Source organism: Bartonella sp. AA56HLJMS (assembly GCF_042197145.1).
Taxonomy (GTDB): domain Bacteria; phylum Pseudomonadota; class Alphaproteobacteria; order Rhizobiales; family Rhizobiaceae; genus Bartonella.
This window is the reverse complement of record NZ_JBHIRL010000010.1, coordinates 1-84,512: the sequence shown is the minus strand read 5'-3', so window position 1 is coordinate 84,512 and position 84,512 is coordinate 1. Positions and strand designations below refer to the sequence as shown.

At 37.5% G+C, this 84,512-nt stretch carries 53 protein-coding genes, 1 rRNA gene and 6 pseudogenes; 21 read left to right on the top strand and 39 right to left on the bottom strand.

The genetic code is table 11. The features are described 5' to 3' along the window. Window positions 1-711 precede the first annotated feature (711 nt). The 4 genes from ACFINI_RS06575 to ACFINI_RS06560 all read right to left on the bottom strand — a co-directional run bounded on the left by ACFINI_RS06575 (window position 712) and on the right by ACFINI_RS06560 (window position 7,332). Complete coding sequence (locus ACFINI_RS06575; RefSeq protein WP_375646953.1) at window positions 712-1,644, bottom strand: abortive infection family protein; 933 nt, start codon at window positions 1,642-1,644, stop codon at window positions 712-714. A gap of 1,389 nt (window positions 1,645-3,033) precedes the next feature. Further along, window positions 3,034-4,398: an MFS transporter gene (locus tag ACFINI_RS06570; RefSeq protein ID WP_375646949.1), complete on the bottom strand. Its 1,365-nt coding sequence runs from the start codon at window positions 4,396-4,398 to the stop codon at window positions 3,034-3,036. Between the two features lie 585 nt (window positions 4,399-4,983). Further along, on the bottom strand, window positions 4,984-5,274 hold the full coding sequence (locus ACFINI_RS06565) for a hypothetical protein (protein ID WP_375613885.1): 291 nt from the start codon (window positions 5,272-5,274) through the stop codon (window positions 4,984-4,986). A gap of 969 nt (window positions 5,275-6,243) precedes the next feature. Beyond that, window positions 6,244-7,332 carry a DUF3792 domain-containing protein gene (locus ACFINI_RS06560; protein WP_375646945.1) on the bottom strand — a complete coding sequence of 363 codons (1,089 nt, stop codon included), beginning with the start codon at window positions 7,330-7,332 and terminating at the stop codon, window positions 6,244-6,246. 480 nt (window positions 7,333-7,812) lie between these two features. Here ACFINI_RS06560 and pyrF point away from each other — a divergent pair, with 480 nt between their 5' ends. The 4 genes from pyrF (at window position 7,813) to ACFINI_RS06540 (ending at window position 11,614) form a co-directional block, all read left to right on the top strand. Continuing rightward, on the top strand, window positions 7,813-8,658 hold the full coding sequence (gene pyrF, locus ACFINI_RS06555) for an orotidine-5'-phosphate decarboxylase (protein ID WP_375646941.1): 846 nt from the start codon (window positions 7,813-7,815) through the stop codon (window positions 8,656-8,658). Window positions 8,659-8,707: 49 nt separating this feature from the next. Next, the gene (locus ACFINI_RS06550; protein WP_375627885.1) at window positions 8,708-8,965 is read left to right on the top strand and encodes a hypothetical protein; all 258 of its coding nucleotides are present in this window, start codon (window positions 8,708-8,710) and stop codon (window positions 8,963-8,965) included. 42 nt (window positions 8,966-9,007) lie between these two features. Next, window positions 9,008-10,492, top strand: a complete 1,485-nt coding sequence (gene hisS / locus ACFINI_RS06545; protein WP_375613584.1) for a histidine--tRNA ligase — start codon at window positions 9,008-9,010, stop codon at window positions 10,490-10,492. A 588-nt stretch (window positions 10,493-11,080) separates the two neighbouring features. Then, window positions 11,081-11,614: a replication protein gene (locus ACFINI_RS06540; RefSeq protein WP_375613583.1), complete on the top strand. Its 534-nt coding sequence runs from the start codon at window positions 11,081-11,083 to the stop codon at window positions 11,612-11,614. 882 nt (window positions 11,615-12,496) lie between these two features. Here ACFINI_RS06540 and ACFINI_RS06535 read toward each other — a convergent pair. Next, entirely contained in the window at window positions 12,497-13,021 is a 525-nt protein-coding gene (locus ACFINI_RS06535; protein WP_375613588.1) for a peroxiredoxin, read from the bottom strand. Between the two features lie 217 nt (window positions 13,022-13,238). Between ACFINI_RS06535 and ACFINI_RS06530 the strand changes: the two genes are divergently transcribed. The 3 genes and pseudogenes from ACFINI_RS06530 to ACFINI_RS06520 all read left to right on the top strand — a co-directional run. Beyond that, the gene (locus tag ACFINI_RS06530; RefSeq protein ID WP_375613582.1) at window positions 13,239-14,867 is read left to right on the top strand and encodes an alpha-D-glucose phosphate-specific phosphoglucomutase; all 1,629 of its coding nucleotides are present in this window, start codon (window positions 13,239-13,241) and stop codon (window positions 14,865-14,867) included. A 1,081-nt stretch (window positions 14,868-15,948) separates the two neighbouring features. Next, window positions 15,949-16,284 (top strand): zinc ribbon domain-containing protein YjdM, encoded by a 336-nt coding sequence (locus tag ACFINI_RS06525; RefSeq protein WP_375632470.1) that lies wholly within the window; start codon window positions 15,949-15,951, stop codon window positions 16,282-16,284. Window positions 16,285-17,160: 876 nt separating this feature from the next. Next, window positions 17,161-17,241, top strand: a pseudogene (locus tag ACFINI_RS06520) (DUF4102 domain-containing protein); the annotation flags it as partial. 446 nt (window positions 17,242-17,687) lie between these two features. Here ACFINI_RS06520 and ACFINI_RS06515 read toward each other — a convergent pair. The 26 genes and pseudogenes from ACFINI_RS06515 to ACFINI_RS06390 form a co-directional block, all read right to left on the bottom strand. Continuing rightward, window positions 17,688-18,266, bottom strand: coding sequence for a NifU family protein (locus tag ACFINI_RS06515; RefSeq protein ID WP_375612176.1), 579 nt, complete (start codon window positions 18,264-18,266; stop codon window positions 17,688-17,690). 59 nt (window positions 18,267-18,325) lie between these two features. Then, a complete protein-coding gene (locus ACFINI_RS06510) occupies window positions 18,326-18,817 on the bottom strand; it encodes a universal stress protein (protein WP_375612177.1) in 492 nt (163 codons plus the stop codon). 62 nt (window positions 18,818-18,879) lie between these two features. Then, window positions 18,880-19,950, bottom strand: a complete 1,071-nt coding sequence (trpS, locus tag ACFINI_RS06505; RefSeq protein WP_375646937.1) for a tryptophan--tRNA ligase — start codon at window positions 19,948-19,950, stop codon at window positions 18,880-18,882. A gap of 60 nt (window positions 19,951-20,010) precedes the next feature. Then, on the bottom strand, window positions 20,011-21,582 hold the full coding sequence (gene murJ, locus ACFINI_RS06500) for a murein biosynthesis integral membrane protein MurJ (protein ID WP_375646934.1): 1,572 nt from the start codon (window positions 21,580-21,582) through the stop codon (window positions 20,011-20,013). Between the two features lie 789 nt (window positions 21,583-22,371). Beyond that, on the bottom strand, window positions 22,372-25,617 hold the full coding sequence (locus ACFINI_RS06495) for a BID domain-containing T4SS effector (RefSeq protein WP_375646931.1): 3,246 nt from the start codon (window positions 25,615-25,617) through the stop codon (window positions 22,372-22,374). 316 nt (window positions 25,618-25,933) lie between these two features. After that, window positions 25,934-27,898 carry a BID domain-containing T4SS effector gene (locus tag ACFINI_RS06490; protein WP_375646927.1) on the bottom strand — a complete coding sequence of 655 codons (1,965 nt, stop codon included), beginning with the start codon at window positions 27,896-27,898 and terminating at the stop codon, window positions 25,934-25,936. 305 nt (window positions 27,899-28,203) lie between these two features. Beyond that, a complete protein-coding gene (locus tag ACFINI_RS06485; RefSeq protein WP_375646922.1) occupies window positions 28,204-29,490 on the bottom strand; it encodes a BID domain-containing T4SS effector in 1,287 nt (428 codons plus the stop codon). A gap of 353 nt (window positions 29,491-29,843) precedes the next feature. Continuing rightward, on the bottom strand, window positions 29,844-30,803 hold the full coding sequence (locus tag ACFINI_RS06480; RefSeq protein ID WP_375613577.1) for a BID domain-containing T4SS effector: 960 nt from the start codon (window positions 30,801-30,803) through the stop codon (window positions 29,844-29,846). 342 nt (window positions 30,804-31,145) lie between these two features. Beyond that, window positions 31,146-32,453 carry a BID domain-containing T4SS effector gene (locus tag ACFINI_RS06475; RefSeq protein ID WP_375646918.1) on the bottom strand — a complete coding sequence of 436 codons (1,308 nt, stop codon included), beginning with the start codon at window positions 32,451-32,453 and terminating at the stop codon, window positions 31,146-31,148. 309 nt (window positions 32,454-32,762) lie between these two features. Continuing rightward, complete coding sequence (locus ACFINI_RS06470; protein WP_375646914.1) at window positions 32,763-34,361, bottom strand: BID domain-containing T4SS effector; 1,599 nt, start codon at window positions 34,359-34,361, stop codon at window positions 32,763-32,765. A gap of 334 nt (window positions 34,362-34,695) precedes the next feature. Next, window positions 34,696-34,854: a hypothetical protein gene (locus ACFINI_RS06465; RefSeq protein WP_375646909.1), complete on the bottom strand. Its 159-nt coding sequence runs from the start codon at window positions 34,852-34,854 to the stop codon at window positions 34,696-34,698. Between the two features lie 703 nt (window positions 34,855-35,557). Next, a pseudogene (locus ACFINI_RS06460) lies at window positions 35,558-35,740 on the bottom strand (type IV secretory system conjugative DNA transfer family protein); the annotation flags it as partial. Window positions 35,741-35,988: 248 nt separating this feature from the next. Further along, complete coding sequence (locus ACFINI_RS06455; RefSeq protein ID WP_375646905.1) at window positions 35,989-37,617, bottom strand: BID domain-containing T4SS effector; 1,629 nt, start codon at window positions 37,615-37,617, stop codon at window positions 35,989-35,991. Window positions 37,618-38,133: 516 nt separating this feature from the next. After that, the gene (gene traG / locus ACFINI_RS06450) at window positions 38,134-40,050 is read right to left on the bottom strand and encodes a Ti-type conjugative transfer system protein TraG (protein WP_375646900.1); all 1,917 of its coding nucleotides are present in this window, start codon (window positions 40,048-40,050) and stop codon (window positions 38,134-38,136) included. Between the two features lie 155 nt (window positions 40,051-40,205). Beyond that, complete coding sequence (locus ACFINI_RS06445; protein WP_375646896.1) at window positions 40,206-41,840, bottom strand: BID domain-containing T4SS effector; 1,635 nt, start codon at window positions 41,838-41,840, stop codon at window positions 40,206-40,208. A 10-nt stretch (window positions 41,841-41,850) separates the two neighbouring features. Next, window positions 41,851-42,024: an antitoxin VbhA family protein gene (locus tag ACFINI_RS06440; protein ID WP_375646959.1), complete on the bottom strand. Its 174-nt coding sequence runs from the start codon at window positions 42,022-42,024 to the stop codon at window positions 41,851-41,853. Window positions 42,025-42,131: 107 nt separating this feature from the next. Beyond that, window positions 42,132-43,202 carry a P-type DNA transfer ATPase VirB11 gene (gene virB11 / locus ACFINI_RS06435; RefSeq protein WP_375627906.1) on the bottom strand — a complete coding sequence of 357 codons (1,071 nt, stop codon included), beginning with the start codon at window positions 43,200-43,202 and terminating at the stop codon, window positions 42,132-42,134. Continuing rightward, complete coding sequence (gene virB10, locus ACFINI_RS06430; RefSeq protein ID WP_375627908.1) at window positions 43,199-44,359, bottom strand: type IV secretion system protein VirB10; 1,161 nt, start codon at window positions 44,357-44,359, stop codon at window positions 43,199-43,201. The genes virB11 and virB10 overlap by 4 nt, the downstream gene beginning before the upstream one ends. After that, a complete protein-coding gene (virB9, locus tag ACFINI_RS06425) occupies window positions 44,352-45,218 on the bottom strand; it encodes a P-type conjugative transfer protein VirB9 (protein ID WP_375612192.1) in 867 nt (288 codons plus the stop codon). Before virB9 ends, virB10 begins: the two co-directional genes overlap by 8 nt. Next, a complete protein-coding gene (locus tag ACFINI_RS06420) occupies window positions 45,215-45,919 on the bottom strand; it encodes a virB8 family protein (protein ID WP_375610599.1) in 705 nt (234 codons plus the stop codon). The genes virB9 and ACFINI_RS06420 overlap by 4 nt, the downstream gene beginning before the upstream one ends. After that, window positions 45,873-46,175: a type IV secretion system protein VirB7 gene (locus tag ACFINI_RS06415; RefSeq protein WP_375610598.1), complete on the bottom strand. Its 303-nt coding sequence runs from the start codon at window positions 46,173-46,175 to the stop codon at window positions 45,873-45,875. The genes ACFINI_RS06420 and ACFINI_RS06415 overlap by 47 nt, the downstream gene beginning before the upstream one ends. 210 nt (window positions 46,176-46,385) lie before the next feature. Next, on the bottom strand, window positions 46,386-47,372 hold the full coding sequence (locus ACFINI_RS06410) for a type IV secretion system protein (protein ID WP_375610597.1): 987 nt from the start codon (window positions 47,370-47,372) through the stop codon (window positions 46,386-46,388). Beyond that, window positions 47,359-47,844: a type IV secretion system protein VirB5 gene (locus tag ACFINI_RS06405; protein ID WP_375646890.1), complete on the bottom strand. Its 486-nt coding sequence runs from the start codon at window positions 47,842-47,844 to the stop codon at window positions 47,359-47,361. The genes ACFINI_RS06410 and ACFINI_RS06405 overlap by 14 nt, the downstream gene beginning before the upstream one ends. Then, complete coding sequence (locus ACFINI_RS06400; protein WP_375646887.1) at window positions 47,841-50,195, bottom strand: VirB4 family type IV secretion/conjugal transfer ATPase; 2,355 nt, start codon at window positions 50,193-50,195, stop codon at window positions 47,841-47,843. Before ACFINI_RS06400 ends, ACFINI_RS06405 begins: the two co-directional genes overlap by 4 nt. Window positions 50,196-50,217: 22 nt before the next feature. After that, window positions 50,218-50,526 (bottom strand): type IV secretion system protein VirB3, encoded by a 309-nt coding sequence (locus tag ACFINI_RS06395; RefSeq protein ID WP_212112790.1) that lies wholly within the window; start codon window positions 50,524-50,526, stop codon window positions 50,218-50,220. Continuing rightward, a complete protein-coding gene (locus ACFINI_RS06390) occupies window positions 50,527-50,850 on the bottom strand; it encodes a TrbC/VirB2 family protein (protein WP_375646956.1) in 324 nt (107 codons plus the stop codon). Window positions 50,851-51,248: 398 nt separating this feature from the next. Between ACFINI_RS06390 and ACFINI_RS06385 the strand changes: the two genes are divergently transcribed. Both ACFINI_RS06385 and ACFINI_RS06380 read left to right on the top strand, forming a co-directional pair. Next, a complete protein-coding gene (locus tag ACFINI_RS06385) occupies window positions 51,249-51,974 on the top strand; it encodes a hypothetical protein (protein WP_375646886.1) in 726 nt (241 codons plus the stop codon). Window positions 51,975-53,124: 1,150 nt separating this feature from the next. Continuing rightward, a pseudogene (locus ACFINI_RS06380) lies at window positions 53,125-53,253 on the top strand (hypothetical protein); the annotation flags it as partial. A gap of 1,015 nt (window positions 53,254-54,268) precedes the next feature. Here the strand turns inward: ACFINI_RS06380 and ACFINI_RS06375 are convergent. Then, window positions 54,269-54,627: pseudogene (locus ACFINI_RS06375) on the bottom strand (helix-turn-helix domain-containing protein). 1,195 nt (window positions 54,628-55,822) lie between these two features. On the opposite strand from ACFINI_RS06375, the gene ACFINI_RS06370 reads away from it, so the two are divergent. Both ACFINI_RS06370 and ACFINI_RS06365 read left to right on the top strand, forming a co-directional pair. Further along, window positions 55,823-56,668 carry a TIGR01459 family HAD-type hydrolase gene (locus ACFINI_RS06370; RefSeq protein WP_375610592.1) on the top strand — a complete coding sequence of 282 codons (846 nt, stop codon included), beginning with the start codon at window positions 55,823-55,825 and terminating at the stop codon, window positions 56,666-56,668. Continuing rightward, on the top strand, window positions 56,668-57,669 hold the full coding sequence (locus ACFINI_RS06365) for a bifunctional riboflavin kinase/FAD synthetase (RefSeq protein ID WP_375646885.1): 1,002 nt from the start codon (window positions 56,668-56,670) through the stop codon (window positions 57,667-57,669). Before ACFINI_RS06370 ends, ACFINI_RS06365 begins: the two co-directional genes overlap by 1 nt. A gap of 1,730 nt (window positions 57,670-59,399) precedes the next feature. Here the strand turns inward: ACFINI_RS06365 and ACFINI_RS06360 are convergent. Together ACFINI_RS06360 and ACFINI_RS06355 are read right to left on the bottom strand one after the other, a co-directional pair. After that, window positions 59,400-59,633: pseudogene (locus ACFINI_RS06360) on the bottom strand (D-alanyl-D-alanine carboxypeptidase); the annotation flags it as partial. Between the two features lie 158 nt (window positions 59,634-59,791). Then, complete coding sequence (locus ACFINI_RS06355) at window positions 59,792-60,121, bottom strand: TIGR01244 family sulfur transferase (protein WP_375646884.1); 330 nt, start codon at window positions 60,119-60,121, stop codon at window positions 59,792-59,794. A 991-nt stretch (window positions 60,122-61,112) separates the two neighbouring features. Between ACFINI_RS06355 and parA the strand changes: the two genes are divergently transcribed. The 9 genes from parA (at window position 61,113) to ACFINI_RS06310 (ending at window position 68,816) form a co-directional block, all read left to right on the top strand. After that, window positions 61,113-61,742 (top strand): ParA family partition ATPase, encoded by a 630-nt coding sequence (gene parA, locus ACFINI_RS06350; RefSeq protein WP_375646883.1) that lies wholly within the window; start codon window positions 61,113-61,115, stop codon window positions 61,740-61,742. Next, window positions 61,739-61,969: a plasmid partition protein ParG gene (locus ACFINI_RS06345; RefSeq protein WP_273790969.1), complete on the top strand. Its 231-nt coding sequence runs from the start codon at window positions 61,739-61,741 to the stop codon at window positions 61,967-61,969. The genes parA and ACFINI_RS06345 overlap by 4 nt, the downstream gene beginning before the upstream one ends. Window positions 61,970-63,057: 1,088 nt before the next feature. Further along, window positions 63,058-63,345, top strand: a complete 288-nt coding sequence (locus tag ACFINI_RS06340; protein ID WP_273790970.1) for an EexN family lipoprotein — start codon at window positions 63,058-63,060, stop codon at window positions 63,343-63,345. Window positions 63,346-63,531: 186 nt separating this feature from the next. Continuing rightward, a complete protein-coding gene (locus tag ACFINI_RS06335; RefSeq protein WP_375646882.1) occupies window positions 63,532-63,798 on the top strand; it encodes an EexN family lipoprotein in 267 nt (88 codons plus the stop codon). 3 nt (window positions 63,799-63,801) lie between these two features. Next, a complete protein-coding gene (locus ACFINI_RS06330; RefSeq protein ID WP_375621543.1) occupies window positions 63,802-64,014 on the top strand; it encodes an EexN family lipoprotein in 213 nt (70 codons plus the stop codon). 46 nt (window positions 64,015-64,060) lie between these two features. Continuing rightward, window positions 64,061-64,330, top strand: coding sequence for an EexN family lipoprotein (locus tag ACFINI_RS06325; RefSeq protein WP_375646879.1), 270 nt, complete (start codon window positions 64,061-64,063; stop codon window positions 64,328-64,330). Window positions 64,331-64,333: 3 nt separating this feature from the next. Next, window positions 64,334-64,552 carry an EexN family lipoprotein gene (locus ACFINI_RS06320; protein ID WP_375646875.1) on the top strand — a complete coding sequence of 73 codons (219 nt, stop codon included), beginning with the start codon at window positions 64,334-64,336 and terminating at the stop codon, window positions 64,550-64,552. A 940-nt stretch (window positions 64,553-65,492) separates the two neighbouring features. Next, a complete protein-coding gene (locus tag ACFINI_RS06315; protein WP_375646871.1) occupies window positions 65,493-65,726 on the top strand; it encodes a hypothetical protein in 234 nt (77 codons plus the stop codon). A gap of 2,685 nt (window positions 65,727-68,411) precedes the next feature. Then, entirely contained in the window at window positions 68,412-68,816 is a 405-nt protein-coding gene (locus tag ACFINI_RS06310; RefSeq protein ID WP_273790974.1) for a flagellar protein FlgN, read from the top strand. A 408-nt stretch (window positions 68,817-69,224) separates the two neighbouring features. Here the strand turns inward: ACFINI_RS06310 and rrf are convergent. From rrf to ACFINI_RS06285, 5 genes are all read right to left on the bottom strand, one after another. Further along, window positions 69,225-69,339: ribosomal RNA gene (gene rrf, locus ACFINI_RS06305) — 5S ribosomal RNA — on the bottom strand. A gap of 1,353 nt (window positions 69,340-70,692) precedes the next feature. After that, a complete protein-coding gene (locus tag ACFINI_RS06300; RefSeq protein ID WP_375646868.1) occupies window positions 70,693-73,833 on the bottom strand; it encodes an autotransporter outer membrane beta-barrel domain-containing protein in 3,141 nt (1,046 codons plus the stop codon). 135 nt (window positions 73,834-73,968) lie between these two features. Continuing rightward, the gene (locus tag ACFINI_RS06295) at window positions 73,969-75,939 is read right to left on the bottom strand and encodes an autotransporter outer membrane beta-barrel domain-containing protein (RefSeq protein WP_375646864.1); all 1,971 of its coding nucleotides are present in this window, start codon (window positions 75,937-75,939) and stop codon (window positions 73,969-73,971) included. A 140-nt stretch (window positions 75,940-76,079) separates the two neighbouring features. Then, window positions 76,080-78,428: an autotransporter outer membrane beta-barrel domain-containing protein gene (locus ACFINI_RS06290; RefSeq protein WP_375646860.1), complete on the bottom strand. Its 2,349-nt coding sequence runs from the start codon at window positions 78,426-78,428 to the stop codon at window positions 76,080-76,082. Window positions 78,429-79,058: 630 nt separating this feature from the next. Continuing rightward, window positions 79,059-81,581 (bottom strand): autotransporter outer membrane beta-barrel domain-containing protein, encoded by a 2,523-nt coding sequence (locus ACFINI_RS06285; RefSeq protein WP_375646856.1) that lies wholly within the window; start codon window positions 81,579-81,581, stop codon window positions 79,059-79,061. A 2,355-nt stretch (window positions 81,582-83,936) separates the two neighbouring features. On the opposite strand from ACFINI_RS06285, the pseudogene ACFINI_RS06280 reads away from it, so the two are divergent. Next, window positions 83,937-84,434 (top strand): annotated as a pseudogene (locus ACFINI_RS06280) (integrase arm-type DNA-binding domain-containing protein); the annotation flags it as partial. Between the last annotated feature and the right edge of the window lie 78 nt (window positions 84,435-84,512).

Below are 84,512 nucleotides of genomic sequence, written 5' to 3'. Positions count from 1 at the left end.
ATCTGCTAACTTTTTGTAACAAAAAACTGCAAACAATTCCTTGAACTCCAAACTATCTATACCACTAAATACTAAGGCGGATTTTTACCTAGAAAGCTTTTTGGGTAGCGAGCCTATGCCTATGATCATTGTGATGATGCAAACCTTTTGCAAAAAGTGTTATGTTGATAGCAGAAAGCCTGTAAAGAGAAAATGGCTATGGTATGTAAGAATAGTGCTGTTTTTTATACGGAGCTGTCTTATTATAAAATTAAGTAGGGTAGGGGAAGAACGTATAGGTACGTAATTTACGCGCATAAAGGCTTTGTAGGAATTAAATCTAAGCTCAGATTTTCTCTCTTTACGGAGTTAAGACTTGTGTTTTTATCATAATGACTAGCTTCTCCATCATAATATTTCTGCACGAGAGCTTTCCAAAAATAGTACACCAGCTAGTTTGTTCTTAAAAAAATAATCAAGGCAATACTTTTGCACCATCCTCATTCGCCATCCTTAAGGGCGGCTTTTGCATTTACAGAAATTGCCACTGACTTTAGAAGTGGAGCCTAGAAACGCGGGGAAAAGGAGAACTATAGGGTGGTGTGATTACTCATTCTGTCATGCTATAGAAATATTTGGTTTTGTAGGGTAGAAGCAGCGGCCACCCCCCTTTAATGCTTTTTAGGCATTAAAATGGCACGAGAAAATGCTGGTAGTCGTGTATGGTTTTTATTATGGCTGATCCATGAGCTCTAAGATATAAATTGAGAGAGAATGGGCGGCATTAAAAGTTAAACGCGCATGGCGAGGCTTGAGATTGATTAGTTCAAAATCCTTTTCTGAGCGGCCATGCGCTGCACCTTTCTTGTTTCTTAACTTTATAGTACCGCGCACAATTTGATACAGACCGGATGCGATCATTTTTAAGTCATTTTCATCTAGATCTTGATTTTTTAAGTTTTCTTGCTTCATATCTTCGGGATGGATCTTAGCTTTCTTAACGACTTCTTCCCATAAAGCGGGCAGATTATTACGGGCGTTTTCTGCATATGGGATAGAATGGTGGTCGAGATAAGCTTTGCAAGAGGCTTCCAACAGATTTGCTGCAAATAGAACCGCCTCCCTTGGATCTTTTTCTATATTTTCTAATGCTCTTTTTACTTCGATTTCTACTGCTGAAAGGCCTTTCTCTGTAATACGTTTTTGTAGCTCTTCTGTAGAGAGGAGACCAGCTTTTTGCAATTCTTGTGTGGAGGTCAACTCCTTCTTGATAAGATGCCCTCCACGCTGATATTCTAATCCATCTTTCTTTAACGTTTCTAAAACTTTACGTTGATCTTTTTGTAACTGTAAAACTTTTTCATATAATGATGGATTTAATCTGCTTGGGTCTGGGTCATAATATTCTTTTTCTAAAAAATCCCCAAGCAAGTTACCAAGGACTTCAAGCGGTTTATTGCATTCTACATTGATTGCACGTAGCCACGCTTTAACTTTTTGGATTTTTGTACCTTCTGGAATTTCAGGAGGAGCAAATGATGCAATAAACAAGTCATCTAACTCGTTATGCGTATAATGGTGCGCAAACATTGGAGGGAGTAGTCCAATGATTGCAGAAGGGATTTTGTTTTTCTGAGATATTTTTTGCGGAGATGATAATTGCATTTTATGGCTTTATAATATCAAAAAGTGGTATGTTGAGTGGTTTTTAGAGTATGATTTTATTGCCTGACCTTGCTTAGAAAGTCGCGCAACAATTTTGTGGCTTATATAAGATTTGTGAAAGATAAATGCCATATTGTGTTTTATTTTTCTCCTTTCATTGTTATAACAGTGAAGGGGGGAATAATGTGTGATAATTCGAAAAATATAGAATGAGAACAGAAGTATAATTTTGTATTATCGTAACTGCAATAGCATTCTTTATTGGCAGATTGTTTATTGGAGAGAAGGAAGTAGGCAATGCGCATAATCCCTGAACGGAAGGTTTTGTGACAAGAATTTCAATAATGGCATGTTACTAAATGTTGTGTGTGTTCTTTGCTTGTCAGAAAAAGTAGATGGCGCTCTTTATTTGCATAACCGGTATCGAGTAATGAGTAATGCGGGAGGCTAGTTTAAAATCTCGTTTATTCCGTTAAAGCTTACTGTTTTCTATAAAAAGACTGTTTTCGTGATATCCGCTGTGAAGCTCGCATACTTGGTAGATGGAAATATAAACGTTTATCGTGTCTGTAAGGGAGCTTGAAGCAATGAAGTTATGTGTAAAAGAGTTCTGAAAAGCTTCTTTTGTCCGTAAAACTTATAAGGAAAATTTAAAGGCAGGAAAATGTTAGAGAAATCTAAGAGTACGCTGTGAAAATCAAGAAACAGTCTTTTTAGAGATGGTTTGCTGTCTGTCATCGTGCTTCATGATTTTCAATGTTTTTAAAATTTCTTTCTCAATGAGAGAGGGCTTTTTTATTAAAGCGGGGGAGATTTGTTATGACAGTTAACAATGAAATGGAGAGAAGATGCTGCTTTACCAGCTGTTTTTGTCGCTTCAGTTTCATTTGAACCTATTGTGATTATGAAAGCATAGTGATTCAATGACTTTGAAAAGGGGGGAATAACATTATCAAGTTTGCAATACAGTGCGATTTTTTGCATCGCGATGCGTGGCAGAAGATGGTCAGCATTTGGGGGCATTGTGGGTTCTATATTCTATGCTGGTTCTGTAGGGCGTCTGTTAGCGCATTTATGGAACTATTCCGCATTGAAACGCGTGCTTAATTTCGTGGATCTTTGCAAAGGTCTGATCAGAAAATCCCATATTTCAAGAGGTTTTTAGAGGGATCTAAAAGCACAGAGGTATCATAAAATTACAAACACCGTACGTTACTGGAGGTGATCAATTTTAGAGCTTAAGGAGCTTATCGATTTAGTGTTCTTTCATAAAAATGATGAAGGTTGTGTTCAAGGTCTCAGTGTGTTGGTTTCTCGAAAAGTGGTAAATGCTGTATGATTTTATAAGCTATTGCCAATGTTATGGCTAGGGAGTTCAAATAAAGTATATCATAAATCGGAATTCTTCTCTTTACGCGATAAGAGGAGGGCTAGGCAAAACAGTAAAAATGTAGCGATAGAGAATATGAAGAATACGATATATGTTTGGTTTAAGGACAGGGATTCTTCTGTCAGCGAATGGATCAAAAAGCCAGCGAATATACCCCCTAAGGCACCACCTATTTGCTGTAATATGCGTGTGATAACGGCTGTATCTTTGACGTATAAACTGTTGACATATTGGATGGGGGCGGAAAGGCAGACAATGGTGGCGATGCCAAGTCCTATGCCTCTTAGCAAGAATCCAAGTCCATCCATGCTTATATTATAGCCGAAGCATAATAACCCAAAGCTTGATATCACTAAACCAATTCCTATCATGAAAAAGGGAGATTTTTCTTTCCATTTTTGGTAAATAAATTTCCTGCCAATCCACGCACCCACTCCTTGCAGAGCAAGGAGGGCACCGATGATGAGAAGGCTATTTTCATGGGCTTGTTCCATGGCAACGGCTAGTGGGAAATAAACGAGGAAGCTATAAAAAAGAAATGAAGCAACGAGCCCCATGATCATGAGCAATGTATAGCGCGCATTTTGAAATCCGCTAAAGACGATTAATTTGTTTTTTGCTTTCTGATTAGAAACAATGAATAATATGAGAGATATCACGGCTATAAGCGCTAGGATAAAGAGGGTGTTGTGGTTATTGATATTTCTGGCTTCTGTGAGATAAAAAAACGAAAGAAGGGAGATGGAAAACGCTAAAAATGCAAATAAGTTAAATTTTGTTTTTGTTGTTTCGTTGCTCTTTAAATGTTTAGCTCCAAGGGTGAGTGCCAATAAAATAAGCGGAATATTGATAAAAAATAACAAACGCCAAGACACATACTGAGCAAGCGAGGCGCCTACCAGCGGACCAAAGGCAGGAGCGAAAACTGTTGGTACGGCTATGGTGCCCATGGCTTGGCGCACTCGTGTCTGTCCAAATTGTAAGGCAATGATGGTTTGGCTAAGGGGTAGCAAAAGACCTGTCCCGAAACCTTGAACGATACGGGCAGATATAATAGTTGGAAAATTATAGCTTAATCCTACCCCCAGTGATCCAAGCATAAAAATGAAGCTTGCAAGAAGCCAAGTGCTTTTGATACCTATTCTTCCTTGCACAAAAGCGGCCATTAGCAGCCCTGGAACGGTGGCGAGAAAATAGGATGTTACAACCCATTGTATATTATTTTCTCCGACTGAAAAATAATGCGCAAGGTTAGGAAGGATGATATTAACAATGCTTCCGTCCAGCAGAGGAAGTATGCTGGAAATAATGACGGTATATATGACATACCTTTCTGTTTTTGTATAGGAATCTCTCTTTTGCATTATTATGCCCCCTGTTGATATTCTTTAAAATATTGTCCCCGCCCCATTCCCAGACTTTTAAAAATTAACATGTGTTTGTGATGGCTGTGGTTTTGATATTGGGATAAATGTGATTGGAAGTGCTGATGGTCCCCTTGTGTACAACCCTTCTTCCTCCAAAATGAAGCCATCAGTTAAGTTGATCTTAATGAGTTTATCGAGGAGTCTATTTGCTGTCAACTCAATCTACATGAGAGCAAAAGCAGAACCTACACAAACGTGCACGCCTGCTCCATTTGCATTTATTATTTAACATGGAAAATGTGAAAATCTTTATAAATCAAATTATTGACTTAAAAATCCAATGTTTGTTTATATATCATTTTTTATGCTTAAATGATTGTTTGGGTATCAAATGTATTCTCAATAGTTTATAATTTTCTTTTCTTAAATGTGCAGCTCTTTCTGAAAAATGTTCGATAATTTCTTGATTGTTTAATAAAAATTAAAATTGGTTATAAGGAAGAGCTTGTAAATTATAGAGTAGGAAAAAGGTGCATTTTATAAAAAACAGGGGAGGGTTGTTTCCATAACCCAAACATTTTTTCAAGTTGTTGTGGTATCTTTTTGAATTGCTTGATCGATAAAAGTTTTATAATTATCAGAAACAATATATTGGGTATTTTCTCCCAAAGCTTTGAAATGTTCATGACCGCAATGGATTTTTGCTTTTTCCAGAACGCGCAACATGTCTTCGAAAATACTTCTTTTGCTTTCCACAACAAAATACAGTTTTTCTTGCCCATTTTGCTCGAATAATACAGTCCAATCGGGAGTATATGATCCAAGAGATGTATCAATTTTAAACCATTTAGGCAGTTTCGCATAAACTTTAATCTTATCGTTTTTTTCAAATGATTGTGCAAAATTGAACTCAATATCTGAATCATAAATACATGATCATAAGTTGATTTATCAGTTTTTGTCATATTCTTTTATAAAACAATTTGCTTTTATATTTATTAAAATGCATTTTCTATTTTATTTTTTCGTATAATTAGCCAATGAAGTTTTTGCTCTAATATCGCAATTTGTAAAAGACTATTTTGGTCATTCAATATGAAACTTTTTATGTCGGTTTCTTGTATTGAAAGCAATGGTACGATTTTTGATATCTGTATAAAATATTTACAAAAGAATTAATAACGCATGATTATAGAATTTTGTTCTTTGTTTGAAGCATGTACAGTTAAACCATTGTTTATTCATAGATTTTATGTTCATTATTTATTTGATACATTTAATCTAGAATGTAAATTGTGTTCGTATACTCAAACTAAAATACTGGTATTGAAGTGGTGAGAGTGTTGCTTTGTTGAGAATAGATCATTGGGTAGGTTGGTATTCCCTTTGTATCAGAGAATTCAACTTATTCTCTCATATTGTGTGTGGATGAAATGTTAACCGCATAATGCTCCCTCTTACATGAGATGTAAGATTGATATGTTTTCCACATTGAGAAAAGTTGTTGATCGTAGGGGAATATTTTCTGCGAAATTCGTTTGGCTTAAATGGAAAAAATAGAGCAAGAGTCGCATATTTGTTATGCTGTAATGGCATATATATAATCGATGGAGTCAACACTTCATTTAAGAAGTTTTTTAAAGGAAAAACATAAAAAAATAGAATTATTGAAAAAAATCTTTTATTTTGAAGCTTGTTTCTCACGCTTATAAAAGCTTCACGTGGATTTCGAAAATTCTTGTTGTGTTGAAAAGCATGAAAAATCAAGAAAATTTTGCAAAAAAGCTGCACTATGCGTGCAGCTTTTTATGTATTTGCTTTAAAGGAAGACAGGTAGACGTTTTAAAGCATGAAAGTGTCCTTACGGCTTCTATAACCATAATAGCCAAAAACACTGGAAATAATGGCGCCTACCAGACTTCCTAAAAAGCCCCACCACCCCATATTGGAGGCTGTTTTTGTGGCTTTAGTTGCAGTGTTTTTTGCTCCCTTGATCGTATCCTCAAGATTGTCTGAGAGTGTTTCTGCCCGTTCTTCAAGGGCTTTGATGGCTTTTTCGGTTTTTTCCTCTGCGCTTTGATAGAGTTGAACAGCATGGTTGGCTGCTGTTTGTGCATCCGAACGGGACATGCCATCGGTCACAAGGGCCTTGATGATATCACTTCGATCAAATTTTGTCGTGAGATCTTCTACACGATCGGACAGGCGCTCACCAAGATTTTTTAAAGTGGTGCGATAGTAAGAAGGATCATTTTTGAAAGCTGTTATCGCAGAACCAATATCATTGAGTGCAGCTTGATAGGTTTGTTTTAAGCGATCAGGGTTGAGAGCAGGAATGTCGCTTTTATTGAGAAGGGTGCGCAATTCACTCCTAAGTTGGTCAAAATTGATATCATTGTCACTATTTTTTGCAAAAAACTGTTCAAGACTTTCGCTGTTTAAGTTTGCAAGTATGGGGGAAATATTGTTTTTGAGGCTGTCCACGGTTTGTTGGACTATGGAGCTGTTTTCTAGAGCCGTTTTAGCTCCTATCTTTGCTGTACTAGAAACCACGTGGATGGCTTGGAGGGTCATCAGCAATGTTATGAGAGCCCAAGTGAGAAAGCCATGAAGCGTTCCTGAGGTTTCAGCAAAACGTCCAGCGACAAAGCCTCCTAAGGCTAGGCTAATTAGTGTAACGATAACAGAACCCACGCCAAAGGAGAGGAAAGAGCCTTCAAATGGGGTTGAAGAGGTGAAATCCATTTGGCTTAAGCCTAAAGCTGCGACCAGAAAAGAGAGGCAGATTGAGGTGGCAAGAGCTGTCACCAGTCCCGCAAAGATTGCGGACCATGAAATGGGTGTGTGAAAGAGTGAATATTTTTCTTCTAGAGATGTTTCTCCTAGAAAATTCGTCTCAAATGGTGTGTCTTCAGGAATGCGAGTTTCCATGTTTTATCTCCTTGAATATGCTGGAGATACAATGCCTTTTGGCTAATTATGTTCCAAAAGGGAATAGATATGCGCCAAAAGGAATAGGAAAGATCTAAAGTTAAGATCGAGATCATCATGGTGGGACATTTTCTTTTGAAACTTTTGTTTAAAGCGCGTTCATAGAGAGTTTTTGTTGATCATAAAAAAGGGGGGTGAAAACGACAAGGCATGCCTATAGGGCTTTATGAGGTCATTATAATATAGATGCTGTTTTGTTTATATTCTTTCATAAATTTGAATTTTTATCTCATGACAACGTCTTGGTCGATAAACATATGATAAGCGTTACGAATGGGAATATATTTATGTTTCATAAATAAAAGCACATTTTGTATAGAGAGCTCTTTCTTTGTGTTTTAGCTATTGTATTCTTTTGACAAATGCTTTTCTTTTTGATTGTATCAAAAAGTTTAAAGAGAGACCTTGTTAGGATATAAAATGTTTCGTTCAACTTTTTTTAAAAATCGTGAAATCTATGGACCTCTTTGTATTGGCTTTGATCCGAGCCATAAAGTTTTGCAATCGTGGAAACTAAGCTTTGATTATAAAGGTCTAAAAGATTTTTGTGATATTCTCTTAACAGCAGTTGTTGGTAAAGTAGGGATTATAAAGCCGCAAGTCGCATTTTTTGAATTATATGGTGTGGAAGGTCTTCAAGCTCTCAAAGAACTGATTGAAAATGCACACGAACAAGGCATATTGGTTCTGGCGGATGCAAAAAGGGGGGATATTGGCTCTACTGCTGAAGCCTATGGTAAGGCTTGGCTTGGTTCAAGCAGTGCGTTCAAGGTGGATGCCATGACAGTTAATCCTTTTTTGGGTTTTGATGCTCTTATTCCTCTGATAAAGGTTGCAGAAGAAACAGGAGCAGGGGTTTTTGTGGTTGTTCAGTCTTCTAATCCAGAGGGGAAACAAATACGAAATGCGCTTATTGGTGACCAGACACTCTCTCTTCATCTTGCACAGTGTATTTGTGATTATAATAGTCATTCTTCGGTTATTCATCATAATATTGGCCCCATAGGTGCGGTTATAGGAGCGACATTAGGATCTGAATCAAAAGACACAATCGAGCAGTTAAAAAATAGTCTGTTTCTCGTTCCGGGTATTGGCGCTCAAGGTGGAACAATGACACAACTAGCAAATCAATTTCCACAAAGACTTTGGCAGAATGTTATTCCCTCTGTATCACGCTCTATTACAGATGCTGGACGAAATATTGTTGATTTAAAAAATGTTATCAATTATTTTGCAGAACAAGCGCAAAGCACACTGATGTCTTGAGGATTTTTGCATCTGTAATAAATCTGAAGAATTCTGAAAGGGAGGGGTTTTGAGGGGGATGCTTCCGATTTATCAAGAATCAACTGTCGCTTTGAGGTTTCTTTCAACAAGCACAGATGTCTTTTCATTGAATGTTAAGCGGGCATTTCATGTTGAGCGGGAGGCTATGTTCCTATTGAAAGTACAAATATTTTCAGTAGATTGCCTTAAGGGTAAAGGTTTGCATCTTTTAAAAGCAAAAGCTTATGCATATTGTTACCAGTTTTCAGTTGATAAAGTTATTGCAGCGTTTGTTTCTATAAGATAGACACACGTTATCGGTGAATATATATTGTTGTTAGAGAAAAATATGTTATCAAAACAAGAAAAAACCAAAGCCCGTTTACCCCGTGGGTTTGTTGATCGTACAAGTGCACAGTTGTATGCAACTGAAACAATGATTGCGCAAATTCGTGAAGTTTATGAACTTTACGGTTTTGAAGCACTGGAAACTCCAATTTTTGAATATACAGATGTGCTGGGTAAGTTTTTACCGGATTCAGATCGTCCAAATGCGGGCGTTTTTTCGCTACAAGATGATGATGAGCAATGGATGTCTTTGCGCTATGATCTTACCGCGCCTCTTGCTCGTTATTTTGCCGAGAATTTTGAAATTTTGCCAAAGCCTTATCGCAGTTATCGTCTTGGCTTTGTTTTTCGCAATGAAAAACCAGGTCCAGGGCGGTTTCGGCAATTTATGCAGTTTGATGCGGATATTGTTGGAACACCAACGGTAGCAGCTGATGCCGAAATTTGTATGATGGCAGCTGATAGTTTGGAAAAATTAGGGTTTCAGCATCATGAATATGCCATTCGTCTGAACAACAGAAAAATTCTCGATTGCGTTTTAGAGAAAATTGGTTTGGGGGGAAATGAGCAGGTTGAAAAGCGCTTAACTGTCTTAAGAGCAATTGATAAACTGGATAAATTTGGTTCTGAAGGGGTGTGTCTGCTTTTGGGAAAAGGGCGTTTGGATGAAAGTGGTGACTTTACAAAAGGGGCGGAGCTTAAGGATAAAGAGATTGAGTGTATTCTTACCTTAACTGCTGCTGGAGCTGAAACAGCAGAAGAAACGCTTGAGGCTCTTAAAGAAGTGGTTGGTGATCATGTTCAAGGGCGTGAGGGAATTCGTGAGCTTGAGGAAATGCAAGCAATTTTTGCCGCAAATGGCTTTCAGAATCGTATCAAGATTGATCCATCGGTGGTGCGTGGACTGGATTATTATACAGGTCCTGTTTTTGAGGCTACGTTGCTGTTTGATGTTTTCAATGATGATGGGCAGAAAGTTGTTTTTGGCTCCGTTGGTGGTGGTGGGCGCTATGATGGATTGGTGGCACGTTTTCGTGGTGAAAATATTCCGGCAACAGGTTTTTCAATCGGGGTCTCACGCTTGATCGCTGCTTTGCAAAATCTTGAAAAGTTGCCTATGAAGGAGACAACAGGGCCGGTTGTGGTGCTGATGATGGATAAAGAGCCAGAGGCGGTTGCTGGTTATCAAAAAATGGTGATGCAGTTGCGTGGTGCGGGAATTCGTGCTGAGCTCTATTTGGGGGCATCGGGGATAAAAGCGCAGATGAAATATGCAGATCGACGCCAAGCGCCTTGTGTGGTTATCCAAGGCTCACAAGAACGTGAGAGCGGAAAAATACAGATTAAAGATTTGATTGAAGGGGCGCGTTTGTCTCATGAAATTAAGGATAATCAAACATGGCGTGAAAGTCGACCAGCACAAGTGACGGTTGATGAAGATCAATTGGTCAAAACAGTACAGGATATTTTAGCCGCCCAAAAATGATAATGGTAAAAGTCTTTATCGAAGTGATTGTTCGAAATATTTTGGAAATTTGAAATTCAATTTTTAAAATTTGTGCTTTGCTCGTTTATACGTGTTGGTGCACGCGTTCAAAAGCGGGGTTTTGAAGTGCGTGCGGCATAAAAGAGAGATTTTTAAGAGATAAATAAGCACTATTTGCTATAAAACGTGCCCTTCTGAGGATGCGATGATAATGCGTTAAAATGAGCAAAAAAATTGTAACGAACAAAAACTCTGAGAAAATTAAAAGGTTTCACGCAACGCTTTCCCAAAAGTTTATAAAAATATTGACAAGTTCATATTGGCTTCATCTTTGAATTCTCATCTATGAGTATCAAATCCTTTGATGTTCTCTTCTTGGACATTACAAAATCTAGCCTTATTGCAAAAGGAGGGAGAACTAGAGCGTTTTATCCTAAAAGACTTTTTAAGCTTCAAAAAACAATGGAATGACTTAAATCGAACAATTTTTTACAGGAGCATGTTTGGATGAATTGTAAGCTGCCATAATGGTAACTTACTGATAATATGCATTTTTCATAAAGTCAATTCTTTAACGGAGAAATGAAAATGGTCCAATATGATTTTACTCTGCTCTATGAACGAAATCCCTTTATTCTTGAAAGACCTGAGAATATTGGAAAATCATTTAAACTTCCTCCTTCAAATTTCGGATTTGAAGATCTTCCGCAAATTACCTTTTCAGGCGCCTCGTCGTGTCGGCGTATGATTTTTGGGTTATCATTTAGTGGTATGAAAGCATTTTTTGTGATGTTGTGGCAGGTAGGGAAAATGTTAGATGAGGGGGATGATGTGGATTTATGGTTTGATCAGATAACATTGGATCATGATATTCTTGAAGAATTTTTGACTTGCGATCTTTCAATTCAAGAACCAGAATATCTTAATTTTGAAAGTTTTAAAGAAGGTATCAAAGAATTAGAAAAGAATAAAATTGTAGCGAAGGGGACAAAAAAAGATTGTTATTTCATCAATCCAGATATTTTTGGTCTTCCTGAATGTGATGAAGATTTTGAGTTCGATGAAGAGGAAGAGATAGAAGCACACTTTACGGTAGAATACCCGAATAAACAACTCCTTTAATCGTTTTTCTCTTAGAGAAAAATAAAGGCTTAGAATAAATGGCTATGAGAACAGCAATGAGTCTGTTTATGGTATGTGAATTGGAATGTTTGCGGGATCTGTTTTGATTTAATATTCTCCATGAATGGTTCTTTATGCAGAGCGGTTTTTATGCCATATTTTCTTCTTTTTATGAGACATAAGTTAATTTGAACTGTGCACCTCTTCAAACAAATGTTTGATCTGTATTTTCTTTCTTGGTACTTTTGTGAACTTTGCAGTAATGATGTTCATAGCTCTTGTATTTTGGCGCGTTTACGAGAGGTATTTTTACTCTTTTTAATCGTTTATTCATATGCCAATCCCACTTGCTAATGAGCAAGAAAATAGTTTTAAGGGATTCAATATAAGAAGGGATAAAATAAAACAATCTTATGATATTCGGCTCCTCTCATTCAATATGCAAAATTATAAATTATCTTTATAAATCAAAGTATTGTTTAATACAAAGTTTTTCTCAGTATGAGAAATTTAGCATTGATCTTGCATATTTCATCAATACGTTAGTCCTTGATGTTTCTGAGAGAGTTTTGCATGAATTTGCGCATTTGGCAATTGCATCCCCATTTTTTGATAGCGTGCAACAGCTTTTAACTCTTTGATTTTTTAGCCCCACAACGGGTCCAGATTTTTCATCAGCAATTTTTCAAACTTTTTCAAAGCAGTTAAAACATAAAATATTTATTGAAAAAATTATTGCTGTAATCTTTTCTCACAGAAGGCGTACAATCAACTTATCGTGTCTGTTTTCACGAATAGATGTTGTAAAAAGTCAACGACACAAATCTTCCTCCTCAGAAAATTTGTGTCGTAAAATTTTGTTTAAATAGACGATTGGGGGAATTAGCTTTTCAAGGCTTTTAAAACATGTTGTGGTGAAGAAACTTCATAAGGATCTGTTGCACAATTATCTGAAAAACCTGCTTCTTCGAACCATTGTTCAACCACACCATCGTTAATAACAGCTGCATAGCGCCATGATCGCATGCCAAAACCAACATTGTCTTTTGCAACCAGCATACCCATTTTGCGTGTGAATTCACCAGAGCCATCGGGAATTAACTTCACGTTTTTGATATTTTGTGCTTTTCCCCAAGCATTCATGACAAAAGCATCATTGACGGAAAGGCAATAAATTTCATCAATACCCGCTTGTTTAAATTCATCATAGAGCTTTTCAAAATCAGGCAGCTGAAAGGTTGAGCAAGTAGGGGTAAAAGCTCCAGGAAGAGAAAAAAGAATAACACGCTTTCCTTTAAAGTAAGCATCGCTGTTAACTTCTTGCCACCGATAAGGATTGTCTCCAGCCACTGATTCATCGCGTACGCGTGTGTGGAATGTTACATTGGGAACTGTTTTTTTCATCATCATGATGCTCCTGTATTCTTTTACGAAAATTTTGTTTTAAAACAGCCTTTGTATTTAAAAACATATGGTAAAAAGCGTTTTAAATAAAAGGGCTTCTTTAAAAACTCTTACTTCTAACGAGTGTGCAAATATTTCACACTTCCGTCAAGTAGAATTAATGGTCGACTTTGGATACTCTTCACCTTAAAATTATAGGAAAGAATATAAAGGTATTGATATGACCATAAAGACAGTTTTAACCACGGCTTTTGAGGGGCAAAAACCGGGAACGTCTGGTTTGCGCAAAAAAGTGTCTGTTTTTCAACAACCCCATTATGTAGAAAACTTTATACAATCTCTTTTTGATAATATTGGACCTCTTGAAGGAAAAATGTTGATTCTGGGGGGGGATGGGCGCACTTTTAATCGTACTATCCTTCAGATTGTGTTGAAGATGGCAGCGGCGCATGGTGTCTCTTGTGTTAAAATGGGAAGGGGCGGTATTCTTTCTACACCTGCTGTTTCGCATCTTATTCGTAAAACTCATGCCCATGGTGGACTTATTCTTTCTGCAAGCCATAATCCTGGTGGTCCAGAAGGAGATTGTGGTATTAAATATAATATTTCCAATGGGGGACCCGCTCCTAATTCTTTATGTGATGCTATTTTTGCAACATCGCAACGTCTTTCTTTTTATAAAATTCTTGAAGCACCAGATATTGATTTAGATAGGCAAGGTACGATCTTTATGGGAGCCATGCGGATTGATATTATTGATCCTGTCGCTGATTATGTTGCTTTGATGCAGGAGCTTTTTGATTTTGACTGTATTGCCAAGGCTGTTGCTCGAGGTCTTACTTTACGGTTTGATGCCATGCATGCGGTAACAGGGCCTTATGCCCATGAAATTTTTGAAAAATGCTTAGGATTTTCTGAAGGGACGGTGGTTAATGGTATTCCTTTGCCAGATTTTGGAGGCGGTCATCCAGATCCCAATTTGGTTTATGCTAAGGATCTTTATGATTTATTGATGTCAGAGCAAGGACCAGATCTTGGCGCCGCCTCTGATGGTGATGGAGACCGTAACCTCATTATTGGTCGTCAACAATTTGTCTCGCCTTCGGATTCTTTGGCTATTATGGCTGAACATGCACACCTTATTAAAGGATATCGAAAAGGTGTTGTGGGGATAGCGCGCTCTATGCCGACGGGGCGTGCTGCTGATCTAGTTGCGGAAAAACACGGATTAAATTTTTTTGAAACGCCAACGGGATGGAAGTTTTTTGGAACCCTTTTGGATGCGGGAAAAGTAACCTTTTGTGGTGAAGAAAGCTTTGGAACGGGCTCTCATCACATCCGCGAAAAAGATGGTTTATGGGCTGTCCTATTTTGGTTAAATCTTGTAGCGGTAACAGAAAAAACTGTCGCACAGATTGTTCAACAGCATTGGTCCACCTATGGGCGTTTTTACACGTTACGGCATGATTATGAAGAAGTCGAAGCCGATAAAGCTTTGGCATTACTAGAGCATTTGCGTGCGCACTTACCACATGCAGGAACTGAAATTTCTGGATTTTTCGTCAAAAAAGCAGATGATTTTACATATCATGATCCCGTTGATCAGAGCGTTAGCACGCGGCAAGGTATACGTATTTTTTTCGAGAATGGAGCAAGGTTGGTGGTTCGTTTGTCGGGAACAGGGACGCTAGGTGCTACTTTACGACTTTATTTTGAACAGTATGAAAGTGATCCGCGCAAACACAATTTTAATCCGCAAGAAGTTCTCCAACCTTTGCAACAGGTAGCACTAAAACTGTTAAACATACAACAAGCATTGGGGCGAGATCGTCCTGATATTATCACCTAAGATCATTGGAATGTTTTTTTGTAAAGGTATGATGATTGATCACATGGATGTGATTTTAGGGGTGTGATTTTATGTGCATAAGGGAGATCTTCCATTTTCAAGCTCTCTTTGTTTTTTCCTCCCTTACATATCAATCGGATTCCTCAAACTGCCGGATTCTTAAAACTAAATGCTGTAGTAAATTATAATCGAGCATAATCGGATCATTTATGTCCAATGGGTTTGCTCAATGGCTTGATAGCAATTTTTGTTTAATAGGGGAATGTTTCTCATACAAAACAAAATACGATCATTGTTGCACATTTCATATGTTTGTTTTAAAGAATCTTCTCTCTCAAGACACTAAAAACGCATCTTATGCGTGTTGCTTTGAAAGGGATAACCGGCCATCCATCCATTGAGCAGCACCATTTTTACGCTTATGAGAGAGTAAGACGGCACCATTATTCACTTTGCCCGCTTTCAATGTTGGCTCTTATATTTGAGAGTATTTAGTATTTTGGATAATCGTTTTACACGGATTTTCCTACTTGTAACATGCAAACAAAAGGCTTTGGTTGTTTCAATGTAAAAGGGGTTGAGAGAATCTCAGCTTATTTATCGGCTTTCATTCAATATACAAAACCATTAACTATGATCATAAATCAGTCTGTTCTCTAACATTATGACTGTTATCTTTACTTAAATAAAAGGTTAAGTTGGGGACATCATTTTCTTGTTTCTCAATGCTGAAATAGTTTTTAGCTCTCTGAGAACGTTTTATTCAGAGATGTTCCTTTTCTAATTGTTTTGTTATCCATTCGTTAATTGCATTGGTGATGTATAAGAAAATGATTTTGATTAATTTATTAGAGAGAATGCAGTGAGTAAATTTTATGATATGCGGGGGGCTTATTTGAGTTGTATAATGATCAATCATTTTTATAAACTTGTGTATAGTATGTGATGATAGCATTCATGAATACAGTTGGCAGATGAGGATTGAAACAAAGGGAAACATTTTTCTAAAATAATGGACAATAAGCACTTCTTGCTTTATGACCAGTCATAATGAATGATTTTTCTTTTAAAAGGGGAATTTATGACCCAATATCCCAAATGTCCTCGTTGTGATTGTCTTTATACTTATGAAGATGGTGAAAATTTTGTGTGTCCTGAATGCGCACATGAATGGCCACAAAAAAACGATGATACGGTTCTTGCCAATACTGTTTATGATGCCAATGGTCAGATTTTAACAAACGGAGATACCGTTATGGTGATAAAAGATCTGAAAGTAAAAGGCGCTTCATCTGTTTTAAAAGGGGGGACGAAGGTAAAGAATATTCGCTTGGTGGATGGGGATCATGATATCGATTGCAAAATTCCTGGGATCGGTCAGATGAGTTTAAAGTCGGAGTTTGTGAAAAAAGTTTAGGCATTTATCTTCTTGCAATTGTTTTTGCATTTCGTTGGTTTTCTATTTTTACATTCTTCTCTAATTGGGCATATTTTTCTCCAATGGGCTTCTTTTCTTGTTTCATAGATTACACCAATCAGATAGGAGCAATATGTTTTCCTTTATTGCAAAGCCATGTATCGCAGAGAAATAGCGACTCTTTCTTTTCTTTTAATATGCGGTTATGAGGGGACTGGATGTTGACTCATAAGCAACAATAAAAGTGTGCGCTTTATGAGAAAAACAACGCCGTAAAGTAGACAAACTTATTTCTGCTGAATTGAAAAAATATTCTCATTTTTTTATCAGATAATTTCTCAAACAACCATAATAGATCTGGCTTCAATGTATTTATTTTTTATGGGTAGTTACACCTTTTGCGTCATATTTATGGAAATGAGATTGAAAATGATAGAGGAAATTCTTGATTTTAAGAATGGAAAAAGGACGCTATGATCTTGATAAGGTCTTATTGCCATGCATTTTCCAGCTCTTAGTACTGCAACAGTCTCTTATAAAAGTGTACATAAGAGCTATTAAAAATAGTTTTTGTTATTATCCAGTTTGTGCTGTGTAAGCGGACGATTTTGATTGATGCAATAAAAACATAATTGAAATAAGAAGAATGTCAGAATTCTCATTGCAAGTTGCAAAATGTGATCTTTGTCGAGTGGCTGAAACAACATATTGATTTATAATAATAAATTAGCGTTATTCATATTGAATTAGAACCCCGAATAACGTGGGATTCTCTCATTTCAAATCTGTTCCATGTTGAATCAATTAAAATCACTTGCTTGCACACCACACGCGGGGCTGGCGTGTGGGTAAAAATGAGGAAAGAAAGGATAAAAAATGACTCTTATGAATCGTCTTAATGAAAGAGCTGTCGCATCATTAGGGGCTGGCAGATATGATGATGGTGCCGGCTTGCTACAAGAAGTATTTTGCGTGATTTGTCGTTGGAAGCACTGAGAAAGATAGAGCAAATGAGCACTCTATCTTACAATGTTTTCTTTTTTGGGTTTTCTTTTTTTAACGAGGTCGTGTTTTCCTCGTTAAAATTGCATGACAAGATTATAAAACAAAATAAATTTAAAGTGCACACCCATGCATTGTACTTCTGTGTACGATTGGTTTGTTGAAATAACTTATGCTTCTTAAAGGGGGCTTTGAAATCTTTTTAAGGCATATGTGGAGGTGAAAGGTGAGTGAAGGTATCATTATTGGACAGATTTTTTTAACAGTACTCTATTTTTATGACTGCATGGCTTACTTCGAAAATTTCAGGAATAAAATGACGTAAGATTTTTGCACTCCATGTTTGAGCGCTGTTGGAGAGGGGCAATCGGTGTGGTTATTTTACCTATTGAGGTCAATATTTATTGTGGCATGGCTTCAACGCCTAAAACTTCAGGGATAAAATGACGTAAAAGATTTTCAATACCATGTTTGAGTGTTGCTGTTGAAGAGGGACATCCAGCGCAGGAGCCGCGCATATTGAGATAAACAATACCATTTTCAAATCCGCGAAAAGTAATGTCTCCACCATCGTTGGCAACTGCGGGGCGGATACGTGTTTCAAGGAGCTCTTTAATGGTTAAGACAATATCAGCATCTTTTTCGTCATAAAATTCTTCGTTAAGGGCATGGGTTTGTGCTTGTGTTGTAGCGTTGGTGGTGATCACTGGCTCATTGGATAGAAAATGTTCCATAATTGTGCCTAAAATGACGGGCTTAAGATGTTGCCATTCCCCTTCTTTTTTGCTTACGGTGATAAAATCATAACCTAAAAAGACACCATTGATATTGGGAATATTAAACAGTTTAGCCGCTAAAGGTGAGTTTTTAGCTGCTTCTTCACGGTCACGAAATTCTAATACGCCCTCAGAAAGAACCACGCGTCCTGGCAGGAATTTAAGTGTTGCAGGGTTTGGGGTGGTTTCAGTTTGAATAAACATAGATTCTCCTTTTATAATGAAGGCTTGGGAAGATCTTACATTGTAGAATATTATATTTTTTAGGCAATAGATCTAATATCTTCATCGGCAAGATTGCTAGGAATAACAATGACAGGGATTGAAAAAGCTGTTCCTTTATTCCCGATTAATTGAACAAGGGGTCCTGGTCCTTCTGTATGTCCACTGGCTGCTAAAACAATCAGTGCAATCCTTTTATCTTCGTCGATCAGTTTAGAAATCTCATCAATTTTTTTTCCTTCACGCACTACTATTTCTGTTTCAAGCGCATGGGTGGTGCGGACTTCACTGGCAATGTCTCCTAATATTTTATGAGCACTTTGCTTTGATTCTGTACGCATAACGTTGTTTACACCCAGAAAATGTTGAAATTCTACACTATCAACGACACAAAGTAATACCAATGTTCTACTGGTATTTTGGGCATGCTGTGCGGCAAACGCAACGGCACGCCGACACTCTGGTGTTTCATCGATAATAACTAAGTTTTTTTTCTTTGGTTCTTTTTTCGGATTTTGGGGTTTGGAAATCATGCACTTTCTCTATTTTGTACAAACGATTTTTTTGCTCTCTACAGTTTTTAGTTTTATTATTTTTATGTATCTTGCAAAAATCCAATAATTTCACGAATTTTTTTCATATTTTCTTCTGCGAGCATACTAGCACGTTTAGCGCCATCATGCAAAACAGAGTCGATATAACCGCTTTCTTGATGAAGGCGACGTAATTCTTCTGTTATAGGGGCAAGCTTATGGACAACAAGGTCGGCTAGAGCTGTTTTAAAATGCGAAAATTGTTGACCAGAAAATTCTAAAAGAATCTTTTCTTTGCTAACTTTGGCAAAGGCGGCATAAATACCAAGCAGGTTATCTACTTCTGGTCGTTCTTTTAAAGCGGCAAGGGTATCGGGAAGTGGAGCCGAATCCGTTTTGGCTTTGCGTATTTTTTTTGCGATAAGACCAGCGTCATCGGTCAAATTAATGCGTGAAAAATCTGAAGGATCTGATTTTGACATTTTTTTCGTCCCATCGCGCAAAGACATAACGCGTGTGGCTGTTGTTCCAATCAGTGCTTCTGGAAGAGGAAAAAAGCCTTGTCTTTTTTCTTCATCCGGTTGCATAGAGCCGCCAAAATTTAATTCGGCAATACGCTGTGCATAGTCGTTGTTAAATTTTTGTGCAATATCGCGTGTGAGTTCAACATGCTGTTTTTGATCTTCACCCACTGGAACATGCGTTGCACGATAGACTAAAATATCAGCAGCCATCAAAGTGGGATAGGCAAAAAGCCCGAGGGATGCTTTTTCACGATCTTTTCCCGCTTTATCTTTAAATTGTGTCATGCGTTGAAGCCAGCCAATGCGGGCAACACAATTTAAAATCCAGGCGAGTTCAGCATGTTGAAAAACACGTGATTGATTAAAAATAATATGTTTTTGAGGATCAATACCGGCGGCTAAAAAGGCTGCTGTCACTGTTCTGGTGGATTCGCGTAAAGTAAGGGGATCTGGGTTGACGGTGAGCGCATGCATATCCACAACACAATAGAGACAGTGATGAGAGTTTTGTAGTTCAACCCAATGCTGAATGGCTCCAAGATAATTGCCAAGATGTAAGTGACCACTCGGTTGTACGCCGGAAAAGACAAGTGGTGTGAAGGTATCCATAGGAGTGCTCTTTCTTCAATTAAGGTTATTCATTTTATTGTTTTTGACAAAGTATAGATATTATGAGCGTTTTTTCAAATTTTTAAGCGTGTGAAAAAAGGAACGGGTGTTGAATAAAAAATAGGCACTAAAATAGATCAAGAATATGCTGAGCATAATCCCTGCTAAGGTGATCGCGCGCAAGAAAAAGGATGCTTGTGAGGATAAAGGAAAAGACAAAAAACCAAGCATATTCAATCCGTAATAGAGGGCTAGTGCACTCAAAAGAGTTGCCATCATGAGACATAATGTTCGCTTTATCAGTTGGAAGTCGTATTTCCAATAACCACGTTTGATAAGGACACCCCAAAGCAACAGTGTGTTGACCCATCCAGAGGTAATTTCAGCAATAACAATGCCTCGTGCAGATAGAATAGGAAATAATGTTAAGGCGAGACCGATATTGATAAAAACGCAAATACCTGTAAAAATCATCGGTGTTTTGGTATCTTCATGGGCAAAAAAATTAGGAATAAAGACCTTAATAAGAACAAAAGCTGGAAGTCCTAGTCCATAAAGCTCTAGTAATTGTGCAACATGGTGTGTTGATTGACTGGTAAATTGTCCTCGCTCAAAGAGCAAACTGACTATGGGAGTGGAGAGCAGCAAAAAAGCGATGGATGCTGGAAGTGTTAAAAATAGCGTTAATTCAATAGAGCGGTTTTGTAAATGGTGGGTTTCTTCATGCTTTTTACTTCGCAAAGCGCGTGTTAATTCTGGTAAAAGAACGGTTGCAACGGCTATGGCGATTACGCCTAAAGGCAATTGGTAAAGGCGATCAGCGTACATCAAAGAAGAGACAGCACCCGATTGACTAGAAGCAATATTGGTATTAATGAGCAAATTAATTTGCGTGATGCCACCCGTGATGGCTGCGGGGAATGCTAAAGTTAATAGCTTACGAACATTAGGACTTAAATGGGGCTGGCGGAAGGAAATTTTCATGCCACTTTGACGCAAAGCAAGGGCAATTAAGGTGAGTTGAATAAGACCTGCTGCCAATACACCCCAAGAGAGATTTAAACCGATATGCCAAGCGTCAAGTTTATAGATCCAAGCATAGGCAAGCACACCAATCAGAATAATGTTTAAAAAGAGTGGGGCAATGGCGGCAATAAAATAGCGTCGCAGCGCATTAAGCATGCCCCCCATCATGGCAGCAAGCGACATGCAGGTTAAATAGGGAAACATGATCGCCGTAAAATGAATTGTGGCGTTAAGCTTTGTTGCATCTTCGGTAAAACCTGGAGCAATAATGGTTCGTACCAAAAAAGGCATACTGAGTTCCATCGCAATCGTTAACAGTAAGAGCAGTGAAAAGAGAACGCCAAACACCTCTTCTGCAAACTTGCATGCCGTTTCGTGACCATCTTCAGTGATTTTTTTGGCAAAAAGAGGAATGAAAGCAGCATTAAAGGCACCTTCAGCAAAAAAACGGCGGAATGTGTTGGGAAAACGGAAAGCAGCATTAAACGCATCAGAAACAGGACCAGTCCCTAGGGCTGCGGCCATCAACATTTCGCGTACGAAGCCAAAAATACGGCTCATGAGGGTTCCGGAAGCAACTGTTGCAATTTTTTTAATCAATGTCATAAAGATATATCAACTTTGTTGTAAAAGAGAAGCGATGACAGGAGAAATAAAGCGTTTTAAATCGTAAAAATCTGATCTCTATCCTAATCAAGGATACTTTTTGAAAGCGTTTTACGACGGTGTTTATCTTTCTGTCAACAATGGTGCTTGAAGACTTTTTTTATGCTCCTTGTTTACTGTTGCATTAAAATTTTTATTGTTGCCATAAAATAATTAAAATTTCTTTTTCAAACTGAAATATGGGAGTGATATCATAACAATTTGAAGGGATATGTAGGGATATATAATGATAATTTCTCTTTATGGTGTGATGTCGTGAATAGTGCAACCCAATGCCGTTCTGTTTTATGTGAGGGGTGTGACCCTATTAAAAGAATGCAAATAAAATAAAAGCGTGGAGCAATACGTAATTTCCATTATTTATTCATTATTTAAAAAAAACAGCGCTTTAGATGTTTTAAAAAGTCGTAAGGCTAAGCTAAAAGGTGATGGTAAAACTGGTGATTACTTTTCACTTTTACGGCTTTATGTTCTCCCAAAATTTGTCTGCCCTCCCGTTTTAGAGATTACATAAACAAGAGGATAGGAAGATATGATCTTTCAACAGCATTTTTGCTGTTCAGGTTTCTTTTCACAGTTGATGAGGATAAAATCTGAGGAAATAAGATAAAATTACTCTCTCATGGTTTCCATTCTCGTTGAGGTGCAATTGATTTGCCGATGAAGGCAAGGGGATAAAGGCTATCATTTTTACCAGAGGGGGAGAAAAAGTTAAAGTTTATGAACCTTTTAGACATTCATTGTCATTGCTTTTGCGTGCGCCGTTTTGTGAGGTTGAATATTTTCTTGTCTTTTGGGACTCTGATTGACGTTTTCTGTCATTTTTTGCACTTTAATTGCTTCTTTATCAAGGGTGTTGGAACATTTTTTTTCATTGTTTTTCTTTATAGATTGATGCTGGATAGATTGATACTGGTTTGGTGCGAAGCGCTCATCGAATTTATGGTTATAAAAATACATGGGTTGTATATGCGGTTCTATCTCTTTTATCTGCTTGATTATTTCCATAATCTCTTTTGCTTTAATGGTTGATGTGCCAAGACTCTTCGCAAGTCTTTCAGGATTATTTTCTTTTATAACTTCATGCTCGTTTGAAGATAAGCGCTCATTGATTTTTTTGATATAAGTCCTTATCTCCCCCCTTAATTCAGGAGAGTTTGATAACATTTCTTGCTGTTGTGCTTTTGACAAGGAAAGGAGATTTTTCATCCAAGCCTTAGGCATTTCTACCGACTGTTCACACCGCCTTTGTTTTACATGATGGGTATGGAGAATGTCTCTTTCTGTTTGTTTAGAAATATTGATATAACGATCAATGGCTCTACAGAGGGGCAAAATATTTTCTTCAGCATGGGCGCGCGCGTTGTTTTTTATGCCAAATACATTGCTACCAGAAAGCTTAGAAATCGATTGGGGAGAGGTGGTAATTTGATAGGTGAGTTGTTCTCCTTCAGTATGATTTTCATGGATCATCTCAATTCTTTCCCGCAAAATATGACGATTGCCATAAATGATTTGGCACAAAGTTTCTATTTCTTTTCTTCTTGCTTGAATGGAAACGTTGTTTTTTATCCTTGTGGCAATTTCATTGTTGGTAAGGGGGGCTATTGTTTGTGCGGGGATAAGCACTTCTTGCTGGTTTTGAATTTTTGGTGCTGTAAAGGAGAGGGCGTCACCGATTTTTAATGTCTGTATTTGCTCTGGGGTGAGATCTTTTTTATTTCCCAAGATGAAAGTTCCGTTAGCATCAAGCATAAAGCCATTGGGTCCACTGCCTCTGTAAAAGCCTTTATAGGTATGACCTTCTTTTGCTGTTATAATAAGATGATGATGAATACTCTCAAGCCCGATATGTTTCATACTGTCCATGAATTCTTTTAAAATAAGTATTTTTTCTGGATTTGAGATATCCTCAAGCAGATGTTTCATTTCTTCTTTATCTTTATGTTTTAGCGATGCAATGCTGGCAAGATTCATGCGTTTTTCTGTTACAAGAGAAAAGTCGAGTGTGTGGCCAGCAACTTGCCCAAGTTTTTCAAAAAACATTCGTTGTGTGCGTCCATTACCTTCTCTGAAAGGATGCGTATAGTTGAGTTGTATCAACATTTCAGTGACATGTTCAATAAATGTTTCGCGGGTTAAGCCTTTTAAACTATTCGTTTCAGCAAGTGTTTTATCTAAATTGTCTAGACCCTCCTGTATCTGTTTTGCTGAGGCAAAAGAAATACCAGCTTTTTTCATCATTGGCATATAAGCAACGGTACCATCTTCAAATGTAAATGGTTTTTCGCGTGTTTGTCCGGCCCATTCAAAAGTATTTTTAAATAGGGTGTGATGAATATATTGGAGATATGTGGAGGTTAGTTTTTGTGGTGGCGCTTCTTGGCGCAGATGAATGATTGCTTTTGTTGTATCATGGGCACATTGCACTTTTAATTTTCCATAGTCTTTTATTCCATATTTATTCTTTAAGGTGATACTATTGGGATAAAAGAAATTACGATGTATTGTCTTATTTTCTTCGGTTTCAGGCGGTGATGATAATTTCTCCTGTAAGGTGAGAGGGACGGTGTCCGTTTTTCTTGTACCAGTATCCCAGTATGCCATTGCTTTTTTTGGGGGCTGTTTTGTTCTTTCTTGATGATCAGAGCGTGTTTCCTTTGTCATTTTGACAGATATTGGATTATTTGTCGCTGTATTACTGCTCTGTAAAATGTTTTTTTGAAAATCTTTTTGCATTTGCCTCATAGCGGAAGCCGATTGAGCAATTGGTTGTGCCATTTGTTCTTTTTCTTGTTCTTGCAAACTTTGGGGCATAACTTCAACGCTGTCATGTAAAGCATGAGGGGCAATACACGGTGAAAAATGGGCTTGTTCTTTTTTCTTTGTTTGAATGGATGCGTTGTCTTTGCTCTTTTCAGTTATTTCATCGTTTTTAAGAGTGGCTCTTTTTTCTTCTTTTTCTTCTGGAAGCAATGTTTTTTGCTGGGTTTTTTCTGGGTTTTGAACTTTTTGTGCTGTAAAGGAGAGGGCATCACCGATTTTTAATGTCTGTATTTGCTCTGGGGTGAGATCTTTTTTATTTCCCAAGATGAAAATCCCGTTGGCATCAAGCATGAAGCCATTGGGTCCACTGCCTCTATAGGTACCATGATAGGTTTCTCCTTCTTTTGCAACGACAGCGAGATGATAATTTTTTTCATCCAATCCAAGCTCTCTCATAGAGTTGGTGAATTCTCGTAAGAGGAGCAATTTTTCTGGATTTGAGATATCTTCAAGCAGATGCTTCATAGGCTCTGGGTTGCCATGTTCCATGGCAGCGGCGCGGACAAAGTCTTTACGTTTTTTGCTCACAAGAGAAAAGTCTAGCTCATGTCCTGCTGCTTGAGAGAGTTTTTCAACAAACAGTCTCTTTGTGCGCCTATTGCCCTCTCTGAAAGGATGCAAGTGGTGCAAATCTATCATTATACTAGCTGCTTGTTCAACGAATTCTTCGCGCGTTAAGCCTTGTAAATTATTCTTTTCAGCAAGCGTTTTATCTAACTTTTCTAGTCCCTCCTGTATTTTTCTGCCAATCGCAAAAGTTTTTGTAAATTCTTTTCTTTTCAAAATGGGCATAGAAGCAACAGTGCCATCTTCAAATGTAAAAGGCTTTTCGCGTGTTTGTCCGGCCCATTCAAATGCATGGGAAAAGAGGCGTTGATGAAGATATTTTAGATAAGAGGCATTAAACTGCTCTGGTAGAGGTTCTTGGTGCAGTTTTATCATTTCTTTTTTTACATCATTAGAACAGCATTCTTTTAATATTTCTTTATCTTTGATGCGGTATTTATTTTTAAGCACTTTGCTATTGGGGTAGAAAAAATTTTGCGCTTCTTCATTGATTTGCTTTGAAATGGCTGCATTAATTACAGAGTGTTGTTCTTGCAATTCTTCCTGTGTAGAGGAGGCACAATGTTCTGTGTTTTCTTTCATGCATATTTCCTTTCAAATGGTAACATTATTTTTGAAATCTTCTTTGTTTACATTTTTTGCCTTATATTATTTTCATAGCGTTTTCTTCAAAGAAGAATGCCTATTTGAATGATTGAAAAAATTGATCTTATTCGCATGGAACAAAGTTAAAGTTTATAATTTTGAAGTATTATCGTGAAATTTTATCAATGAATTCTGTAAAATAATGGGGTGTCTTATTCAAAAATTTCTGTATTTCATACACCGTCTTTGGTGCAATCTTGGCAAGATAATTGCACCAAAGTTTTGGATAAAAAGCCAACAATTAGGAGATTTATCACGACAAAGCCATTGCTTTTGATGTTTCGGCTCTGCGCGGTCGAACATGCGGCTGGTCTTCTTGTCTAGAAGTTGCTGCAACTTCTTGATGCCGCTTTGCTGTTGAGCGTTCAGGCAGCTTCGGGGGCTGCGATAAGCTTTGCTGCTTTTGTAATTTTTTATCGAGATCGGTAAGTGGTTGATGACGTTTTTGTTGTTCTTCCTGATGGTTTTGCACAATGGTTTCTCTTAACTGTTTTATCGTATCAGCATAATCCTTAATGGCGGTACAAAGGGTAGGAAGATTTTCTTCAGCAGCTTTGCGTGCTCCGTTTTTTACGCCAAGGTTTTTTCTACCAGCAAGTGGAGCAAAAGATGTAGAATCCTTTTCAATTTGAAATACAAGCTCTTCTCCCATCTCTGGAATTTTGTGCATATCTTCTAGTCTATATTGCAAAATAAATGGATCCTTATAAACAATTTGGCACCAATATTGGATCTCTCTTTGACCATATTGAACCGATGGATCTTTTTGAACTCTGCGGGCAATTTCCTCATTTGAGAGAGGCTTTATTTTCTTTTCTGAATTGAGCGGATTTTGTAAATGTTGATTTGTTAGCTCTTCCTCTTGTGCTTGTCGCTGATGTTGTTGTTCCGTGTGAGAACCTTGTAAAATATTTTCACTTTTTGTATATTTTGAAGTATACACATAACCGTTAATGGCAGCACATAGGGTGGGAAGGGCTTCTTCAGCTTGTTTGCGCGCATGATTTTTTATGCCAAGAACTTTTCTACCAGCAAGCTTAGAAATAGACTTAGGCTGTTCTGTAACATCCCATAAGAGTTGTTCTCCCATATCAGGGTTTTCTTTAATTTCTGCAATTTTTTCTTCTAAAATAAGTCGGTTGCCATAAACCTTTTTGCACAAAAATCGTATCTCTTCTTGATATGCTACGAGCAATAGCTCTCTTTCCATTGTATTAATAGATGGTTTTTGTTCGTGAGACGGTTTTGGTTGTTCAATTGCTGTGTGTGGAGAGGCAGGCTTTTGGACGACAGTATCGCTTTGTTTTCTGTTTTCCATACGGTGCGATTTTCTTGAAGGCGGGACGGCATATGTTCCACTGTCTTGTGATGATGAACTGCTTTGCTGCCTGACTTTCATATGTGATGATGTTTTGGGTCTAACACTTGGTTCGTGTGTTTCAGGATTTTGAATTTTTGTGCCGTTTTGCACTCTGTCTCTCATGCGTGGGGGTGTTTGCGGAGCAGGCGTTGCATAGAGATGTTCTCCCTCTTGAGCTGTTGTTTTGTTTTGTTGCTTATCTTTTGCGCGTGGAGGTCTTTGTGGAGCTGCTTTTGTGTGCGGAGAGGAATGTTCTTGGATTTGTGAGCTGGTGATTTTTGTGCCGATTTGTGCTCTTTCTCTCATGCGTGGGGGAAGGGGCGGAGCCACTTTTGTCTGTAGAGAAGGGGATTCTTGAGCAGTTGGTTTGTTTTGTTCTCTATCTTTTGCACGCGGTGGTCTTTGTGGGGCCATTTTTATGCGCGTGGAGGGGCTTTCTTGGGTTTCATACTTTTGGATTTTTGCGTCGGCTTGTGTTTTTTCTCTCATGCGTGGAGGAGGGGGTGGAGCCACTTTTGTCTGTAGGGAGGGGGACTCTTGAACTGTTTGTTTATGTTGTTGTCTCTCTTTTACGCGCGGAGGTTTTGGTGGAGCTGCTTTTTTTTGTGGGGGAGGCGTCTCTTGGTTTTTGGCGTTAGGAGGCATTGTGCTGGTTTGCATTGGGCTTTTCATACGAGGGGGTGGTGGTGGAGCAACTTTTGGGTGGTGTGATAAATTTTCTGGGCGTTTTTGTACAGTTGGTTTTGGCAAACTTTGAGAAACTTGGGAAGGAGGGGTTCTGGTGGGGGATTGTTCAGCCGGTTGTTGAAATTTTTCCATCATTTCGGTGATAAAAGGGGAGGGATTTCTTTTTTTCATGCATGTTCCTTTCAAACTCTTCCAATATTGTTTTTAAATACTATTTAAAAATGTACGTTGGTTTTTATTCTGTTTTATGCTTTTTCATTTGCTTTTATGAGAGAGGATATGAGACTGAATGGTCTCGCACGATTTGACTCTTATGGTTCAGATCATAATCATTCTCTAAAGATTGTTTTCTCCAGTGTTTGGGTTAAGGGACGGAAAAATAAATTTTGTTTCAATTTTTCTCTCTTTCTTGGCGCAAACACCTCTTTCCTGTGTTGCGCCAAGACGTTAGATTCAACGTGAAAACTTATGTCTGTTTAGCTGGCAAAAGCCATCGCTTTTGGGGCGGCAGTTTTGCGAGGACGAATATCTGTTTCTCTTTGTTGAGTAGAGATTGTTGCTCCTTCATGCGTTACTATTGAAGGCTCAGGGCGTTGAGCAGTCTGTAAGACGCTTTGTTGTTGATGCAAATTTTGCGCTCTGTCAGAAGATGCTTCATTGTGTTCTTGTTTTGCCTGCTGAGTTTTTGAAAGGCTCTCTCTTACTTGTGCTACAGCTGTTGCATAATTGTCAGCGGCGTCAATGAGGTGAGAAAGACCCGCTTCAGCATGTCTGCGTGCTTTATTTTTAAAGCCACAAAAGTTACGACCAGTGTATTTGTGAAAAGATTGAGGATTTCCGGCAAGTTGTTGTGCGAGTGCTTCTATTGTTTCAGGGTTTTGGAAAAGCTCGTCTGTTTGTGATTGCAAAATGTTTGTGTTGCCAAAAACAACTCCGCACCAATATTGGATTTGGGCATGGTGTCTTTTGACTTTTGAATGTTGTTGAATTTGGGTAGAAATTTCTACTTCTGAAAGCGTTGCTTTTTCCCTTTGGGAACGATTTGGTTTTTTTAGAAGTTCAGCGACGGCTTCCTTCCCCATAAAGCGTTCATAGTTTTTGAGTTCTTGCTCTGGAGATTGTACGAGGCTCTCTCTTGCCTGTTTTACAGCTTCTGTATAACAATCAACAGTGACACTGAGAGCGGAATAACTCTCTTCCGCTTGTCTACGTGCTCGATTTTTAAAGCCCAACATGCTGGTACCGGAAAGTTTAGCGATACTTTCAGGATGGGCTGCCATGCGCCATGAGAGCTCTTCTCCTGCAGCGGTATCTCTTTGAATTTCCTGCATTTTTTCTTGCAAAATGTTTGGGTTACCATAGGCACTTGCGGATAAATGTTGGATTTCTTCTTGATAGGTTCGAACCAATGAATGGTGTGGAAGCAATAGAATGATTTCTTCCTCTGAGAGAACTCTTGTTGTCCTTTGGGTAACTTGTGAAGTAACTGTTGAGTGTGTCGTTTCAGGTTTTTGCTGCCTTTTGGTAGAGCTGCCTCTTGTTAACGAAGCTGTTCGATTTGTTGATGCATGTACAGTTTCTTCTCTTAAAAGAGATTGTCTTTCCTCATCTTCTTCCGGTATGGATGATAGTCTTTTGCTTTTTGAAGGTGTTTCTTTAGGAAGGGGGGCTGCGCCTGAGACCTCTGCCGCCGCTTGTTCATAGAGCTTTATAAGTTCTTGTATTGAAGAGGATGGAAAAGGATGAGGGTGTTTTTTTTTCATGCATGTTTCCTTTCAAAAATTGTTTTAGAAAACCTCTTTGGTGCATTCTTGCCTTTTATGCTTGGATCGCTTTGAGACAAAAGAAATATCGAGCTGAATGAGCTTCCAAAGATCTGCGCTATTTGCAATCAGCTTAATGGACATTTGTGTCTTTTATACAGTTTTTTTGTGAAATATTATCAATAAGTTATCAATAGTTATCGTGAATTACAGGCGCCATTTTTAGGACTATTTTTTGTAACATTCTAAAACAATTCTTGGCGCAATCGCGATGAAACGATTTGCGCCAAGAAACTCACTGAAAAAAAGATTACATGAAAAACAAAAACTATCTGTTTTTATGTTTATGCCCCTTACATGGCATAAGAAAATCCTTTTTCTCCATGTCTTTGTCGTTGAGGGCTGTGCTCTGGACTATTTTGTTCTTGTCCTCTTGCGTGATGATGACGATGATGATGGTGTCTCTCAACTTGCTGAGAATTTTCTTGACGACGTCTTTGTTCTGCCATAGGGGTTTGCGATAGTCTTGTTGTTGCGTCTTGTACAGCTTTTGTATAACCATCAATGGCATCAATGAGCGGTTTAAAACCGTCTTCAGCTGCTTTGCGTGCTTGACTTTTTATGCCAAGTGCGGAATGGCCAGCGAGCTTATGCATAGATTCAGGATTTTCAGCAAGTCGATCTGAAAGCTCTTTTCCTTTACTGGGATCTGTAAGTATTCCTTGCAAGTGTTCTTGGAAAAGCTTGTCATTGCCATAAACAATCTTACCCCAATGCATGATCTCTTCTGCATGTGCTTGGACGTGTGGATTTTTTAAAAGCATGACACTTATTTGTTCCGTTGTGAGGGAAGATGAAGATCTTCCTCTTTGTTGTGGAGAAGCAACCGTTGTATAGTCAGTTTCAGGATCTTCTGTCCTTTGATGTTTACCTCTTGAAGAAGGGGTAACGCTGCTAACTGATGCGTATAGAACATCAGTTTCGTGTCTTGGAGAAGCAACCGTTGTATAGTCGGTTTCAGGATCTTCTGTCCTTTGATGTTTACCTCTTGAAGAAGGGGTAACGCTGCTAACTGATGCGTATAGAACATCAGTTTCATGTCTTGGAGAAGCAACCGTTGTATAGTCGGTTTCAGGATCTTCACTCCTTTGAGCATGATGTCTGTCTCTTGAAAGAGGGGAAGAGGTGCTAACTGATGCGTATAGAACTTCCTCTTCTGGGGTTGGACCGCGCTGGTTTCCTCTGGTTGGTTTATTAACTTTTGCATAGAGGGCTTCTGGATTTGCAGAAGGGCTTGGATGATGTTTTTTCATACATGTTTCCTTTCAATATTTTTAGAAAACCTCTTTGGTGCATTCCCCACTTTTAGTTTTGATAACTTTTATATAAGGAAGATATCCAACCGAATGACCTCCAAAGATTTTGCGCTATTCATATTGATATGTAATGAACATTTATGTCTTTTATACAGTTTTTTTATGAAATATTATCAATAAGTTATAATAAATTACAGAATCCATTTTTAGGACTATTTTTTGTAATATTTTAAAACAATTCTTGGTGCAATCACGATAAAATGATTTGCACCAAGAAACTCACTGAAAAAAAGATTACATGAAAAACAAAAACTATCTGTTTTTATGTTTATGCTCCCCTTACATGGCAAAAGCCATTCCTTTTTCTCCATGTCTTTGTTGTTGTGGGCTGTGCTCTGGACTATTTTGTTCTTGTCCTCTTGCGTGACGATGATGATGGTGGTGATGTCTGTGTTCTGGGTCTCTTTCTGGACTTTCGTGTCTTTGACCTCTTTCTCTTTCCTGCTCCCGTGTAAACTGTTTATGGAGCTTTTGTGTATTATGTATATGTCTCTCAAGAGCTGAGCAAAGAGGACGAAAACCATCTTCAGCTTCTCTGCGGCTTAGAGATTTTACACCAAGTATTTTGTGACCTGCAAGCTTACCAGCGCTTTCAGGATTTTCTGCAAGGCTCCATAAGACTTTTTCTGCATTTTGAGGGTCGTCAAGAATCTTAGCCAGTTGTTGATTCAAAGCATGTTCGTTACCATAAACAACTCTGCACCATTCTTGCGTTTCTCTTACACCATATTGAAAGTCTACGTTTGTTAAAAGCTTTGTTGTAACCACATCTTTTGGGGTTCTGTGAGGGGAGATTCTGCCTCCGCCAACGCCTTGATAGATGGGATTTTCTAGTTGTTCAGATTCTTGCCCGCCTTCAGCTCCCATGCCAACCGTTGCATAGACGGATTCGAGTGGTCTTTGGGGAGAGTGCCTACCATTTTCACCAACTTCAAGCTCTGCATAGAAATGTTTTGGTTCTTGGGGATGTCGTCCACCCTGTGCACCTTCACCAACTGTGTCGTAGGGTGTTTGCCAATTTTGTGCTGCCAAATCCGTTATTGAATAGGGGTTTACGAGTTTGTCGGTGCGTCGCCCATCACTTGGTCTTTCACCAAGTCTGTCATAGGGATTTCCTAGTGGCTTTTGGGGAGCATAGGCCGTTTCTGATGGTTGTTGAAGTGTATATTGAGGTGAGGTGCGCTGTTCTTTGGGTGGCTTATTAACCCTTGCGTAGAGGTATTCTACATTAGAAGCTCCTAGGTTTTGTTGGTCAAGTGGCTTTTTGGGAGCATAAACCGTTTCTGGTGGTTGTTGAAGTGTATATTGAGGTGAGGTGCGCTGTTCTTTGGGTGGCTTATTAACTTTTGCGTAGAAGTCTTCTACATTAGAAGCTCCTAGGTTTTGTTGGTCAAGTGGCTTTTTGGGAGCATAGACCGTTTCTGGTGGTTGTTGAAGTGTATATTGAGGTGAGGTGCGCTGTTCTTTGGGTGGTTTGTTAACCTTTGCGTAGAGGTCTCCTACATTAGAAGCTCCTAGATTTTGTTGTTCAAATTGTCGTCTTAGTTCCTCTACATTGGTAGAAGGAGTTGGGTGACTTTTTTTCATGGCTGTTTCCTTTCAATATTTTTAGAAAACCTCTTTGGCGCATTCCCCACTTTTTTGATATTTTTAGGACAAAAGAAGAATATCAAACTGAATGGTCTCCAAAGACTTCACGCTATTCATATTGATATGTAATGGACATTTATGTCTTTTATACAGTTTTTTTATGAAATATTATCAATAAGTTATAGTAAATTATAGGATTCATTTTTAGGACTATCTTTTGTAACATTTTAAAACAATTGGTGGGCGTAATGGAGATAAAATGATTGGTATAAAGAGTTCTGTTGGAAGGCAAAAGTTCACGCGTTTTTAGCCGGTAAGAGCCAGCGATGAAGAGCGACTAACTTTCAAGCTGCGAGCTTGACATTGTGCTTCTTGGGTGTTCTTTACAGTATTCGCAATTTCTTTTGCTTTGCTTTCCGATGTTCCAAGGAGGCAAGCTAGTCTGGTATAATCTTTTTCTTGTATGGCTTTACGATCTTCTGAGGATAGACGATTGTGTAGTTGTCGTGAAAAGGTATGGAGTTCTTGTCGCAGTGAACGAGAATGCAATAAAGCTTCCCTTTGTTGTTCTTCTGGTAAGACAAAAAGGTTTTGTAAATTTTTTCCAGGTTTTTCGACAGTGTGGTTCAGGCGATTTTGTTCTCTTTGGTGTTGTTCTAGAACTGCATCTTTTGTTTGTTGTGTTATTGCGCCATAATTTTTAAGGGCTTGGCTGAGTTGTGGAACAGCCTGTTCGGCTTGTCTGCGATTTGAACTTTTCATGCCAAGTATTTTACTCCCAGCAAATTTAGAAATTGATTGAGGGTTTTGTAAAGTTTCATCGGCAAACTGATTTCCTAAGTTTGGAGCTGCCGTTATGATATCTAATGTTGTCTTTAAGGTGTGGGTTTTACCATAAACAGTCTTTGATAAATTTTCGATTTCTTTTCGACTCCCTTCAACATAAGCGTCATTTGAAATCCTTTCAAATAACTCTTCATGGGTAAGAGGGGCTAATGTTTCTTTTGGGATCAGTGTTTCTTTTAAGCTTTGAACGTTGGTTTTTTGAAAGCAGAGGCGGGCACCGTTTTGTAATGTTTTGACGAGTTCTGGGGTGAGATCATCTTTGTGTCCGACGACGAAAGCCCCTTCTACTTCCATGACAAAACCTTCTGCTGAAAAACCTCTAAAGACGCCTTCATAGGTTACATCTTCCTTTGCTGCAACAACAACACGATCGTTAATTTCATCCAGTCCAGCATTTCTCATTTGGGAGACGAATTCTTTTAAAACAAGGGATTTTTGCGGATGGGTGATATCTTCAAAAAGATCTTTCATCGGTTGGGGATTGCCATATTGCATGGCTTCAATACAGGCTGCTGTCATGCGTCCTTTTGTGATGAAAGAAAAGTCAATGGTATATCCTGCTGCTTGTCCAAGTTTTTCCATAAACATTCGATTGACGCGCCCATTCCCTTTTCTAAAAGGATGTGCGTGCTCGAGTGCCATAAAAACTTCAGCGGCACTTTCAGCAAATTCTTGGCGCGATAAACCTTTTAAATTGTTCTTTTCATTAAGTGTTTTTTCGAGTTGTGTGAGTTCTTTTTTAATCTGCGGTCCAATAGCAAAAGGAATTTCATAACCTTTGGGACGCATCGCTGGCATATGGGCAGAGGTGCCGTCTTCAAATGTAAAGGATGTATCACGGGTGTGGCCCGCCCATTCAAAAGTTTCGTGGAAGAGGCTCCAATGGATTAATTTTAAATAAGTGAAATCAAATTTTCGTGGGGGTGGTTCATGGCGAAAATTGACGGCTGCTTTAGTGACGTCATGGGTACTGCGTTGATACAGTTTTTTAGGGTCTTTGATGCCATATTTATTTTTGAGTGTTTTGGTTCCTTTATATAGATAATTTTGCTCTAACATGTAATCTCTCCTAAGTAGGTAGGGTGGTGGTTGATGAGCGTCTTAAACGCTGCATGTGAAAAATTCCCCTTCGCGTATTCTTTTGAGATTTTGGTTGTTATGAGAGGGAGCACTTTTCCCTCCAGTGTATGGGTTGTATCAATCGTTTTGTGATGCTTTTGAAAAGCTTTTCTGATGTTTCCTTTGTTTATTATCTTGTACTGTAAAATGCTGGTATTTAGGACGCTGATATGAATCCCATAAGTAGTCAGAAAATGGATTTTCTATAAATTGACTCTGGGTAAAATCTTCGTTCTTTGAGGTGTAAGGAAGAGGTCAAAAAGAAAAATGTTGCTTAAAATTGTTGTTTTTTTCCTTTAACAAAGTTGTTTGCAAGAGCGCTTTGATGAGGAGCGTGGATATAGCGGGTGTAATCGCTCTTGGTTAGCGGATGGTGCTGGTACTTTTCATACACAGCTCTCAGATTGGTGAATCTATGGGCAAAAGCAGTCATCAAAAATTTTTCTCCATTATGTTTTTCTTATTGTTCCATATGAATATCTTGCCATACGAACATCTCTTTTGTGTATTTTTGCAACAAAATGTTTTTTATTTTTGTATTGTTGCTCTTATTATATTGCGCTGCTTTAAGATCCATAAGAGAGGAAACCCTTTCTTTGGTTGGGGAGAAAAGCCTTTTTCAGCGCTTTATCATTAAAATAGAACACTTTATGATATCGTAAAGGGGGAAAAGCTTGTATAAGAATGATTTATTCATTTTGATGTATATCTTAAATATTTTTTGGGAAAAAATCGATGTTCTTGAGTGTAGGTGTTTTGAGAGTTGTTGTCTCAAAGATCAACCGTTTTTTTTAAGTCTTGATATTGGTGATTAGCGTTGTGAAATGTTTTTGCTTGTTTGTAGGGGATAAATTATAAACAAAAAGCTTTGTAGGAATGTATTTGCAGGACGTTCTCAAGTGGAAATGTTGGTTTGGTTATAGGTGATTTGAGGGGGGTGGACTTTCTTGTAAAGACGATGGTACTGGTAAAACGATACACAAAATACAAAAAGGAAAACACACGGATTTTTTATCATGTTTTCCTTATGTGTGAAGAAGCGGTCAAAAACTTTTTGTTAACGGGTTTTTAAAAAATAGAAATGTATGTTGTTTTTGTGGTTGGTCTTTTCATAGTCAAGATCTCATAATAGGAAGTTAGTTTTTCTTTTGTGGAGCAAAGCGGTTTTTTGCAGCTGCGGCTAACATTTCTTTCCTTCTGAAATAGATGGCGCAACCACATCGCGAAGGGGAGCCTTGCATCAGAATAATTTGTTCATCTTGACGCATTTCTCGGATAACTTCGTGGGGTAAAATGAGTGCTCTTTTTAAAATATTCATATAACCACGAAAATCGACTCCATCTAAGACAAATAAAATAGGCTTTTGTAGCTTTCGTCGGTAGTAATCATGACGTTTAAAAGGAATTAACAATTATCCTGTCCAATTGCTTTGGATATGGTGTATATGCTATGTGCAAAATTGGTGGTAGGGCGCTTAAGTAGTCTGTTTTTTGCATGTATGATAAGAATATTAAAATATCTCTTCCACATAGGCGTTTAAATCAAAAAAACAAAGTTTCATATTTTTTAGTTGGCCATAGCAAGTGTATTTGAACGATTTTGTGTGCGTGTGTAGAATTGGCTATGAGCGTTCCTTGCTTTTTGAACAATGTCGGTAATTTCTCGTGCTTTCTGTTCTGATATACCAATACTTTGTGCAAGTGTTTCATAATCTTTGTTTGTGATCGCACTACATTCGTTTGATGAGAGACGATGTTCTAAACTGTTTATAAAAGTACGGAGCTCTTGGTATAATTGAGGAGATTGAGACAAGATTTCTCTTTGTTTTTCCGGTGATAAAGCAAAAATATTTTGCAAGTTTTGACTGGGATTCTCTACCGCTTTTCCAAGGCGTTCTTGTTTAATTTTATGGTCTCGAGTGACTATATTATAGGTAGCTTCTACAGTATACACATAATTCTCAATTGCAAGAGAGAACACATCAAGATAATTTCGAGCGTGTACACGTGCCGGATTTTGTAGACCGCATATACTAAAACCTGCAAGAGGAGAAACAGAGTGCGGTGCCTGTTTAATCTGATTAGCAAACTGTCTGCCTAATTCTGGATTTTTAATAATCTCTTCTATCTGTTCGTTTAATACGTTTGCGTCACCATAAACAGCTTTTGCGTAAGCTCGGACTTGCTTTTGAGCTTTGAGAACGTAACTATCTAGCGCAACTGTTTTGGCACATTCACTTTTTGTGAGAGGCGCTAATGTTTCTTTTGGAATAAGCGTGTTTTCAAGCTCTTTGCTGTTGGGGGCGGTAAAGGTAATGATATCACCAGGTTTTAATGTTTTTAATCGTTCTGGTGTGAGATCATCTTTGCTACCAATGATGTAAGTTCCTTGCATATCGAGTATAAAACTTTCTGAATAACAACCTTTATAAGTTCCTATATAGGTTTCTCCTGCCTTTGTTGCCATAACAAGGCGATCATCCACGTTGCGTCCCGTATTGTTTACGTGGTCCATAAATTCTTTTAAAAGACGTATTTTGGGGGGATTGGAGATATCCTCAAAAAGATCTTTCAACAGTTGTGTATTGCTATATTGCATTGCTTCGCTACAGGCAGCCATCATACGTTTTTGTGTGACAAGCGAAAAGTCAAGCTGATGTCCTGCAGCTTTGGCAAGATTTTCAAAAAAGACTTGTTCTGTGTGCTCATTGCCATCTATGAATGGGTGGATTTTGTGAAGAGAATAAAATAGACTCGTTGCTTCCTTGACAAATTCTTCGCGTGTTAAGCCTTGCAAATTGTCTTTTTCGGCAAGCGTTTGATCTAATTTTTGTAAGAGTTCAGGGATTTCTTCACCGGTTGCAAAATTATTGCCCCATTCCATTCTTTTCATTTCTGGCATGGCGGCAATGCTATCGTCTGTAAATGCGAAGGGGATATGGCGCAGATGTCCAGCCCATACAAAGGTATTTTTAAACAATTGTTGGTGGATATGGCATAGATAAGTTGAATTAAAATATTCTGGCAGGGGTTCTGCACGCAGATTGATCATGGCTTTTTGCCTATCATGTGAGCATTTTTCCAGAAAACGTTTTAAATCTGTTTCTCCATATCTATTTTTGAGAATTTGGGTACCAAGATAGATATAATTATGGGGTGAGGGAATTCCTTTTGTTTTTTCTTTTGCTTTGGGCATTGTTACATTCCTTATAATGTTACATTGTCTATGAGAGTGTGTTAAACGTTTTGTTTGAAAATCCCCCACGCATATTGTTTTGAGATGTTGAGACTTGGGTGAGGAAAAAATCCCTCAAATTCGTAGGTGTTTTTGAGTGTATCAATCTTTATCTTGGCATTTTTTTCTTTTACTGAGAGAGAATGGTTCATTTGGGTTGTTTTCATGCATATTGTCTTTTAATTTTTTTGTAGAAAAATTTCCCTATAAAAGCGGTGCCTTCAAAAGTTTCCTGATAGGATTCTCAAGGCATAGATATGATTGGTATTTATTATTTGGAGATGAGGAGAGTGCTTTATAAAGAAAATTGGCATTGGTAAGCACAGACATAATACCATCATTTAAAGACTTTTCCCCATATTTTTCTTGTTGTATCAAGCGGGAATTCCTTCTTTATAGGCTTTTATGAGATAGAATCTCTGCTTTTATCCTTTGATGTTTTTGTTTTGATGCATTGCCTCCATTAGAGGGTGTTTTTTAGTTTTTCTTTTGTGGAGCAAAGCGGTTTTTTGCAGCTGCGGCTAACATTTCTTTTCTTCTAAAATAGATCGCTCGACCACAACGTAAAGGGGGTTGTCCTTGCATCAGAATAATTTGTTCATCTTGACGCATTTCTTGAATAACTTCGTGGGGTAAAATCAGGGCTCTTTGTTGGTAATTGACGTTGTATGAACTCTTTCCTAAAGATAAACCTCTTGATTTGTTTGTTCCGGTTACTTCAACGGTCATTTGGCCACAGCGTTCTGAAATGTCTTTGGCAGTTTGGAGATCTTTAATGGCAGCATAGCTGACAAAGGAACAACTTTCAAACCATGAACGTGCTCCTGCTTCTCCAAAGTGGTTGACCAACTGGCCAGAGGATTGATAGAAGAGCATCAAGGATGTACCGTATTTACGTCCACGGTCGCGGGCTTCTTCTAAAATATTCATATAGCCTAAAAGATCAACTTCATCTAAGACAAATAAAACACGCTTTTTATAGTTACCGTCTGCTGTAACCATGGCATTGAGAAAGGCGCCAATAATCACACGTCCAATAGCTGGATAACTGTTTAAAATGCTTGCGGGGAGATTGAGAAAAACATCTGTATTGCCATTGGTAATATCTGAGGAAAAAAAATCATCTCCGCAGACAAGATCTGCATAATTGGATAAAGAAAGCCATTGGGTGTCTTTTGAGGCGGTGGTATAAACCCCTGAAAAGGTTTGCTCTGCCATTTCTGTAAAAATACCAACCATTTCACGAATAAAAGGAGAAGGTGTTGTTTCTTGAATCATGCGTAATTGATTAACAACAGCTGTTTCTGATTGAGAGAGAATACCACGCAATGTTTTTAAATTGCGCTCGCTGTCTTCATATTCATCAGAAAATACAACATGAGCAAGAAGAGCTGTTAATAGATTATGGGCTTGTGTTGAGAAATATTCCGCTGAAGAATTATCTGATTTTTTATCTGTAAGAAGCAACTTTGAAAAGCTTACAATATTTGCTTCGCGTTGTGTGCGTGGTACGCTGTCGTCTAAAAGCCAATCGATGACATTAAAGTTTTTTGTTAACAATGAGTTGGGATCGAGAACAATGACATTTCTATTTCCCATTTTTTGACGCGCAAATTTGACCATTGGGGCAACTTCTGTTGAAGGATCAAGACAAATAATAGACCCTGGATAGGTTAAACACGTGGGAACTACTGTACTTGTTGTTTTATAGCCACCAGAACCAGCAAAAAAGATCATATGAGTTGAACCAAAATCAAGATTAAAGGTTAGCAAAGGGGCTGTTCCACCCTTTCCCCATGTTGTTTTATTGCCAGGTGCAAAGGGAATGTTGCACACATTATCTTGATCGACACGGTATCTTTCACCCACAACAATTTGCCCATTGGCAGGAAAGATTTTTGCTGCCTCTCTTAAATTCATCCAAGCGGCCTCACCAAAAATACCTTTTTTTGCACGCTTGACCTTACTTTTAGGGGGAAGGGTTGTTATGAATTGAATGATGGAAAAAAAAACACCAATGATGATGCCAAAAACAACCATGGGGTCCATGAATTGAAGAGCATAGCCCCATGTTATTCCTTGTTGGCCAACATAGGGACTTAAACGTTTTATTTCACCACTAATATAGTAAAGAGCGGTTGTTCCAAAAAAGACAACGGAGACAAAAGTGATCATTTTACGCAGGTGCAGTTTTTGCGAGAGACTATACAACAATGAAACAGCAGCCGTTAGTGCTAAGACTAATAAAGGCTCAGAACGAAGTGTCCAATAAATTTGATCGCTTTTTAGTCCATTTGTTATAAACAATAAAAAATGAGGGACAAGGAATATCGTTAAAGCACCTAAAGCGATCGGTGTTAAAATGAGTACCATTTGTGTTTTGGTATATTTCATTGTATTTTACTTTCAATTCTGTCAGAATATGTTGCGAAGTGCTCTTTTCCCGTTGTGTGATATGAACTCTCATCTCTTTTTGCAAAGGTGCAGATAACGCCAAACAGTTTTCGCTTATGAGCCTTTCTCATTAAGGAGGAAGGTTTTGTCTATTCTTAGCAGGCCATAGCGAATGCTTTGGAACGGTGCATTGTGCATACTTGTGCTTGCTGGTGTACTTCTTTGGTTTGCTTAATAATTTGTGTAATTTGTTTGGCTTTATTTTCTGATACACCAATGCTTTGAGCCAATGTTTCATAATCATTATTTTGAACTGCTTTATGTTCATTTGGTGAGAGACGGGTGTTGATCTTTTTTACAAAGTTGCTGAGCTCTTTTTGACATAAAGGATTTTTTGTTAAAGCTTCTTGTTGTAATTCTTTTGGCAAGGCGAAGAGGTCTTGCAAGCTTTGACTTGGCATTTCTACCGTTTTTGCACGACGACTTTGTTCTGTTGCATGTTCTTGCGTAATTTCCTTTTCAGCATGTTTTACAGCATACGCGAAATTTGCAACGGCAGTACAGAGCATCTCAAGATGATTTTTAGCGTTTGCACGTGTCTGGTTTTGTAGTCCACATAAACTGAAACCGGCAAGATGAGAAATAGAGTGCGGTGCTCTTTCAATCTGGTTAGCGAGCTGTTGGCCTAAGCTTGGATTTTTGATGATTTCTACCATCTGTTTGTTTAATGTTTTTTCGTTACCATAAACAATTTTTGACAATTGCTGAACCTGTTTTAGGCTTGCGTGGACACAAGAATCTTCTGCAACCATTTGGGCCGTTTCATTTTCTGTCAAAGGGGCTAATCTTTCTTCTGGAATGAGAATGCTTTCAAGCTTTTTTGTTTTGGGAACGGTAAAGGTAAATCTATCACCAGGTTTTAATGTTTTGAGTTGTTCTGGCGTGAGCTGTTCTTTATTGCCGATGATGTAAGCGCCTTTCACATTGAAAGCAAAGCTATCATAACCAGCACCCCTATAGGTGCCCGTGTAAGTTTCACCTTCTTTTGCAACCATAACAGGGCGATCATTAACATTGCGCCCAAGTTCTTTCATGTTGCTCATGAATTCCTTTAAAAGAAGTATTTTATTGGGATTAGAGATATCTTCAAACAGATGTTGCATTGGTTCTAGATCACCATTTTCTGCTACAGCAACACTGGCGAGCATCATGCGTTCTTTTGTAATCAGTGAAAAATCAAGCTGATGCCCTGCTGCTTGAGCAAGCTTTTCAAAAAAGACCCGTTGTGTACGTCCATTTCCTTTTCTAAAAGGATGAAGTTGGTTAAGGGCGTTAAATAAGCTTATTGCTTCAGCGTTAAATTTCTCGCGCGTTAAGCCTTGCAAATTATCTTTTTCGGCAAGCGTTTGATCTAATTTTTGTAAACCGTCTTGGATTTCATCACCGAGTGCAAAAGGATTTTCCCATCCTGTTCTTTTCATTTCGGGCATAGCGGCTATGGTGCCATCTTCAAATGTAAAGGGGAGATGGCGCAGATATCCAGCCCATTCAAAGGTATTTTTAAATAAGTGGTGATGTATAGAGCATAGATAGGAGCTATCAAACTTTTCTGGTACGGGGGATTCACGCAGATTAACCATCGCTTCTGCTGTATCCTTTGAGCATTTCTCCAGAAAGGATTTTAAGTCTTTTATTCCATATTTATTTTTGAGTGTTGTGGTGTTTGGGTAGACATAATGATGGGGAGAAACTGTCTGTATATTTTTTGTCTTTGCTTTTGCTTTTGGCATCGCAGCTTCCTTATAATTTTACGTTGTCCATAAGAGTGTTAAATTTCTCGAGTGAAATATTCCCCTTTGCGTATTCTTCTAAAATTTTGAGTGTTGTAGGATGAAGCGCTATTCCCTCTATTGCATGGGTGCTGATGGCTGCTTCAACGGCTTCACGGCGTTTTTTCAATTCTTCTTCTGTCATCGATAAAAGATTTTCTCTGTTTTCTGTTTCTTTGGTTTTCACGCATTTTTCCTTTTATTTGCAATTGTTGCTTTAAAAGAGCCTTTGGCAGCCGGTGTGATTTTCTTTTAGTCACCTCCAAAGATGTTTCGTTGTTTGAAGGGATCGTAATAAATTTCTGTGACCTTAAATTTTCCTTCAATCCGTTTGCATTGGATGATGATATCAATCATTGAAATCAACAGTCCTCGAATATCATCACGCTCTAAATCACCACCGCCTTCACTTTCTTTGACCAAAAGGGTCATCTGCTCAAAGGCTGCAAGGGCTGTTGAGGCATGAACCGTTGTAATGGAGCCTGGATGACCTGAATTGACATTGCGGATATAATAAAAGGCTGTACCATCTCGAAGTTCTTGCAAAAGAATACGATCAGGACGCATCCGTAAAGATGATTCAAGCAACTCTTTGGGGCCAACGGAGGCTAAGCCTTGTCCATCTTTTGAATAGAACATTGAGACATGGTTAGGGTGTGGTATCACCAATTCTTGTGTGTCTTCGATGGTGATAATACGCTCTTCTTGAGGGATTTTTGCGATTAATGCTTTTGATAATGTTGTTTTACCCGAACCGGTTTTTCCCGCAATTAAAATATTTTTCTGGCATTCTACAGCTTGATTTAAAAAAGAGACAAAGTCTTTATTACAGTAGGCATTGGCTAATTTATGCTCGATGATTTTGAGTTCGTTAAAACGAGAATGATAGTCATTCAAGGGTGTGAAAGAGATCTGTTCACAGAGCGAGAAGAGGCCCTTATTTGCGAGTTCTTCGAGAGAAAAACTCTGCGATGATGGTTTACGAATTGTCATACTAATCGTGTCTTTTTCGACAGCGGGCGGAATGACAATTTGAATACGCTCATTGCCTGGTAGCGTTGCAGATAATATTGGGTTTTTGTCCGATATGTTTTGCTTGGAATAGGATGCGACAACTTTCGCAATCCCCATAAGCTCATTAAAAGAGAGCCCCGGTGCTTCTATTGTTTTCCATCCATCAAATCCTTCAGTCATGACTTGATAGGGACGATTGATAACAATTTCAAAGAGTCTATCATCTTTCAAAAAAGCACTGATGGGTTCAAGTTTTGTGAGAACAATCGCAACGGTTTCATCGCTCATGGTATGTAAGTTTGAGTTCATTCTAAAGTTACCGCCGAATTTTTGTAAAAGTTTCTTGAAACAGCTCGATTGATAATCTGTTTTTTGTTTTCGATGACTTTCAATTTATAAACGCTGGAAAAATCTAAATCGCGGGCAACAAAGATATTCACCATTTCCCCTTGGTTTTTGGATAATGTTGGAGGAATATTGGCGTAATTTTCTACGAGAATGTTTGCGATGTTTTGTCCTGAAGAGATTGTTTCAGTTTCTTCTTTTTCCTGTTTTTTTGATAAACGTTTATTGGCATAGTGTGTTGCATCTTTTATTAGTGAGACAAGAAGCGCAGACCCAATCCTCTCGAGCCAATGGTTATCAATATCTCCATCCATACCAGAACGCCCTAAAGCATCCGTTGCCGGTGAAGCTAAAGATATAATGATACCATTGGGGGTTTTTGCTCTATTCCATAGTACAAAGAGACGTGTTTGGCCTTTTTTCAATCCGGCGCGATATTCACCAACAATTTGGGTGCCTTTATCAAGAAGCACAACACGACCATTGTCTGATAAGATATCTCTGGAGATGATACAACTGGCAAAACCTTGTTGATCACTGTTGATGGCTGTTTCTAAAATACAAGGAATAGAAGTTCCCATCGCGATGATGTAGTTTCGATTGCCAAGGGTTGAAGCACGAATACCTTCAAGCACTGTGGGTTTGAGAAGATGATTAAAACGTTGTGTCGTTTCATCAGGTTTGCTTTCAAGTTGGTGAGGCAAAGCACCATTATTTGTTTGTGAATCTATTTTGCCTTGTTGTGTACTTGCATAAGCTAATACAGGAGCACGTTGTGCTGCTTCCAGCAGTGAGTTATCAGAATTTAATTGATTGATGTTTGGTGTTGGTAGCTCGACTTTTGGTAATAGAGCGTTATTTCGTTGAGGCTGTTCAAAGGGGGGAGGGGTAGGCTTTGCAGGACGAAAAAGCTCTGTTTGTTTTATAACTTTTCCTTCTTTTGAAGATTCAATTGGTTGCTTTTTGTCTGTAACAAGTGTTGAATAGGCTAAATAAAGACAGACACTGAAAAGAATAATAAGAGCAATAGCTTTCCCCACATTGTTCTGTTGACTTTTCCCTTGAGCATTTTTTATTGTATCGCGATCATTAATGCTTTTTTCATCCACGGTGTTATTCATGGCTGCTTCCTAGGTTCACTTTACGTTGTACAGATGGTGATGTCGTACCTGTTTCAGGATTAATTCCTTTTGGTACGAACCTTTTGTTAAAGATGCACAATACTTCATTCCCACGTCGTAGCGTGAATTGTGCAGCTGTTGCATGAACAATAACCTTGTTGCCTTTAATCGATTTGGGAATAAGCGCTTCTTGCCCATCAGGCGATACAATGTAAATGGCAGGGATTTCAATGTTGCCTAAAAAGGTAAAGGTTGTTGTTTTCCCATTATCATAGACAGAAGCAGGTTCAATAAGAGATGAGCCTTGAGCTTCATAAGCCCAATTGCGTGGTCCAAAATCTTCATGGATATTTAAAATATCATTGACAAAGTTTTCTTCACGTTGTTTTTCTTTTTCTGCTTCGGCTAATTTCTTACGTAAGGCTTCATCTTCTGGATAACGAAACTTTACCAAGAAATACGTCTCATTGCCGGCTGAAACATCGCCTTCACGGACTTGTAGCTCGAATTGATAAGAGCGTTGTGTTCCATCTTGGCGGCTTGTGACAATTTGTAAATTTGTCACAGGCTGAACTTCACGTGGTTTGAGAAAAACAAAGTGTCCAGCCGGTGCAACTTGCCAAGCAACCGAATTTCCAATTCCTACATAGGTTACTTCTTCATCAACGGCAAATTCTAGTTGAACCGAAGAGCGAATGGAGCCAATGATTTGTACGACGTTGTAGGGGTCATAATTGACAAATCTGATGCGGTTATCTTTACGTGCACTGACAGGCGCTGTTTCCGCAAGTGAGAGAGCTGTGTGAAAGCTGACAGTGATCGTAAAAATTAAAGAGATTGTTTGTAAAAGTCTGATCATTTTATCACCTCTGGATCAGATCTATATTCCGATACTTGAAAACCAAGAGGGTTGATAAGACGATCAGACGTTGAAATGTGTGCGTTCACGTAGGAAAAATTTAAGATTGAAATCCAATGGGAAATATTTTCTTTTTCATTCAAGTCTCTGATCGTTTTATAGTAACGAACTTGGATAAGATCTTTACTTATAAAAGAGATTGATTTGATTGTGATCGTAGCAATCATGTTATGATAAATATTTTGCGGACTTTCTGGATTATTGCCCGCGTACCATTTTGCAAAACGGTTTTGTTCTTTTGGAGAAGATAAAAGAGAGACTAAGCGAAAATTGTTTTCTGCTTCTGATGCTTGAAAACCTTCACGAGCGCGAACATATTGGCTGGCAAAATAACGCGTTATCGCTTCATCATAGTCGTTAGGGGATTCTTTTAGGGCGCTTACAGTATCAATAATGCCTGTTGAGTTATCAACGCGGATAACAAAAGGCTCTACCGTTTTCAAAGGTGTCAAAGCTGCGACAGCTAAAGCCAGCGCAATTGTCATCAATCCAAAAAGCACTGTTAAAGCCATGGAGATTTTCATCCGCACGCGCATGCTATGCATGCGATCAATGTCAAATGAGCGCGCTTCTTTTATATATTCTTCAAGGGCATCACTTTTCACGCATAACCTCCACAGTTTTATCAGATCGTGCTTCATGAATAACCGGCTTTAATAAAGCTGAATTGGCTGTTACTTTTTCACTTTCCAAAGTATTGAGAATGATGGGAGTGGTAACAGGCTTTACACTCTTTTCTGGGTAGACAATGTTTTTATTGTCCCAATTCCACTTATCTTTATTTAAAGCGCGTGTATGTTTGCCATTACAGCGTGGTGGTTTTTTAGGGCCACTCAAAGAGGCACAACCAGTAAGAGCGATTGTTAGGACCATAACAAAAGTTATTTTTCGTTTCATTTTTTGAACTCACAAATATCTTGGAATACAATGCATGAGAGCCTTTGTTCTGAACATTTTTACAAGTTTATGTGATGCAAGGTTTTGATTGGTTTTATTGTTAGACCCAAGATGTTAGATCTTATCTGGAACAGGATCATGGCGTGTACGCCAAAGGGCGCACACAAGGCAAAAACAAAAATGCTTATTCTTTTAAAGAGGTGCTTTATCTTAAAATCGACCACGACCGCCTCCAGATTTACCTGCTTTTGCTGCCGCCCCTGCCGCACTTCTAACAGCGTTACCGGCAGCTCCTGAGATTTGTGAAGTGGCACTTTTTACTGCATTGCCACTTGCTCTTGCACCATTGGAAAGCATTGTAAAAATCTGTCCTCCTGAAGAGACACCAGCGTTAAAGTATGGTCCGCCAGAGGCCAGCGCTGTTGCAATACCAGGAAGCGCACGGAAGATAATAACTCCTATGATCGAAATGACGATGACAGGGGGAAAAAGAACATAAATTGATTCATATGAAACTTTGAGAACCTGTAGGATAACTTGACATATAATGGTTCCAAGCATGATTACGAGAACTTGTAAAATGGTAAAATTGATCAAAGTTGTAATCCATGCATCGGAGTATTTTCGCGTTGCATTGAACAAATACAAACTAATGAATAGAGGCCCAAGACCTATAATCATGACGAGTGCAACTTGTGCAAACATTTGCACAATAAAACCACCTATACAAAAAAGAATAACCGCGAGAAGCATGATAGAACCAAGAAGACCCACAATGATCTTTTCAAAAAACCAAGCATTGTATAAGACTTCTTGATAACGTGAACTTGCCTTTAACAAAATATAATCAAAAACATTGGAGCTTGCAGGATTACTGTTAAGCGCATTCCCAATAGCATTGGATAAATCATTGAAGAAAATATCCTTGACATAAGTATTAAATGTATCCGCATTCGTTGCCATTGTTGTAACAACAACGATTTTAACAACATTATTGAGAAGACTATGCATGGAAAGCGCAACGCGACCTGTCATAACATTATAGCCATAAAGAAAGATAAAAATGATTGCGGCGAGATTTAAGGGCGCTGAAATAGCAGAAGATAGCCCACTCACCGTTGTGTCCATCACATTATCGAGGGGTTTTAAAATATACCCAGAAACGCTTTCAAAGGGAGAAAAACTAAAGTCTGACATCTGTACGCGCACTTTCAAGTTTTTCTTTTAATTGTTTTTCTTTTTCTTTTAACTGTTTTTCAATATGTTTATGCTTTTGTTGTTCCTTTTCTTCACGCAATTCGTCTTTTGTTTTCGTATCTCTTGCTTGAATCATATCAAGAGACTGAAGTTTTAAAGAATTCACTTGAAGATCGGCTTGAAGAAGAGAAAGTTTTATTTGAAGCTCTTGTTGAAGGGCTTGCAATTCTTCAGGCTTAGTGTCTTTTTTTGATTGAATATTTTCAAATTGATGATTTATTTCTTTGATTTTATTTGCAGTGTCAGTTGCTGTTTTATAAATAGTTTCAGCTGTTTCTGATTTTGCAGCATTTAATTTTTGTGTGTTCTCGAGTGCTTGTTTATAATATTCATCTACATCGGGTGGCGTTTGTGATATTGCATGAGAAATAAAAGAAAAAGATAACAGTGTAACTAAGCCATATTTTTTCATTGATTTTTTCTCCTTTGATAAAATATGGGCAGCCATTTGTCAGGGTCAGCTCCATATTCGTTGATAATTTCATTCATGAGTTCAATGTTTTTTGTTGTGCCGCTTAAAACGGCGATCTCATCATTCATTCCACGTAAGTTAAGTTCTGCAACGACGGAACTTTGTCCTTGTTTGATGAGAAAACGACGGGATTCTCTGCTTAACTCTGACTGTATCAGTTCAAATTCACGCTCAGTAAGTTTGAAAGCTTCGACATAATCATTGTAATTTGCTTTTTGATTTGGAAAAAATATTTGGGTGGGGCATTGCTCAATAATTGTGTGTGCGATTGTTGAGTTCAAAGCATCTTTAGGGCTTTGTGTTGCAAAGAGCATCATGCCATTTTGTTTACGGATTGTTTTTAGCCGATCTTGCGCAAAAGCTTTGAATGAATCATCTTCTAAAGCTTTCCAGAATTCATCAATGACGATAATGATACGTCGCCCATCAATCAAATCAAGAATGCGGTGAAAAAGATACATCATTAAGGGGCGCCGAATTTCTTCATTATCTAAGAAATCGGTCATGTCATATCCAATGAACTGCGCATTTAAATTGAGATCATCTTGGTCATTATCAAAAACCCATCCTAAATCATTGCCTCTAATCCAGCGTTGCAGCCGTATGGCAATTCCTTCTTTGGATGTGTTGTCAAAAAACAGTTGAAGGGCACCAAGAGAGCGCTGGGTTGGGGGTAAGTTTTCCAAGGAATCAATGGCTTTGGCGATATCTTGTCGCTCTTCTTCTGTTACGATTTGCCCTTCAGCGGTCACCAGCTTTAAGATCCAATTACGAAGAAAGATTTTATTTTTTTCGGTGTATTCCATGCCCTTTAAGGGAGCAATACCCGTGGGCTGCCCATTTTTTAAAGGTTTGTATTTCCCTCCTCCAGCCCGTACAAAAATCTCTGCTCCTTGATCTTTATCAAAAAAAACCATAGTTGGATTGTGTTTTTGTAATTGTGCAAGAAGAAAATTAACAATCACTGTTTTACCAGATCCTGATGGACCACAAACAAATGTGTTTCCAAGATCGCCATAATGAAAATTAAAATAGTAAGGTGAACCAGCCTGTGTTTTTAGCAATGCGACAGCAGCTCCCCAAACATTATCGTTCAGTTTGCCAACAGGGAAAGAATGGAAGGGCGATAAAGCAGCAAAATTTCTGCTGGTAATGGCGCCTGAACGCGCACGATAGCTAAAGTTTCCAGGAAGCTGTGCCCACCATGCTGCTTCCAATCCTAAATCTTCTCTGGCAATCACGGCTCCTCCATTGGTTAAATGGGAACGTGCTTTTGATAAGTTTTCAGACAATATTTTAGGATGATCAGCAAAAACAGCTAAAGAAATGTGGTGTTCTCCCAAAACAAAACGGTTTGATTCTAAATCATCTAGCGCTTCATCCAGTGCATCGATTTGTGAGCTAGCACGGTCAGCTGCATTGATCATTTGATTTTGTTTGCGGCTCATAATCGCACTGGCGGCTGCCTTACTTTTAAAGACAAAGGATTGTGTTAAGATGAATTCAAATGGCACCGTAAGCAGACCATCAGTCATACCTGGGCGTGTTTTAGAAGGATACTCTTTCCATCCAAACATGCCCACAAAGCGTTCATTGCTTTCATGGCGAATTTCGATAATTTCTTTCCCAAAAATAACACGATCCGAGTAAATTGTTGAAGCAATAGTTCCAAATGTGAGAGGAATACGCTCACGTCTTCCCCCCACTAGCTGGTGGAGAAATTCACTTTGTTCGGCAAATAAAAGTCCTTCATGTTCATAGATTGATAGTAGACGGACTTCATACTCTTCCAAACCTTGCATAAGATCTTGACTTAACTCTTCGAGTTTACGAATAGATTCTTCATCGGGCTCAGATTGTGTTTTCTTCGCTTTGCTCAAGCGCTGAAAAAATGAAACCAGCTTTTCTGTTTTATCCGCAGCCGGATTCCAAACCAGTGAAATAAATAGATCATTTCTATACAGTTCTTGCGAAACCATTTTCTTTTTATATTTTTCATCTAATGTTGTTGCAAAAGATGAAAGAAAATGACCCTCTGGGTATATCGTTTCACGGCGGCGGATGATGTGAGAATATAAAGCAAGCCGCTCATCTGCGATATTTTTTAAAAGGGTGTTTAATTGGTTGTGTAAAGAATTTAATTGATCAATATCCGCAGTGTCAAAATTTATACCTTCAACAGCCATCACAACCATTAAAGAGCGTGAATTTAAAGCAACGACATGTTGGTTGATGTAGCGTATATAGGGAATATATTCTTCAGGCAAAGTTTCCCGTTTCATTATTGACATCTGTTTCACCAGTTTCGTTCCTTCAGCTTAGTTCCTTATAAGTGCGGATAAGGCGTAAAGGGGAGGTTGAACCTCCTCCCCATCGGTTGAGGTTTTTTTGTTTTCCTCGGGTATTGAGCCATGCAAATAATACGCGAAATTGGTTGTGATCGTACTTTGTCACTTCTCGCAAAATAAAGTGCATCCCAATCCCAAGACCAAACATGGTAAAATCACTGGTCAAAATGAAAAGAATGGATGTCGCCATAACATTGAGCGCCATCGCTTCCATTGTAACACCAGCAAACATGGCCGGGCGCGTACAGGCAAGGAAAAGAGTATCTTCATTCATTTATGTTGTGCCCGCTAATTTAGTGACGAGAGCAGGGGCACCAAAAACAATAGCAATCCCCAGAACACAGTAAGCTGCTTTGCGTAAATCAATAAAGCCGTACATCCAGCCAATCCCCACAGCAGCAACACATATAATTGCAATGAGCCTTGCCGTTGGACCCGTCATCATTGTGACAATGTTGCCTAAAACACCATCAAGATTTCCCAGACCACCTCCACCAGTAGTAGAAGAAGCAGCATAAGAAAAATCAGATACAAAAACTGCCGTAAAAAGCAGCATGGTCACGATAAAAATGATGTTTTGGAATCTATTATCTGTCATTTTACCTCTCTTTAACAAATAATATTTGTTCATATGTCGACATTCCATTGCCTCTAACAAACTGGAAAGTGCTGTCATTTGATGACAGTTTAATTCTTCTCGTTTGTTTGTTTTAAAAGCCTTGATCGTGGATCTGTTCACTCTCAAGCTCTTCTTCGTAAAGAGACAGAAGTCTTTTCAAATTGAGATTGTGTTATATGAAAATGGCAATTTTAAGTTGTGTATATTGGTAAAAATAACAATATTAAAATAATGAAAGAAAGAATATCATTCTTTACAAAATGTAGTTAATCTGCAACACTTATATTTGGATTTTTTCTTTAAAAACAAGGGGATTGCTGATCAATAATCTGACATGATAGGAAAAAAACGAATTTTTTGAGCGAGCGTGTTAAGAGATGCTATTTAAATTGATTGTTATTATTTACATTATGGGGGCTACGGTGTGGGGATTAAGCCAATATAAAGATAAAATGGATTTCAGCATTCTTAAAACATTTGAGACGCAAGATATCCAAGATATTGTCGATCTCTATCGAGAAGAAAAAAAGTTGGGTAGATCTATCACCAAACAGCAATTAGAAAAAAATGAACCAGCTCTCGATTTGCAGAAGAGTGTTTCATTAAATGATGTTGCAAATAATGCTGTTGTTTTTCATGGTAAGGCTTCTGTTACAAGTGGGGTTACATTTAAATTACTGACGCCTGCTGCACAATCTTGGCGCTCACATATCTCCCGTGATATTCATCTTTATGGTGTGGACACATGTGCACCCCGTCAAAAAGCAAGATTAAATGATCAAGAATGGCCCTGTGGTGCGGTTACAACGGCTTGGCTTGTCACCAAAACACTTGGGCAGGATTTATCCTGTAAACAGGCTTTGATGCACAATGGTGTTTATTATGCGCAATGTTTTGTTCAAGGGGTTGATTTAGCTGAGGAAGGTCTTAAAGAAGGTATGTTGGTACTCTCAAAAGAGGGGGAAAATCCTATTCCAGCCCAGTATCATCATGCGGAAGAAAAAGCACGTGGCAACAAGATTGGTCTTTGGTCGAGTGATTTCACTGAACCTTTAAAATGGCGGCGAGATAATGGATCCTATAACCCCTTTGCTAGTCCATGATTGGTTTTAACGAACATATTTACTTAAATTTTTATAGAGAAAACTTTATCAGTAAAATTGTACCAAATCGTAGAGCAAATTTGAATAAACGGTGAGATTATTTTCGTTTAGGAAGTAAATGGATGGTACTTTCCTTTTCAAGGGAGGGTTGCTTTCAAAATCGCTTCTCTATTTTTACTTATGTGTTTTATAAAAGCGGGAAAATGTCATTGTTGGTGGCAAAGCATTTTTGAGTATTTGTGTTTGAAGGAGAAAGTGAGGCGATAAAAAACGCTCAAGAAACGGATTTCTAGAGCGGTGTTGATAAAAGTAAAAAATAAACAGACCCAAAAATGGTGTAACGTTTGATATAACGGATAAAATCTTTCACAATGCCTTAAAAGAATTCATAGCAAAAGTTTTTTCATCAGAATTTTGTCTTCAGGATTGGATCACGTTTTTTACTTCTTTAAAAGTGATCAATCTGTTGCATTCCTTGAAAAGCTTTCATAATTATCTGCTTTTAAATTCAGACTTTCAAATGATGGATGGATTTCAAATAGACTCTATACGAAGAAATCTTCGTAAAATGATTTGCATTGCTGATTGTTTTCTATATATCACAAAACGTTTCTATTTAGGCCTCGATGGAGGAACAATAATCAACATACAAATAGGTAAAAAGAGTTCATACTTTTTTGTTATAGCTTTGTGGTTTAATGATCGTGAGACTTAAGTCTTATAATGCTCATAGGCTTTTTATAGGGCTAAGGGCGATGCCTATTGCAATGTAACTATTTGAAATCAGTTGAACAAAAGCATTAATGCGCCTTCTGATTTCATCGTTTGTATTCAGTTTGGGCTCTTTCCCTTCTTATTGTATTTTATGACAAACTCATACGATGGCTATTGTGAGCTCTTCTTGCGTTACTTTACTCAGAGTGTTCACTTTGAAAGCAAGCAAGTGGATAGTGAGGCTGTATTCTCATACAGTGTGAAAATTCAACCCTCATTTGGGGGGGATAATATTAACAGATAAGGTATTTAAAGAGGAGTAAAATGAAAAAAATTATTTATTATGCATGACTCTATTATTCGTCGTGGGGTGTGAAAAACCTATAGCGTAGAAGATTTAAAAAAAGATGCAAAATTAAGAGAAGAATGGGGAACGAAGTGTTCTCTTTCAGGACAAGCTGTTAAGGAATCTAAAAACTGTCAAAATGTTTTACAAGCAGATACTGAAATGTTTTTCTCGCCAAAGCTTGATGTTACAGACCGTGGTCATGCATCTCAACAGTAAAGTGTGATATAAAAATTCTAAAATAAAGAAGTTACGGCTTAACGAATGCTCGCTTCTTCAATTGTTATAGCGGAATTTTTTTATCATTTTTCATCTTTCAGATGAGCTCCCCAAATCATATTCGCAATCCTATTGTTTGTTTCAACTTTATCAGATTGAGGATTATAATCATGAGAGAACTGGATAGCATTGTCTTATAGAAATATCTCTCAAGGTATCCAAGCCTATTTTGCGACGCTGTTCGTAAAGGGTATAACGGTAAATCCATTGAGCCCCCCATCTTTACGCTTCATAACGGAGTAAGCCTTGCACCATCACACAGTTTGTCAGCTTGTGGGTGTTGCTTACAGCTCTTGGTAATTGAGACGGTTCGTTTGAGGCATTTTTAATTCTTACTTAATAGTTTTTATCCATACGCCTCTTCCCACTTGTAACCTGCAAGAGATATAGTTTTGGTTGATTCAACATGGAACAAGTCTGAAATGAAAGAATCTTACGATATTCTGGATTCTCATTCAACATGTAAAATAATAAATTGTCTTTATAAATCAATGTTTTGCCTTATGATAGAGTTGGTGTAGCATTGAGATTTTAGAGGGAAAATATGCCTTTAAGACTCTATAACAGATACTAAGTCTTTAATAGCAGGTATATTAAATGTACATCATTTAAAATAAATAGAGCGTCCATAGCGAAAAGGGGGCCACTCTTTAAATACAGATAAATACTTATTCTGTTGTGCTGTAAAACGCTATTGTTTGCGGGTGTGGTGATATAAGACATAAAACTTTATACATGGGGTGTTTTGATAAGAGAGTGTGATGAATATTCAAGGGAGGGCTTGTTTATATAATTTTGTGAAAGGAACCATATGAAATGGGAAGCTGAGAAGGAGCTATTTTTGAAAAGGCGGATCGTTTATCAATCGGTTTGAGGAGGGGGGCATCCTTTTGGGGTGTGGGGAGAAAGACAAGAATAGGGTGTGTAGCACTTTATAGCTATGCTTTAAAGCGTTTTAATTTTGATCACAAATTAAGTTTAAAATCGCTTTCTGCTTGACAGATGTGAGGACTCTAAAACTTTTTAAAAGCAAATATTCCTCTTTGCTCGAGGCGATTTCATCATAATGGTACGGGGCGTTGTCTTTTTTGATGATATCAGTGTAAAAAAAGGCAAGTGGAACATTCAAAATATCGGAAATTTCCTTTAAACGTTCTGCGCTCACGCGATTTAAGCCTTTTTCATACTTTTGGATTTGTTGAAAAGTGACACCTAAATGATGCCCTAATGTTTTTGAGACATTTTTAGCACTTTTCGCCTAAAGCGAATTTTTTTGCCTACAAAAAGATCAATATTAAGATTTTGAGCTTGCATTTTCCCCCTCCAGGTGCGAGCGCCCTCGCATTGGTATTCCGGGAGCTTGAAAACACTGAACCCTAGTCAGCATTTTGCTTTTAGTGCTTGGAGCACCTGGACATAGCAAAATCTCTCGGAATTCTGGGATACCCACATAGTGGGTTTATTTTTACGCTAGGGTTTCGGGTTTTCAAGACCCCTTTTGATCGTTGCGTATGCGATCAAAACACTTTTCGATTCATAAAGTAATTTTAGGAGATTGGCAATAAAAATAGTTTTTCTTGAGACGGATAGATTTTTTTTAATAGGAGGTTGTTTGCCTTTCAAACTTTTAAGGTTTGCTTACTCAACTCATGACATCAGATATGCATTTTACGAAGGTAAAGCTTGGTTTTTAAGCTCAAGGCACCGCTTACGGTGTTGCTCTTAACCAATAACCAAAATGGCTTGTTTTGATGCGTCTGAGATATCATGATGATAGGGGAAAGCTTTTATGAGTAAAGAGCCCTCATGCAAAATAAACTCAAAACATTATAGATCTGATTGTTGTATATTCACATGTTTGTTTTAGAAGATATTTCTCAATGTTAGCGCCTATTTTACAATGGCGCTTCGTAAAGTATATAGCGTAAAAGCCTCTATGAATGGGATAAAAGCTATATTGCTATCTTTACTGAAAAAAAGATGCTCGGACGACACATACTCTCTGCCAGTTCAAAATATTACGACAGTTTTTGCCTTTGAAAGGGAGCATAAGAGCTATTTTTTCTTTCTTCACGTGTTTTTATCTGTACGCTCTCTGCTTATAATGTGTAAGCGAATAGGTTTTGATTGACTCAATATAAACAAATTTGAAATGAGAAAATATATTGGGCTTTCTCATGATGCATGTTTTTAAGAGGGGGATACGTTTATTTTCTCAGTGAAGAATTTGAGTATTTTAGATAAAAAACTCTATCAACGTCGTTGTTGTTAGAATTAAAATTTTTATGAGAAAAATGAGCATTGGGGAATGATAAGCTTTTGCTATCAAGCATTTTAGAATTTTGCACAACTTAATGATAACTTAGTTATTTTATCATTTCTTATGATCTCTATAGACGATAAAAAGTTGGGATATGGTTTGAGAAAGCAGATGACACAAGTATTATCTTTCGGTAAGTAGTTTTAAAGTAAAAGACAGCTTTAAATGACAAATAGAGATAGGTGCACCATGAATGAACTTACCCATATTGAGACTATTATAGCGCATTATGATGCTGTTTTTTGTGATGTGTGGGGTGTTGTGCATAACGGTGTGCATGCATTTGAACCAGCGTTGAAGGCGTTGTATAAAATCCGACAAATGGGAAAAACTGTCATTTTATTAACCAATTCTCCTCGGCTACAGGAAGATGTTGCTGCTCAATTACAAAGCATGAATGTTCATAGCGACTATTATGATGCCATTATCACTTCAGGGGATGTAACGCGCGATCTTATTCAGACTGCTCCACGTAAAGTTTTTTTCATTGGTTCACAACGTGATTTGGTGCTGTTTGAAGGGTTAGAGTGTGAATTTGTTGAAGAATGGGAGGCTTCTGTTGTCGTCTGTAGCGGTTTTCTTGAAGATTTTGACGAAGAACCCTCTGCTTATGAGGAGATGTTTCGTCGTATGCGGTCGCGGAATTTACCTTTTATTTGTGCGAACCCAGATGTGATTGTCCATTATGGAAATAAAGAATTTTGGTGCGCTGGTGCATTGGCTCGTCTTTATCAACAATTAGGGGGGGAGGTGCGCATTGCTGGAAAACCTCACGCGCCTATTTATGAATGTGCCTTTGAAAAACTTCAAAAAATACGGGGAACAGTAGAAAAAAGTCAAGTTTTAGCTATTGGTGATGGTCTTTTAACGGATATTAAGGGGGCGGCTCATTTTGGTCTTGATGCCCTTTATATTATGGGGGGGATTCATCATTATGATTATACGCAAAAGGGTGTGGTTGATAAGCAAGCTTTGCATTCTTTTCTTGAACATCATGGTTATAAACCACAAGCAATCATGTGGGCACTTCAGTAATGACTAATTTTTTGCGTCTTCAGGGAATTCATATGTTTCCCTCGGCTTGGCGGGGAGCAGTGTTGGCACTTGGAAATTTTGATGGTGTTCATTGTGGGCATCAGGTGGTGTTGCAAAAAGCACTTGATTTCGCGCGTATAAAAAAGAAACCAGCTGTTGTTTTAACTTTTGAACCCCATCCAAGAAGTTTTTTTCAACATTCAGCTCCTGTCTATCGTTTGACAGAGGCAGCTGAAAAAGCTGAAATTTTTAAAACCCTTGGTTTTGACGGCGTGATTGAACAGCCCTTTGATGCACAGTTTGCCGCTCTTTCAGCGGACGAATTTATTAAGTCGTTTTTAAAGGAAGTTTTTGATGTTTCAGTTGTGGTGACAGGCGAAAATTTTCAATTTGGTCATCAGAAAAGTGGAAATGTACATCTTCTTTGCCAAAGAGGAGAGAAATATGGATTTGAGGTTGTGCAAGTTCCTTGCGTTGCTCGTCCTCAAGAGTCACAATCTTTGATCATTTCCTCGAGTTTTATTCGGCAACTTCTCTCACAAGGGGAAGTGGACAAAGCAGCCCATTTGTTAGGGTATCACTATCGGATACGCTCCAATATTATTCAAGGTGAAAAACTTGGACGTCTTTTGGGATTTCCTACCGCTAATCAAATGTTGCCTCCCCAAGTTCGTTTGGCTCATGGTGTTTATGCGGTACGTTTGCGTCGTGCGAACGGTGTTTTGTATGATGGTGTTGCAAGCTTTGGTTGTCGTCCAACGGTTGTTAAGGATGGGGCGCCCCTTTTGGAAACCTATTTGTTTGACTTTAACGACGACCTTTATGGGGAAAGCTGTACCGTTTCTTTTTTCCAGTTTTTGCGAGGACAAGAAAAATTTGATGGGCTTGAACCTTTGATTGCGCAAATGCATCGTGATGAAAAAAAAGCAAAAGAAATTTTAAAGACAGTACAACCATTATCAACGTTGGATAGGCTGCTTACTTTTAAAAATATGTCCTAAACTGATCTGAAAAAGAGAGAAGAGCCGTAAAAATAGCACTTAAAGTGATTATAATCACAAAGATATATTCCAAAACATCGTGGAATATATGTTTTTTCCGTTGTTGAGAGGGAGAATCGAATATCTGAAGATCTGATTTTGGCATCATTTTTTTCAAAGTTAACGTTATGGTTTTTGTTGTCATTCAAAACTTTACTGCTTGTTTCTTTCTGATACGTTAAAACTTATCATAAAAGATGCAGTAAAGAATAAGCAACCAGCCTATTTAGCACTAATAGACGTGAAGAAGGAGAAAGGCTGTTTTTAAAATTTCTTGCGATCTTAAGCTTATAGTTTGATAAAATTTAATTGATGACTTTTTTTATTTAAAAGTTTATTGTTTCTTTTTTCTAATTTGGCTTATTATGTCATTTATGCTGTATCATCGTTTATGATGAGAGTTGGTTCGTGTAACCTTACGCATGTGATATTTTGTATTATGTAATGAATATTTTTAAAAAAGTTTTGTTTGTCGAGTCTTGTGAAGAAGATTAGTGGTCAGCAGCAGTTTTCGTGCTGACCAATCACGTAAACGAGAATGAAGCTGCTGGAAAATGCTTTAAGTTTCGTTTCTCTTGTATATTGTGATGGGGAATGCATATTAAGGAGACTGCGATTGATTGTAGATAAAAGAAATCATTGCGAGAAAGCAGGTGTATTGTTTCAAAATTTCTAATGCTTTTGATGGATAAAGGCACAATTTTGTTGTCGTAACACGTCAATCCTTCAGATTTTCAAGTTAAAAACTATCCATATATTTCCTTTGTCTTTCACAAATGTAACGCCTATAATGAAAAGGAAAGACAGTCTTGTAAGGATATGAAAACACAAAGCCAATAATGTTTTGTTGTTTTTTGATAGAAATATTGGATAAAAGTTAGAACATCTTTCCAATCTATGTTCGGTCTATTCATGACTTTATGGTGTTGTTTTTCTTATAAAACTTTTTCTTTAGCGATCCTCAACGCAGCAATATGGCAGTAATATGTTTGAGACAAAGATTAAGGCGCTTTAGTGCTCTCTCTGCTGTTACAGCTTTTGTATGCTAGATGAGGAGAGCCCTATTGCATTATCCATTTGCGTAATCTCTGAAACCGGTTTACAGCCTTATTGGGAAAAAATATGAAGTTATAAAGGGGAAAATCAGTCCAGATGACAGTCTTTTTTAAATTTGGCGTTGCTACTTTCAAAAGGGTCCAGAGCAATATCTCTTAAATCATGAAAATAACAGCTTCAGGCTTTTGTTGTTCTTTGAATAGGATATCATGTCCCACAGGTAAAATAAAATGCTGGAATATACTTGTGTTGCTAATTTATGCACTTCTTTTAAAGAAATATCTCTCAACGTTTCCCATATTCATTTTCATGATGGCACTCATGAATGGTATCATGCAAGTTTCGTTGAGCGCTATCATCTTTATGCCTAATAAAAGAGCAATCTAGCATCATCAGTTATATTGACAAGCCTTTAGTGTTGTACAGCTTTGGCTATTTGAGAGCGTTTATGAGAGGGATTTTTTCTTAACTCGTTTTACTTCACACCAACACTTCCTGCTTGTGACATGCAAGAAACACGCTTTTGATTGATTCACTATAAATAGGCTTGAGAGAATCTTACGGTATTAGGATTTATCACTCAATGTGCAAAATAATTAATTGTTATAAATCAATATGTTGCAGTTAATCATAGATTATGGCTTACGGCTTTTTATAAAATACTCTGCATGCCTTTTATTCGGAATATAGGGTTTTCTTAGTGGTTTTACTGTCGTTTTAGGTGTCTGTGGCGTACGAATGAGTTCGTATTGGTAAAGGAAGAGAAAAAGAAGGTGGAGCAGTGATAAAAGGTGAGGTGAAAATAATTTTCTTTGATCATCATATGAATTTGCATGCATTTTTATGGCTTCGGGTGTGCATGCTTGTTGTATATTGAGGTGCAAAGCTTGCTTGTAAAGTTTTATGAAGTGGCAAGCCAAGGGAAAGGCGCAAGACAAAGATTATTGACAGATTGTTTTTTAAAAATCGATGTGTATTTAAAAATCTTCGTCTTTTAAGGCGAGGAGGAAGTGTGCGAAACCTCTGTTTAAAGACGCGCTAAACGATAAAGATGCAGCGAGCGTGATCCGTGATGACAATAGGCAAGAAGAGGCAGAGAGGCGGTTTTTAAAATTGTTTGCATGGCTTCAACAGCTGAATTTTCTATAGTTGGAGGAGAAATGGGAATGTGATAGGCTTTTATACCATATTCATTTGCGACCGTTTTAATGCTAGAAAAGTCAGGTTGATGGAGCTCTTCGTGATCGGGGCGGTTACAGATAATTGTTTTAAAACCAGCTTGTGCCAATGTTTTGATATTTTCTATGCTAAGTTGGGCGCTGATAAAAATATCAGGTTCAATTTGTTGTAAATTCATTTTTGTTTATTCCCAATTGCATGATCTTCACGATACCCTCTGGTCTGGTATATAGAAAGAACATAATGAAGGTAAGTTTTTCAGTGGCATCTTAACAAAAATATTCTTTTTGTCGAGAAAATCTATTTGGGAAAAATGAGCTATAAGATGCAAAATATCTCACTCCGCAACATATTCGTTATGCGATGTATGAAAGACGGATGTTTGGTCTTTATGGATAATCTATCGTGTTTACTAAACATAGACATTTCATTGTGTTGCTTGTTTACGCGCTTGCTAGAGGCACCCTTATTTCTCTTAAGCCCATTTTACTCTGTCGAGCGTCAAAGAGTATAAAATTCATGGATCACCACCCTTTTTACGCTTATGAAGAAGGAAGTCGGCACCTATTATATTTGCTAGCCCCCAATATTGTAACAGTTCTTGGTACTGGAGATTCTGCATAAGAAGCATTTTAAATCCTTTCTTGTACAGTTTTTGCCCACACGCCAATCCCGCTTTTAACGTACAAGAGACATGATTTTGATTAATTTAATATAAGAGGCATGAAATGAGAGAATCTTCCTGATTTCAGCTCTCTCATTCAACGCGTAAAACAATGAATTCTCCTTATAGTTTGTTGTATATTCAGAGTGGAGCTTGTTTGTAGAGTTGTATTAAGTGGATTGCATGAAGGGAGAAGCCAAAATGGCAGGCGCAAAATAAGAAGCTGGATCATTTACAGCGCATTGTTTACAGATCGACATGGATTTAAGAATCTTCGTTTTAGGGAGGGGGAAGAAGAGCATGCCTCTTTTAAATTTATTTTGTTATTTTCAAGAATATCATCTTCATAATGTTTTGCTCATGTTAAAGAATATTATAAAAAATTGCGGGCTATTGTTATTTATCCTGAAAATGGGAGAAATGGTTATTTTGCACGTATTGGATGCTTGTTTTTTTATTACTTTCAGTATAATCGTAAAAACGATAATACTGAAAGGCGTAATGGATGATCATTGGACTTTTGAATCAAAAGGGAGGTGTCGGAAAAACGACGTTGAGTGTTAATCTTGCTGCCAGTTTTGCACGTACTGGTACACGGGTATTGCTTATTGATGTTGACCCACAGGGAAGCGCATTGGATTGGGCTGCTGTACGTGAAGATGCTCCTTTGTTTTCAGTTATTGGTTTACCGCGTGCAACGGTTCACAAAGAGATTACACAGATTGGTCATGGTTATGATCATATTATTATCGATGGTCCTCCGCGTGTAACTGATCTTGCTCGTAGTGCTCTTATGGCTTCGGATTTGGTGCTTATACCTGTTTTGCCTAGTCCCTATGATATTTGGGCAGCGGATGGAATTGTAAAGCTGATTGACGAAGCACGCGTTTATAAAGAAAATCTCAAATCTGCTTTTGTTATTAATCGTAAAATAGTCAATACAGCGATAGGGCGTGATGTGAACGAAGCTCTTGGTATATACCCTGTGCATGTTCTTTCTTCTAGCGTTGCGCAGCGCGTGATTTTTGCAGAAGCAGCAGCACAGGGGAAGGCGGTTTATGAAGTTGATAAGCAAGGACCAGCAGCAGCAGAGATTGAAGCGGTTGCAGCAGAAATCAAGGAGTTAGTGCGATGAATAAAAAAATTAAAATCGGCACAAAACCAACGAATAAATCAATTCCTTTAACAGCGGATGCATGGGTAGGAAGCCACAAAGGGAGCATGAGTGGAGGTATGAAGCGCCTCACGATTGATATACCAGAAAGTTTGCATCGGTTGATTAAGGTCAGTTGTGCAAGTCGTGGAACTAAAATAGCTGATGAGGTCCGCGAATTGCTTTCACAAAAATACGGAAAAGTGTAAAAAATGATACGATAATTTCGTTGGTTTGAGTGCTTTTTCTAGAGATGATATCGATTGTTTTTATACGAAGTTAATAATAAAAGTGCTCTTCTTTTTTCACAATGGTTGCTTCATTCAAGTTGTTTTTCATAAGGTTCTGTATCATCGCATGAAAGAGCTATGAGTTTGCGAAAAATTCTCCGTTTCAAACTTTTCCCTATAAATGTGATAATCATCATACTACTTGTGATCTTATCCGCTAGATGAGTAGATAAGTTTATTTTCCATAAAATTATCTTGATAATGATTTTAAACATCAGGTTATTTTTTTGTTTATTGTACTTAATACATGCGTAAATAATGTAATTAAGAGTAGCGTTGATTATTTTTTTCTGTTATGCAGCAATCCGTTTTATTAAATTATGTTCATGTTTATAAGGGGGGGATAAAAATAAGTAAAATTTACTGATATTGACGCGCTATAAGTTTTCCTAATAAACAAAAGAAGTCATTGAGCATATTATAGACAATATTTCTTACATTTATATGACTTTATAGTCTTAAATAGTTAATGCCAGTCGTAATGGTACGCAAGGCAATAGGCTTTTTTCTTCAATTGGAATGTATAAGATCGCTTTTTTAGCATTTCTATTGGCTTTTAAAAAGTACAGGGGGGACTTAAAGCTTTCTTTCTTTTCCGGTGGTTTAGAAATGATAAGAGCGCAATCTGTTGATTAAAAGGTGTATTTTTTCGTTTGCAGGGAATTTGCAATGGATATAGGCATGACGAATTTTGGGTAAGATATCGTGCTGCTTCTCGTTACCAAGAGGTTCTTGAAGGAAAAGAAATGATTAAAAAGCTTTTTGAGAATGTCAAGATATCAGAATTTTTGCTGAAGTTTTAACACTTCAAATACAAAGAGCTGCCGTGCAGATAATGTTACAAATGCAAGTCTGATAAATGAAAGGCAGTTTTCATGATTTAACATGTTTGCGTTGGAAGTGTACGTATTTGCAAAGGAAAATTAGACGCAAGGTCACAATATAGGAGGGGATGTGAACCCAAAGATATTGTTAATAAAATATAAAACAAAGAGAGGGGTTAAATCATGAACAAGATCATTATAACAGCGCTACTGCTTTGCGTGGGACTTGTCGTTTCTGGTTGTGAAAAAACTTATAGCGTAGCAGAATTTAAGAAAGATAAAAAATTGATGCAAGAATGGGGAAAGAAATGCGATAAAATGGGGCCCTCTGCTTTTGCAACCAAGAATTGTCAAAATGTCATGCAAGCCGATATGGAACTTTTTCAAGAGCATTATAGAAATCTTGCAAAGGAACTTCGTGAAAGTAGCAAAAAGGGGAATGAAACTGAAAAACAGCAGGACAACAATTAAATCATAAAAATATATTGATAGCGGTATTTTTCTTTGTACGCGATTTATCATCATAGATTGGGAAAAATCGCGCACAGAAGTGGATTTTAAAATTTTTGAAAATGCACAATGAACCGAATGTACAATTTTAATCGGGTGCTAAATTGTGTCCTAAACTTTGTAAATTTGAAAAAGGGGAATTTATTGATGAATAAAGCCATTATTATAGCATTGCTGCTTTGTACTGGACTTGTTGTTGCTGGTTGTGAAAAAACTTATAGCGTAGCGGAATTTAAGAAGGATCCCCAATTACTCAATCAGTGGTTAGAGAAATGTTTTATTGCAGGAAGTTTTGATTCAAAAAATTGTAAAAACGCAGAACAAGCTGAATTAGAAACTCGTAAAAAATGGGGAATTTTTGGCTCTGGAAAGGACGACCAAGAAAAAACTGAAGATAAAAAGGAAGGGAATTAAATTATGAATAAAGTCATTATTACAGCATTGCTGCTTTGTACTGGACTTGCTGTTACTGGTTGTGAAAAAACTTATAGTGTAAAAGAATTTAAAACAAATGAAAAATTATACGAGGAATGGGCAAAGAAATGTGAGAACGATGATTCACCGCTCAAATCCTCTCAAAATTGTAAAAACCTTCGACAAGCATATGTAGAACTTTTTTTAAGGCCCTAAATTGTGTCCTAAACTTTGTAAATTTGAAAAAAGGGGAATTTTATTGATGAATAAAGCCATTATTACAGCATTGCTGCTTTGTACTGGACTTATCGTTGCTGGTTGTGAAAAAACTTATAGCGTAGCAGAGTTTAAGAAAGATCCAAAATTACTCGAGCAATGGGCAATGAAATGCATGATATCAGAGGATTTAGATTCTCAAAATTGTAAAAATGCAGATAAAGCGTATCGTGAAGTTCATGCCCGAGATTGGCCTGGTTCAAGCTTTGTACATGATGACGAGAAAAAAACTGAAGATAAAAAGGAAGGGAATTAAATCATGAATAAAGTTATTATTACAGCATTGCTGGTTTGTACTGGACTTGTCGTTGCTGGTTGTGAAAAAAACTACAGCGTAGTGGAATTTAAGAAAGATAAAACATTACTCGAAGAGTGGGCAAAAAAATGTGAAAAGCTGGATCAATCTTCTATGGAGAAATCTAAAAATTGCCAACATGCCAGACAAGCATATATGGAACTTATGTTTGGCATTAATTAAAAACATACAGTTCAATAAATAAATAATTGTTTAGTTCTTGATTCTATTGCGTTTTTAGGCTATCTTTAACTTTTAGAGAGTCTTTTTATGGCTTCAAGAATTAGTCGTTTACGCTTAGTACTCTTTGTATAAACGGATGCTATACTGTCATTGTTAAGCCCAAAAGTGCTTTCAATTGTAGATAGTATTGCCTCCCAATGAGTTGTTACGTGTTACTGCTAATTTTTTAATGTTTTGGTTACATGTATTTAAAATATGAGATTAAATTTATCTTTGGGGTGTTTTTTTGCGTTTATCACAAATAAATGTTTCATAACACTAAGATCGTCTTTAAGGGTTGCGGCTAATTTCGGAAAAATTCGGAGGAAACATTTGTTTGGAAATTACTTTTCTCTGTTTTAATAAAGAGAAAAACATTCTGAATGGAATTATTATCGTTTCATACTCAAATGTTTTTCTCAAACTATTTTAAAAAAATTGCTTTTGATTTGAGAATATTATAACATTAGTTAAGTTGTGAGGCTGTTTTGCTAGGACGGTTTTGCCGGATGTGTGAGGAATTGAGCGCTCTCCACATCTTTTCATTTTTCTCCTCTCTTTTCTGAGTTTGCAAGGTCTTTCCTTATTATTTTTTTATCTTAATTGTGTCGTTATATTATCATGTTGAGCAGTGGAGCTCATATAAAACTTTACGTATGAGGTGTTTTTTGTTCTTGAGTGTGTGATAAATGTTTTTATAAATAACACTTTGATTTATAAAAATAACTTAATTATTATTATGTTAAATAAGGATCTCGAATAACGTAAGCTTCTCTTATTCCAAATCTGTTCTCGGTTGAATTAATTAAAACCATCTTCTTGCATGGTACAAGCATGGAGAGCCGTGTAGATAAAAACTGTTGGAGAAAGAAGTAAAAATGCCTCTTATAAACGATCTCAAGTGCTAAAGGTTGTTGCAACATTTGGGGCTGGAAAAGTGTTGGATGCTGCTGGTTTATTCTCTCATAAGGGTAAAGATGGTGTTCAATGGATTTATCATAAGCTTCATGAAATATTATCCTTTAGGATTGTGATATGCCCTGAAGGGGGAAGAAAAAGGAGCTTACTCAATAAGGAGACAAATTATTTACAGATCGGATCTGGTAGAAAATTTCGTTTTTTAAGCTGGGAATGAAGTTGAGATTCAAGATAGCGTGAAAAGACGGACAATGATGGTTAAAAATGCATACAAAAAGCAGAGTTTACCCTCAAATAGTTGCAAGCGATGTTTGAAGTTGGGTGTGTGGTTTATCTGTAGAATTAAAATTTTGCTTTGCTCTTATGTGAAATTAAGATGCTCATTTGCACAGATTATAAAAAGCCAAGAGAGTATTAGTATATTTCTATTACGAGAATTAAAATAACAACAAAAGCATTGATGGTGATAATCAAGGTTGAATAAAGCATAGCGGCTTTTACGAGATCAGCCATAAAAACCTCTTTCTGTTCTTTTTGAGGTGATTTTATGAATAACAATATGTTACAATCTGTAATATATGCTGATACAACATATTCGGCAAGCTTAAAATCGTTCCTTTTTTTATAAAAGCTTAAGGAGTTGGAGTATTGTGAATCCTAAAAAAGAAAGCTTTAAAAAGACTATTGATTGATTTTGTAAGTTTTGTGTTGCTGGAAACTTTTTTATCCTGTTATGCTATAAAGCACTGTCATTTATAACGGTAATATAAGACATATAAGTTTTCTTGGAACGTTTAAGTATTTTTTAGTGTACGATGAATATTCGTAGGTTTATTTGTTGAGCTTTTCGTTTAAGTGAATCAGATGAGGGGAAAGTCAGGAGAAGATCGTTTGACAAAAATTCGGACTGCGTACAGAGCCGATTGAGTTAAGATCTTAGTCCTTTAAGGTGAGCGGCGGAAGATAAAAATGTTTTCTGATCGTTTATCTCATAGCAAGATTGGTTAATGCTGCTCTAATGGGGCATGTTTTGCACAAAAGTAAAGAACGCTCCAGACGAAATATACTTATGTTGTATATTAGTATATTTGTATTGCATATTTATGTACTTGTTTTAAAGAAATATCTCTTAACGCACACGAAAGACATTTTACGATGACATTCGTAAATGGTATAACGGTAATTGTGAATAGTATAACAGTAAAGCTCTCGTGAAATAATATAAACTTTGAATAATATAAAAATCTATAAAATGCTATCATCTTTATACTTATGAAAGAGCAAGTCACAATCATCGTAGGCTTGCTTCCAATGTTTATTATAGTTCTTGGCATTTGCTAAGGTTCATAAGAAGTCTTTTTCTTTCAGCGTATTTTATCAACACATCAGAGCGTTGTTTGTGATGTGCAAGCAAGTGATTTTAATTTATCCAACATGGAATAGATTTGAAATGTGATGATTATGAAAGAGAAGAGCTGCATTTAAAAGGTTGAAAACGAGAGAAAGATCGTAAACAAAAATTGTACCTTGATTATAAAATGATTGTTTCTCTGTTTTTATACCAGTAGCGCATGTAAAGTCGCGATATTAAGAGCAAACTGTGTTATGGAATGAAATAATCTGTAAGAAGATGCTGTGAAAATTCTGAAAATATCAATGGGGGGAGCGTTAAGCATTATGCATTGGATAATATTTTGATTTATAGATGATAATCTATCGTTATTCAACTTGAATTAGATCCCTTAATACTGGACATTTTTTCATTCCAAATCTGTTTCGTGGTGAATTAACCAAAACAATGTCTTTTGCAGTTACAAGCAGGGAGCTCCCATGCGCAGAGAAATTGTACAAGAAAGGCCATGCTTTATGAACCGTCTCAAGTGCCAAGGGTATCAGAACATAGGGGGTAGAAAAATATGTGATGGTGCTGGCTTGCTTCTTTTATTAAGCGTAAAGATGGAAAGTGCTCAATGGATTTTATACATGTCATGGAAGATTTATCATTATACCATTGATGGGCCGCGGTGCGAAATAGGCTTGGGTGTACTTAAGAGATATTTCTTTAAAACAAGCGCGTGAATATGCGATTGAAGACGTATCGAACTGATTGGCTAAGAAACTCTTGAAAAGGTTCAAAAAATCTTATATAGTCATTCATTGCAAAGAAAAGCGAATGATAATTTAAAAGAGGAAGATTGATGGCTGTTTAGCTATTTGAAGATGTCTTTTTTTATATTGCTGTATGGCTGATCTGTTCAAAAGAACATTCTTTTTGTGTTTTATGCGAAATACTGCATGTGTGCAGAAAGAGCATGGGAGAGGGGGGTGTCCTTTTGAATGGGTGCGAACTGATCTTGTCGGGCGCCATCTTATGGGGTGCCAGAAGGTGTACAAGTTTAAGTGCAGAGAGAGCCATGAGGTTATGGAGGGTAAAGTGCTTCTATCAGTAAAATGCTGAAATTTTTGATGGGCTTAAGTCTTTATATGCTGCAAGATAGACTGCGGTTTTTTGTCGGCAGATATTTTTTGTGGCTGAAGTTCTCGTGAAAGCATTGTTGTTTTCTATTGAAGATGAGCTCGTGATAAAATCGGCAAAGATAAAATCGGCAAGGCGAAATAGACAGAGCAAATATGGAAGTTTCGATATTGCTGTAAGGTTTAAGTCTATAGCGTTTTTATGGATTAGTATAGCCGCAATGATGGTTTTGGAGCAAAGCAAGAAAAATATTTGAGAGAACGCGTTGAAAGTTGAAGTGGTATACGCTTTGAAGGATTGTCGTGCTGTTGTTTGAGCAATGTTTGCACCACGAGCTTGGTTGAGTGTATCAGCATTGAAGAGAACCTGTTTAGTCTCCCTCATTTGAAAGTAAGATTGAACAATAGTGTTGAAGGGGAAGTAAAAATGTCTGTAGTGCAATATGGTGATGATAGTTTTGCGGCAAAAGCAAAAGTTCTTGATAACAACCTTATTGATCGTGATTGGGCGATGACAAAATTTGTTGCTGCTGTTAAAGGATTAGCTCAAGTTGTTGATTATGAAAGCAATATGCTAGAGAGCAGTGGTGTTCCAGATTACGAAGAAATAAATTTGCGTAAAATACGTGGTTTGCGTGATCTTAATAAATCCATGAGTGATGTGAAGCGCTATATGAATCAAGATATTGAGCATGAGGTTGAAAGTTTGTTGTCTGATTTACAAGAAAAATTACAGCGTAATAGTGAATTACTTCAAACACATTTAAATGCAGTTAATGATCTTTCTAGAGCTATACAGCTATCTGGACGTGCAAAAGAAATAGAGGAATAAATTCAAATCTGATTAATACGGGCTGTTCTAAGTCATGACAATGATTAGGTAGGGCAGTTGATTTGGATAAATAGTGCGTTTAGTGAGTAGACTTGTTTTAAGCGCATTTTGGTATTTAAATTATTATCCTGATGTACTGTAAAACGCTGTTCTTAAAACAATGTCTTTTAAGGTGTCGTGATGTGAACCGCATGCGGTGAGAAGCTGGCTAGAAGAGAATTCAGAGAAGGCGGATTATTTACAGAGAATTGTTTGCAGACTGAGTTAATAGGGAGCTTCATTTTTTAGTTTAGGGAGAGGCGCGATCAAGAGAATATTTAGACTAGCCTGTGATGCCTTAAAAACAGCTTCCTTGGGGGTGTGGTAATGTAAGGTTTATACATTGAGTCTTTTGCTTGCATTTAGCAGATCTGGCGGCGACTTACTCTTCCGTGCCTTAAGGCAAAGTACTATCAGCGCTGGAGTGTTTCACGGCCGAGTTCGGGATGGGATCTGGTGCGTTCACTCCGCCATAACCACCAAGTCAGCAAAAAGCATGAATGATGAAGAGTATGTGATGAATATTGCCTATAAGCTTCATGGAATATTGTCCTTTAAAGTGTGGTGATATGACGCGGTTCGTTGTTTAAATCTATAGGCTTGAGATAAAAATTAAAGCGGTTTATTATTTCCTTCTGCTGTTTTTAGTTTTTGTATGTCAGATTGGAGAGAGCATCCAGATCTGAGTGGATATAGTGCGTATATCTTTGTTGGCGTAATATTTGAAATGGGGAGGCAATCTCATTGGGAAAGAATAAAGAGGTAGAAATCAGCTTCCCTCTGTTCCGCCGTTCTTTAATTTAGCTTTATGTCTTTCAAAAGTATCTAAAGCACTATCTGTTAAATAATGAAGATTCCGCATTGTTTCACGCTTTTTTTTTATTGTGTTTTTTACTGCGGGCATGTCCTTCATGCACGACAAAATACTCAAAATAGAATGGATTTGTTATTCCTAATTCACGGCCTTGTTTTAAAGAGATATTTAAGCTCTCAAGTCTATTTCGTGATGGTGTTTGTGGGGCGGCGCAACGACATCTTTGATGCAACGGTGCTTGTGAATGGTATAATAAGAAAGTTCCCGTGGAAATAATATAAAATCTATAGGGCGTGACCATCTTTATGCTTAATAAAAGAGCAAGTTGATATTGTTATATTTTTCAACACTGTCATATTCTTTGTTTGATCCCAATGTTGCTACAGCCCTTGGCACTTGAGATAGTTCATTAGAGGCATTTTTAATCCTTTCTTAATAGTTTTTTATCCCTATGGCTCTTCCCCCTTGTCACTTGTAAGAGATATGGTTTTTGTTGATTCAACATGGAACAGGTCTAAAATGAAAGAATCTGACGATATTCTGGATTCTCATTTAACATGGAAAACAATTAATTGTCTTTATAAATCAATATCTTGTCTTATAATGGAGCTGCTGTAGCATTGAGATTTTAGAGGAAAAACATGCCTTTAAGAATTTATACCAGATACTAAGTCTTTATAGCAGGTATATAAAATGCACATCATCTAAAATAAATAGAGTGTCCACAGCGAAGAAGGGGCTGACTTTTTTAAATCGGCATGAATGCTTATTCTGTTGTGCTGTAAAAACATCATCGCTTGAGGTGTGGTGATAATATAAGACATAAAATTTTATGCATGGGGTATTTTGATGAGAGAATGTTATGGTGTTTAGTTTTTTATTCAATATGCAAAAGAAATATTATAAGTCAAAATCTTCTTTGATGTGATAATGATTTTTGAGAATTTAAAAAAATATATAAATTTAAATAAAAAAGCAGCACTTTGTGCTGCTTTTTTATTTAAGTTAAAATTAACTTCTGCTTTAGAAACGATAACGTATTCCGCCAGACAAATTGGTGCCAGATACACCGGATTTTTGCAGTTTTTGCCGATAGCTGATATCGGCGTTTAGTACGATATTTTGAGAAAGATATGCGTTCACCCCCATGCCTCCCTCAACTGAAGAGCCGGTAGGATCAACATGAAAGGTATCAGCAATTTTTATTGTTTTACCATCGCCAAAAGTTCTGATAACATTCATTTTACCATAGAAGGAAACAGCCTTGTTTTCTTCAACAGCCATTATCGTTTTTGTTAAACGTCCACCAAAACGGATCAACCATTGATGTGGATTGCCCATGTCTACTTTTAAGCCATTGGTATCTGAGAAAATATCAAACATGAGATTTTGATAAATGAATTGAGCGTGTGGTTCAAAGACAAGCCCTTTTGTATCGGTTGCTAATTTCTGACCAATGGTTGCAGATATATTAAGCATCTCGGTACCATCCAATTTTGCGGCATTCCCAACAAGAGCTGTGGTAATATTTCCTTTTAAGGTTCCGTAAGAAAGAAGAGCGTTGACATATATACCATTGCTATGCTGGATGCCGCTATAAGCGGTAAGTGACCATTTATCAAGCGTTGTCTTTTCAGAATCTTGCATCTCTTTTGGCGTAAAGGCAAGCTTTCCGTACGTTCCTAAAAGACCAAAATATGCGCTTATGTCTTTGCTTTCTAAGGCGGCTAATATGCCCCCTAATTGTAAGGCAGTATAGTTTACATCAGCACCATAACCATAGTGCAGTGGATCGCGGTTGGAAGATAGGGTGACCTTCTCGCCGTAGGAAGAGAAAAAGATACCATTCTTTATATTGTCTTTTGCCCCAAATACTGTTGTTCGCATATTGTCTAACAACGTGTTTTGATTGTTTACATCAGTAAATCCAGCAGAAAATAAAGTATTAGATATGGTTAAATAGTTTGCTACCTGTGGTAAAAGGGCTCGAACTTTTTTGTCTTTATCAATGTAGGCATTCTGTAAGCGGAAATCCCAGAAATCACTATTCTTCTTGCCAAAAAGATTTTGGCTCTCATGAGATGTTCCAGGCTTATAGCCTGTGAGTATATATTTATAAGGTTGTTTCCCTATTGTCATATAGTTTCCTGCTAACGTGAAGGAATTTTCGTTTGCTTGTCCGGAAACTTGAATGATTGAAATCCCATGTGTCCCTAAAGGAAGTGAAGCCATCTTCTCTTCCCAAACAGCAGAGCTATCGGTTTGGAGATTGATGTGAACAACAGTACTTCCTGAGACATCACCATTAATCACAATGTGATCAGTTTGTTGTTCCGTGATAGGAGAATGTTTATCCCATTGAGTGTTTACATAAATCTCTGCAAGACCCGCTGTACTATAAACCGCTGCTGTGTGAGTTGTTTCGTCTTCTTGCGAAAGATTAGGTCCTATAAACAGAGTTTGATAATGTCCCTCAATGGGCTTGTCAAACATAATGGCGCTGTTTGTAAGGTGCAATTCAGAAAGATTAGAGTATGATTTTTCATCAACACCAAACTGTCTATAGTCATTTAAAATATTATCATTATTTGTGGCATTTTTATTAGCCTTTACAAGCCATTTAGTCCTCTCTTTTAGATCAAAAACTGTTCTATTATCTTTAGAAGTTCTTACCCGACCTTCTAAAGAAGAGTGGTCTGCAACTAATGTAATGGTGTTTGTGGAGGCACTTTCGTTCTTGATATTTTTTAATAAAATATCGGCATGAACTTCTGAATTTTTAAGGTTGACTTCCCCGTTTACGCCTGTTCCATAAAGGTTGATACCGCTACCATGTTCAACGAAAAGCTTTGTATTCTCTAGGGTTACTTTATCAGCAATATTGGCTACATCTTGTTCTTGAACGGCATTGGTGTTCCTTTCAGCATTGCGTGTATATCGTTTTCTAGGGGTATTATACGGATTGTTGCGGAAAATAATACCGTCTGCTTCATAATTTCCCGTGACATGGACGCTTGAATCCTTAAGTTTGATTGTGCCCTCCATGTTTACCAAACCAGCTGTTTCTGCTGTTACAGTAATGCCTGTAGCATCAATTTCTCCACCATCTGATACACTTAGTGCAACAAAACGCGCATCAACTGTTCCCCCTATCATGTTGACTTTTGAATTATTTCCCTCTGCATGTACAGCAAAACCATTGTCTTGAATTTTTTTGTTATGTAGCGTTATGGTCTTACCGTTTTTAGCTTCAACTCCAGCGCTTATATCCTCAATTTGTGTAGACTTTTCAGGTTGTTTTATTGGTGATATTGGTTTTTCAATCTCTGATTTTTCAGATATTTTTTGTGCAGATGAAGATTGCACTGGCGCTGGTTTTGCAGATTTTGGTGGTACCAGTAATGTTGGTTTTTCAGTTTCTACTCTTAAAGATATTGGCTGTGCGAGTTCTGGTTCATTAGATGTTGGTATTTGCTCTGTTGTTGGTTTTGTAGGTTCCGTTCTTGTAGGTTCAGACTTTGTAAGTGCTGGTTGTAAATTCGGTGAAGGTTGTGTAGGTTCTGGCTGTGAAGACACAGCAGAATTCGATAGTGTTTTTTCGCTGGAAGAGTCTGCAGAAGAGGAGGGCGCCCCTGAACGTCTTCTAGATTTTGCTTCCATTCTTGTTGTTGAAGATTGTATAATCGGAGTGTTTTGTGTTGTAGGGTTAGATTGTACACCTTCTGTAACTTTAGTCTTTGGTGTTTGTGTACTTCCTTGACTAAGATCAGAGTTTTGTTTTGAAGAAGAAATTATATTTCCAGCTGAATTTCCTTCAAGTTGTGTTTTGGGAGGTAGAGTGCTTGTAGAAGTAGGCGTTGTAAGTTTACTTCCTGTAGAAATAGGGCTTGCGCTCGTTCTTGTGGAGCTAGGTGCTGTAGGGGGAAGGAGGCCATTAGGGGTTGAAGATGGATATGATGGCATAATTCGCCCGATTCCATCATATGGATCTTTATACGGATCAAAAACTCCGGATAGATTTATTTGTGACTTGACACGAGTAGGTTGTAGAGAAGAAGAATCTATCGTTGTTGATGGATTTGTACTATGAATAGCATAAGACAAACCGCTGGAAGAATAAAACAGAACTCCGGAAACTGTGTATAGTAAGAAGCTTTTTTTCATATGGATGCATTCCTAAAATATTTCCCCCTCTCTCATAAAAAGTAAAACTTTGACCTCATTATGTCTCTTTTGTAAGAGACAAAACGAAACATAATGAGATCTCTTCATATTTCAAGATAAGGAATACAAGTATTTTTAAAAGTGATAGCGTATTCCAGCGGAAATATTTATTGCAGAGATGCCAGCTTTTTTGAATTTATGTTGATAGCTGAGATCACTATGAAGCTGAATATTTTGTGATAAGTGTGTGTGAATACCAAAACCACCTTCGATTAAAGATCCCATAGCTGCAAGCTGAAAATTTTTACTAAAAGTTTTGATCATGTTCAGTTTGCCGTAGAAAGAAACAGCATGTCCTTTGTTTTGCGTTAAACGTCCGCCAATACGGAGCAGCCATTGATAAGGATTACTTATGTCTATTTTAGAGTTATCGTCATCTGAGAAAGAGCTCCTATCTGATAAAGAACCAAGCATGAGACGTTGATAAACAAGTTGTGCTTGCGGTTCTAGGATTACACCTTCCAAACTGGTTGACAGTTTTTGACCAACAGTTGCAGCGGCTCCTAATGTTTTACTATTCTTCACTTTTGAGGTATGTTTGATGAGAGCTGTAGCGTGATTTTCTTTGAAAATTCCATAAGAGAGAAATGCACTTGCATAGATGCCACTGTCATGCTGAATATTTCCATATGCGGTGAGTGACCATTTATCAAACATATTTTTTTGAAAGCTCTCCTTGTTTTTAGGAGTAAAAGATAATTTCCCATATGTTCCGAAAAGACCAAAGTTGCTGCTGATATTTTGATCTTTTAGCGCTATTAGTGTTGCTCCTGCTTGCAATGCAGCATAGTGAATATCTGCTTGAACACCATCTTGTTCTGCTTGAACCTTGGAAGAAAAGGTGCTTTTATTGCCATAAGAGGATAAGAAAACGCCTCTTTCTGGATGATCTTTGGGCTCAAACATTGTTATTTGCATATTGTCTAACAAGATATTTTGATTGTTGACATCACTAAACCCGACAGCAAACATCGCGATAGGCATGACTAAAGAGCTTTCTTCTTGTGGTGTAAGAATTGTGCTTTTTGCTGTCCCATTAAGAGAAGTAGAAGTTGCAGTTGCTTTATCATCATCTGTAAGTTTAGAGGTGCTCTCTGTAGCCGCGGTAGCAGTATTTCCAACCTTTGGGAGCAAATTCATATGCGCTTTTTCGGATGGAAGAGTCGTTTTCGATGCTGAGGAAGTGGTGTTTGTTTGGGGATCAATATCAGATTGCGAATTTTCATTTATTTTAGGCTGTCTCATTCCATGATCTGTTCTTGTGAATGAAGTGTCCGTTGGAGGAGGGGATGTTTTTTCTTTTCTCTCCACGTTGGTTATTCCATCCGCGTTCAAAGTCTCTAATACTGCTTTGCGTAAAGCACCAGAAAGTTCTTTGTTTTGTCCTTGTAAGGCAGTATCCACTTGTGCTGCTTTATGTAATATTTCTGCTTTATTTTGCAGTTTGTGCCAATCACGATTGTCTTGGCTTACCCATTGTTGGTGTGCAGCATTAACACGCTGTTGGTTATCAGCTTCAAGGATTGCTGCCGCCTTTACGGCATCGGAAACTGCTTTGTCGTAGCCACGTAATAAATTTTCTCTTGTTTTTAATCGATTCTGACGTAATTGTCCAAGTTTTGCTCTGGCTTGCATCATGATTTGCATATCTTGATGGTGTTTGTTTGCCATGGCTTGGGCACGTATATTATCCATTTCACGGTTCACCACGTTTATATGAGCACCAGAACCATAACGACCTGCACCTGCAAAAGAGCTGTTAATCGTATCTCTTACACGATCCATATGATTTTCAAGTGCTTGGTTGAAGTGCGCATTATCTTCCATCATGGCGCCAGAGGCTATCTTTTCAAGATTTTTTTCTGCTTGTGTTGGTGTGTTTATTAAATCAATGGCATGGCGATATTGTTCAGGTAATTTCATAATCCCTTCAATGGCATGGCGTTCCTGGGGGCTTAGAGCAGAGGCGGTGCTGGTAGATGTGAAATTAAAAGAAGAAAAAAATAAAGCACAAGCGGCTGTACATAACAAAAGATTCTTATGCATAGAGATGTTCCTTAAGATATTTTCTTTATTTTGCTAAAAATGAACCACTTTTTGACACATTACGGTTTTTTGTAATGTAGTTAAGCAGCACTGTTTTCATCTCAGCGCTGCTTATGCGTCAAAATAGAGAGCTAAGATTTCTAAAAGCGATAACGCATTCCTCCGGAAAAATTAATTCCAGAGAACCCGGCTTTTTGAAGTTTATGTTGGTAATTAACGTCAGCATGAAGTGCGATATTTTTAGAAAGCTGCGCGTTAATGCCAAGCCCACCTTCAAGGGAAGAGCCCATAGAATCGAGATGGAAAGATTCCATAACATCAATAGCGCGCTTCTCACCAAAAGCTTTGATGACATTCAATTTACCATAAAAAGAAAGAACACGATCTTTTTCAATAGGAAGTATTGTTTTTGTTAAACGCCCTCCAATACGGACCAACCATTGATGAGGGGTCTTTATATTAACTTGGAAGCCATCAATATCTGAAAGAGTGCCAAAGGCAATATGTTGATAAATAAGTTGTGCTTGTGGTTCAAAGGATACTCCTTCAACACCAGTTGCTAGTTTTTGTCCAACGGTAGCTGATATATTTAATGTATCCGTATTGTTTAATTCTGTGGTGTTGCCGATAAGGGCTGTTGTAATATGTCCGTTTAAAATGCCGTAAGAGAAAAATGCATTAACATAGAGACCATTGTCATGGTGGAGATTCCCATATGCCGTAAAGGACCATTTATCTAGTATGCTTTTGTCAGAACCTTCCATATCCTTTGGCGTAAAAGCGAGCTTTCCATATGTGCCTAAAAGACCAAGATTCGCGGTTATATTTTGATTTTCTAACGTTGTTAATGTCATGCCTGTTTGTATAGCAGCATAGTGAACATTAGCACCATAACCATATTCCAATGGACTACGGCTGGAAGATAACGTCATCTTGTTGCCATAAGTCGATAAAAATATCCCTTTTTGTTTATGACCTTCTAATCCAAAAACTGTTGAGTGCATATTATCTAACAGTGTATTTTGATTGTTTATATCAGCCAAGCCAGAGGAGAATATTGCATTATGCATAACCAAATAGCTTGCCATTTGAGGAACAAGAGCTTTGATTTTTCCTTCATCATCAAGAGTCGCATTTTGTAGACGGAAATCCCAAAACTCTTCACTTTCTTGCAAAAGACTTTGCTGTTTGTCAGCTCTCCCACGGCTGGATGTTGGTCCATAGCCATTTAATACATATTTATAGGGCAATCCATCCATTGTAGTGTAGCCATTTGCCAGCATGAAGGCGGCTTCCTCTGCTTTTCCAGACACCTGAACAAGTGAGAGACCACGCGCATTCAAAGGAATTGAAACTTCATCATCATCGAATGGTTCTGCACGCTTTGAAAGATTGTTGAAATAGATCGTTGTGGTGCCTGAGACATTACCATGAACGAGAACACGGTCAGTTTTTTGTTGTTCTTTTATAAGACCATTACTCCATTCGGTATTAAAGTAAATCCTTGCGTTGCCCAATGCATTGTAAACCGTTGTTGCATCGAAGCTTCTGTTTTGCTCTGCTTTTGCAGCTTCAGCTGTTGGCTGTTTTCCCACATGCAAGGTTTGATACTGATTGTCTGCTAGTTTATGCGGCGCATTAAATATAATAGAGCTATTATTAAGGTTCAATACTGAGACAATAGACTGTGCACGTTGTTTAATATCAGTGAGCAAGTATCCTTTAGAGCTGTCAAATTCTTTGTCTACTTCAAATTGACTAATCTTTAGGGACCACTTGCTGTTATTGTTGAGAGTAAAAATCGTTGTATTTTGAGGTAAAGTCTTTGCTCGTCCTTCTATAATCGAATTGTCAGCGCTTAATATAAAAGTGCGAGGATCGATATCTTTTGAGTTTTCTGGGATTTTATTTTTTAATAATATATCAGAACGAATTTCTGAACTTTTAAGTTCTACCTCAGCAACAGATTTTGCATAATCTGGTCCTAGAATACCAATACCATTTTCAACAAGAAGTTTTGTGTTGGTAAGAATTGCTTTATTGATAACTTTTTCGCCCTCTTTTACTTGGGAACTTGGGATGTAATCAAAAAGGATACCACGACTTTTGTGATGTCCGGAAACATTTATGATTGAATCTTCAATATGGATGATGCCGTTTGAAATTTCTAAACCACGAGAATTTGATTTTCCTACAGTTTTTTTAGCATGAATACGTCCACCTGTTGTTGCGGTAAATAAATTTGAGTCTGAACGCATTGTTGAATTTGTAATGGTGATAAAGGCTTTGTCATCAGCAACCACTGTTGTATATGCGCTGCGGATAAAAACGTTATTAAAGGTTTTTTCTTCTCCTGCTTTATCCGCACGAGCCATAACCATTGTAGGAGCTGATGTATTTGCATAAGTTGAACCGAAATGAGAAAAAATCAAAGTTCCAGCAATTGTACATAACAAAAAATTTTTCTTATAAATATATTTCTTACACATAGATATGCCTTTAGTATTTGGTATGCTTTGATGCTTACTTCATTCCCCTGATGGCGCAAGTACCCAGACAGTTTCTATATCATTATGTTTTTATTGTAAACAACAAAACGAAACATTGCGTCTTGTTCTTTATCGTTTAAAAAATGATTTTAGAAGAGTTTTTAAAATAGAAATTGCAGTGAGCAACTATGAATTGCAGAAAAGCTAGATTGATCAGTATTCCGTTTAAAAGTGTTAAGAAACAAAATATTTTGCAAGGATGTTTGTTGCTTAAGGCTGTTGTTATGAAAACTCTACAAAGTTTTTGGAGAAGCTGTTGTTGTGCGCTTACAAAAAGCTTTTAATTGATTTTCTTACACAGAGAATTATTTATTACGTGTTTTAAAATACAAAAATTTTATTAAAAGCATTTGATTTTTATAAATCAAAAAGGCAGCTCTCTTGAGAATTCAGTATTCATTTAGAGATAACAGATTTTGTTACATTTGGTTTGAGTGAGATTAATTGGCTCAAGAAAGGTGGTAGAAAGAATAGTTGTTAACGGTTCTTTCCGATAGATTGTAAAAAGGCAGTACATTTGCACTGCCTTTTATTAAAATGAATAGAATATAAATTGTTTTTTGCGTTTTCTTAAAACTGATAGCGTATTCCGCCTGAAAAGCTTGCTCCGGATATACCAGTTTTTTGAAGCTTATATTGATAGTTAACATCAGCATAAAGTGCGATATTTTGTGATAATTGTGCATTTACACCAAGTCCACCTTCAACAGACGCTCCTATAGAATCAAGGTGGAATGGTTCACCAATCTGTATCGTACCATTGTTAGAAAAAGCTTTAACAACGTTTAGTTTACCATAGAAAGAAAGAATACCGCCGTTTTCAATAGAAGGCTTCGTTTGCGTTAAGCGTCCACCGACACGCACTAAGTATTGATAAGGATTTCCCATATCCACATCAAAGCCATCGACATCTGAGAGTGTGCCAAGCATGAGGCGTTGATAAACAAGTTGTGCTTGTGGTTCAAAGACCAATCCTTTCCTACTGGTTTCGAACTTTTGTCCAATGGTTGCTGATGCACTGAATGTATCAGCATTTTTCAACTCTGCAGTCTTTCCTATGAGAGCTGTGGTGATATCTCCCTTGAGCATTCCATAGGAGAAGAGTGCATGGATGTATATCCCATTATTATGGCGCAGCCCACTATATGCAGTAATTGACCATTTATTGAGTGTACTCTTGTCAGCACCTTCCATGTCTTTAGGGGTGAAAGCTAATTTCCCATATGTTCCTAAAAGACCGAAATTGGCGGTCATGTTTTGGTCTTCTAGAGTTGCTAATCTAATGCCTGCCTGTAAAGCTGCATAGTGAATATCGGCACCATAGCCATATTGTAATGGCGTACGGTGAGAGGATAATGTCATCTTATTTCCATAAGTCGAGAAGAAGACTCCTTTGTTTTTATGATCTTTTGTCTCAAAGGTGTTTTCCTGCATCGAGTTGAGTAAAGTGTTTTGATTGTTTATATCAGCCAGTCCAGCTGAGAATAGTGCGTTAGGCATGGACAAATAGCTTGCCACTTGAGGAACGAGAGCTCTGATCTTTCCTTCATTATCGAGAGTCGCATTTTGCAAGCGAAAATCCCAGAAATTCTGATTTTTTTCCAAGATGTTTTGTGCGTTGTTTGCTTGTCCAAGGGATGATGAACCGGTATTTTGCGCTTCTTTCTCTTTTGGTGAAACACCTTCAATCATTGTTCCTGATGCTGATATCGTGTAGATTGTGTAGTCTTTGAGGGTATTTTCTTTTGATTCTTGTGATATTCCGCTAAAATGACTTTGTGTGCTATCGGCTGTCCCATGGCTGGATGTTGGACCATAGGCTTTGAGTATATATTTATAGGGCAATCCCCCCATTGTGGTGTAGCCGTGTGCAAGTTTGAAGGAACCTTCATTTGCATTTCCAGAAACTTGAATGAGTGAAAGACCACGCATATTTGAGGAAACAGAATCTTCAGCTTTTAATATCTCACCTTTCGCAAGGTTCTTGATATGGACTGTTGTGCTGCCTGATACATCACCATGTATAAGGAGGCGGTCAGCTTTTTGCTGTTCTTTTACTAGACCATCACTCCATTCAATATTAAAATAAATTTTTGCATCGCCTGTGGCATTGTAAACTGTATTATAAGTGCTTTCTATATCGGGGATTGTACTTCCCTCAGGTCTACGAACCTCAGCTGTTCGCCCTACATACAAGGTATGATAATGATCTTTTTCCCGCCCTTGTGGTGTCTTAAATATGATAGAACTATTATTAAGATTCAGTACTGAAACGGTAGAAAGGGCTCGTTGTTTAATATCACTGAGCTCATAGTTAAACACATTAAAGTCAGTATCGACTTCCTCTTGAGAGGTCTTTAAGTACCATTTGCTCTTGTTATTCAGAGTCAAAACCGTTGTATTGACTTTTAAAGTTCTTGCTCGTCCCTCTATTGTTGAATTATCAGCGGTTAATGCTAAAGTTACAGGAAGAGTATCGTTGTCATAATATTTACGTTTCGTTTTATTTCTCAATAATACGTCAGATCGAATTTCTGAGTCTTTAAGTTGAACTTCAGCAACGGCTCTTGAGCAGTAGGGACCAAGAATACCGGTACCGTTTTTCACAAGAAGTTTTGTATTGCTAAGAACAACCTTATTGACAACTTTTTCTCCACTTTTCAGTGAAGAATCTTTTGTTTCATAAAAAACGATACCACCGGCACCTCCTCGTTGGACGGTTATGGTTGAATCTTCAACGTTGATTATACCATTCTTTGTTTCTAAACCTTTGTATACTGTATTTGCTTTAATTTCTTTAGCATGAATGCGTCCACCTTCTGATACAGAAAGTGCAGACATTTCCGTGTGTATTGTTGATTTTACAATTGTGATAGCTGCTTTATCATGCGCTAATATTCCAGGTCCTTTATCGCGGACAAGAACATTATTTAAAGTCTTTTCTTCTCCCTTATTTAATTCAATCTTTCCCAAAATTCCAGGAGTTTCAGGAGCTGATGTATTTGCATAAGTTGAACCGAAATGAGAAAAAATCAAAGTTCCAGCAATTGTACATAACAAAAAATTTTTCTTATAAATATATTTCTTACACATAGATATGCCTTTAGTATTTGGTATGCTTTGATGCTTACTTCATTCCCCTGATGGCGCAAGTACCCAGACAGTTTCTATATCATTATGTTTTTATTGTAAATAACAAAACGAATTATATTGATGGTGTTCTCTATGATTTGAAGTTTTGCTTCAGAAAAACTTTTTTCATGATCATAAAAAGTCGAGAAAAGTGGATTTCATAAAACCTAGCTTGGTTAAGCTTATGCTAAAAGCACTATGAAGTATGATATTTAAAAATTGTCTATTAAAGATAATCGCTATAAAAGCTCTATAGCGTTGAGATGTATTATTTGATGCATTCACCAAAACGATCAGCAAATTTTTTCTGCTATAAGAAGAAGAGATGAGGGGGCTATTCACAGGCTTTCTTTAAAGATAAGGGTACCAAAGTCCATTTTTCTAAGGAAGCACAGCCCATTTCGCGACGGTGTTCATGAATGCTATAACGCTAAAGCCATAGAATCCCATCATATTTACGCTTACGAAGGAGCAAGCCGATACCTTTACGCTTAATAAAAGAGCAAGCCCGTCACACATTTTGCTAGCTCCCAATATTTGTGATAAGCCCTTGGCACTTGAGACAGTTCATGAGAGGAATTCTCAGGCTTTTCTTATATAACTTTTCTCCACACGCCAGCCCTGCTTGTAATGTGTAAGTGAATGATTTTGATTAGTTCAACATGGAACAGATTTTAAATGAGAGAAATTTACGATATTCAAGATTTTAATTCAATAGGAATAACGCTAAATTATCATTATAAATCAATATTTTGAATATTCAATTTAAAACATCTTTTATTGATATAAAAAGAACTTTATTGAGTGATTTCATTTTATAAATGAAAAAATTAGCTTTCTTGAGCATTTTGTATATGAAAGATAAAGCGCTTGTTGTTAGATTTTCTTTTCATGCATTAATTTTCTCAAAACTGTTTGTTTAGAAGAACCAGCAATGGAAGTGTAAATAAATCTTTATAGATAGCGACAACACATCGTAAAGAAAGAAATTATTTTATTGCTATAATAGATTGTAAATAAAAAAAATACAGTCCGTTTTTTTGTTAATAGTAAACGGATTAATATGCTTATTTTTTTATAATTTTTATATTAAAATTGGTAGCGTATTCTATCAGAAAAACTTGTCTCGGCTACACGTCTTTTAAAAATTTTTGATAGTTTACATCAATATAGAGAGTTAAATTGTGAGATAATTGTGTATTGTGCTAAACGCACCTTTAACGGCAGAATCTATCGGATTAAGGTGAAAATGAATACCAATCTGTTTAGTATCATTAATATCAAAGTTTTTTAAGGAAGTTCACTTTCTCATACAAGGATGGGGTACGATCTTCTACGGTCCTAACAATAGTTTTTGTTAGATACCTACCTATCCGGACTAACTGGGGAGACTGTCTGATTTAATTTTAAGATTATCAATATGTTAAAAGGCGTTAAAAATCAATTCCTTAGTACACAAATTATGTTTGTGCTTCAAAAGGTTAGTTCTCTGATTATTTTTTGCAAATTTTTGACAAATGATTGTTGAGGCAATTAACATTTTTACAGCATAACTTTAATAGTATTTTTATAGAAGTTTTAGAGATATTTGCTGTCCAGATATCATAAGGGAAGAGTGTAGCCATATGAAAACACCATTATGCTCTGTTATATTGTAAGCTATGATTGATGATTTATCTAGTGTGCTTTTTTTCATTTTCTATATCCTTTGGAGTGAATGAGAGTGGCTGTAGGTTCCTATCTATTTCAAATGTGTAGTGATTAACTTTTCATTTTTCTAATATCATCTTTGCTTGGACAGCTCTATGGCGCATATTAGCACCATATCTATCTTCAAAGAGGAGCATAATCAAACGGTAGAGTTTCTGTACTTCCATAAGTGAAAAAGCAAGAAATCTTCTATTTTTTAAGATTTATTCTTAATGCTGTTATCTTTATATTATCTAGAAATACACTTTGCTTAGCTTTATGGGCAAATTCGATGATAAATAGCTGCGCAACCCATGTGAAGAGGAGAAAAATCGTATTTAAGTGGAAAAGAAAACACTTCAGGAAAAAATGGATTTCATGTACGAAAAGGCTGCATACTTTGTGACATATTCTAGATAAAAATACCTGATCCTTTATCTTGATAAAAATGGTATAATATGCTGATTTATAATGATAATTTATCGTTACTTTCATTGAGTTAGAGTTCTGAATAACGTAAGATTCTCTCATTTTAAACCTGTTTGTCTTAAATCAAGAAAAACCATTCTCTTGCACACCACAAGCGGGGCTGGCGTGTGGGTAAAAAATGTATAAGAAAGGACTAAAATGACTCTTATGAATCGTCTCAAAAGCCAAGGGCTTTAGCAACACCCACGAGCTGGAAAATATAATGATGGTGCCGGATTGCTCTTTCACAAACGTAAAGATGGGGGTACTCAATGCTTTATCGTTATACCATTCATATACCATTCATGGGCGCTGTCGCTAAATGGACTTGGGTGCCTTGAGAGATGTCCTTTTAAAACAAGCTCGTGAATTGGCAACTGGGTGGCGTGCTGTTTTACGTGAGGGGCGTGCCCCCATTAAAGAACGTGAGAAACGAAAACGTGAGGCAATGCGTAATCTCCATTACTTAAAAGACATTGCCTTAGATGCTTTTGAAAGTCGTAAAGCTGAATTAAAAATGATGGTAAAGATGGAAACTGGTTTTCACCTTTAAAACTCCATATTCTCCTCAAATTAGGCTGTCTGCCTATTTCAGAGATTACACAAACAGAAATACGCAATATCCTCGCTTCCATCGATCATTCAAGATATAATACTAAAAAATACAATAAAGTCAATAGTTTGTTTGTAATTATTTTATAAGAATCCACTTAAGAATCCACACTTTTATACGTG

What these genes read in the sequence shown, in the direction of transcription:
- ACFINI_RS06575 (WP_375646953.1), bottom strand. Translation starts at nt 1,644, where the DNA reads ATGCAATTATCATCTCCGCAAAAAATATCTCAGAAAAACAAAATCCCT.
- ACFINI_RS06570 (WP_375646949.1), bottom strand. Translation starts at nt 4,398, where the DNA reads ATGCAAAAGAGAGATTCCTATACAAAAACAGAAAGGTATGTCATATAT.
- ACFINI_RS06560 (WP_375646945.1), bottom strand. Translation starts at nt 7,332, where the DNA reads ATGGAAACTCGCATTCCTGAAGACACACCATTTGAGACGAATTTTCTA.
- pyrF (WP_375646941.1), top strand. Translation starts at nt 7,813, where the DNA reads ATGTTTCGTTCAACTTTTTTTAAAAATCGTGAAATCTATGGACCTCTT.
- hisS (WP_375613584.1), top strand. Translation starts at nt 9,008, where the DNA reads ATGTTATCAAAACAAGAAAAAACCAAAGCCCGTTTACCCCGTGGGTTT.
- ACFINI_RS06540 (WP_375613583.1), top strand. Translation starts at nt 11,081, where the DNA reads ATGGTCCAATATGATTTTACTCTGCTCTATGAACGAAATCCCTTTATT.
- ACFINI_RS06535 (WP_375613588.1), bottom strand. Translation starts at nt 13,021, where the DNA reads ATGATGAAAAAAACAGTTCCCAATGTAACATTCCACACACGCGTACGC.
- ACFINI_RS06530 (WP_375613582.1), top strand. Translation starts at nt 13,239, where the DNA reads ATGACCATAAAGACAGTTTTAACCACGGCTTTTGAGGGGCAAAAACCG.
- ACFINI_RS06525 (WP_375632470.1), top strand. Translation starts at nt 15,949, where the DNA reads ATGACCCAATATCCCAAATGTCCTCGTTGTGATTGTCTTTATACTTAT.
- ACFINI_RS06515 (WP_375612176.1), bottom strand. Translation starts at nt 18,266, where the DNA reads ATGTTTATTCAAACTGAAACCACCCCAAACCCTGCAACACTTAAATTC.
- ACFINI_RS06510 (WP_375612177.1), bottom strand. Translation starts at nt 18,817, where the DNA reads ATGATTTCCAAACCCCAAAATCCGAAAAAAGAACCAAAGAAAAAAAAC.
- trpS (WP_375646937.1), bottom strand. Translation starts at nt 19,950, where the DNA reads ATGGATACCTTCACACCACTTGTCTTTTCCGGCGTACAACCGAGTGGT.
- murJ (WP_375646934.1), bottom strand. Translation starts at nt 21,582, where the DNA reads ATGACATTGATTAAAAAAATTGCAACAGTTGCTTCCGGAACCCTCATG.
- ACFINI_RS06495 (WP_375646931.1), bottom strand. Translation starts at nt 25,617, where the DNA reads ATGAAAGAAAACACAGAACATTGTGCCTCCTCTACACAGGAAGAATTG.
- ACFINI_RS06490 (WP_375646927.1), bottom strand. Translation starts at nt 27,898, where the DNA reads ATGAAAAAAAGAAATCCCTCCCCTTTTATCACCGAAATGATGGAAAAA.
- ACFINI_RS06485 (WP_375646922.1), bottom strand. Translation starts at nt 29,490, where the DNA reads ATGAAAAAAAAACACCCTCATCCTTTTCCATCCTCTTCAATACAAGAA.
- ACFINI_RS06480 (WP_375613577.1), bottom strand. Translation starts at nt 30,803, where the DNA reads ATGAAAAAACATCATCCAAGCCCTTCTGCAAATCCAGAAGCCCTCTAT.
- ACFINI_RS06475 (WP_375646918.1), bottom strand. Translation starts at nt 32,453, where the DNA reads ATGAAAAAAAGTCACCCAACTCCTTCTACCAATGTAGAGGAACTAAGA.
- ACFINI_RS06470 (WP_375646914.1), bottom strand. Translation starts at nt 34,361, where the DNA reads ATGTTAGAGCAAAATTATCTATATAAAGGAACCAAAACACTCAAAAAT.
- ACFINI_RS06465 (WP_375646909.1), bottom strand. Translation starts at nt 34,854, where the DNA reads ATGACTGCTTTTGCCCATAGATTCACCAATCTGAGAGCTGTGTATGAA.
- ACFINI_RS06455 (WP_375646905.1), bottom strand. Translation starts at nt 37,617, where the DNA reads ATGCCCAAAGCAAAAGAAAAAACAAAAGGAATTCCCTCACCCCATAAT.
- traG (WP_375646900.1), bottom strand. Translation starts at nt 40,050, where the DNA reads ATGAAATATACCAAAACACAAATGGTACTCATTTTAACACCGATCGCT.
- ACFINI_RS06445 (WP_375646896.1), bottom strand. Translation starts at nt 41,840, where the DNA reads ATGCCAAAAGCAAAAGCAAAGACAAAAAATATACAGACAGTTTCTCCC.
- ACFINI_RS06440 (WP_375646959.1), bottom strand. Translation starts at nt 42,024, where the DNA reads ATGACAGAAGAAGAATTGAAAAAACGCCGTGAAGCCGTTGAAGCAGCC.
- virB11 (WP_375627906.1), bottom strand. Translation starts at nt 43,202, where the DNA reads ATGAACTCAAACTTACATACCATGAGCGATGAAACCGTTGCGATTGTT.
- virB10 (WP_375627908.1), bottom strand. Translation starts at nt 44,359, where the DNA reads ATGAATAACACCGTGGATGAAAAAAGCATTAATGATCGCGATACAATA.
- virB9 (WP_375612192.1), bottom strand. Translation starts at nt 45,218, where the DNA reads ATGATCAGACTTTTACAAACAATCTCTTTAATTTTTACGATCACTGTC.
- ACFINI_RS06420 (WP_375610599.1), bottom strand. Translation starts at nt 45,919, where the DNA reads ATGAAGCACGATCTGATAAAACTGTGGAGGTTATGCGTGAAAAGTGAT.
- ACFINI_RS06415 (WP_375610598.1), bottom strand. Translation starts at nt 46,175, where the DNA reads ATGAAACGAAAAATAACTTTTGTTATGGTCCTAACAATCGCTCTTACT.
- ACFINI_RS06410 (WP_375610597.1), bottom strand. Translation starts at nt 47,372, where the DNA reads ATGTCAGACTTTAGTTTTTCTCCCTTTGAAAGCGTTTCTGGGTATATT.
- ACFINI_RS06405 (WP_375646890.1), bottom strand. Translation starts at nt 47,844, where the DNA reads ATGAAAAAATATGGCTTAGTTACACTGTTATCTTTTTCTTTTATTTCT.
- ACFINI_RS06400 (WP_375646887.1), bottom strand. Translation starts at nt 50,195, where the DNA reads ATGTCAATAATGAAACGGGAAACTTTGCCTGAAGAATATATTCCCTAT.
- ACFINI_RS06395 (WP_212112790.1), bottom strand. Translation starts at nt 50,526, where the DNA reads ATGAATGAAGATACTCTTTTCCTTGCCTGTACGCGCCCGGCCATGTTT.
- ACFINI_RS06390 (WP_375646956.1), bottom strand. Translation starts at nt 50,850, where the DNA reads ATGACAGATAATAGATTCCAAAACATCATTTTTATCGTGACCATGCTG.
- ACFINI_RS06385 (WP_375646886.1), top strand. Translation starts at nt 51,249, where the DNA reads ATGCTATTTAAATTGATTGTTATTATTTACATTATGGGGGCTACGGTG.
- ACFINI_RS06370 (WP_375610592.1), top strand. Translation starts at nt 55,823, where the DNA reads ATGAATGAACTTACCCATATTGAGACTATTATAGCGCATTATGATGCT.
- ACFINI_RS06365 (WP_375646885.1), top strand. Translation starts at nt 56,668, where the DNA reads ATGACTAATTTTTTGCGTCTTCAGGGAATTCATATGTTTCCCTCGGCT.
- ACFINI_RS06355 (WP_375646884.1), bottom strand. Translation starts at nt 60,121, where the DNA reads ATGAATTTACAACAAATTGAACCTGATATTTTTATCAGCGCCCAACTT.
- parA (WP_375646883.1), top strand. Translation starts at nt 61,113, where the DNA reads ATGATCATTGGACTTTTGAATCAAAAGGGAGGTGTCGGAAAAACGACG.
- ACFINI_RS06345 (WP_273790969.1), top strand. Translation starts at nt 61,739, where the DNA reads ATGAATAAAAAAATTAAAATCGGCACAAAACCAACGAATAAATCAATT.
- ACFINI_RS06340 (WP_273790970.1), top strand. Translation starts at nt 63,058, where the DNA reads ATGAACAAGATCATTATAACAGCGCTACTGCTTTGCGTGGGACTTGTC.
- ACFINI_RS06335 (WP_375646882.1), top strand. Translation starts at nt 63,532, where the DNA reads ATGAATAAAGCCATTATTATAGCATTGCTGCTTTGTACTGGACTTGTT.
- ACFINI_RS06330 (WP_375621543.1), top strand. Translation starts at nt 63,802, where the DNA reads ATGAATAAAGTCATTATTACAGCATTGCTGCTTTGTACTGGACTTGCT.
- ACFINI_RS06325 (WP_375646879.1), top strand. Translation starts at nt 64,061, where the DNA reads ATGAATAAAGCCATTATTACAGCATTGCTGCTTTGTACTGGACTTATC.
- ACFINI_RS06320 (WP_375646875.1), top strand. Translation starts at nt 64,334, where the DNA reads ATGAATAAAGTTATTATTACAGCATTGCTGGTTTGTACTGGACTTGTC.
- ACFINI_RS06310 (WP_273790974.1), top strand. Translation starts at nt 68,412, where the DNA reads ATGTCTGTAGTGCAATATGGTGATGATAGTTTTGCGGCAAAAGCAAAA.
- ACFINI_RS06300 (WP_375646868.1), bottom strand. Translation starts at nt 73,833, where the DNA reads ATGAAAAAAAGCTTCTTACTATACACAGTTTCCGGAGTTCTGTTTTAT.
- ACFINI_RS06295 (WP_375646864.1), bottom strand. Translation starts at nt 75,939, where the DNA reads ATGCATAAGAATCTTTTGTTATGTACAGCCGCTTGTGCTTTATTTTTT.
- ACFINI_RS06290 (WP_375646860.1), bottom strand. Translation starts at nt 78,428, where the DNA reads ATGTGTAAGAAATATATTTATAAGAAAAATTTTTTGTTATGTACAATT.
- ACFINI_RS06285 (WP_375646856.1), bottom strand. Translation starts at nt 81,581, where the DNA reads ATGTGTAAGAAATATATTTATAAGAAAAATTTTTTGTTATGTACAATT.